At 36.7% G+C, this 115,343-nt stretch carries 102 protein-coding genes and 3 tRNA genes (2 of these 105 running past the window's edge); 41 read left to right on the top strand and 64 right to left on the bottom strand.

The annotated features are described in order from the left end of the window. From BLT95_RS05725 to BLT95_RS05715, 3 genes are all read right to left on the bottom strand, one after another. A protein-coding gene (locus BLT95_RS05725; RefSeq protein ID WP_157718021.1) for an AsmA-like C-terminal region-containing protein crosses the window boundary here: on the bottom strand, positions 1-3,453 show its 5' portion. The gene continues 489 nt to the left of window position 1, outside the view; the window shows 3,453 of its 3,942 coding nt (coding positions 1-3,453); the start codon lies at positions 3,451-3,453; its stop codon lies beyond the left edge, outside the window. A 244-nt stretch (positions 3,454-3,697) separates the two neighbouring features. Continuing rightward, the gene (locus tag BLT95_RS05720; protein ID WP_089665167.1) at positions 3,698-4,375 is read right to left on the bottom strand and encodes a type 1 glutamine amidotransferase domain-containing protein; all 678 of its coding nucleotides are present in this window, start codon (positions 4,373-4,375) and stop codon (positions 3,698-3,700) included. A gap of 389 nt (positions 4,376-4,764) precedes the next feature. Beyond that, the gene (locus BLT95_RS05715; protein ID WP_089665166.1) at positions 4,765-5,613 is read right to left on the bottom strand and encodes a universal stress protein; all 849 of its coding nucleotides are present in this window, start codon (positions 5,611-5,613) and stop codon (positions 4,765-4,767) included. Between the two features lie 522 nt (positions 5,614-6,135). Here BLT95_RS05715 and serA point away from each other — a divergent pair. The 6 genes from serA to BLT95_RS05685 all read left to right on the top strand — a co-directional run bounded on the left by serA (position 6,136) and on the right by BLT95_RS05685 (position 13,690). Beyond that, positions 6,136-8,028: a phosphoglycerate dehydrogenase gene (gene serA, locus BLT95_RS05710; protein ID WP_089665165.1), complete on the top strand. Its 1,893-nt coding sequence runs from the start codon at positions 6,136-6,138 to the stop codon at positions 8,026-8,028. A 74-nt stretch (positions 8,029-8,102) separates the two neighbouring features. Beyond that, a complete protein-coding gene (locus tag BLT95_RS05705) occupies positions 8,103-9,686 on the top strand; it encodes an NADP-dependent glyceraldehyde-3-phosphate dehydrogenase (protein WP_089665164.1) in 1,584 nt (527 codons plus the stop codon). Between the two features lie 556 nt (positions 9,687-10,242). After that, entirely contained in the window at positions 10,243-10,806 is a 564-nt protein-coding gene (locus BLT95_RS05700; RefSeq protein ID WP_089665163.1) for a hypothetical protein, read from the top strand. Between the two features lie 207 nt (positions 10,807-11,013). Next, positions 11,014-11,778 (top strand): LytTR family DNA-binding domain-containing protein, encoded by a 765-nt coding sequence (locus tag BLT95_RS05695; protein ID WP_089665162.1) that lies wholly within the window; start codon positions 11,014-11,016, stop codon positions 11,776-11,778. Position 11,779: 1 nt separating this feature from the next. Further along, positions 11,780-12,892 carry a histidine kinase gene (locus BLT95_RS05690; RefSeq protein ID WP_089665161.1) on the top strand — a complete coding sequence of 371 codons (1,113 nt, stop codon included), beginning with the start codon at positions 11,780-11,782 and terminating at the stop codon, positions 12,890-12,892. A gap of 132 nt (positions 12,893-13,024) precedes the next feature. Further along, positions 13,025-13,690: a hemolysin III family protein gene (locus tag BLT95_RS05685; protein ID WP_089665160.1), complete on the top strand. Its 666-nt coding sequence runs from the start codon at positions 13,025-13,027 to the stop codon at positions 13,688-13,690. Between the two features lie 72 nt (positions 13,691-13,762). Here the strand turns inward: BLT95_RS05685 and BLT95_RS05680 are convergent, their stop codons facing one another. From BLT95_RS05680 to BLT95_RS05660, 5 genes are all read right to left on the bottom strand, one after another. Next, positions 13,763-14,326, bottom strand: coding sequence for a 2'-5' RNA ligase family protein (locus BLT95_RS05680; RefSeq protein ID WP_089665159.1), 564 nt, complete (start codon positions 14,324-14,326; stop codon positions 13,763-13,765). Between the two features lie 6 nt (positions 14,327-14,332). Beyond that, entirely contained in the window at positions 14,333-15,115 is a 783-nt protein-coding gene (locus tag BLT95_RS05675; protein WP_089665158.1) for a cyclase family protein, read from the bottom strand. A gap of 33 nt (positions 15,116-15,148) precedes the next feature. Further along, a complete protein-coding gene (locus BLT95_RS05670; protein ID WP_089665157.1) occupies positions 15,149-16,045 on the bottom strand; it encodes a CHAD domain-containing protein in 897 nt (298 codons plus the stop codon). Positions 16,046-16,169: 124 nt separating this feature from the next. Next, positions 16,170-17,408 carry a diaminopimelate decarboxylase gene (gene lysA, locus BLT95_RS05665; protein ID WP_089665156.1) on the bottom strand — a complete coding sequence of 413 codons (1,239 nt, stop codon included), beginning with the start codon at positions 17,406-17,408 and terminating at the stop codon, positions 16,170-16,172. Between the two features lie 107 nt (positions 17,409-17,515). Then, on the bottom strand, positions 17,516-18,691 hold the full coding sequence (locus BLT95_RS05660) for an MFS transporter (RefSeq protein ID WP_089665155.1): 1,176 nt from the start codon (positions 18,689-18,691) through the stop codon (positions 17,516-17,518). Between the two features lie 225 nt (positions 18,692-18,916). Here BLT95_RS05660 and sucC point away from each other — a divergent pair, with 225 nt between their 5' ends. After that, on the top strand, positions 18,917-20,110 hold the full coding sequence (gene sucC, locus BLT95_RS05655; protein WP_089665154.1) for an ADP-forming succinate--CoA ligase subunit beta: 1,194 nt from the start codon (positions 18,917-18,919) through the stop codon (positions 20,108-20,110). A 180-nt stretch (positions 20,111-20,290) separates the two neighbouring features. Further along, positions 20,291-20,515, top strand: a complete 225-nt coding sequence (locus BLT95_RS05650) for a hypothetical protein (RefSeq protein ID WP_089665153.1) — start codon at positions 20,291-20,293, stop codon at positions 20,513-20,515. Positions 20,516-20,794: 279 nt separating this feature from the next. On the opposite strand, the gene BLT95_RS05645 is transcribed toward BLT95_RS05650, so the two are convergent. Together BLT95_RS05645 and BLT95_RS05640 are read right to left on the bottom strand one after the other, a co-directional pair. After that, positions 20,795-21,601 carry an MBL fold metallo-hydrolase gene (locus tag BLT95_RS05645; protein ID WP_089666856.1) on the bottom strand — a complete coding sequence of 269 codons (807 nt, stop codon included), beginning with the start codon at positions 21,599-21,601 and terminating at the stop codon, positions 20,795-20,797. Positions 21,602-21,663: 62 nt separating this feature from the next. Then, a complete protein-coding gene (locus BLT95_RS05640; protein ID WP_089665152.1) occupies positions 21,664-22,122 on the bottom strand; it encodes a GNAT family N-acetyltransferase in 459 nt (152 codons plus the stop codon). A 100-nt stretch (positions 22,123-22,222) separates the two neighbouring features. Between BLT95_RS05640 and treF the strand changes: the two genes are divergently transcribed. Both treF and BLT95_RS05630 read left to right on the top strand, forming a co-directional pair. Further along, positions 22,223-23,848 carry an alpha,alpha-trehalase TreF gene (gene treF / locus BLT95_RS05635; RefSeq protein ID WP_089665151.1) on the top strand — a complete coding sequence of 542 codons (1,626 nt, stop codon included), beginning with the start codon at positions 22,223-22,225 and terminating at the stop codon, positions 23,846-23,848. Positions 23,849-23,851: 3 nt separating this feature from the next. Further along, positions 23,852-24,220: a DUF1622 domain-containing protein gene (locus BLT95_RS05630; RefSeq protein ID WP_089665150.1), complete on the top strand. Its 369-nt coding sequence runs from the start codon at positions 23,852-23,854 to the stop codon at positions 24,218-24,220. A 3-nt stretch (positions 24,221-24,223) separates the two neighbouring features. On the opposite strand, the gene BLT95_RS05625 is transcribed toward BLT95_RS05630, so the two are convergent. The 4 genes from BLT95_RS05625 to BLT95_RS05610 form a co-directional block, all read right to left on the bottom strand. After that, entirely contained in the window at positions 24,224-25,216 is a 993-nt protein-coding gene (locus BLT95_RS05625; protein ID WP_089665149.1) for a formimidoylglutamase, read from the bottom strand. A 1-nt stretch (position 25,217) separates the two neighbouring features. Next, positions 25,218-26,453: an imidazolonepropionase gene (gene hutI, locus BLT95_RS05620; RefSeq protein WP_089665148.1), complete on the bottom strand. Its 1,236-nt coding sequence runs from the start codon at positions 26,451-26,453 to the stop codon at positions 25,218-25,220. A gap of 202 nt (positions 26,454-26,655) precedes the next feature. Next, on the bottom strand, positions 26,656-27,033 hold the full coding sequence (locus BLT95_RS05615) for a PH domain-containing protein (RefSeq protein ID WP_089665147.1): 378 nt from the start codon (positions 27,031-27,033) through the stop codon (positions 26,656-26,658). Position 27,034: 1 nt separating this feature from the next. Further along, positions 27,035-28,081, bottom strand: coding sequence for an NAD(P)-dependent alcohol dehydrogenase (locus tag BLT95_RS05610; RefSeq protein WP_089665146.1), 1,047 nt, complete (start codon positions 28,079-28,081; stop codon positions 27,035-27,037). Positions 28,082-28,259: 178 nt separating this feature from the next. Here BLT95_RS05610 and BLT95_RS05605 point away from each other — a divergent pair, with 178 nt between their 5' ends. From BLT95_RS05605 to mazG, 4 genes are all read left to right on the top strand, one after another. Next, the gene (locus BLT95_RS05605) at positions 28,260-29,408 is read left to right on the top strand and encodes a PLP-dependent aspartate aminotransferase family protein (RefSeq protein ID WP_089665145.1); all 1,149 of its coding nucleotides are present in this window, start codon (positions 28,260-28,262) and stop codon (positions 29,406-29,408) included. Positions 29,409-29,426: 18 nt separating this feature from the next. Next, a complete protein-coding gene (gene bshB1, locus BLT95_RS05600) occupies positions 29,427-30,143 on the top strand; it encodes a bacillithiol biosynthesis deacetylase BshB1 (RefSeq protein WP_089665144.1) in 717 nt (238 codons plus the stop codon). A 60-nt stretch (positions 30,144-30,203) separates the two neighbouring features. Further along, positions 30,204-30,279: transfer RNA gene (locus BLT95_RS05595), tRNA-His, on the top strand. A gap of 94 nt (positions 30,280-30,373) precedes the next feature. Continuing rightward, a complete protein-coding gene (mazG, locus tag BLT95_RS05590) occupies positions 30,374-31,147 on the top strand; it encodes a nucleoside triphosphate pyrophosphohydrolase (protein WP_089665143.1) in 774 nt (257 codons plus the stop codon). Here mazG and BLT95_RS05585 read toward each other — a convergent pair whose 3' ends face one another. The 8 genes from BLT95_RS05585 to BLT95_RS05550 all read right to left on the bottom strand — a co-directional run bounded on the left by BLT95_RS05585 (position 31,148) and on the right by BLT95_RS05550 (position 41,411). Beyond that, a complete protein-coding gene (locus BLT95_RS05585; RefSeq protein WP_089665142.1) occupies positions 31,148-31,774 on the bottom strand; it encodes a class I SAM-dependent methyltransferase in 627 nt (208 codons plus the stop codon). It lies immediately after the preceding gene. Positions 31,775-31,784: 10 nt separating this feature from the next. Next, positions 31,785-33,896, bottom strand: a complete 2,112-nt coding sequence (locus BLT95_RS05580; protein WP_172822570.1) for a DUF349 domain-containing protein — start codon at positions 33,894-33,896, stop codon at positions 31,785-31,787. Positions 33,897-34,220: 324 nt separating this feature from the next. Continuing rightward, positions 34,221-34,952 (bottom strand): shikimate dehydrogenase, encoded by a 732-nt coding sequence (locus tag BLT95_RS05575; protein ID WP_089665141.1) that lies wholly within the window; start codon positions 34,950-34,952, stop codon positions 34,221-34,223. Beyond that, on the bottom strand, positions 34,949-35,965 hold the full coding sequence (locus BLT95_RS05570; protein WP_089665140.1) for a DUF368 domain-containing protein: 1,017 nt from the start codon (positions 35,963-35,965) through the stop codon (positions 34,949-34,951). The genes BLT95_RS05575 and BLT95_RS05570 overlap by 4 nt, the downstream gene beginning before the upstream one ends. Further along, positions 35,952-36,890: a DUF368 domain-containing protein gene (locus BLT95_RS05565; RefSeq protein WP_089665139.1), complete on the bottom strand. Its 939-nt coding sequence runs from the start codon at positions 36,888-36,890 to the stop codon at positions 35,952-35,954. The genes BLT95_RS05570 and BLT95_RS05565 overlap by 14 nt, the downstream gene beginning before the upstream one ends. Before the next feature lie 39 nt (positions 36,891-36,929). Then, positions 36,930-38,327: a tetratricopeptide repeat protein gene (locus BLT95_RS05560; protein WP_089665138.1), complete on the bottom strand. Its 1,398-nt coding sequence runs from the start codon at positions 38,325-38,327 to the stop codon at positions 36,930-36,932. A gap of 107 nt (positions 38,328-38,434) precedes the next feature. After that, entirely contained in the window at positions 38,435-39,616 is a 1,182-nt protein-coding gene (locus tag BLT95_RS05555; RefSeq protein ID WP_089665137.1) for an aspartate aminotransferase family protein, read from the bottom strand. Between the two features lies 1 nt (position 39,617). Beyond that, entirely contained in the window at positions 39,618-41,411 is a 1,794-nt protein-coding gene (locus BLT95_RS05550) for an OstA-like protein (protein WP_231896416.1), read from the bottom strand. Positions 41,412-41,637: 226 nt separating this feature from the next. On the opposite strand from BLT95_RS05550, the gene BLT95_RS05545 reads away from it, so the two are divergent. Next, positions 41,638-42,456, top strand: a complete 819-nt coding sequence (locus BLT95_RS05545; protein WP_089665135.1) for a ferritin-like domain-containing protein — start codon at positions 41,638-41,640, stop codon at positions 42,454-42,456. Positions 42,457-42,482: 26 nt separating this feature from the next. Beyond that, positions 42,483-43,325 carry a ferritin-like domain-containing protein gene (locus BLT95_RS05540; RefSeq protein ID WP_089665134.1) on the top strand — a complete coding sequence of 281 codons (843 nt, stop codon included), beginning with the start codon at positions 42,483-42,485 and terminating at the stop codon, positions 43,323-43,325. Positions 43,326-43,397: 72 nt separating this feature from the next. On the opposite strand, the gene BLT95_RS05535 is transcribed toward BLT95_RS05540, so the two are convergent. The 5 genes from BLT95_RS05535 to BLT95_RS05515 all read right to left on the bottom strand — a co-directional run bounded on the left by BLT95_RS05535 (position 43,398) and on the right by BLT95_RS05515 (position 49,549). Then, positions 43,398-44,669, bottom strand: a complete 1,272-nt coding sequence (locus BLT95_RS05535) for an adenylosuccinate synthase (protein WP_089665133.1) — start codon at positions 44,667-44,669, stop codon at positions 43,398-43,400. A gap of 12 nt (positions 44,670-44,681) precedes the next feature. After that, a complete protein-coding gene (locus BLT95_RS05530; protein ID WP_089665132.1) occupies positions 44,682-45,137 on the bottom strand; it encodes a transcriptional repressor in 456 nt (151 codons plus the stop codon). A 24-nt stretch (positions 45,138-45,161) separates the two neighbouring features. Then, a complete protein-coding gene (locus BLT95_RS05525; RefSeq protein ID WP_089665131.1) occupies positions 45,162-47,369 on the bottom strand; it encodes a bifunctional (p)ppGpp synthetase/guanosine-3',5'-bis(diphosphate) 3'-pyrophosphohydrolase in 2,208 nt (735 codons plus the stop codon). A 35-nt stretch (positions 47,370-47,404) separates the two neighbouring features. Beyond that, a complete protein-coding gene (locus BLT95_RS05520; RefSeq protein WP_089665130.1) occupies positions 47,405-48,643 on the bottom strand; it encodes a M48 family metallopeptidase in 1,239 nt (412 codons plus the stop codon). An 84-nt stretch (positions 48,644-48,727) separates the two neighbouring features. After that, positions 48,728-49,549 carry an RNA methyltransferase gene (locus BLT95_RS05515; protein WP_089665129.1) on the bottom strand — a complete coding sequence of 274 codons (822 nt, stop codon included), beginning with the start codon at positions 49,547-49,549 and terminating at the stop codon, positions 48,728-48,730. Positions 49,550-49,700: 151 nt separating this feature from the next. Here BLT95_RS05515 and BLT95_RS05510 point away from each other — a divergent pair, with 151 nt between their 5' ends. Next, entirely contained in the window at positions 49,701-50,519 is an 819-nt protein-coding gene (locus BLT95_RS05510) for a DUF6503 family protein (RefSeq protein ID WP_089665128.1), read from the top strand. 92 nt (positions 50,520-50,611) lie between these two features. On the opposite strand, the gene BLT95_RS05505 is transcribed toward BLT95_RS05510, so the two are convergent. The 3 genes from BLT95_RS05505 to BLT95_RS05495 form a co-directional block, all read right to left on the bottom strand. Next, entirely contained in the window at positions 50,612-51,925 is a 1,314-nt protein-coding gene (locus BLT95_RS05505) for an amidohydrolase family protein (RefSeq protein WP_089665127.1), read from the bottom strand. Positions 51,926-51,938: 13 nt separating this feature from the next. Then, entirely contained in the window at positions 51,939-54,905 is a 2,967-nt protein-coding gene (locus BLT95_RS05500) for an amidohydrolase family protein (protein ID WP_089665126.1), read from the bottom strand. An 85-nt stretch (positions 54,906-54,990) separates the two neighbouring features. Then, positions 54,991-56,064 carry a DUF3810 domain-containing protein gene (locus tag BLT95_RS05495; RefSeq protein ID WP_089665125.1) on the bottom strand — a complete coding sequence of 358 codons (1,074 nt, stop codon included), beginning with the start codon at positions 56,062-56,064 and terminating at the stop codon, positions 54,991-54,993. Positions 56,065-56,152: 88 nt separating this feature from the next. Here BLT95_RS05495 and BLT95_RS05490 point away from each other — a divergent pair, with 88 nt between their 5' ends. Beyond that, on the top strand, positions 56,153-57,613 hold the full coding sequence (locus BLT95_RS05490) for an aminoacyl-histidine dipeptidase (protein ID WP_089665124.1): 1,461 nt from the start codon (positions 56,153-56,155) through the stop codon (positions 57,611-57,613). A 67-nt stretch (positions 57,614-57,680) separates the two neighbouring features. On the opposite strand, the gene BLT95_RS05485 is transcribed toward BLT95_RS05490, so the two are convergent. The 3 genes from BLT95_RS05485 to BLT95_RS05475 all read right to left on the bottom strand — a co-directional run bounded on the left by BLT95_RS05485 (position 57,681) and on the right by BLT95_RS05475 (position 60,473). After that, positions 57,681-58,811 carry a peptidylprolyl isomerase gene (locus BLT95_RS05485; protein WP_089665123.1) on the bottom strand — a complete coding sequence of 377 codons (1,131 nt, stop codon included), beginning with the start codon at positions 58,809-58,811 and terminating at the stop codon, positions 57,681-57,683. 88 nt (positions 58,812-58,899) lie between these two features. Further along, on the bottom strand, positions 58,900-59,460 hold the full coding sequence (gldI, locus tag BLT95_RS05480; protein WP_089665122.1) for a gliding motility-associated peptidyl-prolyl isomerase GldI: 561 nt from the start codon (positions 59,458-59,460) through the stop codon (positions 58,900-58,902). Next, complete coding sequence (locus tag BLT95_RS05475) at positions 59,457-60,473, bottom strand: bifunctional oligoribonuclease/PAP phosphatase NrnA (RefSeq protein WP_089665121.1); 1,017 nt, start codon at positions 60,471-60,473, stop codon at positions 59,457-59,459. The genes gldI and BLT95_RS05475 overlap by 4 nt, the downstream gene beginning before the upstream one ends. Before the next feature lie 228 nt (positions 60,474-60,701). Here BLT95_RS05475 and BLT95_RS05470 point away from each other — a divergent pair, with 228 nt between their 5' ends. Continuing rightward, positions 60,702-61,121, top strand: coding sequence for a nucleoside-diphosphate kinase (locus BLT95_RS05470; protein WP_089665120.1), 420 nt, complete (start codon positions 60,702-60,704; stop codon positions 61,119-61,121). Between the two features lie 279 nt (positions 61,122-61,400). Here BLT95_RS05470 and BLT95_RS05465 read toward each other — a convergent pair whose 3' ends face one another. From BLT95_RS05465 to recF, 4 genes are read right to left on the bottom strand one after another with little or no spacing between them, the layout of a single operon-like run. Beyond that, a complete protein-coding gene (locus tag BLT95_RS05465) occupies positions 61,401-61,625 on the bottom strand; it encodes a hypothetical protein (RefSeq protein ID WP_089665119.1) in 225 nt (74 codons plus the stop codon). Between the two features lie 24 nt (positions 61,626-61,649). Further along, a complete protein-coding gene (locus tag BLT95_RS05460) occupies positions 61,650-61,952 on the bottom strand; it encodes a DUF721 domain-containing protein (protein WP_089665118.1) in 303 nt (100 codons plus the stop codon). Beyond that, positions 61,930-62,370 (bottom strand): lipocalin family protein, encoded by a 441-nt coding sequence (locus tag BLT95_RS05455; protein WP_157718020.1) that lies wholly within the window; start codon positions 62,368-62,370, stop codon positions 61,930-61,932. The genes BLT95_RS05460 and BLT95_RS05455 overlap by 23 nt, the downstream gene beginning before the upstream one ends. Further along, on the bottom strand, positions 62,367-63,446 hold the full coding sequence (recF, locus tag BLT95_RS05450; RefSeq protein ID WP_089665116.1) for a DNA replication and repair protein RecF: 1,080 nt from the start codon (positions 63,444-63,446) through the stop codon (positions 62,367-62,369). The genes BLT95_RS05455 and recF overlap by 4 nt, the downstream gene beginning before the upstream one ends. Positions 63,447-63,593: 147 nt before the next feature. Here recF and BLT95_RS05445 point away from each other — a divergent pair, with 147 nt between their 5' ends. The 7 genes from BLT95_RS05445 to BLT95_RS05415 all read left to right on the top strand — a co-directional run bounded on the left by BLT95_RS05445 (position 63,594) and on the right by BLT95_RS05415 (position 69,823). Further along, positions 63,594-64,367, top strand: a complete 774-nt coding sequence (locus tag BLT95_RS05445; protein ID WP_089665115.1) for a tetratricopeptide repeat protein — start codon at positions 63,594-63,596, stop codon at positions 64,365-64,367. Between the two features lie 3 nt (positions 64,368-64,370). Then, a complete protein-coding gene (ribH, locus tag BLT95_RS05440; protein ID WP_089665114.1) occupies positions 64,371-64,877 on the top strand; it encodes a 6,7-dimethyl-8-ribityllumazine synthase in 507 nt (168 codons plus the stop codon). A gap of 118 nt (positions 64,878-64,995) precedes the next feature. Then, positions 64,996-65,289 carry a hypothetical protein gene (locus BLT95_RS05435; protein ID WP_172822569.1) on the top strand — a complete coding sequence of 98 codons (294 nt, stop codon included), beginning with the start codon at positions 64,996-64,998 and terminating at the stop codon, positions 65,287-65,289. Next, positions 65,290-67,143: a DNA mismatch repair endonuclease MutL gene (gene mutL / locus BLT95_RS05430; RefSeq protein WP_089665112.1), complete on the top strand. Its 1,854-nt coding sequence runs from the start codon at positions 65,290-65,292 to the stop codon at positions 67,141-67,143. After that, positions 67,143-67,892, top strand: a complete 750-nt coding sequence (locus BLT95_RS05425) for a rhomboid family intramembrane serine protease (RefSeq protein WP_089665111.1) — start codon at positions 67,143-67,145, stop codon at positions 67,890-67,892. The genes mutL and BLT95_RS05425 overlap by 1 nt, the downstream gene beginning before the upstream one ends. After that, positions 67,892-68,791, top strand: coding sequence for a rhomboid family intramembrane serine protease (locus BLT95_RS05420; protein ID WP_089665110.1), 900 nt, complete (start codon positions 67,892-67,894; stop codon positions 68,789-68,791). The genes BLT95_RS05425 and BLT95_RS05420 overlap by 1 nt, the downstream gene beginning before the upstream one ends. Then, positions 68,792-69,823 carry an endonuclease/exonuclease/phosphatase family protein gene (locus BLT95_RS05415; protein WP_089665109.1) on the top strand — a complete coding sequence of 344 codons (1,032 nt, stop codon included), beginning with the start codon at positions 68,792-68,794 and terminating at the stop codon, positions 69,821-69,823. It begins immediately after the preceding gene. Here BLT95_RS05415 and BLT95_RS05410 read toward each other — a convergent pair. The 16 genes from BLT95_RS05410 to BLT95_RS05335 all read right to left on the bottom strand — a co-directional run bounded on the left by BLT95_RS05410 (position 69,803) and on the right by BLT95_RS05335 (position 87,930). Beyond that, positions 69,803-70,453 (bottom strand): WbqC family protein, encoded by a 651-nt coding sequence (locus tag BLT95_RS05410; RefSeq protein ID WP_089665108.1) that lies wholly within the window; start codon positions 70,451-70,453, stop codon positions 69,803-69,805. The two genes, BLT95_RS05415 and BLT95_RS05410, sit on opposite strands and share 21 nt — an antisense overlap. A 5-nt stretch (positions 70,454-70,458) precedes the next feature. Continuing rightward, on the bottom strand, positions 70,459-72,024 hold the full coding sequence (gene lepB / locus BLT95_RS05405; protein ID WP_089665107.1) for a signal peptidase I: 1,566 nt from the start codon (positions 72,022-72,024) through the stop codon (positions 70,459-70,461). Between the two features lie 50 nt (positions 72,025-72,074). Then, positions 72,075-72,794 (bottom strand): 4-hydroxy-tetrahydrodipicolinate reductase, encoded by a 720-nt coding sequence (dapB, locus tag BLT95_RS05400; protein ID WP_089665106.1) that lies wholly within the window; start codon positions 72,792-72,794, stop codon positions 72,075-72,077. 1 nt (position 72,795) lies between these two features. After that, on the bottom strand, positions 72,796-73,389 hold the full coding sequence (locus tag BLT95_RS05395; protein ID WP_089665105.1) for a DUF5683 domain-containing protein: 594 nt from the start codon (positions 73,387-73,389) through the stop codon (positions 72,796-72,798). Beyond that, positions 73,379-74,284 (bottom strand): ParB/RepB/Spo0J family partition protein, encoded by a 906-nt coding sequence (locus BLT95_RS05390; protein ID WP_089665104.1) that lies wholly within the window; start codon positions 74,282-74,284, stop codon positions 73,379-73,381. The genes BLT95_RS05395 and BLT95_RS05390 overlap by 11 nt, the downstream gene beginning before the upstream one ends. A gap of 5 nt (positions 74,285-74,289) precedes the next feature. Then, positions 74,290-75,051, bottom strand: coding sequence for an AAA family ATPase (locus BLT95_RS05385; RefSeq protein ID WP_089665103.1), 762 nt, complete (start codon positions 75,049-75,051; stop codon positions 74,290-74,292). Between the two features lie 175 nt (positions 75,052-75,226). Next, positions 75,227-76,108, bottom strand: a complete 882-nt coding sequence (locus BLT95_RS05380) for an SDR family oxidoreductase (RefSeq protein WP_089665102.1) — start codon at positions 76,106-76,108, stop codon at positions 75,227-75,229. Between the two features lie 83 nt (positions 76,109-76,191). Further along, positions 76,192-78,324 (bottom strand): methylmalonyl-CoA mutase, encoded by a 2,133-nt coding sequence (gene scpA / locus BLT95_RS05375; protein ID WP_089665101.1) that lies wholly within the window; start codon positions 78,322-78,324, stop codon positions 76,192-76,194. Positions 78,325-78,328: 4 nt separating this feature from the next. Further along, positions 78,329-79,738: a methylmalonyl-CoA mutase subunit beta gene (locus BLT95_RS05370; protein ID WP_089665100.1), complete on the bottom strand. Its 1,410-nt coding sequence runs from the start codon at positions 79,736-79,738 to the stop codon at positions 78,329-78,331. A gap of 37 nt (positions 79,739-79,775) precedes the next feature. Next, the gene (locus tag BLT95_RS05365) at positions 79,776-80,090 is read right to left on the bottom strand and encodes a septum formation initiator family protein (RefSeq protein WP_089665099.1); all 315 of its coding nucleotides are present in this window, start codon (positions 80,088-80,090) and stop codon (positions 79,776-79,778) included. 100 nt (positions 80,091-80,190) lie between these two features. Continuing rightward, on the bottom strand, positions 80,191-80,868 hold the full coding sequence (locus tag BLT95_RS05360) for a class I SAM-dependent methyltransferase (protein WP_089665098.1): 678 nt from the start codon (positions 80,866-80,868) through the stop codon (positions 80,191-80,193). A gap of 104 nt (positions 80,869-80,972) precedes the next feature. Next, complete coding sequence (locus BLT95_RS05355; protein ID WP_157718019.1) at positions 80,973-82,310, bottom strand: hypothetical protein; 1,338 nt, start codon at positions 82,308-82,310, stop codon at positions 80,973-80,975. Positions 82,311-82,328: 18 nt separating this feature from the next. After that, positions 82,329-85,307 (bottom strand): SusC/RagA family TonB-linked outer membrane protein, encoded by a 2,979-nt coding sequence (locus BLT95_RS05350; protein ID WP_089665096.1) that lies wholly within the window; start codon positions 85,305-85,307, stop codon positions 82,329-82,331. A gap of 204 nt (positions 85,308-85,511) precedes the next feature. Further along, positions 85,512-86,120 carry a uridine kinase gene (gene udk, locus BLT95_RS05345; protein WP_089665095.1) on the bottom strand — a complete coding sequence of 203 codons (609 nt, stop codon included), beginning with the start codon at positions 86,118-86,120 and terminating at the stop codon, positions 85,512-85,514. A gap of 144 nt (positions 86,121-86,264) precedes the next feature. Further along, positions 86,265-86,735 carry a cytochrome c gene (locus BLT95_RS05340; RefSeq protein WP_089665094.1) on the bottom strand — a complete coding sequence of 157 codons (471 nt, stop codon included), beginning with the start codon at positions 86,733-86,735 and terminating at the stop codon, positions 86,265-86,267. Between the two features lies 1 nt (position 86,736). Then, positions 86,737-87,930 carry a PQQ-dependent sugar dehydrogenase gene (locus BLT95_RS05335; RefSeq protein WP_089666855.1) on the bottom strand — a complete coding sequence of 398 codons (1,194 nt, stop codon included), beginning with the start codon at positions 87,928-87,930 and terminating at the stop codon, positions 86,737-86,739. Positions 87,931-88,052: 122 nt separating this feature from the next. On the opposite strand from BLT95_RS05335, the gene BLT95_RS05330 reads away from it, so the two are divergent. Next, positions 88,053-88,127, top strand: a tRNA-Pro gene (locus BLT95_RS05330). Between the two features lie 249 nt (positions 88,128-88,376). Here BLT95_RS05330 and BLT95_RS05325 read toward each other — a convergent pair. Further along, complete coding sequence (locus BLT95_RS05325) at positions 88,377-91,661, bottom strand: M1 family aminopeptidase (RefSeq protein WP_089665093.1); 3,285 nt, start codon at positions 91,659-91,661, stop codon at positions 88,377-88,379. Between the two features lie 37 nt (positions 91,662-91,698). Continuing rightward, the gene (locus BLT95_RS05320) at positions 91,699-92,598 is read right to left on the bottom strand and encodes an ABC transporter ATP-binding protein (protein ID WP_089665092.1); all 900 of its coding nucleotides are present in this window, start codon (positions 92,596-92,598) and stop codon (positions 91,699-91,701) included. A 200-nt stretch (positions 92,599-92,798) separates the two neighbouring features. On the opposite strand from BLT95_RS05320, the gene BLT95_RS05315 reads away from it, so the two are divergent. The 4 genes from BLT95_RS05315 (at position 92,799) to BLT95_RS05300 (ending at position 95,848) form a co-directional block, all read left to right on the top strand. Further along, positions 92,799-93,590 carry a histidine kinase gene (locus tag BLT95_RS05315; RefSeq protein WP_089665091.1) on the top strand — a complete coding sequence of 264 codons (792 nt, stop codon included), beginning with the start codon at positions 92,799-92,801 and terminating at the stop codon, positions 93,588-93,590. Continuing rightward, positions 93,587-94,288 carry a LytTR family DNA-binding domain-containing protein gene (locus tag BLT95_RS05310; protein WP_089665090.1) on the top strand — a complete coding sequence of 234 codons (702 nt, stop codon included), beginning with the start codon at positions 93,587-93,589 and terminating at the stop codon, positions 94,286-94,288. The genes BLT95_RS05315 and BLT95_RS05310 overlap by 4 nt, the downstream gene beginning before the upstream one ends. 82 nt (positions 94,289-94,370) lie before the next feature. Then, positions 94,371-94,532, top strand: coding sequence for a cupin domain-containing protein (locus tag BLT95_RS05305; protein WP_089665089.1), 162 nt, complete (start codon positions 94,371-94,373; stop codon positions 94,530-94,532). Between the two features lie 584 nt (positions 94,533-95,116). Beyond that, entirely contained in the window at positions 95,117-95,848 is a 732-nt protein-coding gene (locus tag BLT95_RS05300) for a flavodoxin family protein (protein ID WP_089665088.1), read from the top strand. 33 nt (positions 95,849-95,881) lie between these two features. Here the strand turns inward: BLT95_RS05300 and BLT95_RS05295 are convergent, their stop codons facing one another. The 7 genes from BLT95_RS05295 to BLT95_RS05265 form a co-directional block, all read right to left on the bottom strand. Further along, the gene (locus BLT95_RS05295; protein WP_089665087.1) at positions 95,882-96,898 is read right to left on the bottom strand and encodes a zinc-binding alcohol dehydrogenase family protein; all 1,017 of its coding nucleotides are present in this window, start codon (positions 96,896-96,898) and stop codon (positions 95,882-95,884) included. A gap of 125 nt (positions 96,899-97,023) precedes the next feature. Further along, a complete protein-coding gene (locus BLT95_RS05290) occupies positions 97,024-97,665 on the bottom strand; it encodes a DsbA family oxidoreductase (protein WP_089665086.1) in 642 nt (213 codons plus the stop codon). Positions 97,666-97,886: 221 nt separating this feature from the next. Further along, on the bottom strand, positions 97,887-98,453 hold the full coding sequence (locus tag BLT95_RS05285) for a carboxymuconolactone decarboxylase family protein (RefSeq protein ID WP_089665085.1): 567 nt from the start codon (positions 98,451-98,453) through the stop codon (positions 97,887-97,889). A gap of 45 nt (positions 98,454-98,498) precedes the next feature. Beyond that, positions 98,499-98,936 (bottom strand): hypothetical protein, encoded by a 438-nt coding sequence (locus tag BLT95_RS05280; protein ID WP_089665084.1) that lies wholly within the window; start codon positions 98,934-98,936, stop codon positions 98,499-98,501. 66 nt (positions 98,937-99,002) lie between these two features. Continuing rightward, complete coding sequence (locus BLT95_RS05275) at positions 99,003-99,566, bottom strand: TetR/AcrR family transcriptional regulator (RefSeq protein ID WP_089665083.1); 564 nt, start codon at positions 99,564-99,566, stop codon at positions 99,003-99,005. A gap of 106 nt (positions 99,567-99,672) precedes the next feature. After that, positions 99,673-101,130, bottom strand: a complete 1,458-nt coding sequence (locus tag BLT95_RS05270) for a potassium/proton antiporter (RefSeq protein ID WP_089665082.1) — start codon at positions 101,128-101,130, stop codon at positions 99,673-99,675. Between the two features lie 201 nt (positions 101,131-101,331). Continuing rightward, positions 101,332-103,347, bottom strand: a complete 2,016-nt coding sequence (locus tag BLT95_RS05265; RefSeq protein ID WP_089666854.1) for a hypothetical protein — start codon at positions 103,345-103,347, stop codon at positions 101,332-101,334. A 313-nt stretch (positions 103,348-103,660) separates the two neighbouring features. Here BLT95_RS05265 and BLT95_RS05260 point away from each other — a divergent pair, with 313 nt between their 5' ends. From BLT95_RS05260 to BLT95_RS05250, 3 genes are all read left to right on the top strand, one after another. Continuing rightward, positions 103,661-104,071 (top strand): hypothetical protein, encoded by a 411-nt coding sequence (locus BLT95_RS05260; RefSeq protein ID WP_089665081.1) that lies wholly within the window; start codon positions 103,661-103,663, stop codon positions 104,069-104,071. Continuing rightward, the gene (locus BLT95_RS05255; protein ID WP_089665080.1) at positions 104,068-104,259 is read left to right on the top strand and encodes a helix-turn-helix transcriptional regulator; all 192 of its coding nucleotides are present in this window, start codon (positions 104,068-104,070) and stop codon (positions 104,257-104,259) included. Before BLT95_RS05260 ends, BLT95_RS05255 begins: the two co-directional genes overlap by 4 nt. A gap of 152 nt (positions 104,260-104,411) precedes the next feature. Next, the gene (locus BLT95_RS05250; RefSeq protein ID WP_089665079.1) at positions 104,412-106,463 is read left to right on the top strand and encodes an LTA synthase family protein; all 2,052 of its coding nucleotides are present in this window, start codon (positions 104,412-104,414) and stop codon (positions 106,461-106,463) included. 4 nt (positions 106,464-106,467) lie between these two features. Here BLT95_RS05250 and BLT95_RS05245 read toward each other — a convergent pair whose 3' ends face one another. Both BLT95_RS05245 and BLT95_RS05240 read right to left on the bottom strand, forming a co-directional pair. After that, entirely contained in the window at positions 106,468-107,625 is a 1,158-nt protein-coding gene (locus BLT95_RS05245; RefSeq protein WP_089665078.1) for a hypothetical protein, read from the bottom strand. 1 nt (position 107,626) lies between these two features. After that, on the bottom strand, positions 107,627-108,877 hold the full coding sequence (locus tag BLT95_RS05240; protein WP_089665077.1) for a YaiO family outer membrane beta-barrel protein: 1,251 nt from the start codon (positions 108,875-108,877) through the stop codon (positions 107,627-107,629). 373 nt (positions 108,878-109,250) lie between these two features. On the opposite strand from BLT95_RS05240, the gene BLT95_RS05235 reads away from it, so the two are divergent. The 7 genes from BLT95_RS05235 to BLT95_RS05205 all read left to right on the top strand — a co-directional run. Further along, positions 109,251-109,607 carry a response regulator gene (locus tag BLT95_RS05235; protein WP_089665076.1) on the top strand — a complete coding sequence of 119 codons (357 nt, stop codon included), beginning with the start codon at positions 109,251-109,253 and terminating at the stop codon, positions 109,605-109,607. Then, positions 109,604-110,653 (top strand): hypothetical protein, encoded by a 1,050-nt coding sequence (locus tag BLT95_RS05230; RefSeq protein ID WP_089665075.1) that lies wholly within the window; start codon positions 109,604-109,606, stop codon positions 110,651-110,653. The genes BLT95_RS05235 and BLT95_RS05230 overlap by 4 nt, the downstream gene beginning before the upstream one ends. Continuing rightward, positions 110,643-112,103, top strand: a complete 1,461-nt coding sequence (locus BLT95_RS05225) for a glycosyltransferase (RefSeq protein ID WP_089665074.1) — start codon at positions 110,643-110,645, stop codon at positions 112,101-112,103. Before BLT95_RS05230 ends, BLT95_RS05225 begins: the two co-directional genes overlap by 11 nt. 56 nt (positions 112,104-112,159) lie before the next feature. After that, positions 112,160-113,020 (top strand): alpha/beta fold hydrolase, encoded by an 861-nt coding sequence (locus tag BLT95_RS05220; RefSeq protein ID WP_089665073.1) that lies wholly within the window; start codon positions 112,160-112,162, stop codon positions 113,018-113,020. Positions 113,021-113,101: 81 nt separating this feature from the next. Further along, positions 113,102-113,944 carry an aldo/keto reductase gene (locus BLT95_RS05215; protein ID WP_089665072.1) on the top strand — a complete coding sequence of 281 codons (843 nt, stop codon included), beginning with the start codon at positions 113,102-113,104 and terminating at the stop codon, positions 113,942-113,944. A gap of 60 nt (positions 113,945-114,004) precedes the next feature. Next, positions 114,005-114,078 (top strand) — tRNA-Pro (locus BLT95_RS05210). Between the two features lie 252 nt (positions 114,079-114,330). Continuing rightward, positions 114,331-115,343, top strand: partial view of a site-specific integrase gene (locus BLT95_RS05205; protein ID WP_089665071.1) — the 5' portion only. 193 nt of this gene lie beyond the right edge of the window; only the first 1,013 of its 1,206 coding nucleotides appear in the window; the start codon lies at positions 114,331-114,333; its stop codon lies off the right edge, out of view.

The raw sequence follows: 115,343 nt of genomic DNA, 5'->3' as shown, positions 1-115,343 counted from the left end.
CTCAAGATTTCCACTAATTTTTTCGGCATTACGCAAGTCTTCATTATTAAAATAGTCAAAATCTCTTACTAATTTTTCAAGATCCATATTCTCAACATTCAACTTCAATTTTGCTGGCAGAAGGTCCTGGCTGCTCACACCTGCTTCAAGCATCAGGTTTATAGAACCTCCAAAATATTGAAGTTGAGTGTTTGAAACCCTGATAGTCCCTTCCTGGTCAAAATCGATGTTTGAGGTAAATCCAGACACTGCAAGATTATTGTAGACTAATGAATCGATCTCGATGTTTGCTGAAGGGAAATAAGAGTTATTGATATCGCTAAGAATTTCTTTAAGATTTTTAACTTCTAATTTCTGACTTTTAGCAGAGTCCTTATCCTTGCTAGTATTTACTAGGAACTTTTTAATATCTTCACTATTTAGATATGGAGATTTTATATTGAAAGTAGATTTATGCGAATCTATGGTCTGCTCGTTATTGATAAAATTTGAGAAATTATCTATTTCACCGGTGATATCTATAGAACTTTTTCCAGGAAGGCTTACATCCAGTCTCACCAATGTGGCGAGATTATTTTTAATTACTAAATGAAGGCTATCTATAGGGACTTGAATTTTCGCAGCTTCAATATCTACCATCGTCTCGCCCAGACTTAAATCACCCTGAGCATTGGAATTTAGAATTTTTAGATCCCGTGCTTCTCCCTTGTAACTACCATCAAATTTAAAGTCACCAGATCTAAGGTAGAAATTGACTGTTTTTAATAAGTCGTTCAAATCCCTGGACTGCCCTTTGGCTTCAGCTGAAAACTCAAAATTAAAAGGGTTTTGATTACCGCGAGCTTTTTCTATCACTTTCGCTGCAATATTTCCTCTAATGGTCGCTTCAGAATTTTTATACCTGATCTTAAGATCATCCAGTTTAAGTGTTGAATTGTCTTTAAAATACACTTTAGCCGAAATATCGTTTGATACCAGTTTTTTGTATTTTAGTGAGTCCAGTTTCAATGTAAATTCAGGATTAAATTTATAGATGTCATTAAAAATCGCAGCGAGTTCACGATTTTTAGGGGTCTTGTTTTCGTTATTAGATTCAATTGATTCAAGACTTTTCATCCAGTCATCCATGTCGATAAATGCAGCATCCATTCCTATGAAAACTCGTCCATCACTCTTTACATGGTCAAGTAAAAATCCTGGAAATTCAGTTATCCGGCTTTGCAAGGCAATTGGATAATGATTATCCACTTCTAAGAGAAACCTTTCTAGATTGATATTGGCGTCCTCAATTGCTACCGTAAGTGAATCAAAGTCGAAATCCATTGCTGCTTTAGGATAATAAAATTGGGTATCTACAAGTTTAAGATCACCTTTTACGTTATTCAATAATTGTTCAAATTTTGAAATATTTCCCGTAACATTTCCGGAGAAGCTATATTTGCCAGCCTTAATATCCAACAGTTCAATATTAAATAGGTCCTGAAAAACCTTCATGGGCCCTGAAGAATTGGCTTTAACATTTACATACAGTGGCTCCTCAAAAGAATTATCTGGTTTTGGAATTTTAAGTGTTCCATTCAACTCTGTTTTGGCATTGTTGTAATCAAAATTTAGATCGTTCAACCGTACAGTTTCGGCATCAAGGAGTTGAACGTCTGCTATCAAATTTTTAAAGCTTATCGAATCGTATTCGATGGTTCGCAGGTTTAGTTTGAATCTCGGTTGAAACTTTTGGTAAATAGCTTCAAAAGTTTCATGCAGAGTTTTCAATTCGTTATTTGCTTTTTCTGAAGAAGGGATAAACTCCATGGCTGTGGCGATAAGTTCGTTGAGGTTGAGCTTATCTGAATCCAGCGACACTTCAGCAATAGCAGGAATTAGGGGGTTATCTTCAAGAATGGAAGATACATTCTTAATATTCCCTTTAAATATCAAATGATCTCCATTAGGCAGGTCAATTTTAAGTTGCTCGAGTACTGAATTTTCATTATCCAACCTTAATTCCACAACATCTACAGGGAGCTGAAGATTGTTTCTTTTTAGAACGACCCTTGTATTGTTTAAGCTGAATCTTCCGGTAGCGAAATTAAAGAGCTTGTGTTTACTGGGAATATTACCGTTTATGTGGGTCTCCAGGTTAAAATTCCCGCCAATAAAATTAAAATTATCGTTTTGAAGTAGCCTTGCTAAAGTTTCGTTGGAACCAGACATCTTTAAATTAGCATTGATAAAATTTGAAGCTTTTGCTGATGACTGGTAATAAGAGTTATTAGCTGAAATTTCGATATCCTTTATTTCACCTGAAAGGTTTTCAAAGAAAACCCTGATATCCCTGCGAGAAGGTTTAGGGATTTCAGAATCCTGGTTTAAATGGTTTGTTAAATATCCACTTAGTCGAACTTTATTTAGTTGAATGCTATCACCTACCCTAATAATGTTATTCTCAGCAGAGAAAGAACCATTGATATTTGGGATATCCCCATATAAGAATTTACCGTCTAACTTAAGTTCCGTAGAAATAGGTTCTAAAATTTCATAGTTAGAGAGTTTAGCAGAAAGACTATCGGGCAATAGCTCTTTGATCTTCTTAAAACTGGTTTCCTGATTTTGAAGGGAAAACCTATAGGAACTATTTTCAGTGAAATCGAAATCGGCTTTCGTCTCAAATAGGTGATCATCTATTTTTAGTTGAAATTCAGAAACATCTAACGTGCTAATTTCCCGATCCAATATAAATTCGGGGCTACCTGTGATCATCGCCCCGTTAATGTAACTGCCTTTTTTAGTGTTGAATCCCAGATTATTGACCATTACCTTAAAATTAAGAACACCTGTGATCATTTCATTTTTACTTCTAAACCTACCTTTTGCCTGTACAATATTTAAATTAAAATACTTATTTAGCATGGTGTCCTTAGCAATAAAACTCACATCTTTTAAACTGAAATTTGTCCTTTCCGGGTGTAACCACCCTGGAAGCTTTAAGCCGGAACCTGAAGCAGCCTGTCTCTGTTTTTTTAGCCGTATGTATTCCGCAATAGATTTTTCTGAGATGACCTCGGAGGTGATTTCTGCATGATCTATCTGTATGTTCCTGAAAGCGATTTCTCCGCTTAGAACATCAATAGCTGAAATACTTACCTGGGCTTTTTTTATGAATATTGATGAGTTTTTATCAAGGATGGTATCAAAACTAGTTTGATAAACGTCTTTAATAGTGAAACCTACATTTGGGAATCCGCCTAAAAATGTAGCATCAACATCACCTATTTCAAGACTACCGTTATTATTATTTCGGTACCAGTCCTGCAATTCATCTATAAGCATGTCCCTGTTAAACCAACCAATTGTGAATAAAAACGAAGGGACCAGCAAAAGCCCGGCTAGAATTAAACTTATACGTTTAAGCCATTTTCGGGATGATTTTTTATGTTCCTTATTTTGGGATTTCACAAGAGGCAGGTTGGTGCATTTTTGATAAAAGAAAAGCCTTCTATCATTTAGTTAGTTGTTCATTAAATAAAGGCATTAAGAGATTGTCTATATAACCACCGTTCTCAGGTCTAGTCTCTACGTAGACCAGTATTTGATATATGTTATCAAACGCCAGGTAAGATATACAATTTTTCACTTCATTTTAAACCTAAAAAAAGCACTGCAAATAGCAGTGCTCAATATACTTTTAAAGATATCTTTTTTAATTAAGCATTTCATATAACTTTTGAGCTACCAGTCCCGAAGAGGCCGGATTCTGACCCGTGATCAAATTTCCATCTACCAGGGCGTATTCTTCCCAGTCGCCGGCTTTAGAATAGATTCCACCATTTTCTTTTAGCATATCTTCAACTAAAAATGGAACTACTTCTGTTAATTGCACGGCCTTTTCTTCAGAGTTGGTAAAACCTGTTACTTTCTTTCCTTTAACCAGAGGATCTCCATTTTGGGTTTTGACATTTTTAAGAGCTGCCGGAGCGTGACACACAAAACCAATTGGTTTTTTCGCATTATTAAAAGTCTCAATGAGCTCGATAGAATCTTTATCTTTTGAAAGGTCCCAAAGCGGACCATGACCACCAGGATAAAAAACAGCATCAAAGTCGACAGGATCCATTTTGGATAGCACTTTGGTGTTATTGATCACCATTTGTGCAGCTTCATCTTTTTTGAATCGTTTGGTATCTTTAGTTTGGGTGTCTTCCGTATCACTATTGGGATCTATAGGAGCTTTTCCTCCTTTTGGTGTAGCAACTGTGATTTCTACTCCTTTATCTAATAATTTATAATAGGGATTTGCAAATTCTTCAATCCAAAACCCTGTTTTGTTTCCTGTATTTCCCAGTTCATCATGTGAAGTGAGTACAAATAATACTTTCATAGCTTTATCTTTTTACTTATAACAATTCTTTTAAACTCGAACATTTTAAAATGCTATTTAGCAAATTAGGCATTTGTCCCTGCTATATATGTTATAATAAGACTAAAGTTTACTTATTAGACCATTAAAAATAGAGCTGGTTTAGAAAAGCAATGTTTTAAAATATAAATAGTGAATTTCAAGATATTTCAGTACGTTTTTTTTCTAAAATTATGGTTGAAAAATTCAGGAGCGAATCAATTAAATTCTTATCTTTAAGGAAGTCATTCAGGGTGCTACATTAAGTTGGGCTGAGATGATACCTGCTGATTATTTGGATAATGCCAAATGAAGAGTATGATGTGCAAAGGGAACAGTTAATGTGAAATATTCATTTTTGTTCCCTTTGTTTATTGAACTTCCTTTAATATCAAGACCGGTAATTTAGGATCAAAAGCGATCTCACTAACTGCAGATTTAGAAAAAAGTCTGGAGAAGAACCCCTGCTTCCTTTGATACAAAGCAAGAAAGTTACTGTCACGGCTTTCAATAAAAAGATGAACCCCTGTAGCCGGTGTGGTTTGGGTTAAGATGTGAAAACTATGATTTACTTCTTTTAAATGTTGTTTCAAGTCTTCTCTATTTTCTTCCTGTTCTTTATTTAGCTTTTTATTTTCAGTATTTATATATAATATGCGAACAGCTGCTCCCATACTTCGAGAAAAATCTATTAAAGCTAATAATTCTTTTTGCTTGAAGGGAATTCGAAGATTGGTAGGAAAAACGATTTCTGCATTGTTTTGTTCTCTCCATTCATAAACTTCAGGAATTACCAAAACAGGACATTGTTCCACATCTTCGGTGATCTTTGAAATATCTTCTGAAGTATTTATGTGCACAGAGTCACCACGCGAACCAAGAATAATTAGATCTACTCCAAACTTATCTGCATTTTCCTGGATTCCATCTACCAAACTACCCTGAAAAGAGATGGTCTCAAAAGTATGATTAGGATTCTCTTTTCTGAAACTAAGACCTTGCATAATTCTTTCCAGACCTTTTTCTGAAAGTTCTTTTCCGCTTGGATTGGTATCACCGTTTTTACTTAAAGGAATTGCTTCACTCAAAAACCCCTGTGAGTGATAAACATTAATCAAATAGAAGGTGCAGGCATATTTTTTATAAAGGTTCATTGAGAAAATGAGGGCATTCCAGGAGTGTTTAGAGAAATTAGTAGGGATTAGAATCTTTTTTTCCATAGATGTTCAATTGAGTCTATAAATATACTAAAGACTGGCTGTGAATAAAGTATTTCCATAAAACAATGTTATACGAAAATGAATTTTGCAACCATGTAGATGAAGTTATTCTATAATTTTAAGAAAAACAGGGTGATTATGTTAATCATTTAATGAATAGCGTTCGTTTGCTTTAAAGTCTGGAATATCTTTTGAAGTAAATGTGGTAATGTAAAAAAGGAGGTATGAATGATGAAATAAAGTTTATTAAAGAATTTGTTCAATTATTAATTTTTAATCATTGAATTAGCCCAAAAGAAAGTCGGATTCATATCCGACTTTTTTTTATAATAAATTGAATCTGTTTTCTAACTTTTCCTCAATATTACTCCTGATAGTAATTCAAATTTTCGGAATTACAAATTTTTCAAGCTTTTATTGTCAATTGCATAATTCGGTCATTGTTGCTTTAAAACGTTGTTTTTTAATGTTTCAAAAAGCTTTAGTTTTACTACTTAATTTTTTAGAATTTTCAGGTGTACTATGGAGAATAACAGGCATTTTGTAATTGATTTTGATAGTACTTTTACCCAGGTAGAAGCACTGGATGTACTAGGTGAGATATCTCTTAAAAATAACCCTAAGAAAGAGCAAAAACTACAGGATTTAAAGGAGCTAACAGATCTGGCCATGGGCGGGAACCTGGCATTCAGGGAATCTCTTGAAAGAAGACTGGAGATCCTGGAAGCAAATAAAAGCGATATCCCAGAGCTTGTAAAGAGGTTGAAGAAAATGGTCTCGGTCTCTTTTGTTCGAAATGAAGAGTTTTTCAAGGAACAAAAGGATAGTATTTATATTATTTCTAACGGTTTTAAAGAGTTTATAGTTCCTATTGTAAGTGAGCTTGGAGTGAAGGAAGAAAACGTCTATGCCAATCAATTCGTCTTTGCTGAAGATGGAGAAATTACAGGTTTTGACAGGGACAATGTGCTTTCTTCCAATAACGGAAAAGTAGAGCTTCTAAAACAAATGGGCCTCAAAGGCGATGTTTATGTAATTGGGGATGGTTACAACGATTACGAAATAAAGGCTGCCGGGCTGGCAAATAAATTTTACGCCTTTACCGAAAATATTGAGCGGGATAATGTTCTTGACAAAGCCGATCATATCACACCAAGTCTTGATGAATTCTTATACCTTCATAAAATGAATAAAGCAATTTCTTATCCAAAAAACCGAATAAAGGTTCTTCTCCTTGAAAATGTTCATACCGATGCTGTGGCGATCATGAAAAATGAAGGGTATAATGTCTCTACGATTTCCGGAGCTTTAGATGAAGATGAACTGGCGGAAAAGATTAAAGATGTTTCAGTTTTAGGAATTCGATCTAAAACGAATTTAACAGAAAAAGTACTGGAAAATGCAAACCGACTTATAGCCGTGGGAGCTTTTTGCATTGGTACCAACCAAATAGATCTCGAAGCCTGTCTTAAAAAAGGGGTAGCAGTATTTAATGCACCTTATAGTAATACCAGATCTGTAGTGGAGTTGGCTATTGGAGAAATCATTTTATTAATGAGGAATCTGCCAGATCGTATCGCAGAGATGCATAAGGGCGAATGGAATAAATCTGCCATGGGTAGCTACGAGATTAGAGGGAAGAAACTTGGAATTGTAGGTTATGGTAATATTGGGGCTCAACTATCAGTAGTTGCTGAAGCTATTGGTTTTGATGTATATTATTATGATCTCGTAGAAAAACTGGCATTGGGAAATGCCACTAAGTGTGGGAGTCTTCAGGAATTATTCGAAAAGGTAGATGTAGTAACCCTTCATGTTGATGGTAGAAAGGAGAATAAGAATATGATTGGAGACAGGGAATTTAGCTGGATGAAAAATGGTTCTATATTCTTAAATCTTGCCAGGGGGCAGGTGGTAGATGTGGACGCTTTAAGGAAACATATGGAGTCTGGAAGAATTACCGGGGCTGGTGTAGATGTGTTTCCTAAAGAACCAAAAACCAATAAGGAAGAATTTGAATCTACGCTAAGAGGATTACCTAACCTCATATTAACTCCTCATATTGGTGGAAGCACCCAGGAAGCTCAGGAAAATATTGGAAATTTTGTTCCCGGCAAGATCATTAATTATATAAATACCGGGGGAACCACAAATTCTGTAAATTTTCCAAATTTACAGTTACCTATACTGGAAAATGCGCATAGACTAATTCATATTCACCATAACAAACCAGGTATTATAGCGCATATAAACAAGGTTTTAGCAGCACACGATATAAATATCGTTGGCCAGTACCTTAAGACCAATGAAACCATTGGATATGTGATCACCGATATAGATAAGGAATATGATGCAGAAGTGATTAAAGAACTAAAAGGAATTCAGGGAACTATTAGATTCAGAGTTTTGTATTAGTGCTTACACCAAAAGTTTGATCAATTTGTTGAAAATTGACACAACAATAAAAACCAACCAACAAAAAGATAATTATGAATATTCATATTCCAGAGGAATTTCAGATAACCGATCAATTAAATCAGGAAACTTACCTCTCTAATGGGGAGTTGATTAAATGGAAAGGGAAGACAGATGAGGTTTATTCAACGATATCTTCTACAGATGATTATAATCCAACTCTGCTGGGAACGGTTCCGCATATGGATAAGGAAACGGCACTGGAAGTTTTAAATTCTGCATGTGATGCTTATTCAAAAGGGCAGGGAGAATGGCCTACCATGAAGGTTGCTGATAGAATCTCTTGTATGGAGAATTTTGTGGAACAGATGAAGACCAAACGCGCGCAAGTTGTAAAATATCTTATGTGGGAAATTGGTAAATCACTTCCAGATTCTCAAAAGGAATTTGACCGTACAGTTGAGTATATTAAGGATACTATTGAAGATTACAAACAGCTGGATCGTGATAGTGCAAAATTTCATGAGAAAGACGGGGTGTATGCGCATATTCGCCGTGGACCTCTTGGGGTGGTTCTATGCCTGGGGCCCTATAATTATCCGCTAAACGAAACTTTTGCATTGTTAATCCCTGCCTTAATTATGGGGAATACGGTTGTTTTTAAACCTGCAAAACATGGTGTCTTGTTACTTTCCCCATTGTTAGAAGCATTTCGTAGTTCGTTTCCAAAAGGAGTGGTCAATGTGATTTATGGAAGGGGAAGGGTGGTCGCAGCTCCTATTATGCAAACCGGTAAGATTGATGTTCTCGCATTGATAGGAAATAGCAAATCTGCAATCGCTCTGCAGGATCAGCACCCATATAAGAACAGGCTTAGACTGGTATTGGGTCTAGAAGCCAAGAATCCCGGGATTATTTTACCAGATGCAGATCTTGATCTTGCCATAGAAGAATGTATTTCAGGGACCCTGTCTTTCAACGGACAGCGCTGTACGGCATTAAAGATCTTATATGTACATGAAGAGATTCAGGAAGAATTCAATAAAAGATTTGCGAAGCGTGTAGATGGACTAAAGTTCGGAAATCCATGGAATGAGAATGTGATGCTTACTCCTTTGCCTGAAGTTGATAAGCCAAAATATATTCAGGAATTAATACAGGATGCAGAGAAAAAAGGAGCCAAAATACTGAACGAACGTGGTGGAGCCACTTCAGAAAACTATATTTTTCCTGCAGTCCTTTACCCGGTAACCGAAGATATGAGGGTGTATAAGGAAGAGCAATTTGGGCCGGTAATTCCCATAAAACCTTTTAATTCTATTGAAAAGTTACTGGATGAAATTTCTGATTCCAATTATGGTCAGCAGGTAAGCCTTTTTGGAACAGGAATAGAAAAGATCGCACCGCTAATAGATACTTTGGTGAATCTGGTTTGTAGAGTAAATCTTAACAGCTCCTGCCAGAGAGGGCCAGATGTTTTTCCTTTCACAGGAAGAAAAGATTCAGCTGTGGGAACTTTAAGTGTGCATGATGCTTTAAGATCTTTCTCTATAAGAACTTTTGTGGCCAGTAAGGATAAAAATTATAACAATGAAATTTTGAGAAAATTACTGGATAGTAAAAGTTCTAATTTTGTAAGTACAGATTATATTCTATAATAAAGAGCTTAAACGGGAGAGAACTGTAAGTCATTCTTGGGATTTAGTTAAGTGGGTTAATTATGTATTATCCTCCCTTTTTGCTTAAATAATACTTTTAATATTTCTTTAGGTAATTTTGGCTATCAGTTAACTCTTAATATTGAAAACTCTAGCTATATTTATATTGTAATTATTGGTTAAACAATAATTGCGAAGGCTAACTAGAAAATGGTTTAAATATTTTAGTTAGCCTTTTTTTATGCTCTTTCCTGATTATTAAAATCTATCTTTTAATAAGATATACTCCAGTAACTCATATTAGTTGCTTTTAACTGTTGCATTTATGTGGTGAACACCCCTGGAATGCGGGCGCATGCCTAACCTTAATAATAATGCGACTTTACGAGGCCTTTTTGAGGTTTAATTCCATTTTCATGCATCTGGATACTATTCTTAAGCTATTTGGTTCATTCTGTCATAATAAAGGATAAACACCTGTAATTTAGTGCTATAATTATTTCATTAATCGATTAACCGAACAGTTTAAATCATTATTCATTAAAAAACATTCATCATGAAAACATTAATTTTTTCTTTATTGCTAATTGCAGGAACCCTTGTAGGACACGCTCAGGAACAGGAAATTACCCAGCTAGAAGAAGCAAAAGTTGGTTTTGCACCACTGGACGCTAAGATTACTCGAATTGGAGATAGCTTCTCTTATACCGTAGAAGAAACATACTCGGGAGAGTTTTCTGAAAATGCTATCGCTTTTATGAAGGCTAATTTTGACATCAAAAACTTCATCGCTGAATTTGAAGGAGACAAATACTCGTCTTACCTGGTAACTTTTAAAAGCAGCAAAGGATATTTATCTGCCGACTTTAATCACGAAGGGGAATTAGTAAGAACCTCTCAGAAGTTTAAAGATATAGTCTTGCCACTGGATATTAGAAGAGAGCTGTACATGGCCAATAAAGGTTGGACGATGACTTCAAATAAATATATTGCTTCAGGTAGAGGTGATGTACTAGACAATGAAGTCTATAAAGTTAAGCTGGAAATGGGAAATCAAAAACGAAATGTCAAACTTGATCCTAGATCAGTTTCTGGAATTGCAGTAGCAATTAACGAATAGGGTTGAATTTTCAAATTTAGTTGTTTGAGTTTTAGCAAGGGCTATCAAAATCTCAATTTTTGATAGCCCTTTTAATGGGAATTGTGAATTGGAATTTTATGATAAAAAACTACAGAAACCTATAGTTGAGCGAATGAAAAATGTTGATTTTTCAATTATTATGTTCAAATAGTTTTAAATTGTGTTTATCAAATAGATGTGTAAAGCATGAAAGCACTTGTTATTGACGACGAAGAACTGGCTAGAAAAAGGGTTCTAAACCTACTGGAAGATGTAGAAGCAATTGAAGTTATTGGTGAATGTTCAAACGGGCGCACCGCAATTGAAAGAATAAACTTAGATAAGCCAGATCTTATTTTCCTTGATATCAATATGAAAGATATGAATGGATTTGAAGTGTTGAAAAAAGTTGAAATTTCGCCAAAACCCATTGTTATTTTTGTCACGGCCTATGATAATTATGCGTTAAAGGCCTTTGATGTAGAAGCATTTGACTTTCTATTAAAACCATTTAAAGACGAGCGATTTTTTAAAACCATCAATAAAGTGCTTGAAACTACAAAAACAGAAGCGAATGATAATTTTGAGAAACGTCTGGTAGAATTCTTTCATGAATATTCTAAAGGCGGAATTCAACTCAATTCAGTATCAAAAATACCGGTAAAACAGGGTAATAAAACAGCTTTGGTAGATCCTGCTAAAATTTTGTACATCCAGGCTTCGGGATATTATGCAGAGATCTATGTAGACGGAAAAAAATATGTGCTTCGGGAATCTTTGAACAATCTTGCTGAGATTTTAGATAGCAACACCTTTGTTAGAATACACAGGTCCACAATAGCGAACCTCAATTTTGTAAATGAAATTATACATTCAGATTACTCTGAAATTGACGCTAAGATGACAGACGGAAAACTATTACATATCAGTAAATCCCACAAAAAGGAGTTTCTGGAAAAAATAGGAATTTAAGATGAGCCTCTCAACATTTAAACAGAAGTATATAGATTTTAAACTGGTATTATTACTGGCTGGATTCTATTTGATGTTCGACCTGGTTTTGATCGTGAAAGTTGCCTATATGCGCTCCTATATGCACGCACCAGAAGGAGTAGAGAATTTTATGTGGTCAGAATTTCTAGTTCATAATCTTTTGTTCGATTATATTATCGTAGTGAGCTATATGACGCTTATAGCCATTAGTACCAAACGTTTTCTAAATAAAAATTATCCCTGGGTTAAAATTATCTCTATTCATACACTCTTTTCTATTTTAATAGGACTAATAATTAGATTTGTTTTCGACTTTTATTCCATTATTGCGGGGCGCATAGATATCGCCGATTTTAATTTGAGAAAAAGTATCAATGCCTTTATATATGTGATAGATCTCAACTTTCTCATCTATTTTGCAATGATCTTTATCATTTATACCTACTATTATTTAAGACAGGTGAAAGAGGCAGAAAAGAGACATTCTAAACTGGAATCACAATTGGTGAATACACGGATGAAAATGCTTTCTTCTCAATTACAACCCCATTTTCTTTTTAATACTCTAAACTCCATTGCCGTATTAACCGATATGGATTCTAATAAGGCAAAAGATACCATAGCAGATTTGAGTGATTTTTTGCGTGAAATTCTATACAATAGTGACCGTAACAGGATCACATTAGATGAGGAATTGAGAATTCTTGAATATTATTTAAACATTGTAAACGTTAGATTTTCAGATCACCTAAAAATTACTAAAGATATCGACGATTCACTTATGGTGAAAAAGGTACCCGCAATGCTTTTACAGCCAGTGATAGAGAATTCAATAAAACATGGGTATTCCTACGATCATACAGATCTGGAAATCAATGTGTCTGTATATCAGGAAGAGAAAATGCTGGTAATTAAAATTGAAAATAACGGTGCTCTTATTTCTGAAACTCATGTCCAGCTCATGCAAAAAGGGGTAGGCCTTAAAAATATTAACGACAGATTGCGTAATCTCTATAAAGACAAATTTTTCTTCGAAATTCGAAATAAGGAAAATAGTAAAGGAGTAGAAACAATTATCAAGATCCCTGAATAATTTTTGTTATAAATCATTATTCGTGTGATATTCTGAACCCATTCTTCTAAAAGATACGATTGTATATACATTGTTGCCTATTGTTTTTACTAGAAAATTCAATTAATTTAATATCTACTTTTCATTTGAAAGATGGGTAGCATTAAAAAGCCAAAATATTATTCCCCCGAAGAAGAAAAACTGAATATTCTTTCACATGCAATAGGATTTGTATTGAGTATTGTTGCTCTAGTATTATTGATCCTCAAAGCACAAAGACTGGGAGATAATATACATCTGGTAAGTTTTATCATTTTTGGAGCTAGTATGGTTTTGGTGTATGCAGCTTCTACCTTTTACCATAGTGCCAAAACACACAGGTTACGAATAAAACTGAATATTCTGGACCATGCGGCCATTTACATTCTTATTGCCGGTACCTATACTCCCTTTGCTTTGGTCACACTTAATGGTACCACAGGATGGACTATTTTATGGGTTGTATGGCTTATGGCCCTGGTTGGTGTTATTCTTAAATTATTTTATGCAGGGCGCTATCAGTTATTGTCAACTATTATGTACGTGGCGATGGGTTGGATTATAATTTTCGCTATTAATCCCTTAATTGAAAATTTTTCTACTGAAGGTTTATGGTGGTTATTTACGGGCGGTATTTTTTATACTATAGGAGCCATCCTTTTTATGCAAAATAAGATACCATTCAATCATGCCATCTTTCATATTTTTGTATTGCTTGGTACTTTCGCACATTTTATTAGTATCTATTTCTATATTTTACCATCAGCTAAAGTATTGTAGGGAATACATAAGAATTTATTTGGTGCTTTTTCTTACCGGAAAACTTTTAATTGAATTTATATTTATCCACGATTAATCGCATTTTTTGAAATCGAAGACTTCTATTATATCCCATGTTTTTCCATTATGTTTTAACAGGGAAAGATTTTCAGCTCTGAAGGAATTTTTATAATCCTTATTTTCAAAGTCCTTCCAGACTGCCGAAAAATTACTTCTTTTTAGATCTCTAACAGCAATGGTTAAATGTGGATGGATCTTCGTTGAGATTTCATGGCTTTTTAGCTCAACCAATGACATGATCAATTGCTGTAATTCAGCATGAAGATTAATTAATGGTTTGTGATCAAGAACTTTCACAAAAATGACATTTTTAGAAAAGCTTCCAAAACCATTAAGGTCTACCAGAAATGGGTCCACCATTTTTGAAAAGCCTTTTAATTTCTCGATTAATTTAGATTCGTTCTCTTCAAATATCCTGAAAGGTATTTGTAGTGTTAAATGGGCCGGGAGTTTTAAAGCATGCTTCACATCATGATGCCTGGAAATAGTCTCTTTAAAACTCCTGATTTCATTTCTAATATCAACAGGAGGAAGTATGGCAATAAAATATAGTGGACCGCGCTTATTTTTACTCACAGAATATTATTTAATGGCAATAATTCTTAAAGGGCCGCCGCTACCACCTTTAATTTTAATTGGTAGCGCAATAATTTGAAAACCGGTAGCGGGTAACTTTTCCAGATGTGCAACATTTTCAAAAGCAGGAATATTATGGGTCATTAACATAACATGTGTGTCAAAATTTGTAGACTGACCATAATCTATACTGGCAGTATCCAGGCCTACGGCTTTAATGTTTCTATTTGCTATAAGCCATTCTGCAGCTTCTTTAGAAAGACCGGGGAAATGGAGTTCCTTTACCGCCTCGGGGCCTCTTTTATCGGTTCCCAGGTATTTTTTTGCATTTGGATAGAATTTCCCGAAGCCGGTTTCAAACAGCACGATGCTTTTTTCAGGAATAATTCCATTAGTTTGTTCCCATTGCTTTAAGTCTTCTATTCTTATGCGATAATCTGGATTTTGACGTGCCATTTTTGATACATCAATTTTTATACCTGTACCTATGAGTTGGTCCAATGGAATTTCATCTACACTTTGTTTATTTTCAGCGAAATGTATGGGGGCATCTATATGAGTACCGCCATGTTCGGCGGTAGAAAAGTTGTTAGCGGAGTAATAAAAACCTTTTTCAGTCTTTCCTTTGGCAACTTCCTCAAGATTAAACTCCCTGGCGGTCACCCAGTATATGGTTTCATTAGAGAATGCATAGGTGAGATCTATAATCTCTATCTCTTCTGAAGACAAATCCTGGGCTGAAATATTAAAACCGAAAAATAAAATGAGTAAAAAGATCAGATTTTTCATAGCTTAAATTTTTTATAGGTATAAGTTATAAAATCAATTCCAGTTAATTTGAGTGTATTTTCCTATCCTGTTTTTAAAATCTTCAGGATTTTCAGCATAAATTAATTCACCTTTTACTTTAGCTTCATTTCGAAGCGTATCACTAAATTCAGCTATAAGTGCCTCGTACATCTCCTTTTGTTCCTCGTCTTTTAAATCAAACTCCTCTGACAATACTTTCTCGCGAAATAGCATGAGATCGTGATCGTCACCCAGATAATCTGCTAATAAATGAACCTCGGCTTCCAGGCTTTCAAAAAATTGAGGCCAGGTATCCTGAAGCAACAACAGCTGATACCATAAATACTTTACTCTTTTCCTCCACTCATGAAAGTCTTCTGAAGTTTGAGTTTTATATGCCTTTTTCATTCCTTTTACTCCACGTTCATAAACTCTTTGAATACTTGGCAGAATGATATTTATATTGTTAGAGTTTACCGGCCACTGGTTAATTTCACTTTTAATGCTAGTTAGTTCTTCCATTAAATATCCAGTGAAAAACTCCTTATTTGAAAGTTCGTCGGTTAGTTTTTCTCTTTCGTTTTCAAGATTTTTTTCAACCGAGTTGAAAAAGCTTTTATATAAATATTTGCCATACCTGCTTTTTAAATTTTCCAGGGTTTCCAGATGCGCGGTGAGATCCCTTAGTGAAGAAATTTCTCTTCCAAGATCTCTGAAACGAATATTAAGCGCTTTATATTCTTTTTCTCCCATTTCATCTCTAAAGAGTCGTGCCAGGGCGCGTAACTTTTTCATTCGCTTACGAATATCATGAATAGCCTCATGAATATCCAGATCCCGTAAAGCTTCTATGCAACCATTAACTTCTGCTTCAAAGATGAGTTGTATTTCCTCTTGAAAATTCTGATCCTTATTCAGTTTATATTCCATTGCCAACTTTTCAATTAAATTACTTATTTGGTGATGGATTTTAGTTAGTATTCTATTAAAAAATCCCCATTTTGAATTTAAATGAGGATTTTTTATAAAAGTTTAATTAACCGCTTTATGCAAATTAATCTACCTTATCTACAAGCTCTTTGGGTGTATTTTCAAAATTTATTTCTACCTGATGTCTCACAAGGTCTTCAAAAGTTTCACGTTCTCTTATTAGATGGGCCTGCCCATTATACCATAAGACTTCAGCGGGACGATATCTTGAATTAAAATTACTGGCCATCGAGAAACAATAAGCTCCCGCGTTGCTAAAACTTAAAATATCACCTTCACGTATTTCAGAAATTCTGCGATTATTGCCGAAAGTATCTGTTTCACAGATGTAACCAACAACACTATAGAAGCGCGGTTTAGCATCAGGATTAGATATATTGGAAATGTCGTGATGCGATCCATAAAACATGGGTCTTATTAAATGATTGAAACCAGTATCAATTCCGGCAAAAACCGTGGAAGTAGTTTGCTTGATGACATTTACCTTTGCAAGAAAGTTTCCGGCCTCACTTACCAGATATTTTCCGGGCTCAAAGGCCAGGGCCAGTTCCCGTCCATATTTTTTACAAAATCTTTCAAATTTTTCGGTTAACTGAGTACCAAGATCTTCAATATCGGTTTCAATATCTCCTTCGCGATAAGGCACTTTAAATCCGCTTCCAAAGTCAATAAATTCCAATTCCTTAAAATTCCGGGCAGCTTCAAAAAGAATTTCCGAAGCATGAAGAAATACTCCAATATCCAGAATATCGCTACCGGTATGCATATGAATACCATTGATGTGCATTCCCGTATTCTCAACAATTCTAAGTAAATGAGGCATCTGGTGAATGCTAATTCCAAACTTGGAATCTATATGGCCAACAGAAATTTTGGAATTTCCACCAGCCATCACATGCGGATTGATCCTTATACAAACTGGAATTTCAGGATGTTTACTGCCAAATTGCTCTAAGACTGATAGATTATCAATATTAATTTGTGCTCCAAGTTTTACCACTTCTTCGATCTCCTCCAGGGAAACACCATTGGGCGTGTAAATAATTTTAGATGGATCTACACCGGCTTTCAATCCTAATTTTACTTCCTGAATAGAAACAGTATCCAGTCCACAACCTAATGAATTTAATAGTTTCAGGATAGAAATATTAGACAATGCTTTTACGGCATAATGAATTCGAAGTTCGTTTACTTTAAAAGCATCCGTAAGCCTTTTATATTGAGATATGATCTTATCGGCATCATAAACATACACCGGACTATCAAATTTCCTGGTAATTGAAAGCAGATCTTTCTGAGTCATTTCTTGTTTAATTTTTCAGCAAAAATAAATTACTTATCTATGGAAGTATAAGCCTTATATCAAATATAACCAATTTATACATTTTGTTAATTCTGGAAGTAATAACTTTAAGAATTCCTCATTTCGAGTTGCGCTGCCTGTTGTTTTCTTATCATAACCACACCTAAACCTATAAAGATTCCCATTCCAGCCATGGCAGCCCCAACATATTGTGCAGAAACAATTCCGTAACCGTAAGCAATAGGAAGACCGGCGAGATATGCCCCACTGGCATTTCCCATATTAAAGGCACTCTGGTTTAGGGAAGAGCCTAACATTTCAGATCCTTTAGCAGAATTGATAACCGCCATTTGAATGGGGGTTGCGATACAAAATGCAATTACCGGTAGAATAAAGGTCATAACCAAAACACCAATTTGGTCAAAGGCAAGAAAGGTATTTGAAATTAGTGCAACGACCATTAGTGCCAGGGCAATGATGACGGCATATATAGGGCTAAACATTTCAGCGAGTTTCGCTCCTATAAAATTCCCGGCAACCATACCCAGACCGGCAAGAATCATGGCATAACTAACTATATTTTCATTATGGCCTGCCACATCTGTAATTAATGGCGCTATATAGCTGTACCAGGCAAAAAAACCTCCAGTGCCAATGGTTGTTAATAGAATCACCATCCATAGTTCAGGTTTTTTAAGAGCTTTTAAATCTTTTTTAAATCCGTTAGATTCATTATTTGGTAGATCTGGCATCCAGAATTTCACACTGAGAATCGCCATGACACCAACAACGCCAACAGCAAGAAAGGCAACTCCCCATTCAAAATTTTGTCCCAACCAGGTTCCCAGTGGTACACCAATAACGTTGGCAACTGTAAGCCCCGTGAACATCATGGCAATAGCCTGGGCATCTTTGCCCGGTTTTGCAAGTTTGCCTGCGACAACCGCTCCAATTCCAAAAAATGCACCATGTGGTAATCCTGATAAAAATCTCGATATTAACAAAAGGGTATATGAGTTCGAAAAAGCAGATAAAGTATTGAAAATAGTGAACCAGATCATAAGACCTAGCAATACCTTATGTGGAGGCCATTTATTGCCAAAAACGGTGAGTAAGGGAGCACCAACGACCACACCAAGGGCATAGGCTGAAATGAAATGACCGGCCTGTGGGATGGTGATGTTAAGAGCTTCGGCAACTTCAGGTAAAATACCCATGATTACGAATTCGGTCATTCCTATTCCAAATCCACCAATAGCCAATGCTAGCAATGCCTTGTTCATATTTAAAAATTAATGAACTAAGGTAATAGAGATTGTAGTCTATAGCCAGAAATAAAAGAATTTTCTACGATAACCTTTTCGTTAACATCTATTAGATTGTAAAACCATTGAAGATATGGAACATCCCGCATTAATGAAGCGTTAAGAAGCTCAAAAAAGATTGGTACAATAGTATGTATTTGTTACTTTTGCCTTCCATAATTAATACAGAAGAAAAAGCTGATTATGAATATACACGAATATCAAGGAAAAGAAATTTTAAGCAGCTTCGGAGTTCGCATTCAACGTGGAACCGTTGCAAGAAACGCCAAAGAAGCAGTAGATGCTGCTAAAGAGCTAACTGAAAAAACGGGCACCGGGTGGCATGTGATCAAAGCACAGGTACACGCGGGTGGTCGTGGTAAAGGTGGCGGCGTTAAGCTTGCAAAGAACCTTAAAGAGGTGGAAGAAATAGCAGGGGATATCATAGGAATGAATCTTGTGACTCCTCAAACTTCTGCTGAAGGAAAGAAAGTTCATCAGGTGCTGGTTGCTGAAGATGTTTATTATCCTGGAGAAAATGAGCCGGAAGAATATTATATGTCAGTGCTACTTAACCGGGCTACAGGTCGTAACATGATCATGTATTCCACGGAAGGTGGAATGGACATTGAAACGGTTGCAGAAGAAACTCCAGACCTTATATTCACTGAAGAAATAGACCCATCAACTGGATTATTAGGATTCCAGGCTCGCCGTATTGCTTTTAATCTTGGACTTAGCGGAAAAGGATTTAAAGAAATGACGAAATTCGTAATGTCGCTTTATGAAGCTTTTGAAAAATCTGATTCTTCTCTATTTGAGATCAACCCGGTATTAAAAACCAGTGATGATCTAATCATGGCGGTTGATGCAAAAGTGACTTTAGATGATAATGCACTTTTCCGTCATAAGGATTATGCAGAGATGCGTGATGTTCGTGAAGAAAACCCAACAGAAGTTGAAGCTAGAGAAGTAGGTCTTAACTATGTTGATCTTGATGGGAATGTTGGATGTATGGTAAATGGTGCCGGACTTGCAATGGCAACAATGGATCTTATTAAACAAGCCGGAGGGGAACCTGCAAACTTCCTTGATGTTGGTGGTACTGCAGATGCTAAAAGAGTAGAAGAAGCATTTAGACTTATTCTTAAAGATGATAAAGTTGAAGCTATTCTTGTAAATATCTTTGGAGGTATTGTTCGTTGCGACCGTGTTGCACAAGGGATTGTAGATGCTTCTAAGAATATGGGAGACGCGATGAATGTGCCAATCATTGTTCGTTTGCAAGGTACAAATGCAGACATTGCAAAAGATTTAATCGATAACAGCGGACTTAAAGTGTACAGTGCAGTACAATTCCAGGAAGCTGCAGATAAAGTACAGGAAGTACTTTCCTAGTATTTTATTTAGATATTAGAAAGCCCGGCAGTAATGCCGGGCTTTTTTTATGCCTAAAATCAACATTCTATTCATTCACCTAAAAATAGATGTCTGAAAATCAAAATGTTAAATACGTAAGTTTGGTGTAACGATTTATTTTTTACGTCGTCTTTTAAATAGAACAACTAAAGAACAATTATGAAAAGGATCTATTTTTCTCTTTTAGCTATCATATTTTCTGCAATTGTTATTAAAACTAATACAAGCCCTATACAGGCTATGGATTATGCAGCGCTTTCTACAGATACAAAAGTTGAAAATGTTGACCAGTTCTTTAAATACAAAGTAAATCACATACAATTTGATAAAAAAGAGACTATTATAAACTGCTCAGTCAAATCGGCAATTTGCTGCCATGCTTAGTCACATAATCTGATGTAGCAGCACCTCTGGTATTCATGAAGAAGTTAGTTGCGAATTAAAATAAACATAAAATTATATGACAATCAGTGAATTATGTTTATTTTTTTTGTTAAATACTTATTTAGTATATATCTTTAAGTAGGTTTTTATGAAATAATATGCAAAGCCGTCTTTTCTGAAAAAACATTTACTTTGAAATACTGTTAAATTTGAATTAGCCAAAATAAAAATTTACAAGTTTTCCCATGTAAGAATTAAAGAAAGGCGGCTTTAATTAGATCACTTTTTTCTGCCCGGATACCAATCCATCAATTCAACCTTAATATTTTGATTTCCTTTATTTACAAGTTCTTTAAATTTTTCTACATCGGCGAGTCCATCTTTTCCGCGATAATGATAAGGAATCACTTTTTTTGGCTTGAAAGCTAGAACTCCATCAGCTGCCTTATCGACAGGCATAGTATAAGGTAAGTTCATCGATACTAAAGCTACATCAATATCCTTAAGGTTTCTCATTTCCGGAATATCTTCGGTATCTCCTGAAATATATAATTTCTCTCCATTTTTTTCTAAAATATAACCATTACCACGTCCTTTGACATGCATGGCATCTTTACTTTGTGGCAGGTTATACATTGGGATAGCCTTAATTTTAAAGCCCATATATTCATTTGTTTCTCCGTTATTTAGGACAACAAGATTCCCTTGTAGATCCTCAGGCAACTTTTCCTGTACGGCTTTAGGGACAAATATTTTAGCATTTTCAAGTTCAAGTGCATCTAGAGTTTCAGCGTTCATGTGATCTCCATGAATATCTGTAATTAAAACAAAATCTGGAGTCGCTTTTCCTTTGAATGCATCAGCACCTCCAACAGGGTCTGTATAAAATACGGTATTGTCCCATTTAAATACAGCCGTGGCATGTGAAATTGGAGTTATTTCAATCTTAAGTGAATCAGACTGTTCATTCTTCGCTATTGTTTTCTCAGCTACTTTATTCTCAGCCTGATTTTCATTAGTTTTTTTCTCATTCTTGCACCCAATAAACAGGATGCTCAAGATCATTAGGGTAGCTATACTTCTCATATCGAAAATTTTACCTAAATGTAAAAAAGGCATTATGGAGTTAGCGGTCAATTAATAAAGATTTATGAAAGGTTTAGCTGCATTTTAATATCACCCCGGGAATATGGATTGTTATCTTCAATTGGAATTTCTTCAAAGCCATATTTTTTATATAAATGAATAGCATTTTCAAGCTTTCTGTTGCTATAAATGATCAGTTTTTTCCATTCTTTTTGTTGAGCAAATAATATGGTGTGTTTCATTAATTCATGACCTATTTTTTTTCCACGATGTTCCGGCTTTACTGCCATTTTTGTGAGTTCAAAAATATCGTTCTTGATTTTCATCAAGGCCACACAGCCGATGATTTCTTCTCTTTGCTTAACGAAAAAAATCTTTCCTCCCGGTTCGATGATATATTTTTCAGGATTCCCAAGAACGTTCTCATCATGTGGTTCTATCCAGAAAAATTCTTTTAGCCAGTGAATATTCATATGTTTAAACTCTTCGGAATATTTCGGTTCCCAGGAAACTATTTGCATTTCATTTTATTTTGAGCTCAAAATTATTAAATACTTTCCAGAATTAACCACACAATAGAAATCCTATATTCTCTTATATTTATCATATCAAATTGAAATTATGAAACATCGTATTCCTTTCTTTCTGAATTATCTATTAATATTCTCTTTATTTTTTTCCTGTAAAATTGGTCCAGATCCCGAACAGGAATTGGAAACAATTGAAGATGAAGTCGAAATACTTCCGCCGGGAGAATTATATGGAGAGCTATTCTATGATGTACAAACAAAAGAGATTTTTGAAGACAGCAAAACTTTTGTGGATGTGGTTCCGGAATATAATGTGGGCCTGATAAGGCAACGCTATAATATGCTAAATGATACCACCACAGAAGGTATCACAGATTTTGTTGAACAGCATTTTAGTGTTCCCGGAAACGATTTTGAATTTGAAACCGATTCTTCTTCCATTAATTCTCATATAAAAAACCTTTGGCAGGTGCTTAAGCGTCCGGCAGATGAAAGAATTTCCGGAACTTTACTTCCCTTGCCAAATCCATATATTGTTCCGGGAGGCAGGTTCCGGGAAATTTATTATTGGGATAGTTATTTTACGATGCTTGGATTACAGGAAGATGAAGAAATAGAAACTATTCAGAATATGGTAGATAATTTTGCTTACCTGATTAACGAATACGGCTTTATTCCAAATGGAAACAGGACTTACTATTTAGGAAGATCACAGCCGCCCTTTTTTGCTATGATGGTGCAGGTACTTGCAGCATCTAAAGGAAAACCGGTTTACGCCAAATATTTGCCTGAATTGGAGAGGGAATATAATTTCTGGATGGATGGAGCTTCACAGCTCAATCAGGAAAAAAAGCATAGACGAGTGGTCAAAATGCCGGATGGTGAAATTTTAAACAGGTATTGGGATGATAATGCTACGCCGAGACCGGAGAGTTACCGGGAAGATGTAGCAACCGCAGAAAGTGCAATAGCAGATAATCCTGAACTTACCAAAGAAGAAGTATATAGAAATCTTAGAGCCGGAGCAGAATCTGGCTGGGATTTTTCCAGTAGATGGTTAAATAAGAATGAAGCAGGTGAATTTGACCTTTCAAGTATTCATACGACTCATATTGTACCTGTAGACCTTAATTCTTTAATGTACAATCTGGAAAATACTATTGCAAAAGCGGCCGAAATTATCGGAGATTCTGAGAAATCAGAAAAGTTTAATCAGAAAGCTCAAAGCAGAAAAAATGCGATTTTAAAATATCATTGGAATAATGAAAAAGGATATTTTATGGACTATAACTTTAAAAAGGCCGAGCAAACCGAGCGTTTATCTCTGGCAGGTGTCTATCCCCTTTTCTTTGAGATCGCAAGTGAGCAACAGTCCAATTTAGTTTCAGAGAAAATTGAAGAGGTTTTCCTAAAATCTGGCGGAGTGGTAACCACACCTTATAATACGGGACAGCAATGGGATGCTCCCAATGGCTGGGCTCCTTTACAGTGGCTTACTATCAAGGGGCTTCAAAATTATAATAAGAATAAACTAGCTGAAAAAATAAGTTCACGGTGGCTGAAACTAAATAAGGATGTTTATGGTAGAACATATAAGATGCTGGAAAAATATAATGTAGAAGATCTTACCAAAGAAAGTGGAGGAGGAGAGTACCCCACTCAGGATGGCTTTGGATGGACCAATGGGGTATATCAAAAATTGTCTTCGGAAGAATAGAATATGGAAAATATAAAATTATATATTGAGTACACGGCCCGGATTATTGAAGTTGGCGGCGTGCTTACTATTTTAGTGGGAACTATCTTAGCGCTGGGTAAATTCCTTTTATCTACGCAAAAAGGAAAACAGCGTTCGTATAAATTACTGCGTCAGGAATTGGGAAAAGGCATTCTTTTAGGCCTGGAAATTCTTGTAGCTGCAGATATTATTGCAACAGTAGTGACAGAGCCAACCATGGATAAAGTGCTAACACTGGGAGTTATTGTATTGATAAGGACATTTTTGAGCATGTCTATAGAGCTGGAAATAGAAGGGAAATTTCCATGGCAGCGCCAGGCTTCAGAAAACAAGCTTGATAAAAATGCTTAGAAATTACCTGATAAAATCTGAAATAAAATAGGCGATGGCTTTTCCAACCTGTGCTTCATTTTCGTCTTTAGGCGCGGCTTCGCAGATATGGAAATAACTGCAGTTTTTATTTTCAGAAGCAACTTTTATAAAGCTCCTTATATCGTTAACTGTAAACCCTGCAGGTGATTTAGCGCTACTTGGAAAATCTGAAATCGAATCACAGTCCAGTTCCAGTCCGAATTTTGACTGACCTGCGATCTCTATACTTTTCTCAAGTTTTTTAATCGCTTCTTCCGGGTGCTCTAAAATATCTTCAGCCAGATGATACAGAAAATTCTCTGAAGCATCCATTTCTTCAAAAATATATTCAGGAGTATAGTTTTTGTGTAATCCAAAGACGGTATATTTTCGCAAAAACTGTCCTTCGATAGCATAACTAAATCCATTTCCGCTATGCCGGTGTTCAAGTTGTCTAAGATCTGTATGCGCATCGATATTGATCACATTTATAGGGGTATTTAAAGCTTTGGCTGCACCTTTAATGTTCCCGTAAGCATTGTTATGCCCGCCACCAATAATGATAGGGATTTTGTTTCCTGAAATTATTTTCTCAATAAGTGTTGCTACTTTAAGATCGATCTCTTTAACAATATCGCCGAGTTTTGCGTGATAATTAGGATCTTCTTCATCAATACTGGAAGCTTTATCCATCCAGTGCCTGCAATCTAAATGCCCTAATAGAATTAAGTTGTCGGGATCATTAAATCTGTTAATCTGGATATTAACTAAAGACTTCAATGCGGTTTTCCATGCATTTGAAGTTCCGGGTTTCCCGAAATTAGCTCTTACACCAACATCTTCCGGAATGCCAAATATGACATATTTTGCTGCCAAATATTCCAGCTCATCCAGGCTACTAACAAACTGAAGGTTTTCTCCAAACTTCCGCTCTCCATTGCGCTTATTAACTAAATGCTTTATATCTTTTTTGCTATAAAATTGAAAACCTTGCATATCAGATCTTTTTTCCGTTGATATAAACAGATTCTATAGAATTTGTTCCAAAAGCATAAGGTAAAAAAGTATAAGATGGGATCTCTTTAGTGATGATGAAATTTGCCATTTTTCCTTTGGTAATACTCCCGTGCGTTTCGCTTAATTCCATTGCATAGGCTCCATTGATAGTGGCTGCATTGATAGCTTCTTCCGGGGTCATTTTCATTTTGATGCAGGCAAGTGAAACTACCAGGTTCATGTTCCCGCTTGGAGTACTTCCAGGATTAAAATCGGTGGCTAGTGCCAGTGGTAGTTCAGCATCCAAAATCTTTCTGGCGGGTGTATAGGGGATACTTAGAAACAGAGAGCAGGAGGGAAGTGCTACAGGCATCGTTTTGGTTCCCTTTAAAACTTCTATATCCTCGTCTGTCATTATCTCTAAATGATCTACACTTAGTGCTTCATACTCAACCCCGGTTTTTACACCTCCAATGGAATTAAACTGATTGACATGAATTTTAGGTTTTAAGCCGTATTCTTTCGCTGCAGAAAGCAATCTTTGAGTGTCTTTTATGCTGAAATAACCTTTCTCACAAAAGATATCGATGTATTCTGCCAGACCTTCTTTCGCAACTTTAGGGAGTATTTTATCAATCACCAGATCCATATAAGCATCGGGATCATGCTTATAATTCTTTGGTATAGCATGTGCTCCCAAAAAAGTAGACTTTACCGGCAGATTATAATTTTCTTTAAGTTTCCTGATAACTCTAAGTATTTTAAGTTCAGCTTCTTCGGTAAGTCCGTAGCCAGATTTTATCTCTACAGCCCCGGTTCCAAGTTTCATGACTTCTTCAAGTCTTTTCGCCGACTGTTCGTAAACTTCATCTTCGGGAGTTTCCTGAAGTGTTTTTGCGCTATTTAAAATTCCACCGCCCCGATTTGCAATTTCTTCATAGCTCAATCCATTAATACGATCTGCGAATTCCTGCTCGCGATTACCAGCATATACAATATGCGTGTGAGAATCACACCAGGTAGGCAATACGATCTTTCCGGTTGCATCTATTGTTTCATCGGCATTTATTTTAGGTATACTTTCCATAGTCCCAAAATCAACGATTTTGTCATTTTTTATTAGCAACCATGCATTCTTTATCGTAGGAAGTTCTTTCATTTCGCTTCCTGAAACTTTAAGAATATTTTGTTCTCTAACCTGTAGTAATTCTTTGATATTGGTTAGTAATAAGCTCATATATTTTCTGGATTGATCGTTCAACAAATGCTAAAAAAAACAAAGATATAAACTCATCTTAGAATAAATGTGTTCTTAATATATCTTTAAATGAAAAGCCACTTATCTTTTATTTCGAGATAAGTGGCTTCGTAAATTTCAAAGTCTGATTAAAAATTCATTGAGATCCTGAAATAAGTTCAGGATGACCTAATATTAGTAGCTAGAGTGTGAATTCTGCTAATAATTTCTGAACTTCATAAATATCTACTTTCTTATTAAAACGCTTAGAAATTGATGGAGTTTGCTCTCCAGATATCCAAATCTTCAATTCGGCATCCAGATCAAAACTTCCGGCGGTTTCAACACTAAATCTGGTAATGCTTTTATATAGAATCGAAAAATACTCAATTTTACTACCCGTAATTCCCTGGACATCTACCAGAATAAGCCGTTTATTCGTAAAAATAAAGGTATCCCTGATAATCTTGAATCCTGCCTGGATCTCTTCAGAAGGAATTAATAATTTTCCATATTTCTCCTGAAGTGTATCTTTTTCGATTGCTCCGGCATTTCCTAATAATGAAGAAAGAATACTCATATTAGTTCTTTATAGATTTCATGTCGATCACAAATCTATACTTTACATCAGATTTTACAACCCTGTCAAAAGCATCGTTGATATTCTGAATATCGATTATTTCAATATCAGACACAATATCATGCTCTCCACAGAAATCCAGCATTTCCTGGGTTTCTTTAATTCCTCCAATCAAAGAACCAGCAAGTCTTTTTCTACCCATGATCAATCCTCCACCGTGAATATCTACCTCATCAATAGCTCCTACTAAAGTCATCGTTGCATCTCGTTTCAGTAACCCAACATAAGGATTAGTGTCGTGACCTACGGGAACGGTATTCAGGATAAAGTCAAAAGTTCCCTGGTGTTTTTTCATCTCATCCTCATTCTTGGAAATAAGAACTTCGTCTGCACCCAATCTCTTGGCATCGTCAGCTTTTCCAGGTGAAGTGGTGATCATTACTACATGAGCTCCAAGTGCATTGGCAAATTTAACACCCATGTGGCCAAGACCTCCAAGGCCAACTACTCCAACCTTGTCCCCCTTTTTTACATTCCATTGTCGCAATGGAGACCAGGTTGTGATCCCTGCACAAAGTAAAGGAGCAACGGCTTTCGTATCCAGGTTTTCAGGAACTTTAAGTACAAATTTTTCTTTTACCACGATCAATTCAGAATAACCTCCAAATGTGTGGCCTCCAAGGTGTTTATCCTTACTATTATAGGTTGCGGTCATCCCATTCTCACAATATTGCTCCAAATCATCCTTACAGGATTGGCATTCCTGGCAGGAATCTACCATACAGCCAACTCCAACAAGATCTCCTTTTTTGTAGTTTTTCACGTCTTTTCCAACCTCGGTCACTCGGCCAATAATTTCATGTCCGGGAACCACTGGATAATTGCTGTTTCCCCAATCATTTCTTACCTGGTGAATATCACTATGGCAAACTCCGCAATAGTCAATTTCGATCTTTACATCATCGGCTAAAATCTCTCTTCTCTCAATATCAAACGGCTCCAAACTGGCATCATTTGATTTCGCCGCATATGCATTTACATTCTTCATTTGTTCAATTTTTTATTTAAACTGAAAGGTACCGAAAAATCAAGTGAACACCAGAGTTAGGGGGTAAGGTTTAACTTTAATTAACTTCTGTTTTCATTCTCCCATTCAGAATTGCTGGTAAAACTGGATTTATAAGAATTCTTAGTACATTAGGGCTCAATTTTCTTAAAAAGAGTTTATGAGCAAGACCAAAGGAATCAACACAATTTGCACGCATATAGGAGAACTGGAAGACAAGGAATTTAAGGGGGCAGTGTCCCCATTATATATGTCTACTTCTTATGCTTTTGAAGAGGTTGAAACAAAACGATATCCAAGATATTTCAATACCCCCAACCAGGTAGCCCTGGCTAGAAAAATGACAGCTTTAGAGCATGGTGAAGCTTCTTTAATATTTGGAAGCGGAATGGCAGCAGTGAGTACATCCTTAATGGCTTTTTTAAAGGCTGGTGATCATGTGGTGTTTCAGGATTCGCTTTATGGTGGCACCAGTAATCTGGCAACTGAAGAATTTGATAAATTTGGAATTGAATATAGCTTTGCAAAAGATGCTAAAGCAGATTCCTTAAAAGCTGAAATAAAGGAAAATACAAAGGTGATCTATATAGAAACACCTTCGAATCCGTTGCTGCGCATCACAGATATGGAGGCAGTTGCGAAACTGGCAAAAGAGCACGGACTGGTAAGTATGATAGATAATACCTTTGCCTCACCGGTAAATCAAAATCCGATAGATTTTGGAATTGATGTAGTGATACACTCGGCTACAAAATATATGGGGGGGCATAGTGATATTCTCGCGGGTACCGTTATTTCTTCCGAAGAAAACATTGAGCGAATTTTCCAGATGGCCAAGAATTTTGGTGGCAGTTTGAGCGATTATACGGTCTGGTTATTAGAACGAAGTATTAAAACCATGGGGATTAGAGTGAAAGCTCAAAATGAAAATGCCATGAAACTTGCTGAATTTTTAAATTCTCATGCTGATGTTTCCAATGTTTATTATCCGGGATTAAAAGATCATCCAGATCATGAATTAGCAAAAAAGCAAATGAAAGGATTTGGCGGAATGCTGTCTTTTGAATTAGATGAAAAGCTTAACGCTTCCCAGTTTATGAAAGCGCTTCAGCTAATAAAACCATCGATGAGTCTTGCGGGTGTAGAGAGTACAATTTTACTTCCATCTAAAACCTCACATGGATTGTTAAGTGAAGAAGGAAGAAAAAAACAAGGCATAAAAGATAATTTATTGAGATTTTCAGTAGGGATTGAAGAGGCTGAAGATCTGATAGAAGATCTTACTCAGGCAATAAATAAAACAAAGTAAGAATTAGAAAATAGATATATGATATTAGATATACTGGCAGTGGGAGCACATCCAGATGATGTGGAACTAAGCTGCTCAGGAACGATAGCTAAGGAAGTAGATCGTGGAAAAAAAGTAGGTATACTGGATCTGACCAGGGGAGAACTGGGTACAAGGGGTTCCGCAGAAATAAGAGATGAAGAGGCTAAAGCAGCAGCAGAAATTTTAGGCGTAAAAATGCGTCACAATTTGGAATTTAGTGATGCTTTCTTTGAAAATAATACCGCTCATAAACTGGAGATCATCAAAATTATTAGAAAATACAAACCTGAAATTGTTCTTTGCAATGCTGTTGAAGACCGGCATATAGATCATGGAAAAGGAGCAAAATTAGTTAGTGAGGCTTGTTTTCTAAGTGGTTTGCCTAAAATTGAAACGATCATGAATGGGAACAAACAGGCGGCGTGGAGGCCAAAGCATGTATACCATTATATACAATGGAAAAATCTTCAGCCTGATTTTGTGGTGGATATTTCGGGATATTTAGATAAAAAACTGGAATCTGTTTTAGCGTATCGTTCGCAGTTTTTTGATGAGAATAGCAAGGAGCCACAAACACCAATTTCAAGCAGTAACTTTCTGGATAGCATTACTTACCGGGCGCAGGATATGGGGAGACTTATTAATACAGAACATGCTGAAGGTTTTAATGTGGAACGAAATGTTGCGGTAGATTCTATATTCGATCTTATTTAATTGAAAAAAAATCTTTGCGAAATAGTTGAAATAACTTACATTTGCATCCGCTAATCAAATGGTGGTTGTAGCTCAGCTGGTTAGAGCGCCGGATTGTGGTTCCGGAGGTCGCCGGTTCGAAACCGGTCTTCCACCCTTAAGCAAAGCTTCTCAGAAATGGGAAGCTTTTTTTGTGGAAAATTTTCAAATTTCCATCATTGAAATCCTATTTTTACCAAAATCATTTCCGCATGAATTCCAGAGAAGACCAGCTAAAAGCATTTGATAGGTTATTGACCATCATGGATGAACTGAGGGAGCAGTGCCCCTGGGATAGAAAACAAACCATGGAGTCCTTAAGACATCTTACCATTGAAGAGACCTATGAGCTGGGCGATGCGATCCTTGATAAGGACATGCAGGAAATCAAAAAAGAGCTGGGTGACGTGCTTTTACATCTTGTCTTTTACTCGAAAATAGGAAGTGAAACCAATGATTTTGATATTGCCGATGTCGCGAATTCCATTTGTGATAAGTTAATAGACAGGCATCCGCACATTTATGGCGATGTTGAGGTCGCTAATGAAGAGGATGTAAAACGCAACTGGGAAAACCTTAAACTTAAAGAAGGTAAAAAAAGCGTGTTGGAAGGCGTTCCAAAATCATTGCCATCCATTGTAAAGGCGAATCGAATTCAGGATAAAGTCGCGGGAGTGGGTTTTGACTGGGAAGAACCACAACAGGTTTTTGATAAACTAAAGGAAGAGCTGGAGGAACTGCAACATGAAGTACAGGAGGACAATCAGGATGAAATTGAGGCTGAATTTGGCGATGTTCTCTTTTCTATGATCAATTATGCCCGTTTTCTTAATGTAAACCCGGAAAACGCCTTAGAGCGTACTAATAAAAAGTTTATTAAACGATTTCAGTACCTTGAAGGGAAGGCTAGAGAAAATAATAAAGCTTTGAAAGATATGACGCTGGCTGAAATGGATGTTTTCTGGAACGAGGCTAAAAAGCAATGATCAGGCAGTAAAAATGAAAAATTTATCCTGAATCTCTAGAGAACTGAAATTCAGATTTTTTCTGATCCACTCTAAGCTCTCGATGCTGTAGAAAATCACATGAGTTTTATCATCTTTATAGTGCCAGTTCTGAAAATCTATAGTATCACTCCAAATCCCGGTCTTACAATATAATTTACCCCCTGGTTTTAGTATAGAGTATAATAGTTCAAATTCTTTATAGGGATTTTGAAAGTGTTCTATCACTTCACAACAAATAATAAAATCAAACGTAGTATCCAGCACTTTTTTATTGGGCTGAAAATAGGGATCGTAAAGTTTAATTTGAAAACCAGATTTTTTTAATTCAGAAGTAATCACAGGTCCGGTGCCGCAGCCAAAGTCAAGTCCATTTGAACTTGGACTAAAATCTGATTTTATCTGTTCAATTACAGGTTTCACAAAATGTATATATCCGGGATCATTTACATCGTTGTTGTGAAGAATATACCTGGATTTTTCTGCTTGTGGAGAAAGATGATTTTCTGGAGAAAGCAAAACTGCCTTACAATCTATACATTGCACATATTCCCGGTCTTTAATAACTTCGAAATACTGGGTGGCACAATTGCATAAACTGCAAGGCATATTTTTTTATTTAATAAAGCGACTTGATTTTTTCAAGTTTTTCCTTCCATACTTCAAGATCAGCCTTATGGTTCGCTATATTTTTATGAACCTCCTTTACTAAAGGATTATCATCATCAACATTCGAGAAAAACTGAAGATTATTTTCCAGCTGTCTAATTTCAGCTTTGGTTTCCTGGATCTTCTTGGTTAAGAAATAGTGTTCATTCCTAATTCTCTTGTCATCGTCTGCATCATCCAGTGCCTGAACCTTATTCTCATATTTCATCATTTCAGCTTTAGTATTGTCAATATCCATTTTATTGAATAATTGATCTAAAGCCTTATTGAATTTACCTTCGATAAAACGTTTGTTATAAGGAACCTTTCCAATTTCTTTCCAGGCGTTTATTTGCTCTTTGATCTTTGCAAGATCCTCTTTTTTGGTTCCTGAAAGTTCTATCGCCTTCACTTTGTCAAGAATCGCTTTTTTCTTTTCAAAAGCTTCAACTTCTTCTTTGTTGTCTTCGTTTCTTTGAGCGTGTAACCTGTCAAAATAGTCGTTACAGGCTTTTTTGAATTGCTTCCATACTTTGTCACTATCCTTTCTTGGAACATGACCAATCTTTTTCCAGTCTGCCTGAATTTTCTTCATTAAAGGAGTAACAGTTTTAAAATCGTCACTATCCTTATTGTCTTCAGCTATCTTGATAAGTTCTTTTTTCTTCTCAAGGTTGTCATACTGCGCTTTTTTCAGGTTCTTATAAAAAGCATTCTTATTGCGATTAAAACGGCGTACATTTTCCTTAAAAGCCGTCCAGGTATCCTGATTTTTAGTTCTGGGCACTTTACCGGCATTAAAAAACTCTTCACGTAAAGCTTCGATCTCCTTTATCTTTTGCTGCCACTTGTTATGATTATCAAAGTCATTATCTGCTATTGCTTTAATCTTTTCAATGATCTCCTGCTTACGCTCCCAGTTTTTCTCATAATGTTCGTCCAGATTATTGAAATATTCCTGTCTTTTATCATGAATATTCTTAGTAGCTGTACTAAACCTTTCCCATATGTCTTCTCGATATTCTTTTGCAACCGGCCCAAGCTCTTCTTTCCACATTTTATGGAGCATCTGTAATTCCCGAAAAGCCCGGTTCACATCATTTTCCTGAAGAAGTTCTTCAGCCCGATCTATCACCTTTAATTTTTGCTCAAGGTTATGTTTGAAATCCATATCCCTGAATTCCCTGTTCAGATGAAGGAAATCATAGAAATTCTCTACGTGATGGTGATAGGTATTCCATACGTTATTGTAACGATCTCTTGGAATAGGCCCAGCTGTACGCCATTTATCCTGAATTTCCTTGAAATGGTTATACGTGGTATTGATGTTTTCTTCTACGCCCAATAGTCCCTTTAATTCCTCAATTAGTTCCAGGCGTTTATGAAGGTTCTCATTCAGGTCTTTCTTCAGGCGCTTATAATAATTATTACGTTGCTCTTTATAGTCAAAATACAAAGAATTGAAACGTTTTTTTAATGGAGTGGAGTAGTGGAAGTCTATGATGTTCCCACCATCAGCAAGAAAATCTTCTTTTTTCTCTTCCATTTCCTCATCGAACTTCGCATTGAATTCTGCGCGAATTTCAGCAACATGTTCTTTGATCGCCTGTATTTTCTCATTCTTTAGAAGTCTCTCCAGCTCGTCGGCCAGTGCTTCTTTATTCATAGAATGATAATCTTTTTTGGCAATATCGTGACGTTCGTTAGCACTCTCATCTTCACTATCTTCTGCTACGGCGCTATCCATATCTTCTTCATGATTGCCAGAAGACTTCTTGTTTTCTTCTACAACGGCGTCTCCCAGGTCGCTATCGCCCTCATCATCATCGTTTTCTTCAGATTTCTTTGCTCTGGATTCAGATTCTGAAATCATTGCATCTTCATGATCTGTAGACTCCGAAAGTTTCTCTTTAGGTTTCTCTTTCTTTTCAGATTTCTCACCCTTAAATTCCGGTTCTTTGAAAAACGGATTTTCAACATCCTCGGTCTCTTCCATATGGGTATAAGGGTCTTCATCCGGGTTTTTCTTCTCTTTGGAAATTTTATTTGAAGTTGCCTTACCTGTAGCCGACTCCTGCAGCATTGCATCTTCATGATCTGTAGATTCCGCTGCAGTTTTATCTGAAGAAATCTCTTCAGACTCTTCTGTTTTTAGGTTGTCCCCGGGTTTATCACGCGCTTCCTCATTACTTTCCTGTGAAGGATCTGCTTCACGCGTTTTGCCGCTCTTATTCTTTTCTAGATCTTCGGGGAAAGGTTTTTCTTGCTGTTATCATTTTCTTGCTGTGACATATCTTTCAATGTTAAGGTTCCTCATAGTCTATTAATTCTGAAAGATAACAACTCCCCTAAAAATGGACAAGGGATTGGTTTTATTTATGAGAATGAAATAAGGTAATTATTGCACTTATCGCGAATTCCATATTTGCCAGGATTTTTCTGCCTGTTGCTCGAGCATAGCAAGTCCGTTGATTGTTTTCGCTCCTTTTTCAGCGGCGAGTTGCATTAGTTTTGTCTGCGACGGATTATAGATAAGGTCAAAAACGAGATGTTTTTCTGAAAGAAATTCAAATGGAATATTCGGATATTTTTCAATATTAGGAGAAGTACCCAGCGGGGTGCAGTTAATAATAAGAGTATGAGAATTCAGTACGTTCGTAGTTAAAGCTGAATAAGAAAATTGGTTGTTTTCTGGATCCCTTGATACAAATTCAGTTTGAATATCCAGTAGATCGAGTGCATACGCAATCGCTTTTGACGCTCCTCCGGTTCCTAGAATTAATGCATTTTTATGGTGTGCTCCCAGGTGTGGTTTTATAGATTGCATAAATCCCCAGTAGTCTGTATTATATCCACACAAACTGCCATCTTTTTCAAATTTAATGGTGTTTACCGCTTTAATTTTTTCGGCGTGAGCATCAAGATGATCCAGATAGGGGATAATGGTTTCTTTATAAGGAATGGTGACATTAAACCCTGAAGCAATGTTGTTCTGTGATATTTCAGGAAAATTTTTGATAGACGGAATATCGAAATTCCTGTATTCGGCATCTATACTTTCTTTTTTGAATTTTTCGGAAAAATATTTTCTGGAGAAAGAGTAGTCTATATCTTTCCCTATTAAACCAAAGATTCTCATGATTTTAAATTTCTGTTTTCATACCAGGCAAGACCGAGTACGATAAAAATTCCGACTATTATAAATAGGAAAGCAAGCCAGGTTTCTGGAGTATATAGCTCTGGCCAGTACCTGTCATAATTATCAATTATTTGATGCCCCTCCCTGTCTATAAGCGTTTCGCCTAATTCATTCACTTTATAAATCTTCTCTTTCCAGGGCCATACCACGCCAAGAGAACCAGTGATGAATCCAATTATTACGGCAAAAGTTTCTTTCTTTCTTTTCTTTAGAACATAGCCAAGCAGGTGTGATAAAGATACGAGACCTGCCAGCGAGCCTGCTGCGAAAACAATTAAAACCCGAAGCATACGCAGTCTTTCTGCGTCTCCTGTAAAACTGAAATCTAATAAAATAATTTCAGCAATAGTATCATATAGAGCGTTAACAGAATCAACTAATAATAGTACGTAGTTCCCAAGAAGGATGAGGATAAAACTACCTGAAAGCCCGGGAAGGGTCATTCCTGAAACGCTAATCATTCCACATATAAATACAAACCAGAGATTATCGTTCTCTCTAGCCGGTTCCAAAAAGCTAATGGCAATTCCTCCAAAAATTCCTAAAACTGCAAAAAGAATAGAGTTTTTGTCCCATTCATCAAAATCCCTGCTTATATAGTAAATAGAACCGATGATCATTCCGAAAAAACCAGACCAGACATACAATTCATAATGAACAATTAGATAGTCCAGGATTTTTGAAACACTGAAATAGCTAATAAGCATACCCAAAATCAACAGACTCAAAAACTTACCGTTGATATACTGATACAGACTTTTAAATCTCCCTGAGATAAGAAGTTTAAATGCTTTTAAATTTACTTTTTGGAGGGAATAAATAAACTCTTCATAAAAACCTGCAACGAACGCTACCACACCACCAGAGACTCCCGGAACTTTATTCGCGGCCCCCATGGCAAGACCCTTCAAAACTAAAAGGATCTTATCGGTAAACGTTCTAGTTTGCTGCATCGGCAGATTCTGGATTTTGGTTGGCTACCAGTTCTAGAACAATAATAAGCAAAAACCCGGCAAGCATTAAAAGTATGGCCCATAAGGTTTGAGGATCTCCACTAAAATTCCAGGGCAGGACAGAAGCTTCTTTCAGAACAATTTCCTTGTCTCCATAAATAGCGGTTTCCAAGGTTTCTTTCCACGGCCATATTTTATTGAGCGAACCGGCAATAAATCCAGTTAGTACCGCCAATGTAATATTACTATAATGAACAAAAAGCCATTTTAAAATTCGGGAAAATGTAAGCAAACCAAATATTGCCCCAACTCCTACAATGGCTAAGGTTTTAATATCAAAATCGTGCGCAGCTTCGGTAATAGATTTGTATGCCCCTAAGAGTACGAGTATAAAAGCACCGGAGATTCCAGGCAATATCATCGCACAAACTGCAATAGCCCCGGCAAAAAATAAAAAAAGAGAACTTGAACTGGCAGATAGAGGAGGAAGGCTCACAATATAAAAAGCGACTGCGGCACCCAGAACAAGTGCGGTAATTAGTTTAAAATTCCATTTGGGTACTTGCTTGGCAACAAACCAGATACTGGCAAGTACAAGCCCAAAGAAAAAAGACCATATTAGAACGGGATGTGCATCCAGCAAATAATTGGCAAGACGCATTAAACTCACAAGACTAATTAGAATTCCTGCAAAAAGAGCCAGAATAAAATTCCCATTCATCTCTTTCCACATTGCTGAAAAACCGTCTTCTTTCCAGGTAGATAACAGGGATGGTTTTATTCCACTAATAGTAGAAATCAATTCTTCATATATTCCTGAAATAAATGCGATAGTCCCGCCAGAAACTCCGGGTACTACATCTGCGGCTCCCATGGCCATTCCTTTTAGAGTAACCTTAAGGTAGTCCAAAAAACTTCGCTGCATCTTATTTTTTTATCAATTTGCCCAAAGGTAGCAAAATAACTAAGAGAGCTTAACGAAGGAATTTATAATTTGTTTGACGCTTTTTCGATCAAAGATATTAGGGAAAAGTTCCTCAATAATAATGTAGTATTCTGAATCTATTTTTAAAGCATTGTTAAGGTGAAAATAGCCTTTTTCACCTTTGTTCGTTGAAAAGAATAAACCAGAAAGGCGATACTCAATTTCCGCAGAGCCATTATAGAATTCCAGAGCCTGTAACATGCTTGTTATTGCAGTTTCGTACTCACCAAGCCCAATAAGAATATCACAACGTCTTATCCAGGTCTCTAATTCATAGTTTCCTAGTTCCAGGCTTTTTTTGTAACCCTGCTCTGCTTCTTCATAGAAATTAAGCCTGCTATTGATTTTAGCATAACGTTTCCAGTAAAGCACATTTTCTTCATCAATATTAATTGCTTTATTTATATAATAAAGTGCCTTCTGGAAATTAAGTTTTTTGATATAGAAATCGGTGATCGCAATCCATCCTTTATCTAATAAGGGATCTTCATGAACGGTTTGCTTATAGTTTTTTAAAGCGAGATCATCACAGTCTAATTTTTCAAAACATTTACCTATTCTTAGATAAGCAAACGAAGTTGGATCGTCTAATCCTAACGTGATATTGTAGTTTTCTATAGCTTCATTATAACGCTTAAGTTTTTCTAGTACCTTCCCTTTTTCAAGGTAGGCTCCTACAAACCTGTCGTCACTTATAATGGCAAAATCAAATGCTGCCAGTGCTTTATTGTAGTCTTTAAGATCAAAGTATTGCTTACCTACCTGGTGCCATGCAACCTCACAATAAGGATGTTTGTTCAGGTAGAGGTTTAAATATTCTATAGCTTCTGTCTTTTGTTCAAGAAAATCAAAACAGTACATTACATTATATAATGCAGAATAATCATCTTCGTCTGCCTCCAGACATTTCATAAAATTATATTTTGCATTCTCAAAATCCTCGAGAAATAGATATTCCATACCTATCAGGGAAAATATTTCGGCATCTTCCAGCGTGATCTCTAAAGCAGCCTGCAGCATTTTTATGGCTTCAGTATGCATATCTCTCTTAGAACAGATTTGGGCTTTTTGAATATAAATCTCTTCATTGGAAGATTCCAGTTCTTTCAGCTCGTTTAAAATTCCATCTGCAAGATCCAGCTTATCTTCAAAAACCAGTATTTCTACTTTAAACAGCTTTAAATTCACTGAAGTAGGGTGTTGAGCAAGACCCATTTTTACTGCCTTTTTGGCAAGCGAAATCTTACCATTTTCGAGATAATGATGGATAATATTTTCAAACTCGTTTGAATCGAAGAACAAAACATCATTTGTTTTAAGCATGGATTCAAAGCGAGTAAGTGAGAAATTATCTTCTTCGTTATGGCTTAGCTGCATAAGAGAGTGATTAAGGGATTTCTACTGTACTAAAGTTAAAAATGATTGAAGGTGTTTTTGGGGAAATGTTACATTGTTGTTAACAAAATAATTAACACCCGGTAACCTCATACTTTAATTTCATCAAGTATGTCAACAATAATGCCACATCCTTTCATAATTTCCTCATTAGAAATGGTTAAGGGTGGAGTAAGTCGTACTGCACGCTTTTCAAACAATAACCAGAAAAGAATTAGTTGTTTTTCTTTAGCTCTTAGAATAAGTAAATCGGCAATTTCGGCAGAATCCATGATGAGTGCCAACATTAATCCTTTACCTCTAATTTCTTTGATTAAAGGATGCTGTAAGTTTTTTCTGAATAATTTTTCTTTCTTTAGGCTCTCTGCCATAAGATCAGATTCAGTGATTTCTTTCAAAGTGGCCAATGCCGCCGCCGCTATTAATGGATTTCCGCCAAAGGTAGTAATGTGTCCCAGTTTTGGATTATCGCTTAGAAGATCCATCAACTCACTGGAAGCTGAAAATGCTCCAATGGGAAGGCCGCCACCCATTCCTTTTCCAAGTGCAACAATGTCAGGCACTACATTAAAATTCTCAAAACCGAAAAGTTTACCAGTACGTCCAAATCCAGGCTGGATTTCATCTAAGATTAATAGGGCTCCTACCTCTTCGCAACGATTTTTAACCTTCTCAAGATAATTGTCTTCCGGCATTATAAAACCCGCACCACCCTGAATAGTTTCCAAAATAACTGCTGCAGTTTTAGAAGTGATATTGTTTAAATCTGCTATTTTATTAAATTTAATAAATGAAATATCACCTAAAAGAGGTCTAAAGGGTTTCACCCGTTCTTCAAGATCCATAAGACTTAGCGAGCCCATGGTATTTCCATGATAAGCATTTTTGGCAGCGATAATTTCAGTTCTTCCTGTTGCTCTTCTGGCTAGCTTCATGGCACCTTCAATAGCTTCGGTTCCAGAATTAACCAGATAAGTTTTATTAAGTGAATCTGGTAAATGTTTTGCGAGCAGTTTAGCCAGGTCTATGGCAGGTTTTTGGGCATATTCTCCGTAGACCATTACATGCAGGTACTTTTCAGCCTGTGTCTTAATGGCAGAAACTACTTTAGAATGTGAATGGCCAAGACTACAGGCAGAAACACCGGCGACAAAATCGAGATGTCTTTTTCCATCTGTAGTGATTATATAAGCTCCTTTAGCATGAGAAACCTCCAATGCGAGTGGGTGAGGGGTTGTTTGCGCCTGATATTTAATGAAATCCTCCTTCAATTTAATTTTCTTTTTTATTCAGAATGACTTGAAGGGAATCAGTTTTTTTAGAGGTCTCAATTTTAAGAGAATCCTGAATGCCCTGTGATTTGAATTTTAAGGTATCCATTTTTCTGTTTTTTAAAACTTCAGGTTTAAGTCTGGAATTTTTATCCAGTAATAGATCATCTTCTTCTCTCTCGTCAAAGAATTCATCTGGTTCGTCAGGTAATGGGATTCCTTTAATCCTGGTTAATTCTGGTTCTGGCTGTCCTTCAAATAAACCTTCTTTTGAAAGTATTCGTTCTTCACCGCGCCAGTTAAAGCCTTGTAACTTCCTGGCATTTGGAGGGAAATCGGCTTCCGGAGTTAGATTTCCGTCTACCTGATTATAATAGTAAATATCCTCTATTTGCTGGTCTACGAAAAGAATTTTGATAGAACTTGCCAGGGTTTTATTTATTCCTATTAATTCATTCTCGCTATTGCGCATATAATTTAAGGTCTCCGTATTTTTATCTATTACTACTTCATAGAGCTCATTTTCCTGGAAATAACCTGTAAGTATTTTCCCTTTTAATTGGTTATAACCTTCTATGCTATCTTTCTGAATAAGAAAAGCATTGTCGAAAACCAGCAATGAATCCAGTTGTTCTGTTCTGGGATTGCTTTGAAGATGAATACTATCTCCAGTCATTTGATTTTCGGCAGACCATAAGACTGGTTTTCCATTTCCTCTACTGCTTAGATTAATTAGCTTTGTTAAACCTGATTGCTGATCTGAGTAAATAGAATCACTTCTCCCACTCATCGTATTTTCTCCGGTAGGATCTTCTTTAAAAATTCTGGCGTCGTAAAAACCTCTGATTACCCTTTTTTCAGGTTTCCCCGTGATCATGATCGTATCGCTATGTATAAATAAGGTATCACGTTCCTGTAGACTTGCAGCAAGTGCTTTTTTAGTTATAAAAACCGAATCTTTATCCCGGTAAACTTCAGCATAGTGACCACTAACCCTGCTATCATTTATGGTGTCAATCACTCTAATATTATTTGTAGCTGAAGCAAAACTATTCTTTCTATTAAAGTAAAGACTATCTCCTTTTAGGATTCTATTGTCATAATTGATCTGAGAATTTTTTACGAAATACCCGTTATCTGCCCTTGTATCATAAAAACCTCTTTCACAATAAACGGTGCTGGTTTCACTTTCTATGGTAGATGGGCCATAGAGATAGGCGTGACCGTTTTCAGAATAAAAATCCAGTTGCTCAGAGTTGATCTTATATTCCGGGTTCGTGACCACAACCTCGTTCACAAAACTGTATTTATCTTCTTCCATGAAATACCTTCCAATAATACTCGTAAGCACACTGGCTGTATCTGTGACTTTTCCACCACTTCTATAATATGCCTGTTGTTTCACTCTGTCGAAGAAAAGACTATCGGTTTCAAGCGTTGTTTGCGGTCTTTTCATTTTAACCTTGCCACTGGCAAATGCAAATTCGGTATTTCCATTATATTCAGCATAATTGCTGGTCATGCTTACACTATCACCCTGTTGCATACGAATATTTCCATAGGCTTTAAAGAAATTCGCTTCTTTGTAGAAGACAGCATTATCGCACCAAACTTCAATTCCGTCGTGGTCAAAATAAACCTGGTTATCTACTTTGCTTAAAATAAGAGCTCCAGGGTATCGTTGTTCGTTCTTTAGTGTTCGATCTGAATCATAATTTATTTCCTGATTCTTCTGAGAAAAGGAAATCAGGGTATAGAGTAGGAATATCGCAGTAAGAGAAAATAATTTAGACAAGTTGTTTTTTTTCAAAAGTAAGTAAAATCCTAAAGATGAATTTATTTTAGGTTGAATCGAAATAATAAACTTTGGAAGGAAAAATTAACTTAATAAAAGGCTAAAAAACATGATGGATTCCTAAAGCTTTCTAAAATTTGAGGTATTTAAGATAAACTTAACTCTTCCTTCCAAACCAAATCCTGTTTTCGTTCGTAAGTTTCGGTAGAAAACTAAAATTTTAATTATGAAAAAACCCTTAGTGAAGGTTGATGTGGTTGACGCATCTTCCAAAAGTTCGAAGAATAACTCGCGTAGGAAGTTCATTAAACTAAGCGGACTCGGTATTGCCGGTTCCAGCTTTTTACTGTACGGATGTAGCGAAGATGATATGTTTGATCCAGGTGGTGATCAAGGAGGAAATCCTATGGAGCCAGAAGAGCCGGAAGAACCACAGGAACCAGAAGCATTTGATTTAGGTCCTGGAAATTTAGGAATTCTAAATTATGCGTATGCTCTAGAACAACTAGAAGCTGAATTTTATACCAGAATGACTGCAGGTGCTTATTATATGGGTCTAGCCGATGATTCTGATGAAAAACAAATTCTTGAAGATACCTGGTATCACGAGGTAATTCACAGAGAGTTTTTTAGAACAGCGATTACTGCGGCAGCTCCAGATGGGATATTACCAGATTTAGAATTTGATTTTAGCTCAGTGAATTTTGATGACAGACAGTCTGTATTAGACACAGCTTTATTACTTGAAGATACAGGTGTTTCCGCATATAATGGTGCAGGAAAGTTAATTGATGTAGATGCAGAATTGGGCGGTACGTATTTATTACTAGCCGGGAAAATAGTTTCTGTAGAAGCAAGACATGCTTCTGCTTTTGCAGATCTTGCTTTGGGTACACCAACGGCATTTGCTAGAGATGAAGTCTTAGTATCGATTGAAGGTGTTGGACCTGCTTTTGACAAAGCAACTCCTCCAGCAGATGTACTTGCAGCCGCCGGTGGATTTATTACCACTGAGTTTACTGCGAACCAATTGCCTACTGAGTAATTAACTAACATTAAAAAACATATAATATGAGTTTTATAAAAATATTAGATAAAATGTCTAACGGTGCTTCCTTTGACGAGAAGGCATCGCGTAGAGACGTTTTTAAACAGTTTAAATCCTTTGGTAAGGGAGCTGCAATGGCTTCTATTCCTTTCGGTTTAGCTGGTATGAGTAAATCTACTAAAGCTGCTAATGCTGCATTTACAACTACTATGCAGGCATCACCAACTGATGTATTAAATTTTGCCTTGACTTTGGAATATCTTGAAAAAGAATTTTATAACATAGGTTTGGATACTGATGGTTTGATTCCTGCTGAAGACAGAGATGTTTTCGGATTGATTTCCAAGCATGAAGATGATCATGTTGCTTTCTTATTAGCCGCTCTTGGAGATGATGCTGTAGAGAAACCAACGTTCGATTTTACAGGCGGTCCTGGAGGTCTAAATTTAGATACTTTTGAGAATTATCAAACTTTTCTGGCGTTATCGCAAGGATTTGAAGATACCGGAGTTCGTGCATATAAAGGACAGGCTGGTGCTCTAGCAAATAATAATACTTTGTTGGATTATGCGTTGCAAATCCATTCTGTGGAAGCAAGACATGCTTCTAAAGTAAGAAGAATGAGAGGACAAAAAGGATGGGTAACATCCGGTGATGCGTCTAGCCAAGGCTTGCCAGGAGCTTTTGATCCAATTTATGGAGGTGAAACACCAGAATCAAACCTTGTACAGGGAGGTGTAGATCTTTCTGGAATGTTTGAGGACTTTGGTGGTGATCAAGCTATACAGGAAGCATTTGATGAGCCATTAACAATGGATGAAGTTTTAGCCATTGGTGGTTTCTTTATCGTATCAGATGAAGGATAAGATTTAATTCTATAATGAATTACAAAAAAAGGCTGCCATTTGGCAGCCTTTTTTTGTATAGATAATTTTACCTTATCTGTTGATCGTCTGTTTTCTATCAGGTCCCACAGAAACGACTGTAATAGGTGTTTCCAATTCTTTCTCAAGAAAATCCACATAGTCGTTAAACTCTTTTGGTAAAGAAGAAGCATCGGTCATTTTGGTAAGATCCTCTTTCCATCCTTTTACTTCTGTGTAAATAGGTTCTATATTTTCAGGTTCTATATTATATGGAAGATGGGTGATTTCTTCACCTTTATATTTGTACGCAGTACATACTTTTAAGGTTTCAAAACCACTAAGTACATCACCTTTCATCATGATAAGCTGAGTAATCCCATTTACCTGCACTGCATATTTCAAGGCGACAAGGTCTAACCAGCCGCAACGTCTTTTTCTTCCGGTGGTTGCTCCAAATTCATTGCCAACTTTACCCATTCTTTCTCCTACATCGTCAAAAAGTTCTGTAGGGAATGGTCCGCTACCAACTCTCGTGGTGTAGGCTTTAAAAATTCCGAATGCTTCCCCAATTTCTCTTGGAGCAACACCCAGACCGGTACATGCACCTGCAGCAGTTGTATTAGATGAGGTCACAAAGGGATAGGTTCCAAAATCGATATCAAGCAGAGATCCCTGAGCTCCTTCCGCAAGAATACTTTTCCCGGACTTCATTGCCTGGTGGAGGTATTCTTCACTATCAATAAAAGTTAGTTCCTTGAGTGTTTTTACAGCGGTACAGAATTCTTTCTCTAATTCTTTTAGATCATATTGAATATCTACATCATAGAAAGCGATCATTTTCTCATGCTTATCTGCAAGAGCACGGTATCTTTCTTTCCAGTCTTCCAGTTCAAGATCACCCACACGCAAACCATTTCTCCCGGTTTTATCCATATAAGTTGGTCCAATTCCTTTAAGGGTAGAGCCAATTTTCGCTTTCCCTTTAGATGCTTCAGAAGCTGCATCCAGAAGTCGGTGGGTAGGAAGTATTAAATGTGCCTTTCTCGAAATTACGAGTTTGGATTTATAATCGATATTATGCTTCGCAAGATTATCCAGCTCCTTCTTAAAGATTACAGGATCTATTACCACGCCATTACCTACCAGGTTGATGCTGTCATCATGAAATATTCCTGAAGGGATCGTGTGTAAAACATGCTTTTGTCCATCAAACTCGAGAGTATGTCCTGCATTGGGGCCACCTTGAAAACGTGCAATAATATCGTATTTGGAGGTAAGAACGTCAACTATTTTTCCTTTTCCTTCATCCCCCCATTGAAGACCTAGTAGTAAATCTACTGCCATGAATTTCTAAACTTAATTGGTTGATTTTTTGTTTCCGTAGAAATATAAAGAATGCTTGTTGATCTCTATATCAAAAACTTCTTCTATAGTTTGTTTAATACTCTGTATCCTTGGATCACAGAATTCTATAACTTCCCCGGTATCTGTAAGTATGATATGATCGTGCTGGCGGTCAAAATATGATTTTTCATATTGAGCCTGATTCTGGCCAAACTGATGCTTTCTAACCAATCCGCACTCTAATAACAATTCTATGGTATTGTATAAAGTGGCTCGACTCACTCGATATTTTTTGTTCTTCATTTTAATATAAAGAGACTCGATATCGAAATGATCGTCTGAATTATAGATCTCCTGAAGAATAGCAAAACGCTCCGGTGTCTTACGATGCCCTTTGTCTTCAAGATACTTGGTGAAAACGTTTTTAACGACCGCCTGATCGTTTTTATTTACGACTTTTTTACTCATAATTTGCTTTGCAAAGGTAAAAGTTTATTCACGGCTAACCTTGTCTATCCCGTTAATTTTTTTCAGTCTCTGTATGATGGTATTCAGGATATTATTATTCTTTACAACCAACGTAATCCTTCCGCTAAAAACTCCATCTGAACTATCAAAATTCAAATTCCTCATGTTTACGTGCATATTGCTGGAAATTTCTTTAGTAATTTCACTAACGAGCCCCAAATTATCTATTCCCTGTAGTTTAATAACCGCTTTAAAATCCTGTTGTGAACTATCTATCCATTTTGCCTGAATGATTCTGTATGCATAATTGCTCTGAAGTTGTAAAGCATTTGGACAGTCCTTTTTGTGAACTTTAATTCCATCATTCACCGAGATAAACCCAAATACGTTATCGCCGGGAATGGGATTGCAGCAATTAGATAATTTATATTCAAGCTTTTCCTCTTCTTTTCCAAAAACCAGATGATCATACTTCGCGGTGATTTCATCTTTATTCAAATCTGATGCGACCTGAGGTTTCTTAATCTTATTTTTAAAATAGCTTACAAGAGAGTTGCTTCTTGAAGATGCAAAATCTTTTAGCATCTGGTTGTCTATCTTTCCTATTCCAACCCTGTAGAAGAGGTCCAGACTTGTCTTTAGATTGAAAAATACCACCAGCTCATTGATAGATTTTTCGTTAAACTGAATCTTTTGAGCCTTTAGTTTTCTCGCAAGAACTGCTTTTCCTTCTTCGGCAATTTCTTTTTTCTCGTCTTTTAGGGATGATTTTATCTTCGCCCTTGCCCTTGCCGTATTGGCATAATCCAGCCAGTTGATATTGGGTTTAGCATTATCTGAAGTGATAATTTCTACCTGGTCCCCGCTTTTGAGCTCATGGCTTAATGGCACAAGCTTGCTGTTAACCCTGGACCCTCTGGTGTGAAGTCCTATTTCTGTATGAATACTAAAAGCGAAATCCAACGGGGTAGATCCTTTAGGTAAAGATTTTAAATCACCCTGAGGTGTGAAAACAAAGATCTCTTTGGAATAAAGGTTTAGTTTGAATTGTTCTACAAAGTCCACAGCATTTACTTCTGAACTTTCCAATACTTCCTGTAAACGTGTAACCCATTCTTCAAAACCTCTCTCTTCCTTGTCGTCTCCCTGTTTGTATTTATAATGAGCTGCATATCCTTTTTCAGCGATCTCATTCATTCGTTCACTCCTTATCTGGACTTCCACCCAGCGTCCCTTAGGCCCCATTACAGTTATATGCAATGCTTCATAGCCGGTAGATTTTGGAGAAGAGATCCAGTCTCTTAAACGGGTAGGATTGGGTCTGAAGTGATCTGTAACTATAGAGTATATTTTCCACGCAAGAAATTTTTCCTGCGAGGGTTCACTTTCATAAATTATTCGAATCGCGAACTTATCGTAGATCTCGTCAAAATTAATATTTTGGGCTTTGATCTTTTTATTGATGGAATAAATGGATTTTGGTCTTCCTTTGATCTCATAATCTAGTTTTTCCTTGTCCAGAGAATCCTGAATAATCTTACTGAATTCCTTTATATAAAGGTCCTGTTCTTCTTTACTTTCTTTAATTTTAGTAAGTATATCACTGTAAACTTCCGGTTCAGTATACTTCAATCCAAGATCTTCCAGTTCGGTTTTTATATTATACAAACCAATTCTATGTGCAAGGGGAGCGTATATGTAAAGTGTTTCTGAAGCGATTTTGATCTGCTTGTCAGGTCGCATTGCATCCATGGTTTGCATATTATGGAGCCTGTCTGCGATTTTAATAATGATCACCCTTACATCATCATTTAGTGTAAGCAACATTTTTCTAAAGTTTTCAGCCTGGAGGGATACATCTTTATCCTTTTTAAGACTGGAAATTTTAGTGAGACCGTCTACGATCTTGGCCACGGTTTCTCCAAAGGTCTTTTCCAGATCTTTGAGGGTGTACTGGGTGTCTTCAACTACATCGTGCAGCAATGCTGCGGCTATAGAAGTGGCATCCAGACCAATTTCTGAGGCTACGATCTTTGCTACGGCAATAGGATGAAAAATATAAGCTTCGCCAGACTTTCTTCGCTGATCTTTATGGGCATCTACTGCCATATCAAAAGCTGTACGAATAAGTTTTTTATCCTCGTCTGTCAGGGTTTGATAGCTTATACGCAGCAGTTCTTTGTACTGCCTTGCAATCTGTTTATTTTCTTTAACAATAGCCTCCTCTGTCATAGGTTAAAAATACAATTAAGATTAAAAGGAAACAACTAATTCCCAGCTTTCAAATTGCGATATCGCTGTAGTAGACTGGGATGAGAGTAATGTACAAAAATATAGGCTTTATGTGGAGTTAAATTACTCAATGTGTTTTTTGATAATTTCTTTAGACTGGAAATAAGAGAATTACCATTATAAGTGGTTTTTGCAAAATTATCTGCCTGGTATTCAAATTTTCTGGAAATGTAATTCATTATAAGTCCGGTGATTTCTGAAATAGGACTATATAAAATTCCGAAGGCCACAAGGCCAATATGAAAACTGGGTTGAGTAACGCCAAGGGCCTCAGATAAAGTGGGATTTCCAACAAATAAAGATAGTAACCATAATGTAAAACCCGTTGTCAAAACCGAAACTACCAGATTAACGACAATATGATTCTTTTTATAATGACCAACTTCATGTGCAAGTACGGCAACGATCTCTTCTTCTTCCAGGTCATTAATTAGGGTGTCATAAAGGGTAATCCTTTTTTCGCTTCCAAAACCCGAAAAATAGGCATTTGCTTTGGTACTTCTTTTAGAACCATCGATCACAAATATATTGTCAAGTTTGAACCCTACACTCCGGGCATAATCTTCGATTCTGGACCTTAAAGAACCGTTTTTTAACGGGGTTTGTTTGTTAAATAGCGGTACAATAAGTTTTGCATAGAACATATTCATAAAAACTGAAAAAACCGCCACTAAAATCCAGGCGTACCACCAGAAATCACTTTCAGCGAATTGATAGAACCAAACAATTAAAGCAAGAATTCCACCTCCAATAATTGCCGTCATCGCCAGGCCTTTTATCTTGTCAAGAAAGAAAGTTGCTTTCGTGGTTTTGTTGAAGCCATATTTATCTTCTATTACAAACGTACTGTACCATGAGAATGGTGTCATTAATAAATCGCTTCCCAGCATGATGATCCCAAAGAAAATAAGCGGCACGATAATGGAATTATCAGAGACACTTCGGGCAATTTCATCAACATAAGCAAAACCGTCAAAAATGATAAAACCAAGAGTTAATAGCACTGAAAATGTGGAGCTGATCATTGCAAATTTGAATCGTTCCTTTTTATAACGTTGGGACTTTTCATATTCCTCGGGATCATAAACGTCCTCTAACTCTTCTGGAATGGGATCATCAAAATGTTTTGCATTGAGGGCATCAAGGATTTTGTCTATGATAAAATCTATAATAATAATCCCGATGATAATATAAAATAAGCTTTCTGAATTCAAGTTTCGTAGTTTGAAATTTATAATTTTATGAGATTCTGAAACAAGTTCAGAATGAAGTTATTCCTTACCAGATACTGCTAACTTCTATTGAGCATCTTTCTCGACAGATCTTTGTCTCTTCGCTTCAAAAATAAGAATTCCGGCCGCCACAGAAACATTCATGGAGTCAATTTCTCCATGCATGGGAATGACGATGTTCTGAGTAGAATTTTCAAGCCATTCTTCGCTTAAACCAGTAGCTTCGGTTCCCATTACAATTGCCGAAGCTTCCTTGAAATCTATTTTGTGATAAGCTTCTGAAGCCTGGAGCGCCGCCGCATAAATGTTAATATTCCGGCGTTTTAGAAAATCGATAATTTCAGCAGTTGTGCCCGTTGCGATCTTATTTGTAAAGAGACAACCAACACTACTTCTTATAATATTTGGATTGTAGAGATCTGTTTTTGGATTTGCAATGATCACGGCGTCTACTGCAGCAGCATCGGCAGTTCTTAGAATTGCACCTATATTACCTGGTTTTTCCGGGGCTTCAGCTACTAATATGAGCGCCGATGGAGTTGTAAACTCTAAGTCTTCCAGCATATTTTCCTGAGACCTGAAAACTGCTATAAGACCTTCTGTACTTTCTCTGTAGGCAAGTTTTTCATAAACCGCTTTACTGATCTCTGTAATTTCAGCAGGTTCAGTATTATTAGCTTTGGCCATTTCTATCACTTCCTGGAACTCGACCAGTTCAGGAACAAAATAGAGGTGAAGTGGTAAATACCCGCCTTTAATGGCAAGATGTATCTCCCTTTTTCCTTCTACAATAAAAGCAGCTTCTTTTCTGCGGTTACGGGATTTCTCCTGTAGCTGAAGAAGCCATTTTACTTCTTTATTCTGAGGGCTCGTGATCTGTTTTAGCATGCTTGCAAAAATATGGAATACTCATTAGAGTAGAGATATTTAGTTTTTAGAATGTTCCTTTAAAGGGATTTGTAAGATATTCAGGATCATTCCGACCATTTTATAGTCTTTTTACAACCGAACTGAATTTTTTAAAACTAAACCACCAACCATGAAAAAAGTAATATTAATTATCGCTGCTCTTGCGTTTGCCACAGCATGCAAAAATGACACAAAAGAAGCAGGACAAGAGCAAAGCACTTCTTCTTCTAAAGATGAAAGATCAGAATCTACCTTGAACTATCCCGACGAATTGCAAAAGGTATTTGCAGCTCATGGTGGTTTAGCGCAATGGAATAAGATGCATACTTTGGAATATAGTATTCCAAAGTCTGACGAGAACGTTGAATACCAGACCATAGACCTGAAAGATCGGTATACTTTTATTGAAAATGAAGACCTTTTCATGGGATATGATGGAGAAGATGTCTGGATAAAAGAAGGAGCGACAGAGTATAAGGGAAATGCCGGTTTCTATCATAATCTCATGTTTTATTTTTATGCTATGCCTTTTGTACTGGCAGATGAAGGACTTAATTACGAAAAGACGGAGACCTTAAATTATAAGGAAACCTTATATCCCGGGATCAAGATATCTTTTAATGATGGAGTAGGTGCTTCGCCAGAAGATGAATATTATCTGTATTATGATTCTCAAACTAAAAAAATGGCATGGCTGGGATATACGGTAACTTATCAAACCGGACAATCCAGTGATAAGGTAAATCTTATTAAATATGCCGAGTGGCAGGAAACAAACGGTTTGCTATTACCTAAGACGATCGCATGGTATAATTATGAAGCTGGATCAATTGGTGATAAGCGAAATGAAGTAAGTTTTAATAAAGTGAGTATCACTGAAGATAAGATGGATACTGAAGCCTTTAGAATGCCGGAAGGTGCCAGGGTTTTTGAAGATTCAGAAGAATAATTAATTATGGTTTCAAAAAAAAAGATCTCCCATTTTTTTAATTTGGAGATCTTTTTTTAAGTGTCCTGTTTTCTCTACAGGTCTAAATAATATTACTTCTCTTCCTGATTTTTGTATTTATTGGAATATCTCTTCCAAAGTTCGGTTTGATGAGTCTCCAGACTCACTTCCCGGCCGTCAATAAACGCATGTGACAGAATATTAGTTCTCATATCCAACGCATCCCCTTCAGAAATAAATAACGTTGCAGATTTACCTTTCTCAAGACTTCCGTAAGAATCATCGATCCCTAAAATTTTAGCAGTATTAGAAGTGATCAATTTTAAGGCGTCTTCTTTGTCCATTCCAAAGGCAGCAACCGTACCAGCATAAAAAGGCAGATTCCTGGAGTTCATTCGTTCCATTTGTCCGCTACCCTCAATGGCTACCAGCACTCCTTCATCCTGAAGCAATTTTGCCATCTTATAGGGATAGTCATAGTCCTCATAAGCTTTATTTGGGGTGCTGTGTGGACGGTTAACAAGGACAGGAATGTCATTAGTTTTTAATTCTTTTGCGACACCCAATGCATCGTAGCCTCCAACAATGACCAAACTTTCAATACCCTGTTCTTTTTTGAATTGAATTACGTCCATGATTTCCTTTTCACCATCTACATGAACAAAAACTTTTTTATTTCCGTTGAATATAGAATCCATAGCAAGATGTTGAAGGTTTTTATAATCCCTATCTCCAGCAAGATACGCCTTTGAAGATGCAAAGAAATCTGACAATTTTTGTACGTTTTCCTTATACTCTTTATTAGCAGTAAGCCCAGGATCTTCGTCTCTCCACCAGCGACCTCTTCTAAAAGCATCTGGCCAGTTAATATGAATTGCATCATTTTCTTTTACCACCGCATCTTCCCAGTTCCAGGCATCGAACTGTACAATAGATGAGGTACCAGAGATGAGGCCGCCTCTTGGAACGATTTGCCCTAAAAGCACACCATTTGGTCTCATGGACTCTACGATCTTACTCTCTGCATTATATGCGATCAGGCTTCTTACGTTAGGAAGCATTTCTCCCATTTCATCATCATCTTCCGTTGCTTTTACCGCAGCGATCTCCACCAATCCAAGGGTTGAGTTTGGGGCGATAATTCCCGGATATACATGTTTGCCTTCAGCGTTAATGATCTTTCCGGGATATTGTTGCTTGGTTAAATTTGCTGCGATTACTTCGGTAATAACCCCATCTTTAAAGATGATAAGGCTATTTTCAATAATCTCGCCATTTCCTAAATGTGCCGTAGCTCCAACAATGGTAATGGGTTCCGATTGTTTTTCCGCAGGTGTTTGCTGAGCGAAACTGTTACTGGAAACTACCAGTAGCGCTATTAAAATATATTTATTGAATCTTTTCATTTTCTTTTCAATTTTATTGAACCTGTTCTAAAAGATCACAGTGAACATGTTGCTTTTCTTTCTTGGTGACAGGTTGAGTCTTCACTCCGCTGTTCTTGGCTTGCAGCATCTGACCGATAAGTTCGTTACGTTCTTTTTTGATCTCTTCTCTCATTTGCTTATCACGATCTATATCAAAATAGAATACACCTTCTATCATTGTCTTTTCTGGTTTTGCATAGATGGAAAGAGGATGATCGTTCCAGAGAACAAGATCTGCCTGTTTTCCTGGTTTTATACTTCCCACAAGCTCATCTACATGTAAAAGTTTGGCGGGATTGATCGTTACCATTTTCCAGGCATCTTCCTCGCTCATTCCACCATATTTTACACTTTTTGCAGCTTCCTGGTTTAGTCTTCGGCTCATTTCACCATCATCGCTGTTAATAGCAACCGTGATCCCAACATTATTCATGATAGAGGCATTATAGGGGATCGCGTCATTTACCTCGTATTTATAGGCCCACCAGTCAGAAAATGTGGAAGCGCCAACGCCATGTTGTTTCATTTTATCGGCCACTTTATATCCTTCCAGAATATGTGTAAACGTATTGATGTTGAAATCGAATTGCTCTGCAACTTTCATCAACATATTGATCTCACTTTGTATGTACGAGTGGGAGCTAACAAAGCGTTCGCCATTCAAAATCTCTACAAGAGTTTCCATTTCAATATCTTTTCTGAAATCTCCACCGCTTTTCTTTTTTGCTTCGTAAGCTCTAGCCTGACTAAAGTAGTCTATAAATACCTGCTCAACACCCATCCTGGTTTGAGGAAAACGATTCCCACTCCAGTTAGATTGTTTTACGTTTTCACCGAGAGCAAATTTTATAAATGGCGGTGCCTGCTCAAAGATGAGATCATCTGCAGATTCTCCCCATTTCAGTTTCAAAATAGCTGAACGGCCTCCAATTGGATTGGCTGAACCATGTAACAGCTGAATAGTGGTAACCCCACCGGCCAGATCTCTGTAAATCCCAATATCAGTAGGATCTATAACGTCTTCCATACTCACTTCAGCTGAAGAATTGTGTCCGGCTTCATTAATATCTGAAGCTGCTATATGTGAATGTTCATCTATGATCCCGGCAGTTAAGTGTTTTCCTGTAGCATCGATTACTCTGGCTCCACTGGCATTTAAATCCTGTCCAATACGTACAATTTCTCCATTTTTTACAAGTACATCTGTGTTCTCTAATACTCCCTCATCCTCGCTCGTCCAAACCGTAGCATTCTTAAAAAGTACATTTTCCTGCTTTGGTTTTTCCTTGAAACCGTAAGCAATATTAGGATAGGTGACCGATGCTACTTTTGGAGTTTCAGACTCTTTGTCTTTTTCCTTTTTCTCTTTATCAGCTTCAGAATTCTTTGTAGCCTGAAATGAGGTTTCATTCCCATTAGCCAGAATAGCTTTTCCCGAAATAGAATTACTTGGAGCCGGAACATTTGCTACCAGTCTTATAAATTCTGTTTTAGTTGTGTCTGGAGAAGAAAGTAAAAGATTCATCCAATTGTTGTCAAAACTCAATTTTGAACCAATTTTGGTTTCTCCCATTTTTACTTCGGCCTTAGGTTTTGAGGCTTCACCGGTAATATCCAGCTGATAAGTTTTTCCATCTACCTTTAGATCATAGTTTCCGGTAATATTAGTAATGTCCATGCTTTCAAGAACATTCTTTTCACCCTGGATCCAGTTTTCATATAAAATGGTTTCTTTTTCGAAAAAATCACCTGAAGTAATTATGAAGTTTGCCCAGGCTCCTTCCTGTATAGTCCCTAGTTTACCAGATTGTCCAATCGTTTTCGCAGGAACGGTGGTAAGAGAAGCCAAAGCAGCTTCTTTGCTCAAACCGTACTCGATAGCTTTTAGAAGATTGTTTCTGAAATCTTTTTCAGCATCTATAGAGTGAGTGGTGATAGTAAATGGAACCTTGTTTTCAGAAAGCATTTTGAGGTTTGCCGGTGCCTGGTTCCATTCTCTCATTTCTTCGAGGCTTAGATAACCAGTGAGATAAGGATCTTCCACATCGTAAGCTTCTGGAAATTTTAAAGGAACAATATAGGTCGCATTCGAAGCTTTAATCTTATCGAGTCGCTGGTATTCGTTTCCGCTACCAACGATTACATACTGAACTCCAAATTCATCCCCAACTTTATCTGCTCTCAGCTCATTTAAAAGATTATCTGCTGTAAAGATCTGAACAAGATTCTTATTGTCATTTAAAGCCTCTAAAGCAAGATCTTTATTATCTGCATTTCCTTTAGAATACCAGTCGGCATCAAGATATGTCTGGCGAAGTAGTGCCATGGTGCCCATAATAGAAGTTGGGTAAGATTGTCTTGACTGAACACTCTTATCAAAAGAAAGATATTGTGAAGACCTGTCATTCAGGATACGGTCTCCTTCGCTAACTTCGGGAGTAAGCGCTACCAACATCCCGGTACCTCTGATGATACCATCTGGAACATGTGTATTTACAACACCAAAGCCTGCTTTATGATATTTTTTAGCTTCTTTAGCATCAAAGCTGAATTGTGCAACAGCATCAGTATCGGGTCTAATATGATCATTCCAGTAATAACCTTCACGGGAAGCATCATATTGCGGACCATTTCCGCCTTCAGCCCTTTTAGGTTTTGGGATCCCGAAGTCGCTGTAAAGATCTATAAAAGAAGGATAGACTTCTTTTCCTTTCAGATCGATTACCATACTGTTCTTTGGAATATTTATTGACTTGCCAACTGCAGTAATTTTTCCTTCTCGTATGGCAAACATTCCATTGTTGATCACTGTTTGAGGATCCACATGGATTTTGGCATTTTTGAATACAGTGTAATTGGTATTTCGGGTTTTTACACCATCATTTTTTGGAAAGTATTCCTGAGCTTGCACCGAAAAAATGCAAAGGAAAACTCCCAAAAGCAGTAATTTTAATTTCATAAATAATAGGTGGTTTTAGGTGAAATAAGATTGCTCAAAATTTTAAGAGCCTTAAAGTACTAAAATTTGAATAAATCCAGAGCAATTATAGTGCGTTTCGAGTGTCATCGAAATAATTTACCAGTAAGGCGACTACGTAGCTGTAACTTTTCATCCCGTCTGACTGATTGTTCACAATGAGATATCTGTTATAAGTGGCTTTGAAAACAGGCTCGAATGGATTGGTGTGCTGTCGCCAGAAATCGTCAACTTCCTGGTAGTTTTTTAGAATCCCTTTATTCATGGTCGCGATGAGTTCTTCTGCCTTGACCTGATCACGTCTATAAAGCTCACTCAAACAATAACTAAGTGCAAAAGTATATCCGGAATACCTGAATTTTTTATTTGGATGATTCATCGTTACCAGGCAGGCAACAAAATTTGCTTCATTTTCTTTAGCAAAGCCTAATTGATGGCCTACTTCATGGCTCGCCGTAGTTGGTATTTTATATGGAACAATTAGCGTATTAACCTGAGCTTCGTTAGTTAGCGGATTCAGGTATCCGTTAAAACCCATATAGGTGAGCGGTAGACTGTATAAAGAACGCTTTAAGGCCGGGCCATTGTAAGTTAGTTCTGGAAATTCCTTTTGAATATGCTTATAACCTTTAAGCGTAATATCAAACAGCTCACTTTTAGTATACTCATATTCAACTTTCACTGAATCATTTTCGGCTAATTCTAAATGAAGCTGATTCGATCTTTCAATTAGTGTTTCGCTTAATGCAATTAGTTTTTTAGTAGTATACTCATTTTCTATTTCCAGGGTTTTATGAAGAGGAAGCCTGTAATAATTAAAGCCCCAGAATAAATGAAAACAAAAATAGATGATGGAAAGACAAGCCAAAGCATCAGGAATCCAGACCCTTGGATTTCTGAATTTTTGACTAACTCTTCTAATCAACCATATGATCAAAAGAATAATTAGTGCGGCGTATAGAAAATCGCCAAGGGAAAATGGGATGAATCCCAGACTATAGCGCATTATTTTGGAAATAGCGGGATATAAACCATTAGAGTAATATTCTTCAACAAAATTAGAATGGCCAGCAAGTATGTTGATACCTATAATTTGTACCGGTAATAAAATTGCTAACAGGAGGGTGGATTTTCTCTTCACGGCTTAAAAATACAAATATTCAGCAGGCTTCAAATTTTAGAGTTCCGTAAAATCGAATACCTTTGTGAAGATACCAAAATATAGAGTAATGAATGAAGAAATAAGGGCGCTGGAACCCAAAGTATTGTGGAATAAATTCGCTGATCTGAACGCTGTTCCAAGACCATCCAAAAAAGAAGAACGAGTTATAGAATTCATTAAGAATTTCGGGAATAACCTTGATCTTAAGACGGAAGTGGATAGTGTTGGGAATGTTGTGATCTACAAATCTGCAACCAAAGGGATGGAAAGCCGAAAAAAGATCGTTTTACAGGCTCACCTGGACATGGTTCATCAAAAGAATAATGATACCGATTTTGATTTTGATACTCAGGGAATAGAAATGCACGTAGATGGAGACTGGGTTCGTGCAAAGGGAACTACCCTTGGAGCAGATAATGGTCTAGGGGTGGCTACGATGATGGCGATTCTTGAAAGTGATTCTATAGAGCACCCTGCCATCGAAGCATTATTTACTATTGACGAAGAAACCGGGATGACCGGAGCTAAAGGTTTGAGTCCAGATCTGTTGGAAGGAGATATTTTACTGAACCTTGACACTGAGGAGGATGATGAGATAGGAATTGGTTGCGCCGGTGGAGTTGATATTACAGCCACTAAGAAATATGAAGAGGAAAAAATGCCGGAAACTTATCGAAGCTATTCGATTAAAGTGAAAGGTTTAATGGGAGGTCATTCCGGGATGGACATCATCAAAGGTCTGGGAAATGCTAATAAACTGATGAACCGTTTGCTTATAAATACTTCGGAAGGACTTAAAATGAGAATTTCAGAAATAAATGGCGGAGGTTTACGAAATGCGATCCCAAGAGAAAGTGAAGCAATAATTGCAATTCCTGATACTGAAGAAGAGAGTTTTAAGAAGGAGTTTGAATTGAGAGCAAAAGATATAAAATCTGAATATGCTACTTTAGAACCCAATCTTTCTATAGATGTGCAAAGGTCTACCTCTCAAAATCCTGTGATGGACCTTAGATCTCAACGTGAAGTACTGCTGGCATTAGCGGGAGCACATAACGGTGTTTATAGAATGAGCCCGGAAATTGAAGGTCTGGTGGAGACTTCTAATAATGTAGCAAAGGTTATCCTTAAAGATGGAGAGGTACATATAAAATGTTTAACCCGAAGTTCAGTTGAGTCCAATAAAAATGATCTCGCTAACTCATTGACAGCTGTTTTTGAACTTGCAGGTTTTGAGGTAAAATTATCGGGGGAGTATCCAGGATGGGCACCAAATAGTAATTCAGCGATCCTGAAGACCCTGGATGAGATCTACCAACGAGTAAATGGAGAAAAAGCTGATATTGCTGCCTGCCATGCAGGACTGGAATGTGGGATTATAGGTAGTCATTATCCCAATATGGATATGATCTCTTTTGGACCAACCATTAGGGGGGCTCATTCTCCAGATGAAAGGGCCAGCATTAAATCTGCTCAGAAATACTGGAAATTCTTACTTGAAGTATTAAAGAATATTCCAGAGAATTAATTTAGAAGATATTTGAAAAAAAAATCCCCTTGCTTTCGCAAGGGGATTTTTTTAGTTATTAATTCCTCTATTTAGCATTATCTACTATTTCTACCATCTCAATTCTAAAGATGAGATCTGTATTGGGAGGAATTACACTTCCTGCACCTCTTTCACCATAACCCATCGCGCTTGGGATAAATACAACTGCCTCGTCTCCAACATTCATCTGCTGTAGTGCTTCTTTAAACCCTGGAATCATCGGTGCATCAGGGCCATATACGGTAGGCATTGGACCATATCCACCGCCGGTATCCCTGCGATGATCGTAAACGCCAGTTTGTTGAGCCAATTCTTTGTTATTCGTGTCGAAAAGGGTTCCGTTGGCGAAATAACCTTCATAATTTACAGTTACTGTTTGCCCGTTTTTAGGTTTTTCACCTTCTCCTTTATTTTCAAAATAGATCTTTATTCCACTATCTAAAGAATCTGCTTTTTCCTTCAAAGCATTAAACTCTTCATTCTTTTTAGAAGCCATTTCTTCCATTTTTTTGGTTTCAGCTTCTTTTTCAGCTTCAATAGCTGCTAATTCACCTTCAAGAACTTTGGGAGCCTCAAAATTTTTCGCCGCGCTTCCTTTTCTGATAATGTTCACCTCATTCATGGTAACATCTTTAACCGGGCGATCACGAGGACCTGTCTCTACTTTTCCAATAGAATCTACTACATCCTGACCTTTTACTACTTTTCCGAAAACAGTATGTTTTCCGTCTAGTTGATTAACAGGACCTAAGGTGATAAAAAACTGACTTCCGTTGGTACCAGGACCGGCGTTTGCCATAGAAAGGATTCCTTTAGAATCGTGACTTAAAGAATCTACAAATTCATCTGGATATTTGTAACCCGGGCCACCACTTCCAGTTCCGGTAGGATCTCCACCCTGGATCACAAATCCGTCGATCACACGGTGAAAAATAAGTCCGTCATAATATTTTTTGTCCTTGTAAGTACTATCTGCCATTTTACTTGTACCCTCGGCAAGAGAAACAAAACTGGCCACAGTCATGGGTGTTTCTTCAAAATAAAGTTCGGCAATAACAGGTCCCATTGAAGTATTGAATTCGGCATACATTCCGTCTTCCAATTCAGGGTACTCATCATTGCAGGAAAATAGTGCCAGGGCTAGTGTAAATAGTAAAAAAAAGCTTTTTGTTTTCATCTGTAATTTTTGATTTTTCTGTTTTTAAGATGTAATTCGCAATAATTATTCTGGTGACTATCCAGATCTTTTCATGCTCATTCCATCCTTAATTATTGATCTCGTTATTTGATTCTTCTTTTATAGTATGCAAAGTCACCTTTGCCATAATTGGAGCATTACTTCCAATTTTATCTTTATCGCCGTAATAACCGAAAGCTTTGTGAGAAGGAAAAAGAAAACTTACAGTTTCTCCTTCTTTCATCAATTTTAATCCCTGTCTCAATCCGGTAAATAGTTTTTCTTTGTCTATGGCATATTCACGCGTAGGTTTTTCTCCTTCGGCATAGATAGGTTCTCCTTCAATACTGGAAATGGAATAATCAAAAACCACTACATCCCCAAATTGAGGTGTTCTGGTATTCAGGCTGTCGGTTGACTTTTCATTGTAGTAATACCAGAAACCATCGGCTGAGGTAAGATATTGGGTATCTGAATTCGCTCCCATTACCTTTTTAATATAGTCTTCCTCCTTTGCGATCATTTCCTTGTTTCTTTCTACCGATTCATCAATATATGAACCACTGCTTTGGGAAACAGGTCTTCTGGCTTCAGGGGTTTTACAGCCCACAACGAATAGAACTAGAAGTAATAAATTTAAAGTTTTCATTTTTTTAGCTCTTCAGAATATTCAAATAAGATTTTATTGAATTTTACGATCGTATCGTTCAGCGAAATATTGCTTTTTCCGCCAGCAGCATTAATATGTCCGCCACCTTCAAAATGGGCCCGAGCAAATTTATTTACATTAAAATCACCTTTGGATCTGAAAGATATTTTTATAAGGTCTTCATTCTCCTTTTCAATAAATATAACGGCAAAGATGATTCCATCCAGTGAAAGGCCATAGTTTACAAAACCTTCTGTATCTCCTTTTTTAAAGTTATGTTTATCAAGTTCTTCCTGGGATAAACTTATATATGCGGTTCTTAGTTCTTTGATAACCTTTAAATTCTGAAGCGCCGTACCTAATAATTGTAACTTATTTTCAGAATTGGTATCATAGATATTATTATGAATTTGAGCATTTCCAGCTCCTTTATCAATAAGATCGGCAATTACCCTATGCGTATCACTGGAGGTAGATGCAAAACGAAAAGATCCAGTATCTGTCATGATCCCTGTATAAAGACAGGTAGCGATTTCCGGAGTGATCTTTTTACTGGCTCTTAATTTATCGATGAATTTGTACACCATTTCGCAGGTAGAACTCATCTCAGAATCACTATAGGTATAGTTCGCATAATCTGAAGGTTCCTGATGGTGATCTATCATAACAAAAACGGCATCTGATGCCAGGAGCGAATCCTGCATTAAACCACATCTTGAAAGGTTATTGAAATCCAGGGTAAACACAATCTGAGCTTCTGCAATAACTGCATCGGCCTTCTCTTTGTTAGATTCGTAAATAATAACCTCGTCACTTCCAGGTAACCATTTGAGAAAATGAGGATAATCATTCGGGGCTACCACTATGGCATTATGACCTTTGTCCCTTAAAAAATGCATAAGTCCAAGCGAAGATCCCATCGCATCACCATCTGGGCCTTTGTGCGGGACTATTACTATATTTTCGGCTTTTGCCAGTTCAGCCGTTATTTCCAGTATTCTTGTGTCTATCATAGTAGGGGCTAAATATACAATTTAATAGGACTTGAGAAATATAGCATGCTTTAAAATTCTTTGCTAAAAATTAAAACGAAGCCTGTTTAATTCATTTTACTAAGATAGAAAAGGAGGATTTAGATCATCAGGAAATTCCTTGAAATTCAGTAAATCAACATAAAAGCTTAAAGCACTTGTATATGGAAAGTAATTATTTATTTTTGCACCAAATTTAAAAACCATACAATGGCAGATAATAGAACATTCACCATGATTAAGCCAGATGCAGTAGAGAACGGGCATATTGGTGGAATATTAGACCAGATCACCGCTTCAGGCTTTAGAATTGTAGCGATGAAGCTTACACAAATGACTCAGAGAGATGCGGAGACTTTTTATGCAGTACATAATGAGCGTCCATTCTTCGGGGAATTGGTAGAATTCATGACTCGTGGTCCTATCGTTGCCGCTATTCTTGAAAAAGATAACGCGGTAGAAGATTTCAGAACGTTAATTGGAGCTACAAATCCAGAAGATGCTGCTGAAGGAACTATCAGAAAAAAATACGCTACGAGCATTGGAGAAAATGCGGTTCACGGAAGTGACAGCGATGAGAATGCACAAATTGAAGGTGCTTTCCATTTTGCAGGTAGAGAAATGTTTTAAGTAGAAAACATATTGTTATAAAAAACCGGACTGAGCCTGTCGAAGTCCGGTTTTTTTTATGTCTTTTTTTAAAGTTCACCAGGATAAGGTTTTTTTAAATAAAACTGTCAAACTGAGTGCAGTCGAAGTTTATAAAGCCTAAGTTTAAAGGTTACTGCGAGCGAAGCGACGCACTCTCAATTTATGGAGTGAAACAACAGAACGCTTCTGTCGCTAAGCTTCTTGGGAATGGTTTTTAATACATCACCCTGAATTTATAGCAGTACCTTTTTTAAAATGCTATTTGATAAGCGGCTCCTTACGGAAAACAGATTTTAATACATATCTGCCATTTTGATCCTTGTCCAGCCTGGGGGAAAGTACCACGGTTATGATCGCTGCTGTGATCATTAAATAGAGATGCTCCATTTGTGGAATAATTAAACCGATCAAATATCTGACTATTGTGAAAATCACGATGAAAGAAACGAAATAGATCAGGAAGATTTTAACTTTATGACTCATTGGATTTGTATTTTAAAGGCTTACTTATCTTAAAACCAGTTTAGAAATAAGTTCCTGTCCCATTTCCTCGTTAAGGTTTCTAATGATCTTCTCTTTTCCATAACTCAATTCTTCCCTAAGAACAGAGGAGCTAAGTTGAACGAAAAGTGTGTCATTTTTCAGTTTTAATCCTGTGGTGTATTTTTGAATCGCAGGACCCATCTGGCTGTTCCAGACATCTCTAACCTTTACCTGGTTGAGTCCTTTTTTATCCAGTTTGTTCTCATCCACGAAACTCTTTAATAAATCCCCGAGTTTCATTTCTTCATTCTTTCGTCTTTTCTTCATCCTGGCTTAGTAATGGTTCATATTTATCGTAGTAGTATTTTTTATCGTCCCGGTTTAAAATAACTAATTTCTCGTCTGTAACTTCCAGAACTTTTTCTTTCCACTCAGCAAAAGGGGTGGAGTAATAGAGTATAAGATTATTTCCTTCAATTTTCGCAGTGATCTTTTCTGAATCGTTAGAAGCTTGAATAAAACCACCGTCGATTTTCGGTTTTAGTTTTTTTCTGAATCCAACCGATTCATTGATTTCAATATAGTCGATATACTGACTCAAGCTATATTCCACTACAGAATCATTTTCAATTTCTACTTTTTCAATTTGCCAGTAACCGTTGAGCTTCTTAAGTTGTTCCTGAGGATCATTATTTGAGCAGGCCACCATGGCGAAAATTGAAAATAAAAGGATCAGTTTTTTCAAAGCTTGAATATTTTATAGGATTGATTACTGCTTTTAACTACTTTTTCGGTCCTATCAGCATGAGTGTCACTTAGAAAAATCTGCCCCAGTTCATCGGTCGCTACGAGGGCAACGATGTGGGCAACCCGGTTCTCATCCAGTTTATCAAAAATATCATCTAGTAGTAGAATAGGGTTTACTTTGCTTATTTTTTTGATAAAATCGAATTGAGCCAGTTTCAAAGCGATTAAGAAAGATTTTTGCTGGCCCTGGGAACCAAATTTCTTAATTGGGTGACCTTCGATCTCGAAACTCAGGTCATCTTTATGCGTTCCTACAGAAGTATATTGCAAAGCCATATCTTTCTGAAGATTTTCCTCTAAAAGATTAGAGAGTGATTTATCAAAAAGCTGACTTTTATAATTGATATCAACTATCTCCTTGTTATTGGTAATATCGGCATACCTTTTATTGAAAATAGGAATAAATTCTTTTAAAAATTCTTTGCGTTTTTCAAAAAGATCCTGTCCAAGGCTACTCATTTGTAGATTATATACTTCCAGCGTATCTCTTTCAAAAGTATTATTGGCGGCGAAATATTTTAAAAGCGAATTTCGCTGCGAAACCAGTTTGGTGTACTGTAGAAGCTTATTAAGGTAGGCTTGATCGCTTTGTGATATCACGCCGTCCATAAACTTTCTCCGGGTTTCAGATCCTTCAATGATAAGGTCCCTGTCTGCCGGTGAAATGATGACCGTAGGAATAAAGCCGATATGATCGCTTACCTTGTCATATGCTTTATTATTGCGCTTAATGATCTTCTTCTGACCCTTTTTGGCGCTGGCTAGGATCTTTTCAGATTTCTCATTTTTTTCGAATTCACCCTCCACAACGAAAAAGTCGGAATCATGATTGATGTTCTGAGAGGTGATAGGATTAAAATAACTCTTTCCGAATGATAAGTGATAAATACTGTCCAGAACGTTCGTTTTTCCCACCCCGTTATTCCCAACCAGGCAGTTGATCTTTTCATCGAAATCAAATTCAGCCGTCTTAAGATTCTTATAATTAAGCAGGCTTAGATTTTTTAAATGCATAAATCGCTGTGTTTCAGCCGGAAATTCATTATTCGATTGAAGTAGTATTGAGTCGCAAAAGGACTCTAAATTATTCAAAAAATACAAATATTTTATCTTTTAATTTTCACAAAAAATTATATTTTTGCCACGCATTAAAAATTTTTTATGGCAACGTATAAGAAAAGAGGATACAAGCCTTCCAACAAGGAGGAAAGAGAACAAACCGCAGAACAGGAATCTACCACTGCAGAAGTTTTTAATACTTTAGATGAGGGAGCAAGTAAGACTGAAACCTGGGTCGCCGACAATCAGAAATATATCTATATTATTGTTGGGGTTGCCATCGTTGCCGTTTTAGGATATTTAGGTTATAACCGTTTTATCCATGAGCCAAATCAAAATGAGGCTGCAAACGAAATGGCGCAGGCAGAGAACTACATGGCTTCTGCTTTAAGAGCAACCGGAGCACAAAGTGACTCTTTATACAACCTTGCGTTAAATGGAGGTGAAGGTAAATACGGATTTTTAGACATTATTGATAATTATGGTGGAACCGATGCTGCAAACCTCGCGCATTACAATGCCGGATTCGCTTACCTAAGAACAGGAAAGTATCAGGAAGCTATCGAGCAGCTGGAAGAATTTAGCAGTGATGATGAGATATTTTCAGCTTTGGCTGCAGGAGGAATCGGAGATGCTTTTATGCAACTTGAGCAACCTGAGGAAGCCTTAGGTTATTATGAAAAAGCTGCAGAAATGAGAGCAAATTCATTCACAACCCCAAGATTCTTATTAAAAGCGGCAATTACAGCGATCAATTTAGGAGAAGCAGATGCTGCAGAAGAATATCTTCTTCAAATAGAAGATGAATATTCTGAAACTCCAGAGGCAGACAAGGTACCAATTTATCTTGGTCAGGCCCGCGCGATGAAAAACTAACTTATGGCTACAAAAGGTAAGAACCTTTCACAATACGATAAAAATACAATCCCAAACGCGAAAGATTTTCGGTTTGGGATTGTTGTTTCTGAGTGGAATGATGAGATCACTGAAGGACTTTTCCAGGGAGCATTTGATGCCTGGATAGAAAATGGCGTTCAGAAAGAAAATATCGTACGCTGGAATGTCCCGGGAAGTTTTGAGCTTATCTACGGTTGTAAAAAAATGCAGGAAAGCTTTGAAATGCTGGATGCGATTATTGCTGTGGGAAATGTGATCCAGGGAGAGACAAAACACTTTGATTTTGTTTGTGATGGCGTAACTCAGGGTATTAAAGACCTGAATGTCCAGGCAGATATTCCCGTGATCTTTTGTGTGCTTACCGATAATAATATAGAGCAATCCCGAGAGCGGAGCGGTGGAAAACATGGCAATAAAGGAACTGAAGCGGCAATAGCAGCCATTAAGATGGCGCAACTTAGAAAGGACGCCAAATTCTATAAGGGCTAGTTTCGTTTATTTTACAGCCTTCAAAACGGCATTGTTATTGCTTTCTTTATTAATACTCCAAGACTTCGGAATTTTGAAGCATTTTGAGTAAATTTGGATCAGCAAACAATCTACAGTTTTGAAAATCAATTTTAACAAAATCAGAAAAAACACCAGGTATAACTATACGCCCAGGTACTACAAGGGCAAGGATGCCGGTAACATCTATGATTTTGATTCTAAATTCAATAAATACAGAGAGACCACCAATGCGATAGATTTTGGTTCTCAGTGGGCTGAAGCAAGAGAGTCAAGCCGTACCAGAGGGAACCGAAGTATAAACAGACGCGTGGTTTACATTATTGTTATTTTACTTTTCATTTGTCTGTGGATATTAGATTTTGATTTATCCATTTTCTCGAATCCCCGTTAAATGAGTGACATAATTCAACTGTTGCCCGATCATGTTGCCAACCAGATCGCTGCGGGTGAAGTAGTGCAACGTCCGGCTTCAGTAATAAAAGAACTTCTGGAAAATTCAATAGACGCAAAAGCAAGCCTTATCCAGGTGGTGATCAAAGACGCCGGTAAAACACTGGTCCAGATTGTTGACAATGGAATAGGGATGAGTCTTACAGATGCCAGGATGAGCTTTGAAAGGCATGCAACTTCTAAAATTAAACTTGCCGATGATCTTTTTTCTCTTAAAACCAAAGGTTTTCGTGGCGAGGCGCTGGCTTCTATTGCCGCAATTGCCCATGTGGAATTACGTACAAAGACAGCAAACGATGAAGTTGGTACCTGCCTTAAGGTAGAAGGTAGCCAGGTAAGCTCCCAGGAAGCTTGTGTGACTCCCAGTGGAACCAGTATTAGTGTAAAGAACCTTTTTTATAACATTCCGGCACGCCGAAATTTCCTGAAATCTGATAATGTGGAATTACGCCATATCATTGATGAATTTCAAAGGGTAGCTTTGGCGCACCCAGATATTGGGTTTTCATTGACACATAACGGGAATGAGTTATTTCAACTGCCTATCACGAACTTTAGACAGCGAATAACTAATATACTTGGAGGAAAGACCAATGAAAAATTAGTTCCGGTTGAAGAAGATACTGAAATTGTAAAGATCTCAGGATTTGTTGGAAAACCTGAATTTGCTAAAAAGAGCCGTGGAGAGCAGTTCTTTTTTGTAAATGACAGGTTTATTAAAAGCCCATATTTAAATCATGCTGTTACAGCTTCCTTTGAAGGTCTGTTAAAAGATAAGAGCTATCCCAGTTACTTTCTTTACCTGGAAGTAGATCCCAGATCTATAGATATTAATATTCACCCAACTAAGACCGAGATCAAGTTCGATGATGAGCATGCATTATATGCGATCTTGAAAAGTTCTATAAAACATAGCCTTGGTCAATTTAATGTGGCTCCAATGCTGGATTTTGAAAGAGATTCTGAATTGGATACCCCGTATAATTATAAAAATAAGGAGGCTGATGCACCTCAGGTTGAAGTAGATCGAAACTTTAATCCTTTTCAAAATGAAGGAAGCTCAAGAATGCAGTTTTCGGGTGGAACTAATTTCAGAAAAGATAAACCTGCGGAATGGGAGAGCATCTACTCTGGAATGCAGTCTGAAACCGATACAGAAGTAGATGTTCATCAGATTGAATTTGAGAGTGAAGAGGTGACTGGTAACTTGTTCGGGGCCAGGGAAGAACAAACAGAAAAATCGACCTTTCAGGTTCAGAAAAAATATATTGTTTCTACCTTGAAAAGCGGGATTTTAGTCATAGATCAGCATAGAGCACATACAAGGGTGCTTTATGAAGAACTTCTTAAGAATATAACAGTCTCATCTGCAGTGAGTCAGCAGCTTTTATTTCCTTTAAGACTTCAATATAATTCTCATGAAGTTGAGATGTTAAAAGAGATCAAAGAATCGCTGGAACAAACAGGATTTATTTTTTCGGCAATCAATAAGGATGAAGTTGAAATTAGTGGAATTCCCACTTTAATTTCAGAAAGTGAAGTAGAGATATTGCTGGAACAATTGATCGCTGATTTTGAAAAAGATGTGCCAGATAATGGATTTTCACAAACAGATCTTCTGGCAAAGTCTTTAGCGAATTCTATGGCAGTACGTTCAGGAACTTTACTAAATTCAGCAGAACAACAACATATTGTAAACCGATTATTTGCCTGTAAAGAACCGGCGCTTAGTCCTTTTAATAAAACCGTGTTCACTACCTTATCTGTAGATGAACTCGATAAAAAATTTGCCTGATGGGAAGAATGACAGAAACCGTAAAGGTTCTCCTGATTATAAATGTAATATTCTTTATTGGTAGCCAGTTAATTGGTGACGTTGCTTACGAGTATTTCGCGTTATGGTTTATAAAAAATCCAAATTTTCAGTTTTGGCAAATAGTAAGTCACATGTTTATGCATGGTGGGTTTATGCATATTCTTTTTAATATGTATGCACTTTGGGCTTTTGGAAGTCCTATAGAGCAAATGCTGGGTAAAAAACGTTTTATATTTTTCTATTTTTCAGCAGGAATAGGGGCGGCGTTATTGCATACGCTGGTTAATTTTTATGCATATCAAAAAGGTTTTAACGGATTACTGGAACTAGGCTGGACTCCCCCAGAGATCATGAATTTTATTGAGCAGGCTTATGCCTCCAATAGATTCAGGATACCGGAGGGAATAGATGAAGGGACTTTACGTTCTATGTTAAGTGCTTTCTCGAATCCTGCAGTAGGAGCATCTGGAGCGATCTACGGAGTCCTGGTGGCTTTTGGGATGATGTTTCCAAATGTGGAGTTATTTCTGCTCTTTGTACCAGTACCAATTAAAGCGAAGTATTTTATTCCCGGATTAATTGCATTAGATTTGTTTTCGGGCTTTACGGGATATTCTTTATTTGGTGGGTCTATTGCACACTTCGCACACATTGGAGGTGCATTATTTGGCTTTATAATGATGTATTATTGGAAAAAGAATCAGTTTAACGATAATCGCTGGTATTAATGAGATCATCAGATAGAATTAGATATAAGATCCAGACCGCTACGGTCACTGAAAAGCTCATTGCAATTAATGTGCTGGTCTTTATATTGTTCTTCCTGTTAAAGACGGTCGCATTTCTGTTTCAGTTTCCGTCTGATTTCCTGGTGCAATGGTTTGTTTTCCCAAAAGAACCTATGGAGTTTCTACTGAAACCCTGGTCTATTATCACTTATTCATTTTTGCATAGTGGGATCTGGCATATTTTATCTAATATGTTGATTCTCTATTTCTCCGGAATCTATTTTTTAAATTATTTCTCACCTAAAAAATTACTCAACTACTATTTTCTGGGAGTGATTATTGGGGCTTTAGTATATATGTTGAGCTATAACCTTTTTCCTGCATTTCAGGGCACCGGGCGTTCTTATCTCATGGGAGCTTCTGCAGGGGTGATGGCTGTTTTAATAGGGATCGCAGCTCATATTCCCAATATGAGGGTTAGATTAATGTTGATTGGCAGCATAAAGTTTTGGTGGATCGCAGCTTTTTTAGTGGTGATAGATATTATCCAGATCCCCATGGGCAATGCTGGGGGACATCTTGCGCATCTTGGTGGTGCCAGCCTGGGTTATCTATATACCAATCAATTAAAGAAAGGGAATGATATTGGAAAATGGTTTGAAAATATCATGGATTCTCTGGTTTCACTTTTTAAACCAAAGGAGCGCAAAGCAAAGATGAAAACGGTACATCGTACAGGAAAAAGAGCTACGAAGCAGCAAAGAACTAAAAGTAATTTTGACAAGAACGAGAAGCAAAAACGAGTAGATGCAATTCTAGATAAAATTAGTAAAAGTGGCTACGAAAGTTTAAATAAAGAAGAAAAGGACTTTTTATTTCAAGCAGGTAAAGAAGATTAAATGAAGAAGTTGGGCCTCTTTGATAAATTCATTTTTATTCTGAATTCCTTTGCAGCGACAGCGCTGCTTTTTTCATATTTACTACCTCTTATTCCGCCTAAAACATTTCCATTGCTTTCTGTTCTAAGTCTTGGAGTACCGGTGCTTATCATTTTAAATGCTTTATTTCTTGTTTACTGGATTTTCAGAACAAAAAGGCAGGTTTTATTATCGCTAATCGTTCTTATTCTTGGCTATAATTATGTGAGCAGTTTTGTGAAATTTTCCGGAGCTGAAACCGATAAGGAACAGGTTTCAGACCTTTCACTGATGAGTTATAATGTAAGAATGTTCAATGCCTACGAGTGGTCTGAAAGAAAGGATATTCCTGAAAAAATAACCAATTTTATAAAGGAGCAGAATCCAGATATTCTTTGTGTTCAGGAGCACTATATAGGAGCAGCTGAACTGGCAAAAATATATCCATATGAATACGTAAAACTGAAAGGTAAGAATGCGGAATTTGGGTCGGCAATCTTCTCAAAGTATCCTATTATCAATCAGGCTTCCCTTGATTTTCCTCAACAGGGAAACAATAATGCCATTTATGCAGATATTGTGGTAAAGAAGGATACGGTGCGTGTTTTCAATGTGCACTTTCAGTCTTTAAATATCAAGCCGGGAATAGATGATCTTCAGAAAGAAGACTCAAAAAAACTGCTTGGGCGTATTGGGTACGGCTTTTCACTTCAGCAGGAGCAGGCAGAGGCTTTGGGAAAAGAACTAACCAAATCACCGTATAATACTGTTGTAGCCGGTGATTTTAATAATACGAGCTTTTCGTATATCTATAATCTGGTGAATCAGGATGACAGGTTCAACGATGCATTTCTGGAAGCAGGTTCAGGTTTCGGGAAAAGCTTTAAACTGAATTATTTTCCGCTGCGTATAGACTTTCTATTGATAGAAGATAAGATGACCATTAATGAATTCAGGAAATTTGAAGTGGATTATTCAGATCACTATCCCGTTTTAACGAAGATCCAGTTTTAATTCCTGTTCTTCAAGATAACTCAAAGCAGCATTCCCTTCATTAAAGATAAGATCCAGGATACATAGATTTGGGAGAAAACCGGCTTTCGCATCGAAAACCTGCGTATATGGTGTATTATTAAAGCCTTGATTAGATTTGGCATTTACCAAATTTCTGTAATTCAGTTTGTCTTCTGGCTTCCGAATGAATTCGTCAGTTTTTTCAAAACTAAAATCTATTTGAAGACAATCTGCCACGAACTCCATGCACTTATAATTAAGATCCATTAGATATTTGAATGGTTTATGATAAATGGGGTATAACTCATCCTCATAAAATTCAAAAAATGGAGAAGTTTGATAAGAGGCCTTAAAAGCTCGCCAGTGTTGCTTTTGCCAGTCAAATTCATTTTCAATCTGGATATCTTTATATTTCTGATGTCCCTTTGTGCTTAAACCTAATGCGGCTCGATGTTTTATGGGGATGTTCAGGGTTAGCTTGCCATTTGCATCGTAAATATACATTCGGTTACGATAGGTTTGTTTTTGATAGTTATCTTCATTCTCAAAAACAACTTTTTCAGCATTCACATGAGTTACCCATTGGCTTATAGGTCCAAAATAGGAGGGATGTAATAAAACAGGTTTCATGTAATTTAGGCTTCTCTACGTTTTTTGAAATATTTCCATCCAAAGAAAATCACCAGAATTATAAGGAAATAGGGTAAGAAAGAAGTTGGTTCGCCATCCCCTTTAACCGTTGTAAAAACACGATCCCATCGTATTTTATCAAATCCGCTGGCATTAGAATCCCAACTTAACCAGATGAAAACCGGCTTTCCTACCACATGATTTGCAGGTACGTAACCCCATACCCGGCTATCTTCTGAATTATTCCTGTTGTCACCCATCATCCAGTAATAATCCTGTTTAAAGGTGTAGGTTTCTATAGGTTGTCCATTCAGTAAAACCTGGGTTCCGTTGATTTTTAGCGTATTATCAAGTCCAAACTCTGAACCTTCATAAGTTTCAATAATCTCCTTATAAAAGGCCATACTTTGAGGAGTAATATCAACGGTTGCTCCTTTTTTCGGAATATAAATAGGTCCCAAATTATCGTTGTTCCAATTGCGTTTTCCGTCATTAGGAAAGACATTCGGGTTTTTAACTCCCGCTGAATCTACATACCTTTCTATTGTGGCAACATTAGGATGATTCTTAAATCGCTCAAAAGCTTCATCAGATAATGACTGAATACCAAAAGCATTATTGTTAGGATTGTAGGAAAAACCATCGGTAATGTCATAAAGTTTGTAAAGACTGTACGGGTCGAATGGCTGACCTTTAGTTTTGCCAATATAGGAGAATTGAGGTTTTGCCCTCTCTGGTAGCTCTAATTGCTTACCATTAATATGAACATATCCATTTACTACTGAAAGTGAATCCCCGGGTACACCTACAGCTCTTTTTACATAATTAGATTTCTTATCTACAGGTTTTTTATAGTGTTTCCCAGATCTATCAAAGAATTTTCTAACTGTATCCACGGGCCAGTTGAAGACAACAATATCGTTACGTTCTATTTCTTCAAAACCAGGGAATCTGAAATACGGGATCTGAGGTTTGTTTAAATACGATTTCACCCCAAGACCAGGAATAGTATCATGCACCATTGGAAATGCAACAGCAGTTCCCGGCACTCTTGCACCATAATGAAATTTACTTACAAAAAGAAAGTCACCAACCAGTAAGGTCTTCTCAAGGGAAGAAGTAGGGATGGTAAAGGGTTGCATAAAATAAGTGTGGACTATCGTTGCAGCAATTACAGCAAATAGCACTGAGCTTATCCATTCTCCCGCTTCGGTTCTGGGTTTTAGATCCCGATCTACTATATAAGCATTCTCAGTAGCGTAGTTTACATAATAGATGTACAGTCCAAGTGTAAGTATTACAGCGAAAGTTTCTGCAGTGGAATGCCTCCCGAAACTTCTTATGGTTTCTACCCAGATCACAGGGATAATGATAAGGTTCACAATAGGAATGAACATTAAGACAACCCACCACCAGGGGCGATTAATGATCTTCATCAATATCACTGCATTATAAACCGGTATTGCAGCTTCCCAGGCTTTTCTACCTGCTCTTTGATATAATTTCCAGGTTCCTAGAAAATGAACCACCTGTAGGAGCAGGAAAAAAATAAACCATTCGGTAAAAGTCATATTTTAAATTCTTTACAGTATAAGGCAGGTTTTGCCTGAATTGTTACATTTTAATTTTTAAAAAGATCTGAAAGTACATCTCTCATGCTGAAAATACCGGTCTTATCCTTTAAATATTCGGCAGCTACTACCGCTCCAAGTGCAAACCCCTGTCGTGATTTTGCAGTGTGAACAATTTCTATTTTATCTATGTTAGATTCATAAGTAACCGTATGAGTTCCGGGTACATTCTCTTCTCTTTTAGCGGTGACTGGAATTTCATCTTCATCGGCATCATCAAGCTGCCAGCCTTTTAATTTAGAGTTTTCTTCAAGGATTTGTTGCGCAAGTGTAATAGCTGTTCCGCTTGGGGAATCCAGTTTTTGCAGGTGGTGTACCTCCTCAATATTAACCGAATAATCTTCAAGTCCCTGCATCATTCCGGCCAGTTTTTGATTCAGCTCAAAGAACACGTTTACTCCCAGGCTAAAATTAGAGGCATAGATAAAGGCTGAACCCTCATTTTTGCAAATTTCACGCGCCTTCTCATAATCATCCAGCCAGCCTGTAGTACCGCTCACAACCGGGATATTGTGCTGAAAGCAGGTAGTAATATTTTTAAAGGCTGCTTTTGGTACACTAAAATCGATGGCTATATCGATCTCTAACTCTTCTAAATTGTGATCCTCAATATCCTCGTTGAGTTTAAGAACAATCTTATGGCCGCGATTTTCAGCGATCTCTTCAATGGTTTTACCCATTCTTCCGTAACCTAATAGCGCTATGTTCATGTTAGAATCTGTAATTAAGAGTAAGTCCGTAATTTGTTTTTCCTGATAAAGCATCATAATCAAGATCTGGTTTTACCGAAAGATCTTCATCAACATTAAACTGTCTTAAGTGAGCCTCTACATTGGCATCGATAATGTTCAGTATATAAACTCCAACGGTGACAAGGATAGAGATTTCCTTATTTTTTTGATAGAATTCCTGAGCATTAATGAGGCGTTCCGTACGAACAAAAGGACCCTCACCATCTCCGTCAAATTCATCAGGTCTGCCTGCAAGTCTGTTTTTATAGGCATCACGAAAACGATTATACTCTTTATCATTCTTTAGATAGAAATAAACGCCAGTTCCTAGCCCGGCGTAAGCAATAGGGATCTTCCAGTAACTGCCGTTGTATGCCTGACCTAAACCCGGTAAAATTGCTGAATAAAAAGCTGCTTTTGCGGGAGCCAGAGCATTGTAAGGTTCATATTCCTTTTCTTTTAATTCCTTTTCCGAAGCTTTTTCAGAAGTTAGGGCAAGAGAGTCCTGTTGCGCCGAGACTACTGAAATAAGAAATAGAAAAAAGAATAAGAAAAAGTTGGATTTATGCTTCACCCCGAATAAGTTTTTTGATCCTTTCGAAATCTTCTTCGGAAGAAAATGGTATAGTTAATTTTCCGCTACCTTTTTTTGTGACTTTCACATCTACTTTAGCACCAAGATATTCTGTAAATTCTTTAATACCTTTTTTATAAGTTTTTGGTATAGTAGCTTTCTTTGTAATAGCTGCAGAGGATTTTCCATCTCCGTTCAATTCTCTTACCAGTTGTTCTGTTTCCCTTACAGAAAGCGATTTCTGAAGGATCTTTTCATAAATATCAAGTTGCTTCTGGGTATCATCAATATTAATAAGTGCTCTCCCGTGCCCCATGCTTAGAAAACCATCACGCATTCCGGTTTGTATAATGGGGTCTAGTTTTAAGAGTCGTAGGTAATTGGCAATGGTAGATCGGTTTTTACCAATTCTTTCACTTAGCTGTTCCTGAGTCAACTGAATCTCATCTATTAATCGCTGATAAGACAATGCGATCTCTATTGGATCCAAATCCTGTCTCTGTATATTCTCCACCAGAGCCATTTCCAGCGACTCCTGGTCGTTAGCAATTCTAATATAAGCCGGGATCGTATCCAGTCCCACCAATTTAGAAGCTCTAAACCTTCTTTCTCCAGAAACCAACTGGTATTTTCCAAAATCCAGCTTTCTTACTGTGATTGGTTGAATAACCCCTAATTCACGAATAGAAGAAGCAAGTTCTTTTAAAGAATCTTCGTTAAAACTGGTTCGTGGCTGAAAGGGATTTACTTCAATAGAAGACATCTCCAATTCAACAATATGGCCAACAAGCTTGTCAGCATTCTTATCTTCAGCAGATTTAATATCGTTATCAGGATCTTTCAGCAGGGCTGAAAGTCCTCTTCCTAATGCTTGTTTTTTGGTAGCCTTAGCCATTTTTCTTAGTTTTTCTTTATAATTTCATGTGCCAGGCTTAGATAATTGCTGGCTCCTTTGCTGGAAGCATCATAATTAATAATGCTTTCTCCATAACTAGGCGCTTCACTTAAACGCACATTTCGTTGAATGATTGTTTCAAAAACCATTTCATCAAAATGTTTCTTTACTTCCTCTACAACCTGGTTGGAAAGTCTTAACCTTGAATCATACATCGTTAATAAAAGGCCTTCAATATCGAGTTTATTATTATGAATTTTTTGAACACTTTTAATCGTATTCAATAATTTGCCTAATCCTTCTAATGCGAAATATTCACATTGAATTGGTATAATAACAGAATCTGAAGCTGTAAGAGCATTCAGTGTCAATAACCCCAAAGATGGTGCACAATCAATCAGGATAAAATCATACTTGTCTCTAAGGGGTTCTATTGCCTTTTTAAGCATAGACTCCCGGTTTTCCTGATCTACAAGTTCAATCTCTATAGCAACAAGGTCTATATGAGCGGGAATAATATCCAGGTTTGGTGAACTGGTTTCTAAAATCGCCTCTTCAGCTTTAATGGAGTGTTCCAGAAGCTGATAAGTACCCTTTTCTACCTCCTCAACATCTATTCCCAGGCCTGAAGTTGCATTTGCCTGAGGGTCGGCATCAATCAGTAATATCTTTTTTTCCAGAACCCCTAGCGATGCCGCAAGATTCACAGATGTTGTGGTTTTTCCCACGCCTCCCTTTTGGTTGGCAATAGCAATGATTTTACCCATTAAATGTGTATGATTTTTGAAAGGTAAAAATACAATTTATTATAGGTTTAGAAAATGAAATTGTTAACAGCTTTGCAAGAAAAAACCGATTAAAACCCCAATATTATCGGGACTTTAACCGGTATTTCATTTATTCCGATTTTTTTTTGTTGAAAACTGTAAAAAACAAACAGCTTTATTTGCCCTTTTTAGACTTAATCATCTGCTCCAGCATATCCCACATTTCCTCAGGAATTTCCTCAAGTAAATTAAATTGTCCTGCGCCTTTTAACCATTCTCCACCATCTATGGTAATCACTTCACCATTTACATAGGCTGAAAAGTCTGAAACCAGGTAAGCTGCCAGATTTGCCAGTTCCTGGTGATCTCCAACACGCTTTAAAGGAACCTTTTTAGCAAGATCAAATTTCTCTTTCAGGTCGCCGGGCAATAACCTGTCCCATGCACCTTTGGTAGGGAAGGGGCCGGGAGCGATCGCATTAGATCTAATCCCGTATTTTGCCCACTCTACGGCCAGTGATCTGGTCATGGCTAAAACTCCTGCTTTAGCAGTTGCACTTGGGACCACATAGGCCGAACCAGTCCAGGCATAGGTAGTTACTATATTCAGAATAGTTTTGTTTTCTTCCTTTTTATCTATCCAATGTTTTCCTAAAGCAAGGGTACAGTTCTTACTTCCTTTTAAAACAATGTCAATAATTGTATCAAAGGCATTGGCGCTCAACCTTTCAGTAGGTGAGATGAAGTTTCCAGCTGCATTGTTCAACAGAATATCTATAGATCCAAATTCATCAATTACAGCGTCACGCATGGCTTCCACTTGATCATAATGCCTAACATCACACTGAACTGCAAAACAATTCCCACCGGTTTCCTCTTCAAGTTCTTTTACAGTATTTTCGAGTTTTTCAATATTCCTGGAAGTGATAGCAACATTAGCACCGAGTTCCAAGAAATATTTGGTCATTGATTTTCCGAGCCCGCTACCTCCACCGGTCACGATAATATTTTTGCCTTGAAGAGCATCGTCACGAAGCATTTTTTTCTTTAGATCCATATTTTTCAGTTTTCAGTTTTCAGTATCCAGTTGGCAGCGTTTAAAAAGAATTTACTGCAAATTGTGACTGCTTACCTGTTAGTTTATTCATCAATTAATATTTCCAATAACTGCGTTGCTGCATCACTTATCTTAGTTCCAGGTCCAAATACAGCTACTGCACCGGCATCAAACAGAAATTGATAATCCTGGGAAGGAATTACTCCGCCAACAATTACCATAATATCTTCTCTGCCTCGCTTTTTAAGCTCTTCAATAACCTGCGGAACCAGGGTTTTGTGTCCGGCGGCAAGTGAAGATACACCTAAAATATGAACATCATTCTCTGCGGCCTGTTGAGCGGCTTCGGCCGGAGTCTGGAAAAGCGGACCTATATCCACATCAAATCCAAGATCTGCATAACCAGTAGCAACTACTTTTGCGCCACGATCATGCCCGTCCTGTCCCATTTTTGCCACCATGATACGAGGTCTTCGACCTTCCATTTCGGCAAATTTATCTGCCAGTTCCCTGGCTTTATTAAATGAACTGTTGTCTTTCATTTCTTTTGAATAAACACCACTAAACGATTGAATTTTGGCTTTATATCTTCCGTAAACCTCTTCGAGGGCATCGCTTATTTCCCCGAGACTGGCTCTTTCCCTTGCAGCAACTACCGCCAATGCCAGTAAGTTTGCATTTTCTTCTTTGGCTGCTTTTTTCAAATTTTCGAGAGCCTCCTGAACCTTGTTCTCGTTTCTTTCTGCCCTTATTCTTTCCAGCCTGGAAACCTGTTGTTTTCTAACCGTCTGGTTGTCTACTTCTAGCGTAACCAGCTCATCTTCCCTGTCAAGACGGTATTTGTTTACTCCAACGATCACATCGGTTTCACTATCTATTCTGGCTTGTTTTTTCGCAGCAGCCTCCTCAATCCTCATCTTTGGAATGCCAGCTTCTATAGCTTTGGTCATTCCGCCTAGCTCTTCAACTTCTTCAATAAGTTTCCAGGCTTGTTCTGCAATCTGTTCCGTAAGTTTTTCAACATAGAAACTGCCGGCCCATGGATCTACTGTTTTGGTGATATTTGTTTCTTGCTGCAGGAATAACTGTGTGTTTCTGGCAATTCTTGCGGAAAAATCTGTTGGCAGAGCAATGGCTTCATCCAATGCGTTAGTGTGTAAACTCTGGGTTCCACCAAAGGCTGCGGCTGCAGCTTCTATACAGGTTCTCGCCACGTTATTAAAAGGATCTTGCTCTGTTAAACTCCATCCGCTGGTTTGTGAATGCGTTCTAAGAGATAGAGATTTCGGGTTTTTAGGATTGAATTGTTTTACAAGTTTAGCCCAAAGCATTCTTCCGGCCCGCATTTTAGCGATCTCCATGAAATGATTCATTCCAATAGCCCAGAAAAAGGATAATCTTGGTGCAAAACTGTCTATATCCATTCCTGCATCCAGTCCTTTACGGATGTATTCCAGTCCGTCAGCCAGGGTATAAGCCAGTTCAATATCACAGGTAGCGCCTGCTTCCTGCATATGATACCCGGAAATACTTATGCTGTTGAATTTGGGCATATTTTGAGAAGTATACTCAAATATATCTGAAATGATCTTCATTGAAGGAGTAGGAGGGTAGATGTACGTATTTCTAACCATGAATTCCTTTAGAATATCATTTTGAATAGTTCCAGATAATAATTCAGGTTTTACACCCTGTTCTTCTGCAGCTACAATATAAAATGCCATAATTGGAAGTACCGCTCCGTTCATGGTCATGGAAACCGACATTTTATCCAGTGGGATCTGATCGAAAAGGATCTTCATGTCCTCTACAGAATCTATTGCAACTCCCGCTTTTCCAACATCTCCAACCACACGATCATGATCTGAATCATAACCTCTATGCGTTGGTAAATCGAAGGCTACTGAAAGTCCTTTCTGGCCGGCAGCCAGGTTTCTTCGGTAGAAGGCATTACTCTCTTCTGCAGTAGAAAAACCGGCATACTGGCGAATCGTCCAGGGACGGCTTACATACATGGTGCTGTAAGGACCGCGTAAATACGGCGGGATTCCTGCAGCAAAATTTAAATGTTCCGCATTTGAAATATCCTTTTTAGAATAAGAGGTTTTGATCTCTATTTCTTCAGGTGTTTTAAAAGTTTCCTTTTGTGATTCAGGTTTTCTGGTTGAAAACTCTTTGTCTAGAAGGTTTATGTTTTGAAGGTTTTTGCGTTGCATACCTTTAATTTTGTGGTGTTGGCTGGCTATTCTTTTCCTCTTCTAATCTCTTTTGCTCCCGTTCTTCACTCAGCCGTTTTTCAAGTATAGGTTCGATTAAGGTTTTTCGAGGATTTTTTTTCAGAAATGGATAAAGCTCTAGATCGTTCTGCATCCTATCCTCCTTATTTTCGAACTTATTAGTACCTATGAGCACAAGATCTCCATTGTTGAATTTTCCCTGCTCTTCCTTGGCACTTTCTTTTATTTTTTTCTGAATGATTCCGGCTTTCAACTCTTTAAGAAACCCACCGGCTTTTTCAATTTCCTTGAAAATTTCTAGTGCCTTTTCTGCCAGTTGACTGGTAAGCGATTCAATATAATAAGTGCCTTCAGCTACATTTCCAACCTTATCCAGATAACTTTCGTTTCTCATGATCAACAACTGGTTTCTAGCAATACGATCTCCAAATTCATTGTCTTTATGATAAATAGCATCGTAAGGCATATTAGAAATTGCATCGGCACCCCCCAGGATGGCGCTCATGCTCTCGGTAGTAGTGCGCAGGAAATTCACATTATAATCATATAATGTTTTAGTGCGTTTTGTAGGCTGAGCCATAATATGGCAGGTGGTGTTGAAACCAAATTCTTTTGCCACTGTAGCAAATAACCAGCGTAATGCTCTGATCTTTGAAATTTCAAAAAAGTAATCTGAACCTACAGAAATTTTAGATTGGAATTTGAAGTTTGATTTAAGGTCGTCTGAAAGATCCATTTGATCAAAATGGTTGAAATATTCGGTCACCTGTGCTATGGAGTATGCCAGCTGCTGCGGAATATTTGCTCCTGAATTTTGAAAAAGACCAAGATTTACACTAATAGTAGACTGGAAGTTTTCTGTATTCCGGACTATTTTCTCCAATTCTGAATGATCAGATTTAAGGTTATTGAACCAGTTGCCAGTTCGGGCCAGTTTGCCAATAATATCGGTCTGAAGAAATACCTTTAATTTTTTATCAGCAATGATCTTATCTAATTCTTGAACAAATTCAGCATCCAGAAATTCCAGATCCAGATACACGCTAAGTCCTGGCGGAAGATTATGTAATAAGACTTCGCAATCGATTTCCTGAGAAGGTAAGATAAACCAGATACTTTCAGTTCCTTTTTGAAGTTTTTCCAATGCCTTTTTATTGGCAACTTCAGCCGAAGTAACATATACTTTTTCACAAATATTCCAGTGGGCGGGATTTGAAACCTTTAATGTTTCATCAACATCTTCAGAAGAATAAAATGGTTTAATATCGATGCCGTGAAGGGTTTTAGTAACCAGCTTCTCGTTATAATCTGCACCCTTAAGGTCTGCCTGGATCTTTTGCTTCCATTGTTTTGCAGAAACTTCTTTAAAGTCCTGAAATAACAATTGTTTCATTCTTAGTTGATTTTGATTGGGAGGTATAGCGAAGTATTTAATTTACAGTATCATATTCAATAATGTAAATATCTTCATTGGGCCTTTTCATATAATATTTTTGCCTGGCAAATTTTTCAAGTTCTACCGAGTCCTGAAGATTTTCTATGACTGCTTTGTCTTTCGCAATTTCCTCTTGATAATAATTTCTGTTGTCCTGCAACTCATTTATTTCCTGATCCAGTTCATGATGAATAAACCATGAATTAGTGTCCAGGAAGAACATCCACCCTGCAAACACGATGCTTATCAGTACATATTTGTTACTGATAAATTTAAACCAGGGCTTCTTACGCAGGTCTTTAAATTTCATATGCGGCTAAGATACAAAATATAGGAAAGGCATATTATAGGTAAAATAGGGATTTTTAAACAGGATTTTAATTAGTATGACAATTTTTGCGAATCTCCCATTATTTTGAACGAATTGCTTTTAATTTGAAAATTACCGAAGCTGGTTGCATTTCGCTATTTCCTGGCTCCCTAATATATTCCAGAATGAATTTGCATGAGTTAAAAACTTTTGACCAGTCTGAGAATGTCCTGATATACCAATGATGTGGATCCTTAAAGTTGCCTTCTAATCCTGCCCAGGAATCATCGATCCATTGACTTTTATGCGGAAGAGAATTTCTTATTAGAAAGGCGGGATGCAGGGTTTGTATAAAAAGACTTCCTTTAGGGCTAAGGTTTTTCTTTAATTTTTTTAAAAGAATTTCAGTTTCGTCCTTTAAGAAAAGACTGAAATTAAAAATAATAGCATCAAAAGGATTTCCCGGGATCATTTTATCTGCTATAATTTCCTCATAGGAAATGTTAAGAAAACTTTGACTTCCCTTTTTTTTGGCGTTTTCAATTAATGGAGCAGAAGCATCAATTCCTGTACAGGAAATTCCTGATCTTGTCAATTCTCGAATAAGCCAGCCTTCACCACATCCAAGATCCAGGACGTTTTTTGGCCTATCTGCTAAAATACAATTGACAATCGCCGGATTAGTAAATTTACGTGATTCTATAGTGCCGCCTTCAATTACCTTAATCCATTCTAAAGCATTTTTTTTCCAGGACTTTTTAATTTCTTCATTGAGCATATTGACTTTTATTCTTAGTGAATTATAACTCAATTTAATTAAAAATAGGGAAGTGTCTTAAAAGACAAATCCCTATTTTTTTGTTTAAACTGGTTTTTGAAATTCTATATAGCCGGATCTTGCGGAGTATTAGGATTGCTATTTCTTTCGATATCAGGATAAGGATAGAAATTTCGGTTTCTCTCTTCAGTATAGATCATAGACTGCCCACTTGGTTGAGGTCTATTAAATCTTCTACTATCCTCCAGGCTCATGCCTGTTAAAAACAGTTCTGCTCTACGATTTTTGTAAATTTCCATTAAAACAGCGTTTGCTGTTTCTGGCCCGGAATAAGGACTCAGATTTGCATTTACTCCTAAAGGATCATCACTATCTGTTAATACCTCATTTAATGCTGAAATTGCAGCGTCAATATCTTCCGGGCTTTTTCTTAGGTTAGCTTCGGCAATAATAAGATTCATTTCATCTGGGATATATAATGGAATACTTTCCGTGTTTATATCAAAGAAACCGGCCAGGTCTTCAATGGGAAGTCCATTCTGATTGGTCTCATCTAGAGGAATTAAATAAAATTCTTTTCTACCATCCTGTGCATCTAAATTAAATGACTCTGGTAAACCAAAACTGTCACGTGGTTTGAAATTTGGAGAGTCATTAAGATATACTCTGCCCCAGATTGGATTTAAATTCTGGGAATCATATACAAACAGCGAAACCGAAGATTGATCTACTGAATTAGCAGCGCTTATGGCAGCTTCATAATTACCTGCGAAAAGATTATAACGCGCTTTCATTGCACGGATGGAATTTAACAGGTCGATATTTCCTAGGGTCACCTGACTTGTGAAACTGTTAGAAACAGGGGTTGCTGTTAAAATCGCTTCAGCTTCATTTAAACGGTCTATCGCAAACTGAAAGCCTTGCAATCGGGATACAAATTCTGCATTATTATCTGGATTGGTTGTAGTTACAACTTGCTCAAAATTCTGGGCAAGACTTCCAATAGCCATTGCCTGAAAGAGTTTTGCATGAGCAACAAGTCCACTCTCCGTCCCTGGATCTAAGGTAATATTCGGCGCATTTGTTTGGATATCTTCTGCTATTTTAACTAAACGTAGCATTGTGGCCCAAAGTCCCTGTACGTTAGAATTGAAGTTGGGGAGTGTGGATCCTCCGTCTTCAAGTTCAATCATATTTTGAAAAGTTGTCGTTATTCCTGCTTCACGAGTAGTGATGGCGGGTGTTTCTACAATCCATCGCAGACCGGTAGTTGCATAAGTTTGCTGAAGACCAACACTGGCTGCAAGAATTCCTTCTCTTGAAGAGTAGGTTTGTTCACTGGTGGCTTCATTCGGATTTTCAAAATCGGTTTCACAGGAAGTGATTAATATTCCCAGTAATCCCAGTATCAAATATTTTGTACGGATATATGTATTTTTCATTTTTTTCATTTTTTTTAATTAGAAGCTAACATTTACACCGAATTGAAAAGTTCGTGGAATAGGAACACCGGCAAAATCAAATCCTCTTACTCCATTGCTTTGTCCTGCAGCATTAATTTCTGGATCCCATCCGGAATAATCATCCCAGGAGATCAGGTTTCTGCCTACCACACTTAAACGAATATTGTCAACATTGGTGAAAGGCTCATAAAAAGTATAGGCAAGGGAAATTTCCCTTAATTTCACAAAGGAACCATCTTCTACAAATTCTTCAAAGATGTTTGCCTGGGCCCCTCCGTATCCTTTTGGTCGGTTTCCTAATAATTCTTCACCTACATTGGACCCACCACCAAAAATCACATTATCCAGAAGTCTCCTGTTCCAGTTAAATACATCAAATCCCTGAACAGCATCTAATTGTACTCGCAGGTCAAAATTCTTATAACGGAATTCGTTAATTAATGAACCAAACCAATCCGGATTAGGATCCCCTATAACCTTGGATGAAGACCCATCTTCTGTTCTGCCACTAAAAGGATATCCATTCTCGTCCAGACTTATACTACCGTCAGCATCACGCGCGTAAAATTGTCTATAAAAGACCCCGAGAGGTTCTCCTTCTATAACATAGTTGGTTGCAAAGCTTCCTGCAAGGGCAAACTGTCCACCTCCGGCAACTTTAGTGACTTCATTTTCATTTTTTGTATAGGTAGCTGTAACATCCCAGTTAAATTTTTCAGTTCTTACAGGCGAACCTTTTAATAACAATTCTATCCCCTCATTTTCCAGATTCCCAACATTCTCAATTCGAGAGCTAAATCCTGAAGATGGGGACAATTCACGGGGCAGTAGAAGATCAGTAACTTTTTGTTTATAATAGGTGAATTCTATTCCAAGCCTGTTATCAAGCAAACCAGCATCAAAACCGAATTCAATTTCATCCTGTCTTTCCGGGGCAATATCTAAATCACCTTGCTGAGAATTAGGTAATAGACTGGTAGAACCATTGATGGCAGAGGGACTAAATCTGGTAAATCTCTGAAAAGCTCCAAGAGCAGTAAGGTTTCCGGCCTGTCCCCAGGAAGCTCTTAATTTAAGAGTGTTGAAGGAGTCTCCAAATGTATTTTCCCAGAAATCCTCTTCAGAGATCACATAAGAAAGGCTGGCTTTTGCGTAAAGCTGATTTCTCTCGTCTTCTCCAAAAGTAGAGGCACCATCCATTCTAAGGGCTCCATTTATGTACAGTTTATCCTTAAAATTAAAAGATTGTTGAAGGAATGCACCCCAATAAGATATCTGGAATCTACTTTCTCCCTGCTCTACAATACTACCACTGGTAGCTGTTTCAACAATAGGAGGAAGGCCATTGGCATTAATTCCAATTCGGTCACCTTCTTCATACTGCCATGAACCACCTAACGTAGAGGTAGATTCTAGATTTTGAGTAATGTCGAATTGATAAACAAGATTTAAATCACTGTTATACTGAAACCTGTTAACATCTGATCTTCTTGCGAAGCCATCTCCATTTGGTGAGGTGTTATTTATTGGGATAAAGGCAGTGGCAGATTGATTATAAAAATCAACTCCTAATTTATAACTCGCTGATAAGTTTTCAGAAATTACAGCATCCAATCCTACACTGGAAATAATACGGTTTAATTTCTGACCAAAATCGAATCTATTTACCGCTTCTAAAGGGTTGGTTCTTGGAACTAAAAGTGAGGTTACGGGATAAATCCCAGATTCATTTGGAAAAGGATCTATAGAGTTATCACTAAATACAAATCCTGTAATAGCACCATATGCTGAATTAATACCACCATTTGGGATATCACTACTTTCACTGCGAACATAATTTAGACCGGCATTGATATTTAACCAATCCCAAGCTTTTTGGGTGATTGATGCCTTAAGACCATATCTTCGAAAATCGGTATTTTTAATAATACCTTCATTGTTGAGGTGGGAAGCTGAAAGAAAATAAGAAGATCTATCAGAACCTCCACTAACAGAAAGATAGTTTTCTACTCCAAATGCATTGTCAAAAAATAGATCCTGGTAATTATAACGAGTTACGGGAACAGTTTCCAGATTTGATCTGGTAAACGGATCTACCCATGCCACTGGCGCAGTATTATAATCAATCTCCTTTCTTAATTTATGAGATTTGAAATTTGTAGAGAAGGTGAATTTTGTTTCTCCAGATCTACCTCTTTTGGTGAAAATCTGAACAACCCCGTTACTCGCACGGGAACCATAGATCGCAGCAGCTGCGGCACCTTTAAGTACTTCTATTTTCTCAATATCGTTAGGATTGATATCTGCCAGTCGGTTTTGGTTATTTCCTCCAAGATCAATGAGCTCATTACTGGAGTTGTCTATTATAATACCATCTACAATATACAATGGATCTGAACTTCCTAAAACAGTACTTGGTCCTCTAAGCCTAATGCTAATTCCGCCTGCGGGATCTCCAGAGTTTTGTTGAACCAGGGCACCAGTGATTTTTCCGGCTATTGCCTGGTCTACTGCGGTAGCACCATTATTTACAAGATCGTCTCCTTTTACGGTAGAAATGGCATTACCTAAAGTTCTTTTGTTTACACCAATGGTAGACCCTGTAACGACAACTTCATCAAGATTTAAGAGATCTGCCTGAAGTTGAAAGTCAGTAGAGATTTCTGTTTGGTCAGATAATGTTAATGAGATCTTTTGGGTGCCATAGCCCACATAACTGCTTATTAAATTATAGGTTCCCGCAGTTAAGGTCGCAGTAAAGCTATATTTTCCGTCAAAATCTGTAATCCCTCCAAAATTGGTGTTTTCAATAGAGACAGTTGCACCGGCAATTGGCTGGTTGTTGCTCTGATTGATTACAGTTCCAGAGAAGCTGTATGAAGCTTCCTGCGCTATTACGTTCACACTTAAAAATAAAAATACCAGTAAAAGCAAGCATTTTCCATTTTTAAGAATACCTGAATGCTGTTTTTTCATAGAATGGATTTAGTGGTTAGAAATAATTTGTGTTGATTGAAATTTGAATGCATAATTAATTAAGGTCTATCGATTATGTTAAATTACTAAAAATCAATATGGTTTTTACCAAGCTTTCATATATCTATTAACCATGTATTAACAAAGCCCCGAAAATTTAAAATTCCGAGGCTTTATTATAGTCAACGATAAAACTGATTGGTTTTAGAATAACCTGTCTTTGATTATAGTTTGAACAATATCAACAGCCACTGTATTGTAGCGATTGGTAGGAATTATGATGTCTGCAAACTCCTTGGTTGGTTCTATAAATTGCTGATGCATGGGTTTTAAGGTAGTTTGGTATCGCCATAAAACTTCTTCAAGATCACGTCCGCGTTCAGCGATATCACGTTTTAATCTTCGAATTAATCTTTCGTCACTATCTGCATGCACATAGATCTTTATGTCAAATAACTCTCTTATTTCAGGGTGCGTGAGAATAAGGATACCCTCTACAATTACAACTTTTCTGGGATGAATCTCAATAGTTTCGCCGGTTCTATTATGTTCTGTAAAAGAATATACTGGTTGCTGAATAGAGTTTCCGGCTTTCAATTCCTTTAAATGTTCTCCTAAAAGTTCAAAATCTATAGATTTAGGATGATCAAAATTGATTTTTTTTCGGTCTTCAAAAGAGAGGTGAGAAGTATCCTGATAGTAAGAATCCTGAGAAATCACATCTACTTCCTCATTTTTTAATTCTTCAATGATTTGATTTACTACCGTGGTTTTTCCGCTTCCCGTTCCCCCGGCAATACCAATTATAAGCATAGAGTTGAAATTTGCGCAAAGGTAATACTAGTTTTTAAAAAGTTTTTGATGAATTTCTTATCAATTTGATGAAAACTGAATTCTCGTAAAATAAAAAAACCGGATCTATATAGATCCGGTTCTAAAAAATTCAATTTAAAGCTCTTATTCTTCTTTTTCCTGGATTGCAGCTACCTCTTCTTCAGTAACCATTTCATCAATGTTATTACTCCAGGAATTCATCACATAATTCATTGCATCTGCCACTTCTTTATCACTTAAACCCATTGGTGTCATAATATTATCATATTTTTCACCATTCACTTCTATTGGACCCTGCATGCCGTATTTCACACCTCTAATACTCTCTTCTCTTTTTTCAGTAAGCCAGTTGGAACCGTCAACTGGAGGGTAGGTACCGGCAATTCCTTTTCCGGTGGGGAGATGACAGGTTACACATAGATCATTATAAATAATTTTTCCACGTTCGACACTCGCGGTAAGCGGAGATTTTTCACTTGATTTTTCTGAAGCCGGAATGACGTAAGATTCTTCTTCAGCGTCTTTTTCTTTTTTATCAGATTTGCAAGCTACCATAGCTGTTGCCAATCCAAATACAAATAGCAGTTTTTTCATTTTATTGGTTTTTGATTAATTTGGCGATTCCTTTCCCTTCAACGGCAATATAAATGTTTCCGTCTGGTCCTTGCTTTACATCTCTCATTCTGCCGGAGTCTTCCAGCAATTTAATTCTTTTACTGATCTTTTTACCGTTAAGTTCTAAAAGTTCCAGATATTGAAATTTAAGTGATCCCACTAAGAGATTTCCTTTCAATTCAGGAAATTTATCTGAAGTAACAAAGGCAAATCCGCTAGGGGCAATAGAAGGTAACCAGTAGAAAATAGGATCTTCCATATTAGGTCTGGATCTTTCATCGGTTATAGAAGTACCGCTGTAATTTTCACCGTAGGTTACTACCGGCCAACCGTAATTTGCACCTTTCTTCACCACATTAATTTCATCTCCTCCTTTTGGACCATGCTCGTGAACCCATATCTCTCCTGTTTCAGGATTAAGAATCATACCCTGTGGGTTACGGTGACCATAAGAGTAAATCGCTTCCACAGCATTTTCCTGGCCTATGAACGGATTATCTGATGGCACACTGCCATCGTCGTTCAATCTATAAACCTTACCATTATCCCGGGAAATATCCTGTGGATTCACATCACGTTCACCGCGTTCACCAATACTAAAATATAAATATCCGTTTTTATCAAAAGCGATCCTTGATCCAAAATGCTGACCTTTGCTCGTATTTGGAGATGCCTTATAAAGAGTTTCCTTATTGGTTAACTGATTTTCACTCAATTTTGCTCTCATTAAAGCTGTATTTCCGCCATTCCCTTCACCTTCTTTAGAAGCATAGGTAAAATAGATCCATCCGTTAGATTCATAATCTGGATGAAGCACTATGTCTAATAGTCCGCCCTGACCACGATCATAGACTTCCGGTACTCCCTGAACAGAGGTTTTTTTACCATCTTTATAATGAATGATTTCACCCTTTTTTTCTGTGATGAGCATGCTACCATCTGGCAGGAAAGTAAAGCCCCATGGAATCTTTAATCCTTCTACAACCATTTCAAAACTATATTTGTTTGAACTTTCGGCGTCAATAGGGTCTGGCACTTCAGCAGGTTCCTGCGTTTGTTCTTCTGCTGTCTCTTCGGCATTTTCATCTACCTGTGCGGTATCTGCCTCTTTTCCATTTTCACCGCAGGCAATTAGACCTAGAGCGATGACCGTTATAAATAAAATTCTTTTCATAGCAACAATATTAAGGGTCTTAAACATATTAAGTAAACTAAGATATAAAAAATTAAAAGTTTTCATTGTGAGAGGTTAATAATTCTTATATTTGCCGCCCAATTATGGTTGAAATGCCATTTCGGGGTGTAGCGTAGCCCGGTCATCGCGCCTGCTTTGGGAGCAGGAGGTCGCAGGTTCGAATCCTGCCACCCCGACTTAAAAAACCCGGTTAATCATATGATTAACCGGGTTTTTTGTTTTTGGGTACTCATTAAATTTGATGTGAAATCATATAAAATGAGTCTGATTCGGTGACCTTTGGAATCGTCCTTATCCCAAAAGCTAGTAAAGCTTACACTTGCTATCCCTCCATTAGTCTAACCAACACAATTTATATAAAGAAATATGTTTGGTTAAAATGCAATACAAATGAATTATTTATCGTGAACTAAAATTTATGAAAATCAATTTTGTAAATCTACGGGAGTGACTTTTTCAAACAAGTCTGTAATTAAATATCGCATACTATCAGGAGTTTGTTGCCTGAAATATTCAAGTAAATCTTCAGTTGTCGAATACCGATCAAGTTTTGTAGGATTGTTAAAAGTATGCCAGTCATTTAGAAAATTCCTTAAAGCGATATTGACATTTTCTTCACCAATAGCCTTTTGTAATGCATACATATTTATCGCCCCTTTTGCATAATAGATATGATCTTCATTTTCAACTAATGAAAGAGGTACTTCCTCTTTTTTAAATTTTCGTTTTCCTTCCAGGTAATCATCAAGTTGATTCTTAAGGAACTTTTCAACCTGATCTTCTCCATATGTTTGTTTTAAAACCATCATGGCTGAATATTGAGACAAAGTTTCTAAAATCATATTTCGACCTTTTACATTTGCAGCTTCCAATTGCAGCCCCCACCATTGATGTGCAACTTCATGTGCTGTGATATAAAAAACCATATCTATATTCTCTTCCTGAATATCCAAAATGAATCCAAGTGCCTCGGAAAACGGGATTGTACTGGGGAATGATTGAGCGAACTGCCGGTATCGAGGAAATTCAACTATTCGTAATTGATTGTATTGATAAGGGCTAAAATGAACACTGTAGTAATCCAGAGATTTTTTCATGCCTTGCATCATGCTTTCCAGATTATACTTGTGTGATTTGTGATGATAAATTTCCAGATCAACCGGCTTATTATTTCCTGCAGGCTGATATTTTGCTTTTAAAGTCTGATAATTTGCTGAAACAATCGGATAAAAATTGATGATAGGCTGATTCGTCTTATAATGGAAATAATTACGATCATCAGTTTTCCACTCTGAAATTAGATCTCCGGAAGTGATAGCGGTCTGATTTCCTTCTGTTCCGATTATCATTTCTAATGTAAGACCGTCTGAATCACTGCCTGTTCTTGCATTCTTAAGTTCCCGAAAATGATTTCGATTCGCTTTATTCATTCTTTTTGGGAGGTTATATTCAGCTCTTAAGTCATCTTCATCTATTTCGTAATCTCGATTATAGCTCAATGTTGGAAGCATAGAGTTTTCGAAAAAAGTTCCATTATGCAGGACATTAAAGTCTGCACCACCTATTTCAAAACCATTTGGTTTTAAAGTTTGCTTGAAGTTCATTTTAATTGAATCTCCTTTTAGCAAGGGCTTATCCAACTCAAAAATGTGATAGCCAAACTCCATAAAGTGATCGTTCAGACTTGCATTACGATCAAATTTAACTTCAGATAATCTTAAAGAATTATCAGGATGGTTTTGTATATGAATTTGTTGAATGGGTTTGTCATTTTTATTTTTCAGAATAAAATAACCTTCTGCGTTATAAGATCTTTCTGAAGGATATAATTCAACTTTTAATTTCGCATCTGTAATCTTCGGCTGCGGAAGATATTCAAACTGTCGAAGATTGGTTTCATAAGCTGCTCTGAAATCATTTTTCTCGTTTCTTGTTAGAAACTGATTCAGAATATTAGTATTATAAAAAATAAATATCCCCGTTGCTATAAAAAGTATAAGGAAAACACTTGTTGCGGTAATGAGATTTTTGCTAGCAATTCTGAAATTAAATCTTTTTAATCTTTGACTCAAACTGGTTTCTGAACCTCTTTCCATTAAAATTACCGTTATTAGAAACAATAAAATTCCGAAGAAAAACCAGTAGGCTTTTACTATAAGAAATGGAAATAGAAAATGTCCATATCTATTCATATCTGAATAGCTCGCTAATGCATTTCCTCCAAAATTGACTAAAACATGCTCAATGCCAAAAATACCAATGGCAATATTTATGATAAAGAAAACAAGTGTCACTAAAATTCCTAAAAACTTTTTTCCTGTAACTATGTGTAAGAAAAAAGATATGAATGTATAGAGTATAAGAAACGGGAGAATTTCCAGAAAAAAGCCATTAAAATAAAGATCTAATTCATAATGATAATATCCACTGAAGGTTTGGAAACCTATTCCGCCTACAATCAATGCTAAAATCAGCGTAATATAGATCAATATAAGTCCAAGAAATTTACTGCCGAGATCTATAAAATTGCTTACTGAAGTAGCACCGTATATCAGATCTATTTTGACTTCTTTTTCTTTCCAGATCAACTCGCCTGTGTAAAACAGAAGAATGAGTGCGAAAAAGTAAATGGACATACCCTGTAACTCTTCAATGATAAGATAAGTGGTTGGAAAACTGTCGACACCATGAGTGGTTCCAAGATTTACTGAATTTATTATGATAATAATTAAACTACAGAACACAATAGCCCAAAAAGATATTTCCTTGAATATGAACCTGGCATGAAACCAGGCACTTTGTAAAAACTGAATGAGCTGGCCTTTTATCCCATAATTTGGATGCACAGCGGGCCACTCTTCGATTAAGACTTTTTTAATAGAATCGTGAATGGTGTCCTTTTTAATTTCAGACTTTCTCTTTCCAGATGAAAACGTTGTTAACTTGAATTTCCAATACCCATAAAAAAGAATGGCAAGGCTTAAAAAGCCCCAGAATAATTTGTTATAAAGTATTGCACCAGTAAAGGGAATAAGATTGGTGTTTCTTTGAATAGCAGTCCATTTTTCTGTACTCAGACTTAGTGTAGTCAAAGAAAAAGGATCCAGTAAAGCCTGAAGTTGATCGTTAGTAACAGCTTTTGTTAGCAGGAATATTACAAATACAAATATTCCCTGCGTGTAAACCACTAATAATTTTTTAGTCAGGGCTCCCGAAACAAAGAACAGAGAAGCTCCAAATAAAAGGATAGGTATGGCAATCCAGAGAAATGGTTGCAGATAATTGGCAAACTGGAACGCTAAATTTTCGTTTGCACTCACCCAGGGCATGAACTCACTTAAAACCATCCCCAAAAGAACAGCACTAAATATAAATAGTAAAACGACCATCGAACCCAGGTAGCGACCAAGGAAATAGTCTTTTTTTGAAATTGGATTCACGTAGATTAGAGAGGCAATATTATACTGAAAGTCACGTAAAACCGGCACACCCATAATCATGGAAACAAAGAGCATAGATAATCCAGTTACTGCTCCCATAGTTTTTGCTATTACAATAGGAGAATTTTTTTTAACCAGACCCAGATCTATTCCCTGAAAAATAAATTCAACTCCAAAGAGAGAAAACAAGAATAGAAATATGAAGAACAGGTAAGTATCCCATCGGTTTAACCTGTAATTAATTTCAAATTTGAATATTTCGTACCACATTGAATTTTATTTAGTGTTAGTTAAATTTGATAACTCATTAAGCCAGAGCAGCTTCAGTAGTTGTGGCATTTTTGGATAGTTGAGAAAAATACACGTCTTCCAGATCTGCTTCGATCATGTGAAAGTTAGCACCGGGAAGATTTTCACTAAACACTCGTATTACAGGTTTACCAGTTACGAACCTTTCGGAAATGACATTAAAGTGCTTTTTGTATTTTTCTATCTCATCCTTATTGACATACTTTTCCCAAACCTTTCCTTTTACAGTTTCTATGGCTTCAAGAGGTTTTGCTTTTAAAAGCACCTGCCCTTGATCTATAATTGCCATATTAGCACAAAGGTTTTTTATATCATCTACTATGTGTGTGGATAGAATCACAATGGTATTTTCGGCGATTTCGCTAAGGAGATTATAAAATCGGTTGCGCTCTACTGGATCTAACCCTGCAGTTGGTTCGTCCACAATTAAAAGTTTCGGTTTGTTTAAAAGCGCCTGTGCGATCCCAAATCTTTGTTTCATACCTCCGGAAAAGCTTCCGAGTTTTTGTTCTCGCACGTCATAAAGATTTACCTTCTGTAGTAAAGAATCTACGATAGCTTTTCGTTCTTTTGAATTGGTAATACCTTTAAGAATTGCCAAATGGTTTAATAACATCACGGGTGACAGTCGAGGGTATAGACCAAACTCCTGTGGCAAATAGCCTAACACTTTTCTAAGCTCATTTTTATTCTGAAGAATGTCTATTTCTCCAAGAGAAATACTCCCGGTATCTGGATCCTGAAGGGTGGCTATCGTACGCATGAATGTAGATTTTCCTGCACCGTTTGGTCCTAGTAACCCAAACATTCCTTTGGGGATGGTCAAGGATACATTCACAAGGGCTTTAACGCCATTATCATATGTTTTTGAAAGATCTGTGATGATTAATTTATCCATGTTTTGTCAATTTTGCTTAAAACTATAGAGGGAAAAACCATAAATTAAATTTTTGGTATAGACACATTGAGAAATGTGATAAACATCAAATTTCACAGAAATCAGAGAATTTGGCTATGTGTCAGGTCATTCCACCCCGAAAAATGATATTTCTATCCCAAAAAGTGTAGAAAATTTTAGGCATTATCTATTTTCGCGGGATGAGCCTTATCCAAAGACTGTTTAAAATTCAAATTCCCCGTTGGATAAAACCTACCTTTTACATTGGTACAACTATTCTAATCTTGATTTTTAATGATGCGTTTGGAGAAACCGACTCATTAATTATTTTTAGCCTGTTTTTCTTTTTACTAATGGGCGTTGAGGTTATTCGCTGGTTGTTTATTCAGACAAAATCTATTATTACACTAAAGAAAGAGAAGAAAGAGGTGGAGCTGCTGCACCTGAAAAGTCAGGTAAACCCACATTTTTTTTTCAATACCTTGAATAATTTATACGGCCTGGTTGAGCAGGATACTGTAAAAGCACAGAAGTTAATATTAAAGCTTTCCGAAATGATGCGCTATAGCATATATGAAGGTGGCAATGATTGGGTGACACTTGATGAAGAAATAACTTATTTGGAAAATTATCTTGAACTTCATAAAATGCGTTACCATAAAAGCATTGATATCCGGTTTAGTATCCATGTGACTGACAGGAGTAAAAAGGTTATGCCATTACTTTTTATAATTTTACTGGAAAATGCTTTCAAACACGGTGTGGAAAATCTGAGAAAGGATGCCTTTGTTCATATTAAATTAGAAGCAAATGATTCTGAAATTAATTTTGAGGTAGAAAATAACTTTGATACAGAAGAAATTACTGAAAAGCCTGGGATAGGACTTAAAAACCTGAAGCGCCGTTTAGAACTGGTTTATCCAAGAACGCATAGATTGGAAATAGGTGTTACAAAAAGCATTCATGAAGCTCAATTAACTCTAGAAATATGACAATTAACTATATCATCGTTGATGATGAGCATATAGCGCATGATATCATTAAGAAGTATTGCGATATGCTTCCCAATATGAATTTATTGAAAGATTGTTATGATGCTATTGAAGCACTCGATTTTTTGAATACATCGGCAGAGGTTGACCTAATTTTCCTGGATCTGAACATGCCCAAGCTGAAAGGATTCCAGTTTTTAAGGACCCTTCCTAAGAAACCGAAAGTTATTGTCACTACTGCTTACCAGGAATTCGCATTAGAAGGTTACGAATTGGATATAGTGGATTATTTACTGAAGCCATTTTCATTTGAAAGACTATTGAAAGCAGTGAATAAAGCATTTCCACAGCCTCCTGAAAAATCGACCATTCAGCAGAAAAAAGGAAAAATTCAGCGTATGTTTTTACGATCCGATAAAAAACATATTCAGGTGGCAGTTGATGATATTTTATATTTCGAAGCTTCCGGAAACTATACTAAAGTAGTTTTAAAAGAAGAGACGATCACGATCAGAGAAACTATCGCTAATTTAATATATCAATTACCTGAAAGCGATTTTATGCAGGTACATCGTTCCTTTATAGTTGCATTAAATCATATCAGAAGTATTGAAGGAAATCAAATAATTATTGCAGATCATAAGATTCCGGTCGGGAAGTTTTACAAGGAAAATGTGATTAGATTATTCAATGATTAAAATGGCAAGTATATCCAAAGCTTTTCTTGCATAAAGTGAACATTTTTCTCCTAAGATCTTAGGAGAGGTTAATGATCAAAATATGAAAATTGCTAATATTTTAGGCCAGAAAGTATCTTGGCATAACCACGCAGGTGAAAACGAACTGTTCTACATTATCAAAGGTTCGTTGTTAATAGAGATAGAGAATAAAGAAGCCTTTACCATGAATAAAGGTGATTTTTATGTTGTAAAAAAGGAGTAAACCACATGATTCCCTCTGAAGAGAAATGCCATATAATTCTAATTGAATCAAAAACGTGAAGCGAATCTATTTTATACCATAAATTTGAAAGTTTAATGTCCAAATTGGTGACCTTTATAAATCAAAATCTCAGAAAACTGCTGAGAACAAGGTAAAACAAGGAAGGTGTGCGTTCTGCCATCCCGACATAGAATGCCCGGTTAATCATTTGGTTAACCGGACATTCTTATTAGTAATGAATTACAAGAGTCTCTTATTCGGGTCTTATCCAAAATTGTTTCTTAATAACCATATACGGGATATGGCTTCATTAAACTCAAAATTCCCCGGGAAATAACTTACAGTATTATTGCTTTTGTCTTGATACTCCTATCAATAGATGTTGTAAACATCTGTTTATCTAAGCTATAGCTCCGGTACTTAATTAAACTTCCCTAATTTGCCTGATAGTTTATATTGAAAGAATTCCACCCGGTTTTTTGGTTTTCAATAATAAAGGAAGTTTCTAAAGTTGTCTAAATAAATGGATGAGATTTTAAATATAAACCTTGTATTCGTAAATTACGGGAGATAAATGATTCATTATGAAAGATAAATTCAGTGGTCTTAAAGCTGTATATGTTAATTGTACTCTTAAAAAATCTCCTACCAAAAGTCACACTCGTAATTTAATAGATGTTTCAAAAAACATCATGGAGTCTGAAGGAGTTTTGGTTGAGGTGATTCGATTAATAGACCATGATGTGCCTGCCGGAGTACAGCCAGATATGACAGAGAAAGCTTATAATAAGGATGAATGGCCAGAAATTTATAAAAAAATAATTGCTGCGGATATTCTTATAATTGGTACCCCAATTTGGTTGGGAGAACGATCTTCTGTAGCCTCTAAATTGATTGAACGTCTATATGCCATGAGCGCCTATCAAAATGAAAAAGGTCAATATGTTTATTATGGCAAAGCTGGTGGCTGTATAATTACCGGCAACGAAGATGGAGTAAAACATTGTTCCATGGGTATTTTATATGCGCTACAACATCTTGGATACAGTATTCCACCGCAAGCTGATGCAGGCTGGATAGGTGAAGTAGGGCCCGGCCCAAGTTATGGCGATACTAAATGGAACGGCGAAAAGAAAGATCCACCAGTAGGTTATGATTCAGAATTTACCAATCGCAACACCACTTTTATGACCTATAACTTAATGCATCTGGCAAAAATGTTGAAAGATCAGGGAGGCTATCCTGCCTACGGGAATTCCCGTGAGGAATGGGATGATGGCACGAGATGGAATTTTGAAAACCCTGAATATCGTTAGAAGTAAAAAGTTTTTTAGTAAAGCTCAAGCTTACTAAAATACAATCACATTCTTTCCTATACTTTTACCAGATTCCTGAATGCGGTGTGCTTCCTTAAGGTTTTCTACAGTAAATCCATTTAATTGCGTGGTCATGGTACTCATTAAAGTACCATCATCCAGCAATTCAGAAAGATGATTTAGAATTTTGTGTTGCCTTTCTATATCATCGGTCTTATGTTTAGGCCTTGTGAACATAAATTCCCATGAAAAAGTAACGCTTTTGTCTTTTAGTAGGTTCAGATTTAAAGGTTTACTGCTACCCGTAATAGACACAATATGTCCCTGAGGTTTTATCACTTCGGCAGCAGTTTCCCAATATCCTTCTAAATCTACAAAGTCCAGCACATAATTTACCTGATGGTGACCAATCTTTTTTAGCTCTTCTTTGAGGTCTTTATGATGATTAATCACAAAATCTGCTCCCATCTTCCTGCACCAATTCACAGTCTCTTCACGAGAGGCGGTAGCAATAACTGTAAGGTTGCCAAGTTTTTTTGCAAGCTGAATTGCGATGGAACCAACGCCACCGGCTCCCGCTAAAATCAAAACTGTTTTGCCATTATCTTTTTCTGGATCTATTCTAAGCCTGTCAAACAAGGTTTCATAGGCCGTTAAGCCGGTTAACGGAATAGCTACAGCTTCTGCTATACTGAGATTTTTAGGTTTATGACCAACAATACGTTCATCTACCAACTGATATTCTGCATTGCTACCGTCTCTGGTAATGTCACCTGCATAATAAACTATATCTCCCTTTTTAAATTTTGAAGCTTTATCTCCAACTTCTTCAACAATCCCCACAGCATCGTAACCAATAATTTTAGGATGTTCTAATTCTTCATCTTTTGCAGCATTTTGTCGTACTTTAAAATCAACTGGATTTACAGAATTCGCCAGTATTTTCACTAAAAGGTCATATCCCGACGGATCTGGCTTTTCTGTTTCAAATGCGACAAAACTATTTTCTTTCTCTATTGAGAGTGATTTTTTGAATCCTATTGCTTTCATATGCTACGGCTTTATATTTCTAAACATGGAATGTGTTCCAGGCTTATCTTCAAGATAAAAATTTATGATTAGAAAATAGCTAACAGTTCGTTATCGTTTTACACTATTCTGCATACCGAAAATTACTATTCTGTCAACTCTGTTAAAACCTGTTTGAATACTTCTACCGGTTGGGCTCCCGTAACAGCACTTTTTCTATTGAAAACTATTGTTGGTACCGAGTTCACCCCTAAACTTTTCCAATAAGCCTGTTCGTTTCTAACTTTTGTGCGAGCTTCTTCATTATCGAGTCTGATCAAACCTTCATCTGCATTCAAACCCACTTCAAATAGTGCTTGTTTCAAGACATCCCTGTTAGAAACATTTTTGCGCTCACTAAAAAAAGCCGTGGTAAGTCGCATTTTTAGTTCTGTTTGTTTACCAAACTCTTTAGCATAATCTAATAAAATATGGGCTTCAAACGTATTTACCATTCTCATCTCATCAAAATAATCAAAGGTAAAGCCAAGTTCTTTTCCAATTTCGGTCATGCGCTGCTGAGATTCTTCCTGCTGTGCTAATGTTGAGCCGTATTTTTCTGTAATATGCTCGGTTACATTCTGACCTTCAGCAGGCATATTGGGATTCAGTTCAAAAGGCTGCCATTCAATTTCAACCTGATCCTGGATACCCATTTCTGCTATAGCTTTTTCAAGTCGTTTATATCCTATGGTACACCATGGGCACACCACATCTGATATGATATCTATCTTTAATTTTTCTTTCATCTTGTTTTATAAAATTATTTAATTTCAATACTGAAAAACATATTCCTCCGAAATCAATACTATTTTATTTTCGTCAGGATACAAGTATCAGCTCATAAAATGTTTTGATTAGTCTGGGAATCATTGTTTGGAATTTTACATTTTATTATTGCTATACTGAGGAATAATAATCCCCGAGCCAGAAAGCAGGTTAGAGGATTATTAATAATGCCAATAGGGTATTAAGAGGTTGTTACATCTTCTTTATCCCATTCAAATTTTTTGAAAGCATCATCTACAGGGGTTTCAGCAATATGATTAGTATAATTGCTAATTACTTTTTGAGAAAGTCCTAAAATGATTTCCAGGAGCTGACGTTGTGTAAAGCCTGCATCAAAAAATTCTTTCAATTCATCCTGATTTATATTTCCACGGTTTTTCACTATAGAAAGGGTGGTTTCGTGCAAAGTTTGAAGTTTATTGGTAGGCATTTCCTTTCTATGGCGTAAAGCCTCAGTAATTGCCGAATCAACTTTCATCATATTTGCAATTCCTGTATGTGCAGGAACACAGTAATGACATTCATGTTCTACATTTATAGTTTGCCATACCACGGTTAGTTCTTCGTTATTGAAAGATGAATTTTCAAACAGTTCATGCAATCTTTGATAGGCATCCAGGATTCCCGGAGCTTCAGCTAATACCCCGTGCAAATTAGGGATCATTCCGTATGCTTTCTTCGACTTCTCTAAAAGTGCTTTACTTTCTTCTGGTGCACTTTCGATATTATGAATTTTTAATGTACTCATTGTTTTAAATATTTATAATTAATAATTGTTTTAAACTTTTTTATTTTAATCCTTCCAGTTGTCGGCTAAGTTCTGGACGTATTTATTAAAGGTTCCTTTTCTGAATTTTTTGTACAGTAATTGAAAATCTTTATCTGATAAATAGTTCTTAAAAGAAGGGTTCTCATTTTCCAGAAGTTTCCTGAAATCGGTTGAATTTCCAGATTTTCTGGCTGATTTTCTCAGTAATTTCGTTAGTTCCCTCCCTGTCATGATTTCATTACCAATTTTATAAGTCTTTTCAGATCGCTTAGACGCCCTTAAAAACTCACGATAGTGGAAGTTTTCTTTTTCAATTATTTTTCCGGTAAAATCCGACAGAGAATTATAGTAGGACTTAGATCTATCCATTTCAGGTGTGGCATGATAGGCCACGGTATAGGTTTGAGCCTGTAAGGAAAAGGAGATCACAAATAATACGAGTGTGATAAATTTAGTTTTCATGTTATAAAATATTTTAATGGATAATTTTTTATCTAAGCATACGCTTAGTTTATGGTTAAAAAAAGGTTATATCGATTTAAAGGTGGTTTCTATAAAGTCTTCCAGTTGTTTTTTATTTAGAATTCTGGAGCCTATAGATAAACCCAGGATAGAGGTCATCAAAAAATTAGCTTCTTTTTCTACCAATTTCATAGTTTTATTCTTTTCCTGTTTCAAATTATTCAAGAATAATTCTCTTATTTCTTGTGTGAATTTCATTAATTCCACCTGAAGCTCTGGTTTTGCTTTATTTCCTAATTCGCTTACAGTATTACAAACCAGGCAACCTTTGTTATTTTCATTCTCTCTGGTGAATTCTAAAAAATCATAAAAAAACGCTTTAATACCCTGCACTCCGTTATTAGAATCCCTGAGTTTATGTCTAATATTATTTAAATGTGCTTTATAGACTTTTATGCTTTCCAGAAAAACACCATTCTTACTGCCAAAACTGGAATAAATTGAAAATTGATTAATTCCCATTTCTTTTTCCAACATACGTACCGAGGTAGCTTCATAACCATTACGCCAAAAAAGATCCATTGCTTTCTGGATAACATCTTCTTCTCTATATTGTTTGGTTCTAGCCATAATCTTTAAATACAATACAAAGCTAAGCACTTGCTTTGAAATGAAAAAAGATTTAGGATTTAATTAATATTTCAGAGAATTTGATTTTTTTAAAAGGAGGAAGGATTTACTCCAGATACTGTTTGACCTGTAGGAAATTAGAACGATCTTCGGTTAAAACCAGAAGGATATCATTCCGTTCGAGTACAGTTTCACCTTTTGGTGTGATAAAATTATTGTTGCGGGTAATCATAGCAATAATGGCTCCTGTGGGAATTTTAAGATCTACAATTCGTTTTCCTATGGCGATACTGCCTTCAGGAATTTCAATCTCCTGTAAGTGGGATTTACTCTCATCCATTAAAATTTTATCCACCGGGGATAATTTTTTTTCTGAACTTGGCAATGATACTTTAAGCCAGTGGGCAACAGCTGCGAGACTGGTTCCCTGGATTAATACAGAGGTTAGGGAAACAAAGAAAACGATGTTAAAGATCAAATTTGCTTTTTCTATTCCGGCAATTAAGGGATAGGTAGCAAAAACGATGGGAACGGCCCCCCTTAACCCAACCCAGGAGATATATAGTCTTCGCTTGAATTTCATTTTAAAGAAACTCAAACTGAGCAAGACCGCGATGGGCCTGGCTACGAATATAAGAACGGCTGCTATGGCTACTCCAATCCCAATTACCGGTACTACCTGGGAAGGAAAGACGAGTAAGCCAAGTGTAAGGAATAATACTATTTGCATGAGCCAGGCCAGGCCGTCAAACATTTTAATTATGGTATTCTTATGAATCAAATTCTGGTTACCAATATAAACTCCACATAGATAAACGGCTAGAAATCCGTTTCCACCAATGGCATCTGTAGCTGAAAAAGTGATAAACATAAGCGATATTACTAAAACGGGATACAGACCTTCAAAGCCAAGTCTAATTTTATTGATCACGAGCTTGCTGAGGTACCCAAATCCAAAACCGGCAATACCTCCAATTAATATTTGTTGAAAGAAGACCGGGACAATACTCCAAACAGAATCTTGAGGATTCATCACAAGGCTTAAGAAAGCGATGGTTAAGAAATAGGCCATGGGATCGTTACTTCCACTTTCCAGTTCCAGGGTGGGTCTTAGATTGGAACGTAAGGCCAGATTTTTGGATCTTAAAATAGAAAAAACGGCAGCGGCATCTGTGGAAGAAATTATCGCACCCAGAAGTAATCCTTCCATTAAAGAAAAATCGGTGATCTGCCAGGCGAAAATACCGATACATAAAGCTGTTATAAGTACTCCAAGGGTTGAAAGTGCTATTCCCTGCCAGAGTACGGGTTGAATACTTTTCCACCTTGTATCCAGTCCACCCGAGAATAATATAAAGTTAAGGGCTACGATCCCAATAAATTGAGCTATATCGGGCTTATCAAAGTAAATTCCTCCAAGACCTTCAGAACCGGCAAGCATTCCTACCGCCAGAAATAAAAGTAATGTGGGAACCCCAAAGCGGTAAGAGGTTTTTCCTGCTAGAATACTAATGAAAAGAAGAAAGGAACCAATAAGTAAAATATTCTCAATCGTAATATCCATCAGTTATATAGCCTAAAGTTCAGAACAAAAATATTATTTTAAATGAAGCTAACGAGGTAAGTCCTTAGTAATATTATAAGCTTTTTAGAATTCAAGTGATATATTAGTTTTCGCAGCGATTAGTGACCAGTGAAAATAAATTGCAAAAAAAAGCCCTGAGGTTATTCCCAGGGCTTAAGGTTAGTATTGAATTAGAAATTTTTAGTTATTATAAAGATAAAGAGAAGATGCAGCTGCAAGATCATTGCTTACATCTGGTACTATATTTCCTGTTAAGTCAAGTGCATTAGAGAATGCAAGTACTTTACTATTTCCAACTTCAGAAATGAATACCGTATTGGTTTTGTGATCGTATGCAACATCAATAGGGTTACCCAAAAGTGTAGCTAAACCAGAAACCCTTGTTTGATTGCTCATTGCAAAACTACCTCCGTCTGATACCGCATCCAGCTTAGCACTGAAATCCTGGATGATCTGGAATCCGCCATCTGTGGTTGCATTAGCAGCATCTCCAATATCGGTCAGGACTAATACATCATCAGCTTCACTGTAATCAATTCCGTGAGTTCTTACGATTCCTTCCACAGTGATCCTTTTGTCTGCAGTGATAGAACCGTCCATGTCATTATCAAGAAAATCATTAAAAACGGCGATATCGCTAGATCCGTCTACTACTGCTATAAGGTCTCCACCTTTAAAGGTAATTCCCCAAACATTAAATCCTGGATCTAAGGTATTTTCTAAAGTAAACGAAGAACCATCATAAGAATATACATAGAACATATGCATGTCATTATCAGCAACTACTACTTTGTCACCAAATACTGCAATTTCTCTTGGGCTCATTAGATCAGCATCACTGGTGAAATTGGCGGTTACTGAACCTCCATCCATAGCGCCCGAAAAATCACCATAATATTCCAGCATCATTCCAGATCTGGAAGCCTGGATTACCGCATCGTTAATTGCGGAGTAAAAAATTCCTTCAGAAGCTGTAGATTCTGTCATCACATTTTTTATCAGGGTCCCGTTAGCATCGTAAACACTAATATTTCCATCTGAATTATTTGTAACGTAAAGTTCAGTTGTAGTATTTGCGGTAGCCATACCAGTATTTCCATCGGTCTCATCACTTGAGAAATAGATAGAAGAGGCAGCAGCAAGATCCATCGTGTAAGAAGGAGCAAGATCACCACCATCACCTATGGAGGTATAACCAAGGACCTTTCCGTTTCCTATCTCAGAAATATAAACAGCATCTTCTTCAGAATCATAAGCTACATCAATTGGATTTCCTAACATGGTAGAAGGTCCGGCTACACGAGTCTGCATATCCAGACTTAGAAGATCACCGTCAGACAATGCGTCAAATTTTGATGCAAAATCGTTAATAACGTGAAAACCACCGTCATCAGTTGCGTTGCCCGCATCACCAATATCGGTTAATACCATTACATCGTCAGTTCCGTCATAGGTAAGTCCATGAGTTCTAACGATTCCTTCAATGGTAACTCTCTTAGATGGTGTCATCATTCCATCTGTTAAGTTAGATTCAAAATCATAGAATACTGCCAGATCACTACTGGAGTCTACCACGGCATAAAGATCTTCTCCTTTAAAAGTGATTCCCCAAACCGGGAATGGAACTTCAACAGTATTCATTAAAGAAAATCCATTTCCATCACTTGAGTAAACGTAAAATTTATTAGAGCCATTATCTGAAACGACATAAGTTGAACCATTTACGGCTAATTCACGTGGACTTTCAAGATCTGCTGAACTACTGTAGGCAGGAGAAACTGAAACATCTTCAGTTAATGTACTAATATCTGAGTATGCATCCAGGCGAAGATCAGATCTGGACGCCTGAACCACTAGATCGTTGGCAGCATCGTAATAAATACCTTCAGCTGCAGTAGCATCTGTAGTAAAAGTTACCAGAGAATCTCCAGTGACACTGTATTTACTGATGTTTCCATTTTCATTATTAGTAACATAAAGCTCTGCTCTTCTTCCGGCTTCAACTTCACAAGGCTCACAGGAACCTCCACAATCTACTCCGGTTTCATCTCCGTTCATCATTCCATCGTCACAGGTTGCCATTTGGGGCATATCATCTTCCTGCATAAAATCGTCATCATCTGAACATGATGGCAACAGGAAGGCGAATAAGAAAGCCATTCCCAAATGAGTAATCTTTAAATTGAATTTTTTCATAATCATAATTTAATTGGTTTATAGGTGTTCGTGAAATTTACGGGGCTTAGAAGGCACTGGATGTGAATGAAATGACAAATCTGGGTTAAAAGCTCTTAAACACGTAGGGAAATCAGCTGATTTCGGGTGGGTGGATAGGATTGATTTGCATTGAAAAATTATAAATAATATTCTGTAGATCTCTAATTTATAGTAGATTATATTTTAATTATCGAAATAATCTTAAAGTAATATGTAAATAAAACTTTACATATTTAAAAAAACATATATATTTGTAAAACAAACTTTACAATTAATCAAATTAATTTTACTTATGGATGCAAAAATGAATCACTGTAAATCTCAGAAAAAGCAGGTTAAAAATTTAGCTATCTGGACTGTTGCCTGGACATTAAGCGTTGCCTTAGCCACTTTTGGAGCTAAATTCCTGTGGGATTATAACAATACCTGGACTGTTCTGGCAATTTTAATTTCTACTGTTACAGGAGGAGGAATGATATGGTCTAATATCAGGTTTTTAATGGCTCTGGATGAACTTCAAAGAAAAATACATATGGATGCCATGGGGATCGCTCTAGGTATTGCTTTAGTTGGAGGGATTAGTTATTCCATGCTAGATACTTCGAATGTGATTGCTCAGGATGCAGAGATATCTCATCTAATTATACTTATTGGATTAAGTTATATGGCTGCTATTTTAATTGGAAATGCGCGATACAAATGAAGAACAGACTTAAAGTATTACGTGCCGAACATAATTTGACCCAGGCACAACTGGCAAATGAAACCGGAGTTTCCCGACAGACCATCAACGCTATTGAAAAGGGTAAATTTGATCCCAGTTTACCCCTGGCGTTTCGATTTTCCAAACTATTTAAGTTGAAAATTGAGGAAATATTTCAGGATGAGTAATAAAAAGCCGGAAATATATTTCCGGCTTTTTAATATCAAAAACTTTTCTGGTTCCTAATAGTACACTAGTTTTCAATTAATCAATTATTTTTCATTCTTTTGTAGGTCTCTAATCTTGAATTAAAGATAGATAAGCTTCATATCTAACAAACATGACCTCTAAATCAAATTCAGATAAGATTGGTTTCTTTTCTAAACTAAAAGGATCGGCCACGCAGTTTACCGGGCTGGCGTTAATTTTTCTCATTTTTCTTTTTATTCTTAGTGGAGTGGAAGTAGGCCTAGCTTTTGCAAATCATACTGTTAAGAGTGACTTTCTGTCTCTTTATTTATGGAGTTGCTTTGAAGATTTAAAATTGTTTTTTAAATACTTATTTCCTGTTTATCTTCTTTTTTCTGTCTTATACTTTCTAATTCCAAGACTTGCCAGGATTATTTTTATTGTCTTTAGCATTGTTTTCTTTCTGGCGCAACTCGTATTGATATTCTATTTCAACACCAGTCTTTTAATGCTGGGAAGTGATCTTTTTGGATATTCCCTGGATGAAATCATGCAAACGGTAGGAGCATCGGGTACCCTAAGCTTACTACCAGTTATCACATTTGTATTAGTAATTGCAGGCCTGCTAAGTGCACTTATATTCCTTCCCAGAAAAATGCGTACGGGAAGTATTGCCTCATTTGGATTAATCTTATTTTCCCTTGGATTTTTAGTAGTTGGGGCTTCTGAAAAATTAAATGCTTCAAATCTAAGTTCAGATTTTGAAAACAATATTGTTAAGAATAAATCTCAGCATTTCTATTCTGAAGCTTATGATTATTTAAATCCAGATTTATTTGAGACCGATATCTATGCTGAAAGTTATATTGGAGAATTCTTTTCAAAATATGCCACTGCAGAGCCAATAGAATATCTGGATGATCCCAATTATCCATTTTTGCATAAAAAAATAAAAAGCGATGTGCTTTCTCCATATTTTAAAACGAAGGAGAATAAGCCTAATATCGTAATTATTCTTGTAGAAGGGCTGGGCAGAGCATTTACTAACAGAGGTGCGAATTTAGGTAATTTCACGCCCTATCTGGATTCTCTTTCTAATAAAAGTCTTTACTGGCCAAACTTTTTAAGTAACGGGGGGCGTACTTTTGCCGTTCTACCATCTTTACTTGGTTCTTTGCCATTTTCAGAAAATGGCTATTTAGAGATGCAAGAAAAGATGCCAGATCAAATATCTCTTTTAAATCTATTAAAAAAGAATGGCTATAAAACCTCCTTTTATTACGGAGGAAATTCAGAATTTGATAAAATGGGGATGTACCTTAGAAAAAATCGCATTGATCAAATTATTGATGAAGATGATTTTCCTGCTTCCTATAAAAAAATACCTGCTTTGGCCTCCGGCTTTACCTGGGGTTATGGTGATAAAGAACTTTTTAGATACTACCTTGAAAATAATTCACCGGGAAAAAGTAAGGATCCTAGATTAGATGTTTTATTGACTGTGAGTACTCATAATCCATTTATAATTGCTGAAACTGAGAAATATACTCAGAGATTTAATGATAGAATGACTCAATTAGGTTTTATTGAGAACAAAAAGCAGGAGTACAGAAATTATACAAAACAATATACCAGTATTTTGTTTACTGATGATGCGATAAAAAGTTTAATAGAATCTTATAAACAAAAAGACGATTTTGAGAATACGATCTTTTTAATTACCGGAGATCACAGAATCCCTGAAATCCCCATGATTTCTAAAATTGATCGCTATCATGTACCATTGATCATTTATTCCCCATTAATAGATCGTCCTTCTAAATTTAAATCTATTTCTTCTCATTTTGATATCGCACCAAGTTTAATCGCTTTTCTGGAGAATAACTATGATATTCCCGCACCGGAGGTAAACAGTTTTGTTGGACGCGGACTTGATACTACAAGAAACTTTCAAAACATCCATCAGATACCTTTAATGCAAACCAAGACAGATCTTGTAGATTTTGTGCTGGGAGAATACCATTTAAATGGGGATGACCTTTATCGCCTAACACGAGACTTTCAAGAGCAACCAGTGAATGATCCTGCAAAAGTAGAAGAATTAAAAAGCGAATTTAATCAGTTTAGAAGAAGAAATTCAGAAATAGGAAAGGGAAAGAGAATTCTGCCAGACTCAATAATTAATAAGTACTCTATCAACTAATTAGTTAATTAATAGATTCGGAATAATTGTTTAAAATATTGGTAAGTAACGGCCTGTAATATTTCCAGAAAAAACTACTGCGTTCCATCGTGTTTCTTTCATCATAGAATAAACCTTTAAAGTAGCCTATACCACTAAAATAAGAACTCGTCATTTTAACCTGATTATCTGCAAAATCACCTGAAAAATAGTAAAAGGTATAGTCATTCTCAACATGTTGCGTTACCGCGGGAAAACTTGAAGGGATGCCAAATTTTTCCAATTCTTTAAGTCCACTTGAATTTGCATCGATCTTAAAACTGGAGACCACAGTATTTGTTTTCTTATTAGGTATAACTATATCAAACCAGAAAGGATATTTAATACTTTCAGGAAGCGAATACGCTTCTTGAAATTTTGGATTGGTTAGAATATATGGCACGTCAACATTAAGATGCGTTTCATTTTCAAGTATTACTACTTCATCCCTGTTATTTACAAAAGCGATTCCAGATTTCTTAAAAGGCCATTTCCCATTATGCGTGTTTTTATAATTTCTTACCAGCCAGTTAGGGATCTCTTTATTTTCTTTAAGATTTAGATTATCAAAATATCTTGCGGTCCAACCAGTCCACTTTAATTGAAACATATCTTCAAAACGAGATCGGTTTTCATAGGCAGTAGGAGAACCAATGGTATTGAATTCAGAAATGATCAATTTACCCTTTTCTTTCATTAACTGAAGTAGTTCAATATCCTCATCGCTCAAACCACCGTAAAGGATTCCAGACCGTTCTTTATCATCGCCCTGTTGGAACCATTCATTGTTATAAATGCCGTAAGTATCGGTAAAATAGGCCATATCGGCATCATTGCTAAGCTGGTCCAGTTTTGAAGACGAAAAGCGCTCCAGCCCCTGCAATCTAAATTTTTCATTCTCTTTCGGGAAAAAACCGAAATAATCATGAGCCACCTTATAAGGCTTTTTAGAGGTTTTAGTGTATTTTTCGTGATTGAGAACCCAATTAAGAGAAATATGTTCCTGCCCACTGGTAGTAAGAACTGTCTTGTCTACTATGGCTATAACCAACTTTGTGTTTGGCGTTATTAACCAGATCATCCACATAATTAGTGGGGTCGCTAATAGTAATAGTAGAACTCCTAATAAGATATTTTTTCTCATCTTAGAATTTTTTGAAATATCCTATACCCACAGATAATTGGTTACCTCGCGTTTCCGGTGCATATTCCTGATCTTCCAGCTCTGCATTTATAAAAAATACATTGGTGCTTTTTACAGACATACGATAACCTACCGAGATATTGCTCGATTTTAATTTATACGGATCCTGAATTAAAATGTTATTGGTATTATCATCAGGTGAAATACCGGTACCTACTCCAAAACTTAAAAAGTCATCTGCCCCGGCAATATAATAGCGCACGTTTAAAGCATAAGAATGAGATATATTTTGGTCTCCGGGTGTTAAATAAGTCCTGGCATTAAGCCAGAAATTACTGATGTATTTTCCAACGGAGGCTGTATAGATCCAGGTTTGGTCATCAAAACTAAGCATTCTAAAACCTACTTCGCCTTCAAAGGCAGCAGGGAGGTTGGCATACAAAGAAGCACCAACCCTGTAATTAGGGAAAATACTACCGCTGCTTGCAATTCCACCACTAAGATATGCGTAAAAAGTATCGGAAATGCTAGGGTAAGCATCCAGAACAAACTGGGTTCCATTAGAAGCAAACCTGTTAGCATAATTCAATCTTCCTATGATAGACCCTATTTTTGTACTTCTGGAATAGTCTACACTGACGAGATGCCACGGATCGTCGAATCGGTTTTCGAAATGAACAAATTCATAATCAACTCCTACCTGGTTTTTAGCTGAAACATTACGAATAGATTCTCCCAATGATCTAGCTTCGGTAAGTTTTGGATTTATTTTTAAAAGCTGGTTTAAGGTATTGGAAGCTTCAGAATATTGCTGAAGATCTTTTAAAACCCTCGCTTTTAACAAAAGTAGATCTTCAGATTTTGGATTTGCAGCAATACCACCATTTAAAATTTCCAATGCTTTTTCTGAATTATCATTCCAGTATTCCAGGCTGGCGTAGGCAAGGGAGGCATCTTCGTACCCGGGGTTTTCTTCCAGAACACGTTTAAAAGCTGCTCTGGCACTATCTACCTTATCTGTCCAGGTATATAGTCTTCCAAGGAAGATCCTAACATCTGCATAGCCCGGACTTTTATCTAAAGCTTTAAGGGTTAATTCTATTGCCTTAGGATAGTTGTCTTCATCAAAAGCGGCAGTCCTGGCTTTCACAAATAATTCATCGGTAGTAAGTTCTTCATCCTGTGCAATGGCCGATAGTGAAAATAAAATGAAAAATAAGGCTAATAAAGGGGATGTAATTTTCAATTTCATAAATAGGGCTTAATCAATAGAACATTTATTAGATACTTAAGATTTGAATTAAGTAGGTTAAAGTAATTTTCAAATTATAAATTTCAATGTTCTAAAGTGGATGCAATATAATAGCTTTAAGGAAATTGTGTGGAAAATAGCTATAAATTTTACTTACCAATTTATTGGAAATAAATTCTAAAAAATTAAAACCAATTATAGTATTCTTGCGTAAGTTTTAATTGATCATGCAAAAAATAAATAATTCTACATATTCTTGTCGAAAGTTTTTTCTTACCTAAAATAGATATTTAACTGGCTAAAACGCTAATATAAGCCATAAAGTGCTTAATTTTCATATGGGTTTAGTATATTTCTACGTAAATAATTTCGAATGAGGAAGGTCCTGGTAATTCAAGAGGATATCGTTATTCTAAAAATACTTGAAAGACTCGTGAACTTAAATGGCTTTCATTGTAAGGCAATTAGATCGCTGGACGCTCTTACAATTGAAGATCAACAGACTAATTTCGATTTTATTATAACAGATATTTTGTTTGAAGGAATAGCCCCGCTTCAGTTCGTTGCTCAGGTGCAGGAGGTTATACCTCACAAAAATTTGCTAGTTGTGACCAATATGGGCCAGGATAAGATTAAACAGGAAATATTTGCTTTGCGAGGTATTACAGGCTTCTATGCAGTGCCTATAGATCTTGACGAAATCGAAGCTATTATACAAGCCTACCGATGAATGAAACAGTACTACTTTATTTTATAGGTATCGTTTTTTCGGTTCTGGTAATTTATTGGATATCTATTGCCATTAGCCTTATATATAGGAGCAGAAGAACCTATAGGCTGACCAAAATAGAACATACTTTTGCAGATATTGTAAGTCGTTATTTATATAATGATCCTGAAAATCCATTAAGCTTACATGAAATCACAAGGATTCTTAGAAATGTAGGTATTAAACCAGAGAATAAAAATAACATCCAGTTCCTCATACGACTCATGATTCGTACTCAGGGTACTATTCTGGGAAGTAATTTTTCGAAGCTACAGAAATTATATGCCCAAATTCCTCCCTACGGAGTTTCTGTAAAGAAAATTTCAAGCTTGAACTGGTATAAAAAGGCTAGAGGAATTCGAGAGATCTATGAAATGAATCAGTCACAGTATTTCGAGGAGATTTTCAAATATAGAAATGACAGAAACATTTATGTAAGAAGAGAAGCCCAGATCGCTTTAGTTGTATTTATGGGCTGGGAGAGCCTCAGATTTTTGCCTTATCTGGAGCGTAATGTAACCTTATGGCAACAGATTAAGATTGTTGAAAAACTCTACGATCGTTATCCTAAACCAGAATTAAAATGGTTGCATAAGGCATATAAGACTGAAAAATTGTTTGGTAAAAAACTCTTGATGCGAATTATCAGGAAGTACTTATTGCATGGGGAAATTGGTTATATTATTGATAATTTAAATCATGATGATTACGAGGTACGCGAAACGGCAATCTATTGCATTCAAACTTTTGCCGTAACTTCATCTACCATGGCCTATATCAAAGAGCTATATGAAGATATTCCAAATGCTACACAGCAAGGGCAGTTATTAAACTATATTTTTGAAAATTCAGACATAGATCTTGATTTTTATCTAAAACAACTATATGGTACTAATGATGATCTTAAACTTAGTGTCGCAGAGATATTATGGAACAATGGCTATAAAGAAAAGGTTCAGGAATTCTATTATCAGCAGTATCCAAAATCAGTCTTAAATGTGGGATAGTGCTGAGGGCTTTTTTGGAAGCTACTATATCTATTGGATAAGTGTTTTCTTATTCATTGGCTATGGAGCCAGCCTATTAACCCTCTATTTAACAGGAATCCTACTGGCGCGAAGATCAATTAAAAGAACAAAGCAACGATCTGTATTTTTAAGAGCAGAAGATATTGTAAGTGCTACAGATATTCCTTCGGTCACTGTAATTGCGCCGGCGTATAATGAGGGTCTCACCATTATTGAGAATGTAAAGTCATTACTTTCTATTCAATATCCTTATTATGAGCTAATTCTGGTTAATGATGGAAGTAAAGATGATTCCCTGAAAAAGCTCATTGATGAATTTGAGCTTGAACAACAGGATGCTACCTTCATTACGCAGCCAATTCCAACCGCTTCAGTAAAATATATCTACCGAAGTAAAAAACGAAAATATACTCAGCTTACTGTAATCGATAAGAATAATGGGGGAAAAGCAGATGCCATTAATGCAGGTGTAAATTTCGCCAATACAGAACTGGTAATTTTTACAGACGTAGACTGTATTATAGAACAGGATGCTATTCTTAAGATGGTACGCCCTTACCTGGAAGAAGATGATAAAGAGATCATTGGTTGCGGAGGAGGTGTTGGGATCGCAAATGATTCTATCATAAGAAATGGGATTCTAACCGAATTGAGATTGCCCTCAAGATTGATTCCTATGACCCAGGTGGTTGAATATATTCGTGCATTTTTACTGGGAAGGATGGCCTGGAGCGAGATCAACGGACTCATGCTTATTTCTGGTGCTTTTGGGATGTATCCAAGAAAAAGAGTGATTGAAGTTGGCGGATTTAATCCAAAAACGGTTGGGGAAGACCTTGAATTGTGTATCAGACTAAGAAAGCATATGGAAGAGAAGAAAATTCCATATAAAGTAGTATACCTCCCGGAAACTCTTTGCTGGACAGAGGGTCCTTCAGATTATAAAATACTGGTCATGCAACGGGATCGATGGGCACGTGGTTTATGGGAAACCATGAGCCTTCATAAAGACCTGCTTTTCAATAAAAAATATCGGAAAATGGGTTTTTTATACTACCCGTACTGGCTAATTTTTGAATTTGGAGCGCCAATCGTAGAGTTTATGGGGGTAATTTGTATGATCGCCTTTACCTTTTTTGGATGGATCAACTGGTCTTTTGCGATATTATTATTTTTTGCGGCCTATCTTGTAGGTTGTGTGTTTTCTACGATCGCTATTTTTATGTACATAAAGAGTTTTAATCACTATACAAGACCAAAACAAATAGTAGAATTGCTGCTTGCGGCCTATCTGGAACCTTTTTTATATCATCCTATATTATTGTTCGGCCAAATAAAAGGATATTATAAAAAGCTATTTGATATCACCTCCGGATGGGGAAATATGACAAGAAAAGGCTTTAAGGTCTCAAAATCGCAACAATCTTAAAATAATCCTGTTATTCTATTTTGAAGTAAATTTGAATAGAACATACTCCCGATATCATGAATTTTAGAAACATTATTATTATTCTTTTTCCCTTGTTTTTATTTTCACAAACAAAGGGTACAGTACCCACAGAATATGGTGAAATCGCTTATCAAAAGTTCGGGAGTGGAGATCCTGTATTAATTATCAATGGTGGTCCGGGAATGAATAGTAATGGATTTGCGCCTTTAGCAGAAATGATCTCTGGAAATAATACCACTATCATTTATGATCAAAGAGGTACTGGAAAATCTGTCTTGAAAGAATTGAATGCTTCTAATATAAGCATTGATCTTATGGTGGAAGATATCGAGACTCTAAGAAAAAATTTAGGTTATGACCAATGGATCATCCTTGGGCATTCGTTTGGAGGAATGTTAGCCTACGCATATGCAGCAAAATACCCTGCAAAGGTAAAGGCTATGATCCAGTCTCATAGTGGAGGAATGAGTTTAAGAAATGTTGGTAGCTTCAACGTTATGAATAGGCTTACCGAGGCTGAAAGTGACAGCCTGGTACATTATTTCGCGATGATGCAAACCACCCCGGGAAATCCTCGATTTGAGAAAAAGAGAGCTTATTTTATGGCGAAAGCTTATTTAAATGGAGATGAACATGAAGAGGCCATAGCAGAAAGATTAATGCAGGTGAACCGGGATCTAAACAGGTTGATCTGGGACCAAATGAGATTAGATAATTTTGACAAAACTGCTGAGATGAAAAATTTTCAGAATAAGGTTTTGATTCTTCATGGGTTACAGGATGTGGTTCCCGTTGCGGTTGCGGAAAAGGCACATCAAATTTTGCCAAATTCTCAATTGATAAAGATGGAAGACTGTGGCCATTATGGTTGGTTAGATCAGCCAGAAATTATTTAAAAGAGGTTAGGGAATTTTTGAAGGCTAATGCTATTTCTGTAAACTAAAAGAGTTATTTAAGGAACATGAGAAAGTAATAGTATGAATTTAGCTAACATAGACGGGAAAACAAAACTTGCCAATGGACTTCAAATGCCTTACCTGGGTTTGGGTGTTTATAAGGCGGAAAGCGGAAAAGAAATTAATTCAGCTATAAAATGTGCATTAAGTGCAGGATACAGACTTATAGATACTGCTGCATTCTATGCTAATGAAGAAGGAGTAGGAAAGGCAATTCGGGAGAGTGATATCCCAAGAGAAGATATCTTTGTGACTTCCAAAATTTGGATAGAAGATCAGGGAGCTCAATCAACCAGAAAAGCATTTGAAACGAGTCTCAAAAATCTGGGGATGGATTATCTTGATTTATACCTTATTCACTGGCCTGTTCCTGGAAAATATCTGGAAAGCTGGAAAGTGATGCAAGAACTTTATGAAGAAGGAAAACTAAAAGCGATAGGAGTCAGTAATTGTTTAATTCATCAATTAGAAGACATTAAAAAAGTAGGAGGTGTGCAGCCAATGGTTCTTCAGAATGAATTTCATCCAAAACTCATACAGCAGGATGTCGTAAATTATTGTCAGGAAAACAATATTCAGTACCAGGCCTGGTCGCCTTTAATGCGCGGTGAGATCCTTGATAATGCCTTGATTAAGGAGATTGCTGAAAAGTATAAGAAATCTATAGCACAAATAGTACTTCGCTGGGATCTGCATAAGGGAGTAGCAACAATACCTAAGAGTGTGCATAAAAATAGAATTATTGAAAATGCTGCAATTTTTGATTTTGAACTCACTGAAGATGAGCTGAAATCTATAGATTCGTTAGAAGATAATACCCGTACCGGGGCGCATCCAGATCACTTTATGGAACATTTTTCTTGATTCTTCATGGGATTTTCTTTTGATAATTGAAGTAAAGCTGTTTAATTTGCAATCTTAATTCGGGATGTGGCGCAGTCTGGTAGCGTATACGCCTGGGGGGCGTGGGGTCGCAGGTTCAAATCCTGTCATCCCGACTTTTTAACATATTATTAAGAAGCAGATATTAGGGTAATTATATGCAAATCATGTAGTTACCCTTTTTTTATTGACAAATTTAACATAATTTTAGATAAATAAAATGTGAGTTTTTAGTGAGTTTATGAGTTGATCGTGAGTCAATCGTGACCTTATTTTTTGTATCTTGATAGAAGTTGGATGATCCCATCCGCGTATTGTTGATTTGACTTTCGTACCCGCAATTTTTGTTTCATTAAAGTCAAATCGTTATGCGTACTACTCAAACCTTTTCTATTTCTTTTTTCACCCGCAAAAAGAAAAATCAACCTGAATCAGCTATCCTCTATGCCCGAATTACCATCAATGGTAAAAAGCTTGAAATTAGTTTAAAGAGAATCATTCCTATAGATAAATGGAATCAGGCTTCTTCCAAAATGATAGGAAACAGTCCGGAAAGTTTTCAGATTAATAAGAAGATCAACGAAACCAGAAGTCAGTTATTTAAAATCCATGATGCTTTACAAATAGAAGACAAAGTAATTACAGTAGATTTAGTTAAGTCCAGATTTCTGGGGACCGATCAGCAAAATAAAACTCTGTATCAGCTTATTGAATACCATGAGACAAATATGGGTAAAGTATTGAAGTACGGTACTATGAAAAATTATACAACTACCAGTACATACTTAAAAGACTATCTAAAACTGCAACACCGGACAAGTGATATCTATTTAAAGCATATCGACTATCAGTTTACTCTGGATTTTGAGAACTATCTGAGAAATCTGGATGGATTGCGTAACAATGGTTTAATGAAACACATGGAGCGCTTTAAAAAGCTCATGAGACTCGCAGAAAACCTTGATTGGATTGAGAAAAATCCAACTAAAAGATTCAAGCTCCGTTTCAATCGTGTGGATATGGTTTATCTCTCAAAAGGGGAACTGGGAAAAATAAAAAATCACGAAATAAAAAATCCAACCTTGCGATTGAACCGGGATATTTTCATTTTTGCCTGCTATACCGGTCTGGCTTATGCCGATGTAAAAGCTTTAAATAAAAATCACCTGCATTTTGGGATTGATGGTAAGCAATGGATCTATACGCGTAGAAGTAAGACAAATACTACTGTAAGAATTCCTCTATTAGAGGAAGCAGAGAAAATATTGGATCGGTATAAAGATCATCCAAAGGCGGACCAAAATAATACATTGCTTCCGGTATATTCCAACCAGAAAATCAATCAGTATTTAAAAGAAGTCGCTAAAGAAATAAAAATCAA

Source organism: Gramella sp. MAR_2010_147 (genome assembly GCF_900105135.1).
Classification (GTDB): Bacteria; Bacteroidota; Bacteroidia; order Flavobacteriales; family Flavobacteriaceae; genus Christiangramia.
Note: the sequence above shows the minus strand (reverse complement) of the source record. Positions and strands in the feature narration are given on the sequence as shown.

Bases quoted from the DNA above. Each gene is read 5' to 3' on its own strand.
- bshB1 (WP_089665144.1), top strand. From the start codon at position 29,427: ATGATATTAGATATACTGGCAGTGGGAGCACATCCAGATGATGTGGAA.
- BLT95_RS05675 (WP_089665158.1), bottom strand. From the start codon at position 15,115: ATGAAAAATCTGATCTTTTTACTCATTTTATTTTTCGGTTTTAATATT.
- BLT95_RS05470 (WP_089665120.1), top strand. From the start codon at position 60,702: ATGGCAGATAATAGAACATTCACCATGATTAAGCCAGATGCAGTAGAG.
- BLT95_RS05325 (WP_089665093.1), bottom strand. From the start codon at position 91,661: ATGTGGTACGAAATATTCAAATTTGAAATTAATTACAGGTTAAACCGA.
- lysA (WP_089665156.1), bottom strand. From the start codon at position 17,408: ATGACTCAGAAAGATCTGCTTTCAATTACCAGGAAATTTGATAGTCCG.
- BLT95_RS05695 (WP_089665162.1), top strand. From the start codon at position 11,014: ATGAAAGCACTTGTTATTGACGACGAAGAACTGGCTAGAAAAAGGGTT.
- BLT95_RS05610 (WP_089665146.1), bottom strand. From the start codon at position 28,081: ATGAAGAATGTAAATGCATATGCGGCGAAATCAAATGATGCCAGTTTG.
- BLT95_RS05295 (WP_089665087.1), bottom strand. From the start codon at position 96,898: ATGAAAGCAATAGGATTCAAAAAATCACTCTCAATAGAGAAAGAAAAT.
- BLT95_RS05275 (WP_089665083.1), bottom strand. From the start codon at position 99,566: ATGGCTAGAACCAAACAATATAGAGAAGAAGATGTTATCCAGAAAGCA.
- BLT95_RS05290 (WP_089665086.1), bottom strand. From the start codon at position 97,665: ATGAAAGAAAAATTAAAGATAGATATCATATCAGATGTGGTGTGCCCA.
- BLT95_RS05235 (WP_089665076.1), top strand. From the start codon at position 109,251: ATGAGGAAGGTCCTGGTAATTCAAGAGGATATCGTTATTCTAAAAATA.
- BLT95_RS05640 (WP_089665152.1), bottom strand. From the start codon at position 22,122: ATGCAAATAGTTTCCTGGGAACCGAAATATTCCGAAGAGTTTAAACAT.
- BLT95_RS05285 (WP_089665085.1), bottom strand. From the start codon at position 98,453: ATGAGTACATTAAAAATTCATAATATCGAAAGTGCACCAGAAGAAAGT.
- BLT95_RS05540 (WP_089665134.1), top strand. From the start codon at position 42,483: ATGAGTTTTATAAAAATATTAGATAAAATGTCTAACGGTGCTTCCTTT.
- BLT95_RS05705 (WP_089665164.1), top strand. From the start codon at position 8,103: ATGAATATTCATATTCCAGAGGAATTTCAGATAACCGATCAATTAAAT.
- BLT95_RS05225 (WP_089665074.1), top strand. From the start codon at position 110,643: ATGTGGGATAGTGCTGAGGGCTTTTTTGGAAGCTACTATATCTATTGG.
- serA (WP_089665165.1), top strand. From the start codon at position 6,136: ATGGAGAATAACAGGCATTTTGTAATTGATTTTGATAGTACTTTTACC.
- BLT95_RS05230 (WP_089665075.1), top strand. From the start codon at position 109,604: ATGAATGAAACAGTACTACTTTATTTTATAGGTATCGTTTTTTCGGTT.
- BLT95_RS05220 (WP_089665073.1), top strand. From the start codon at position 112,160: ATGAATTTTAGAAACATTATTATTATTCTTTTTCCCTTGTTTTTATTT.
- BLT95_RS05700 (WP_089665163.1), top strand. From the start codon at position 10,243: ATGAAAACATTAATTTTTTCTTTATTGCTAATTGCAGGAACCCTTGTA.
- sucC (WP_089665154.1), top strand. From the start codon at position 18,917: ATGAATATACACGAATATCAAGGAAAAGAAATTTTAAGCAGCTTCGGA.
- BLT95_RS05560 (WP_089665138.1), bottom strand. From the start codon at position 38,327: ATGCAGCTAAGCCATAACGAAGAAGATAATTTCTCACTTACTCGCTTT.
- BLT95_RS05300 (WP_089665088.1), top strand. From the start codon at position 95,117: ATGAAAGATAAATTCAGTGGTCTTAAAGCTGTATATGTTAATTGTACT.
- BLT95_RS05305 (WP_089665089.1), top strand. From the start codon at position 94,371: ATGAAAATTGCTAATATTTTAGGCCAGAAAGTATCTTGGCATAACCAC.
- BLT95_RS05525 (WP_089665131.1), bottom strand. From the start codon at position 47,369: ATGACAGAGGAGGCTATTGTTAAAGAAAATAAACAGATTGCAAGGCAG.
- BLT95_RS05245 (WP_089665078.1), bottom strand. From the start codon at position 107,625: ATGAGAAAAAATATCTTATTAGGAGTTCTACTATTACTATTAGCGACC.
- BLT95_RS05365 (WP_089665099.1), bottom strand. From the start codon at position 80,090: ATGAAATTTAAAGACCTGCGTAAGAAGCCCTGGTTTAAATTTATCAGT.
- BLT95_RS05340 (WP_089665094.1), bottom strand. From the start codon at position 86,735: ATGAAAAAACTGCTATTTGTATTTGGATTGGCAACAGCTATGGTAGCT.
- BLT95_RS05585 (WP_089665142.1), bottom strand. From the start codon at position 31,774: ATGCCTTGCAGTTTATGCAATTGTGCCACCCAGTATTTCGAAGTTATT.
- BLT95_RS05625 (WP_089665149.1), bottom strand. From the start codon at position 25,216: ATGCAAGGTTTTCAATTTTATAGCAAAAAAGATATAAAGCATTTAGTT.
- BLT95_RS05490 (WP_089665124.1), top strand. From the start codon at position 56,153: ATGAATGAAGAAATAAGGGCGCTGGAACCCAAAGTATTGTGGAATAAA.
- BLT95_RS05685 (WP_089665160.1), top strand. From the start codon at position 13,025: ATGGGTAGCATTAAAAAGCCAAAATATTATTCCCCCGAAGAAGAAAAA.
- BLT95_RS05370 (WP_089665100.1), bottom strand. From the start codon at position 79,738: ATGAAACAATTGTTATTTCAGGACTTTAAAGAAGTTTCTGCAAAACAA.
- BLT95_RS05630 (WP_089665150.1), top strand. From the start codon at position 23,852: ATGGAAAATATAAAATTATATATTGAGTACACGGCCCGGATTATTGAA.
- BLT95_RS05335 (WP_089666855.1), bottom strand. From the start codon at position 87,930: ATGAAAAGAATTTTATTTATAACGGTCATCGCTCTAGGTCTAATTGCC.
- BLT95_RS05515 (WP_089665129.1), bottom strand. From the start codon at position 49,549: ATGCTAAAACAGATCACGAGCCCTCAGAATAAAGAAGTAAAATGGCTT.
- BLT95_RS05380 (WP_089665102.1), bottom strand. From the start codon at position 76,108: ATGGATCTAAAGAAAAAAATGCTTCGTGACGATGCTCTTCAAGGCAAA.
- dapB (WP_089665106.1), bottom strand. From the start codon at position 72,794: ATGAACATAGCGCTATTAGGTTACGGAAGAATGGGTAAAACCATTGAA.
- BLT95_RS05315 (WP_089665091.1), top strand. From the start codon at position 92,799: ATGAGCCTTATCCAAAGACTGTTTAAAATTCAAATTCCCCGTTGGATA.
- BLT95_RS05670 (WP_089665157.1), bottom strand. From the start codon at position 16,045: ATGGAATATAAACTGAATAAGGATCAGAATTTTCAAGAGGAAATACAA.
- BLT95_RS05360 (WP_089665098.1), bottom strand. From the start codon at position 80,868: ATGCTCAATGAAGAAATTAAAAAGTCCTGGAAAAAAAATGCTTTAGAA.
- BLT95_RS05410 (WP_089665108.1), bottom strand. From the start codon at position 70,453: ATGAAACCTGTTTTATTACATCCCTCCTATTTTGGACCTATAAGCCAA.
- BLT95_RS05310 (WP_089665090.1), top strand. From the start codon at position 93,587: ATGACAATTAACTATATCATCGTTGATGATGAGCATATAGCGCATGAT.
- BLT95_RS05265 (WP_089666854.1), bottom strand. From the start codon at position 103,347: ATGAAAAAATTCAATTTAAAGATTACTCATTTGGGAATGGCTTTCTTA.
- BLT95_RS05615 (WP_089665147.1), bottom strand. From the start codon at position 27,033: ATGAGTATTCTTTCTTCATTATTAGGAAATGCCGGAGCAATCGAAAAA.
- BLT95_RS05280 (WP_089665084.1), bottom strand. From the start codon at position 98,936: ATGAAAACTAAATTTATCACACTCGTATTATTTGTGATCTCCTTTTCC.
- BLT95_RS05690 (WP_089665161.1), top strand. From the start codon at position 11,780: ATGAGCCTCTCAACATTTAAACAGAAGTATATAGATTTTAAACTGGTA.
- mutL (WP_089665112.1), top strand. From the start codon at position 65,290: ATGAGTGACATAATTCAACTGTTGCCCGATCATGTTGCCAACCAGATC.
- BLT95_RS05530 (WP_089665132.1), bottom strand. From the start codon at position 45,137: ATGAGTAAAAAAGTCGTAAATAAAAACGATCAGGCGGTCGTTAAAAAC.
- BLT95_RS05355 (WP_157718019.1), bottom strand. From the start codon at position 82,310: ATGAAAAATACATATATCCGTACAAAATATTTGATACTGGGATTACTG.
- gldI (WP_089665122.1), bottom strand. From the start codon at position 59,460: ATGAAAACTTTAAATTTATTACTTCTAGTTCTATTCGTTGTGGGCTGT.
- BLT95_RS05465 (WP_089665119.1), bottom strand. From the start codon at position 61,625: ATGAGTCATAAAGTTAAAATCTTCCTGATCTATTTCGTTTCTTTCATC.
- BLT95_RS05580 (WP_172822570.1), bottom strand. From the start codon at position 33,896: ATGCTGCAGGAGTCGGCTACAGGTAAGGCAACTTCAAATAAAATTTCC.
- BLT95_RS05420 (WP_089665110.1), top strand. From the start codon at position 67,892: ATGAGATCATCAGATAGAATTAGATATAAGATCCAGACCGCTACGGTC.
- ribH (WP_089665114.1), top strand. From the start codon at position 64,371: ATGGCTACAAAAGGTAAGAACCTTTCACAATACGATAAAAATACAATC.
- BLT95_RS05270 (WP_089665082.1), bottom strand. From the start codon at position 101,130: ATGGATATTACGATTGAGAATATTTTACTTATTGGTTCCTTTCTTCTT.
- BLT95_RS05545 (WP_089665135.1), top strand. From the start codon at position 41,638: ATGAAAAAACCCTTAGTGAAGGTTGATGTGGTTGACGCATCTTCCAAA.
- BLT95_RS05255 (WP_089665080.1), top strand. From the start codon at position 104,068: ATGAAGAACAGACTTAAAGTATTACGTGCCGAACATAATTTGACCCAG.
- BLT95_RS05660 (WP_089665155.1), bottom strand. From the start codon at position 18,691: ATGAACAAGGCATTGCTAGCATTGGCTATTGGTGGATTTGGAATAGGA.
- BLT95_RS05260 (WP_089665081.1), top strand. From the start codon at position 103,661: ATGGATGCAAAAATGAATCACTGTAAATCTCAGAAAAAGCAGGTTAAA.
- BLT95_RS05485 (WP_089665123.1), bottom strand. From the start codon at position 58,811: ATGAAAACAAAAAGCTTTTTTTTACTATTTACACTAGCCCTGGCACTA.
- BLT95_RS05350 (WP_089665096.1), bottom strand. From the start codon at position 85,307: ATGAAAAAACAGCATTCAGGTATTCTTAAAAATGGAAAATGCTTGCTT.
- BLT95_RS05605 (WP_089665145.1), top strand. From the start codon at position 28,260: ATGAGCAAGACCAAAGGAATCAACACAATTTGCACGCATATAGGAGAA.
- BLT95_RS05215 (WP_089665072.1), top strand. From the start codon at position 113,102: ATGAATTTAGCTAACATAGACGGGAAAACAAAACTTGCCAATGGACTT.
- BLT95_RS05505 (WP_089665127.1), bottom strand. From the start codon at position 51,925: ATGAAAAGATTCAATAAATATATTTTAATAGCGCTACTGGTAGTTTCC.
- hutI (WP_089665148.1), bottom strand. From the start codon at position 26,453: ATGAGCTTATTACTAACCAATATCAAAGAATTACTACAGGTTAGAGAA.
- BLT95_RS05565 (WP_089665139.1), bottom strand. From the start codon at position 36,890: ATGCAGCGAAGTTTTTTGGACTACCTTAAGGTTACTCTAAAAGGAATG.
- BLT95_RS05570 (WP_089665140.1), bottom strand. From the start codon at position 35,965: ATGCAGCAAACTAGAACGTTTACCGATAAGATCCTTTTAGTTTTGAAG.
- BLT95_RS05500 (WP_089665126.1), bottom strand. From the start codon at position 54,905: ATGAAATTAAAATTACTGCTTTTGGGAGTTTTCCTTTGCATTTTTTCG.
- BLT95_RS05385 (WP_089665103.1), bottom strand. From the start codon at position 75,051: ATGGGTAAAATCATTGCTATTGCCAACCAAAAGGGAGGCGTGGGAAAA.
- treF (WP_089665151.1), top strand. From the start codon at position 22,223: ATGAAACATCGTATTCCTTTCTTTCTGAATTATCTATTAATATTCTCT.
- BLT95_RS05240 (WP_089665077.1), bottom strand. From the start codon at position 108,877: ATGAAATTGAAAATTACATCCCCTTTATTAGCCTTATTTTTCATTTTA.
- scpA (WP_089665101.1), bottom strand. From the start codon at position 78,324: ATGCAACGCAAAAACCTTCAAAACATAAACCTTCTAGACAAAGAGTTT.
- BLT95_RS05650 (WP_089665153.1), top strand. From the start codon at position 20,291: ATGAAAAGGATCTATTTTTCTCTTTTAGCTATCATATTTTCTGCAATT.
- BLT95_RS05720 (WP_089665167.1), bottom strand. From the start codon at position 4,375: ATGAAAGTATTATTTGTACTCACTTCACATGATGAACTGGGAAATACA.
- mazG (WP_089665143.1), top strand. From the start codon at position 30,374: ATGAATTCCAGAGAAGACCAGCTAAAAGCATTTGATAGGTTATTGACC.
- lepB (WP_089665107.1), bottom strand. From the start codon at position 72,024: ATGACTTTTACCGAATGGTTTATTTTTTTCCTGCTCCTACAGGTGGTT.
- BLT95_RS05415 (WP_089665109.1), top strand. From the start codon at position 68,792: ATGAAGAAGTTGGGCCTCTTTGATAAATTCATTTTTATTCTGAATTCC.
- udk (WP_089665095.1), bottom strand. From the start codon at position 86,120: ATGCTTATAATTGGTATTGCCGGGGGAACGGGAAGCGGAAAAACCACG.
- BLT95_RS05475 (WP_089665121.1), bottom strand. From the start codon at position 60,473: ATGATAGACACAAGAATACTGGAAATAACGGCTGAACTGGCAAAAGCC.
- BLT95_RS05535 (WP_089665133.1), bottom strand. From the start codon at position 44,669: ATGGCAGTAGATTTACTACTAGGTCTTCAATGGGGGGATGAAGGAAAA.
- BLT95_RS05510 (WP_089665128.1), top strand. From the start codon at position 49,701: ATGAAAAAAGTAATATTAATTATCGCTGCTCTTGCGTTTGCCACAGCA.
- BLT95_RS05425 (WP_089665111.1), top strand. From the start codon at position 67,143: ATGGGAAGAATGACAGAAACCGTAAAGGTTCTCCTGATTATAAATGTA.
- BLT95_RS05715 (WP_089665166.1), bottom strand. From the start codon at position 5,613: ATGGAAAAAAAGATTCTAATCCCTACTAATTTCTCTAAACACTCCTGG.
- BLT95_RS05460 (WP_089665118.1), bottom strand. From the start codon at position 61,952: ATGAAGAAAAGACGAAAGAATGAAGAAATGAAACTCGGGGATTTATTA.
- BLT95_RS05575 (WP_089665141.1), bottom strand. From the start codon at position 34,952: ATGAGAATCTTTGGTTTAATAGGGAAAGATATAGACTACTCTTTCTCC.
- recF (WP_089665116.1), bottom strand. From the start codon at position 63,446: ATGCATTTAAAAAATCTAAGCCTGCTTAATTATAAGAATCTTAAGACG.
- BLT95_RS05390 (WP_089665104.1), bottom strand. From the start codon at position 74,284: ATGGCTAAGGCTACCAAAAAACAAGCATTAGGAAGAGGACTTTCAGCC.
- BLT95_RS05645 (WP_089666856.1), bottom strand. From the start codon at position 21,601: ATGAGAAGTATAGCTACCCTAATGATCTTGAGCATCCTGTTTATTGGG.
- BLT95_RS05250 (WP_089665079.1), top strand. From the start codon at position 104,412: ATGACCTCTAAATCAAATTCAGATAAGATTGGTTTCTTTTCTAAACTA.
- BLT95_RS05320 (WP_089665092.1), bottom strand. From the start codon at position 92,598: ATGGATAAATTAATCATCACAGATCTTTCAAAAACATATGATAATGGC.
- BLT95_RS05445 (WP_089665115.1), top strand. From the start codon at position 63,594: ATGGCAACGTATAAGAAAAGAGGATACAAGCCTTCCAACAAGGAGGAA.